Here is a 115343-nt window from a genome sequence, read left to right on the forward strand (position 1 = left end):
CGGCCGGTCAGAGCCGGCCCGCCCCCTGGCAAACCCTTGCTTTTTCTCTCCCAGCTAGTCAAAACGTAAAAGAGCTTTATCAGCCATTGGCGCCCGCGCAGAAACCGGGCCAAGACAATGGCGGCTATGGCGCCGGTGTCCACCTCTTCCCATCCCGAACAGAGAAGTTAAGCCCGGCTGCGCCGATGGTACTGGGGTCACACCCGGGAGAGTAGGTGGCCGCCAACCCCAACAGACGAGACGGCCCCCGCATCCGACATGGACGCGGGGGCCGTCCGCGTTTAAAGAAGTAGCAGGGGCGAGGGGGGGAAATTTGATAGAACCGGTTTTCATTCTGACATCGGCTCGTCATCTCTCCTGTCTTATCAATTCTTTATCCTATTTGCAAGCATAGCGTATGGAATGGAGCAGCTTACTCGTTGCTTTTTAAATACATCCTATCTAACTTGTTTGCATGGCTTTCACATATCCTACTTTCTTGCTAGCACTCGCGGCTGTAGCTATACCCGTTATACTGCACCTAATTCAATTGCGGCGTGCCAAGCGGATTGAGTTCAGTAATGTGAAGTTTATACAGGTATCTAAAGATTTAACAGCAAGTCAACGTAATCTGAAGGAAATACTCATTCTGCTTTGTCGAATCTTCTTCATAATATTTCTGGTTCTTGCATTTGCGCAGCCATTTTTGCCAGCCTCTGAGATGGGGACTCCTACTCATACTTCCCAGGTCACTATAGCTGTTGACAATTCCCTCAGCATGCAAAATATTCATGAGGAGGAGGATTTGTCACTACTCACTGTGGCTGTTGATCAAGCCAAGCAAGTGCTCAACCTTTTCCCATCTACTGCCGTTGTCAGTATCAATACTAATATAAATTCTAATCGTGCGGCTACGGTCACCGGTGCTGATGCATTGGCTACATTGGATAGAGTTGATTTCTCTGTGAAGTCAGGGGTGCCACAGCTTGCTAAATATTCTCCTGCATCGCCTTCTTCAGAACATGTTTTCGTGCTGTCTGATTTTCAGCGCAGTTCTTTCCAGCCAGGTATGTTCTCCCGCTTGGACAGTACAAAGCAGTACCATCTGTTGCCTTTAAAGGCCAGCGGCATCGTGAATGTCTTCGTGGATTCTGTATACCTGGAAGACGAGTTCATCAGGCCCGGAGGCGAAACTCTGTTACATGTGAGGGTGTACAATGCTGGCGATGAGGCCATACAAGATTGCCCGCTGAAGCTGGTGATTGATGAGCAGCAAATAGCTGCGCTAAGTATTGACCTACCTGCCAATCAGGCGACAGATGCAACCATTGGCTTCAGCTTCCGTGGTACTGGTACAAAGCAGGCGTACATATTGGTAGAAGATTATCCTGTGGAGTTTGACAATGCCTATTATTTCGCACTTGTACCTTCTGGTAAAATAAGGTTAACAGAAGTCACGGATGATAGCAACAGTCCCCTGCAAAGGCTTTACAGCAATGAGCCAATGTTCGAGACTACCCGTTTTACAGCAGGTAATATTGACTATTCCAAGTTGGGAAGCTCTGACATGGTCGTGCTACAAGGGCTCGATGAAATCCCGTCTGCCCTGGTTTCGACTGTAGCAGACTATGTACAGCGTGGTGGCACAGTGGTGCTGATTCCAGGAGCTTCCAGTCAACAAAGCAGTTACGCTGCCTTTTTGCAGGCCCTCTCCATACCTGCTTCCTATACCGCTGTAGCAGATAATGCTTCCAAGACGGCTTTATTGGCTCCTGAGCAAAGTAATCCTTTTTTCAAAACCATTTTCTCGGATTACGATACCAAAATGCAGATGCCGGCTGCTGTCAGGAGTCTGTTTTGGTCAAGGTCATCGTCAGATATTTTGAAGTTTAGAGGAGGGGCTCCCTACCTTTCCAAATTTGATAGGGGACAGGGGCAGGTATACCTAATGGCTGCTCCGCTTACAGCTTCGCAGAATGAGTTGGTCAGCCACGCCTTGTTTGTGCCAGTAATGTACCGCCTTGCGATTAGCAGTTATAAGCAGGAAAGTCAGATTGCCTACCGTTTGAACGGGAGCACAATCAGTATACCTGTAGCCGCCAATCCGGGAAGTGAAGGTATATACAAGCTCTTCAAGGACAGTGCGGAATACATACCAGAGCAGCAGGTGCGTGGCGGGCGCTTGATTCTCAATACCCCTACAGACATGGGAGAGGCGGGGTTTTATGATTTGCGACTTAATGGAAAGACTGTCGCTACGTTCGCCTTCAATTACGACAAGCAGGAATCGTTTCTGGAACAGTATAGCCCTGCTGATTTAAAGAACTTTATAGGAGCCGGCGTCGAGAACGTGCATGTGTACGAATATGGTGATGCCTTTTCTGTCAAGGGGGAATTCGAAAAACGATTTTTTGGCGTCAAGCTTTGGAAATATTGTCTAATATTGTGTCTGATTTTCTTGATGGCAGAAATAGCTCTAATCAGATTCCTCTAACATGAAGATACTTCTCAAAGCAGTCCAGATATACCATCTTACTTCAGCCTTCCATTTACAACGCCAGAACATACTGATACAGGACGGCATGATTGCCTATATCGGACCTGACAGCCGGGAGGCGGATAAAATCCTTGAATTGGATGGTATGTGTGTGTCGGCAGGATGGGTGGATATGCATGCTTCGGTAGGGGAACCAGGACTGGAGCACAAAGAGGACATAGAATCACTGGCTGAGGCCGCAGCGGCGGGAGGGTTTACAGATGTGCTGTGCCTCCCTAATGTGCAACCGGTAGTACAGAGCAAAGGCGCCATCAATTTCCTGCGAACAAAATCAGCATACCTGCCGGTCAACCTGCTCCCAACTGGGGCAGTGACGGTAGACGCCCAAGGGAAAGAACTCACGGAGATGATAGACCTGCAGCGGGCGGGCGCTGTCGCTTTTACAGATGGCACCAAACCCTTGCAAGGGGCAGAAGTGATTGTGAAAGCCCTTCAGTACCTGCAGCCCTTTGATGGTCTGTTGATGAACCGTCCCGAGCATACGCGCCTGACAGAGTACGGACAGATGCACGAAGGAATTACAAGCACCCGGCTCGGCATGAAAGGTATACCTTCGCTGGCAGAGGAAGTGATGGTGACACGTGATTTGCAACTGCTGGCCTACACCGGTGGCCGCCTGCATTTCTCCCTAGTGTCCAGTGCCCAAGCAATAGAGGCTATACGCCAAGCGAAAGCACAGGGCCTGCAGGTAACATGTGACGTAGCCAGCTATCAGGTTGCCTATACCGATGCGACCATATCGGCTTTTGACACGAACTTCAAAGTATCCCCCCCATTCAGGAGTAGTGAGGATGTAGCCGCCATCAAACAGGGGCTACACGACGGAACCATTGATGCCCTGGTATCGGCGCATCAGCCGCATGACACGGAGAGCAAGAAACTAGAGTTTGATTTAGCTGAATTTGGCATCATCAACCTAGAGACAGCCTTCGCTGTGGCGAATACGGCTTTGGCCAACGCTGTGTCGTTGGAAACCATCATCAGCAAGCTGACAGCGGCACCGCGTCACATTTTGCGCCTGCTTATGCCAGGTATAGCAGAAGGCGAGAAAGCCTGCCTCACGCTTTTCCACCCACATCTCAAATGGACCCCGACAGAGGTTGGCCTGAAGTCAAAGTCGAAAAACTCGCCTTTCTTGGGGCAGGAGCTGACGGGGAAGGTAATCGGCATCATCAACAAAGAACAACTGGTGCTGAATCATTCATTTTAATATATTTATAGCTATATTTCCATGCAGGTAGCTTACCTGCTCCGGGAGTAGGCAAATACAGATGTTGAATCAAGCGATAGTAAGAGTAGGGGTGCGCTATGGCGTACTGTGCGGCGTGGCCTGTTTTGTTTTTTTTCTGGCGCTATACCTGCTGGGCTACAACCCATTTGGTGAGGCGGGCCGGTTCACCTACATTCCTTTGCCTGTCTTTATTTTCCTGGGGCTGCGGTACTTCAAAGGATTCCATGATACGGAAATCGGTTTTTGGAGAGGAATGCGGGTGGCTTTGGCCATCTCCTTCTATACCGCCCTGTGCACAGCCATGCTGGTATACCTGCTGATTTACATGGCGGGACCGGAACTCGTGCAGCAGCACGTGACAGAAATGCGGGCATTGCTGGACGAGACGAAGGAACAACAGATACAGTTGCTGGGCGAGCGGAACTTTGAGCAGGCGTACCAGGATTTAGACACCATTACACCAAGTATGTTGGCGACATATGATTTTTTGAGTCGGATGTTTGCAGGGTTGATATTCTCAGTTGTTGCCGCTGTGTTTTTCAGAAAATAATTTCACTAACCTAACCAACCAATCAACATGACTGAAACCCAACCCTCCGTTAGCTCTGTGGCTCTAAAATATGGCCTGCTTGGCGCCTTAGTATCTGTCGTTTTCTCTGCTATCCTGCTTATTGCCGGCCTGGATGTGAGCGGCTGGATTGGCTCCTTAGGCTACCTGATACTGATTGTGGCCATGGTGCTGGCCATGAAAGAATACAAGCGCATCAACTACGGCTACATGTCCTATGGCCAAGGCTTGGGCATAGGCACCCTGGTATCGCTGGCATTTGGTGTGCTGGGTGGTTTGTTCATGTTCGTGTATACCTCTTTCATTGACCCAGGCTACCGTGACACCATGATGGAGAAGCAGCGCGTAGAACTGGAAGGAAGAGGCATGAGCGATGAGCAGATTGAACAGGCCATTGCGATGGGCGAATCCTTCTCTAGCCCGGCCATGATGATTGTGTGGTCGATTGTAGGCTACCTGATTATAGGCTTTATCATTTCGCTCATCGTTGCGGCCGTTATGAAGAACGCACGACCGGAGTTTGAGTAAAAACATGCAATACCCTTATGATATATCGGTGGTGATTCCTCTTTTCAACGAGGAGGAATCACTGCCTGAGTTAGTACACTGGATTAGGCGCGTGATGCACGCGCATAGTTTCACTTACGAACTTATCCTGGTGGACGACGGCAGTACTGACCGTTCCTGGGACGTGATTACAGAGCTTGGCGCCGATGACAATACCGTCAAAGGCATAAGCTTTAATCGCAACTACGGCAAATCGGCCGCTCTTAACGAGGGCTTCAAGCGCTGCACCGGTGAAGTGGTCATCACCATGGATGCAGACCTCCAGGACAGCCCGGAGGAGATTCCCGGTCTGTATGACATGATTAAGCACCAGAAGTTTGATTTGGTCTCGGGCTGGAAACAAAAGCGCTTTGACCCTGTCAGCAAAACCATCCCTACCAAACTCTTCAACGCGGCTACCCGAAAGCTGTCGGGCATCAAGCTGCATGACTTCAATTGTGGCCTGAAAGCATACCGTCAGCTGTTGGTGAAAAGCATTGAGGTGCACGGGGAGATGCACCGTTACATACCTGTAATCGCCAAGTGGAACGGGTTTACACGCATCGGCGAGAAAGTGGTACAGCACCAGGAGCGCAAGTATGGCACCACTAAGTTCGGGTTGGAGCGCTTCGTTTACGGTTTCCTGGATTTGCTGTCCATTACCTTTGTGAGTCGTTTCAAGAAGCGTCCGATGCACTTCTTCGGTACGTTGGGCACGCTTTCTTTCGTGGTTGGTCTGGGTATTACCATCTGGATGATTGTGCAAAAGGTGTTCGGCCTATACCCCAATGGCCGTGTGCGTGACGTGGTGGACCAGCCGCTGTTCTACCTGTCATTAGTGGCGGTGATACTGGGTGTGCAGCTTTTTCTGGCCGGTTTCCTGGCCGAGATGGTGAGCATGACCTCCAGCCGCAGGAACGAGTACTTGATTCGGGACCGGGTAGGCTTGATTAAGAAATAATGGCCAGGCGCGTGGTGATTGTGGGGCCTGCTCATCCGCTGCGGGGCGGGGGCATGTCTACTTTCAACGAGCGGCTGGCCTATGCTTTTCAGGAGGCGGGGGACGAGGTAGAAATCGTGACGTTCAGCCTGCAGTACCCTTCCTTTCTTTTCCCTGGCAAGAGCCAGTACTCCGATGAACCTGCCCCTCCGAGGCTGCGCATTAAGGTGCTCATCAACTCTATCAACCCGCTCAGTTGGATTAAGGCAGGCAATTACATCCGCAGGCAGCGGCCAGAGTTGGTCATTTTCCGGTATTGGCTGCCTTTTATGGGGCCGGCGCTGGGTACCATCGCCCGCATTATCCGGCGCAACAGGTATAGCCGCATCCTGGCCATCACCGATAACGTGGTGCCGCACGAGAAACGCCCCGGCGACACCCCTTTTACAAAATACTTCCTTGGCTCCTGCCATGGTTTCATCACCTTGTCACGCTCGGTGCAACAGGACCTGGAAAAGTTTGAGCCTACTAAGCCCAACGTATACCTGCCACACCCGCTCTACGATAACTTTGGAGAGGCGGAGACCAAAGAAGCAGCCTGTGCTGCATTAGGCTTGGATTCTAGGTATAGCTATCTCCTTTTCTTCGGTTTCATACGGGCCTACAAGGGGCTGGACCTGCTACTGCAGGCAATGTCCGAGCCTGCGCTGCAGGCACGGACAGACATCAAGCTGCTTATCGCTGGAGAATTCTACGAAGAGGCGGCGCCTTACTACGAGCTCATCCGAAAGCTCCAACTGCAGGACCGCCTGGTGCTCCGCACCGATTTCATACCCAATGCGGAGGTCCGCCACTACTTCTGCGCCGCCGACCTGGTGGTGCAGCCTTACAAGCAAGCCACCCAAAGCGGTGTGACGCAAGTCGCTTATCATTTCGACAAGCCTATGGTGGTGACGAAAGTGGGCGGATTGTCGGAACTGGTGCCGCACGGGGAAGTAGGCTATGTCGTGGAGCCGCAGCCGCAGGCCATTGCGCAGGCCATTCTTGATTTCCATACCTCTGGCAAGGCAGGGCCATACGCCCAGAACATCAGCAGATACAAGCAACGCTTCAGCTGGAGCCGGTTTGTGCAGGCGGTGTATGAACTGGCAGAGCGGGTAAGGCTGTAACCCAGCAAAATTCTAGTGGCATCCTTCTCCAACAAACTTGTACTATGTTGAAAGAAAACTATACCCTGCTGCTTGGCGCTTCCGGCAATCTAGGCGGCAAAGTAGCACATGAATTCATAACGAGAGGAATACCCGTTGGGCTGGTGGCACGGGATACATCGCGCCTGCGTGCTTTTGAGGGAAGCGCGAACTTGCTGGAAGGAGACTTTCACGATGACGGCTTCCTGCGTGACAGCCTGAGCAGAGCCACAGGCTTGTTCTGCACAGTACCTGATACCGCGTTGGCCGCTCCTGAAGCGTCTGCGGCGCGGCTGATAAAGCTATTGCAAGACAGCCCCGTAAGCCATGTGGTGAACATCAGCAACGCTACGCTGAAACGCGGCGGGAACTATACCAGCCTGATTCGATTTGAGCAGGAACTGAGCAAGGTGTCAGGTATAGCCGTGAAGCACCTGCGCTGCGCCAACTTCTTCGAGAACCTCAACTGGGGCATCAACACGCCCTACCTGCCCCATGTAAAGTTGCCTTACATTTCATCTTATGAAATAGCCCATGTGGCGGCAGTATACCTGCAGCACCGGAGCTTTGAAGGTGTAACGGTGGATGAGCTGCTGGGGGAGCGGGACTACAGCATGGCTGAATTGGCGGAGCGGGTAGGGGTGCCCTACTCCCAACTGCCCTACTCCCAGGAGAATATCCATTTCTACCGGCCCTTCAATGAAGGAGAGTATGAACTGGTGCCGCGCACGGAGCAGAACACGACTGTTCCAGCCAACCCGAGGTTCACGCTGGATTACTTTATCCGCCACGAGTTACGGCTGGTATAGACCTATCTGTTAGATTCCGAGGCCCAAGCTGGTATTAATTTTGTGGTATATAGGCAATACTTAATCTATACCTTCCACAAAACCATAAGTCCTCATGAAAACACTGAGAATCCTGACACTTGTTCTATTAGCCGCATTCAGCTTCAGTAGCTGCAGTAAAGAAGAAGACGAGCCGTATCACGAAGGCTTGGATGATAGGTATGTCCTGGAGGCGGAGTTGGATGGCAACGCAGTGGTTTTGCAGGAAGGGAAAGATGGTTACTCCAGCTTTGGGTCTGCAGGAAAAACCTCAGGAACCGGATTTTGCCTGGATGCTGCCTCCATGATTATCGGGAGGTATAGCGAGCTGAGTAAGGCCAACACAAAACTGAAAAATGCCTTCCAAGTGACGCTGCAGCGGCATGCCACCACCTGTTCTGCCAACGATTCCTATATGCGGGGTTTATACCGAGTGGGTGAATATCCCTTTGCGAAAGATACAAACGACCCTAATGCAACCGGAGTAGTGATACTTTACACCGATGCCCATGGAATTGATTGGGCTACCAACAAGGGCAGCCAGGACCAGACTGCCAGCCGATTTGAGGTGACGCAACACCAGGCTATAAAGAGCAAAATCTATCAGTTCGAGACAGAAGCCGTGTTCAACTGCACGCTCTACAACGATGCCGGTGAGGCGATGGTACTGACCAATGGACGTATCATGGCCCGCAGCGTTCCCTATCCGAGTAAATATCAGTAAATAGAAGTTTGGTTCTAAAAAAGAGTAAAAAAGCCTCTGCTACAGCAGAGGCTTTTTTACGTACTGATTTTCTCTCTACACCAACTGTACGCCGGTATAGGTATAAGGAGTGATTTTCTTGAGCTCAGCCTTCACCGCTTCGCTCACCTGCAGCGTGTCAATGAAGTTGGAGATGGCCTGCTCGGTGATTTTCTCGTTCTTGCGGGTCAGGTCCTTTAGCGCTTCGTAAGGCTGAGGATAGCCTTCGCGGCGCAGCACGGTTTGTATGCCTTCGGCTACCACGGCCCAGTTTTCCTCAAGATGGTGGCGCAGGGCGGCTTCGTTCAGCTCCAATTTGCCAATCCCGCGTTCCAGCGACTTCAGCGCGATTAGGATGTGAGCCAGCGGCACACCCACATTGCGGAGCACCGTGGAGTCAGTGAGGTCGCGTTGCAGGCGGGAGATGGGCAGCTTGGCCGACAGGTGCTCCAGCACAGCGTTGGCAATACCTAGATTTCCTTCTGCGTTTTCAAAGTCAATCGGATTGACCTTGTGCGGCATGGCTGAGGAACCCACCTCGCCGGCTTTTATTTTCTGCTTAAAGTAGCCCATGGACACATACTGCCACACGTCGCGGGAGAAGTCGATGAGGATGGTGTTGAGGCGCTTGAGCCCGTCAAAATAGGCGGCGAGGTTGTCGTAGTGCTCAATCTGGGTAGTGTACTGGCTGCGACGCAGGCCCAAGGTCTCCTGCACGAAGCGGTTGCCGAAAGACGTCCAGTCCTCGTTAGGGTAAGCCACATGGTGTGCGTTGAAGTTACCGGTGGCCCCGCCGAATTTAGCTGAGAACGGTACCTGGCGCACCTGTGCCAGCTGCGCCTCCATACGCTCGGCAAACACCATAATCTCCTTGCCCAGTCGGGTAGGGGAGGCAGGCTGTCCGTGGGTATGGGCGAGCATCGGGATGGCCTTCCACTGCTGGGCCAGTTCCACCAACGTTTGGTGCAGGTGCTGGTAGAGTGGCATCAGCACACGCTCATCGGCTTCGCGCAGGGAGAGCGGGATGGCCGTGTTGTTCACATCTTGGGAGGTCAGGCCAAAGTGAATGAATTCCTTGTATTGGCCTAAGCCCAACGTATCGAATTTCTCTTTGATGAAATACTCCACTGCCTTCACATCGTGGTTGGTGGTCTTCTCCGTTTCCTTGATGCGCAGCGCGTCTGCCTCGGTGAACTGTTCGTAAATGGCGCGCAAGTCGCCAAAAAGGTTGGCGGGCACTTCACTCAGTTGCGGCAAAGGCAGTTCGCAGAGCGCGATAAAGTACTCCACCTCCACCAGCACCCGGTAACGAATCAGACCAAATTCAGAGAAATATGCGGCAAGTTCAGTGGTGTTGCGGCGGTAGCGGCCATCTACCGGGGATATGGCAGTGAGTGATGTCAGGTTCATGAAAAGGAATATTGCTTTAGGCCAAAGATAAGCATGATTGCCTCAGGAAGCCAAAAAGCAGAAAGGATTTCATACTTGTGTCGGCCGTATTCCAGGCCAAGGTATAGGCATGTGTGGAAACTAGAGAACGTAAGTGGTTTTTCACCTGTTGTAGAAGACAAGGCTCTGCAGATGAACGGTTTGGCACTGTGCTTGCAGATGCGGGGTAACTCCTGCTGCCCGACTGCATCTAAAATAGGTTGTGGTCGTATGCGAGTTGAATAACACAAATTGCACGGAACTACGTATGGAGATTAGCACTATATTATATAGGTGCTATATTTTGATACTTCATCTTATTAGCGTAATTCGCATCCGAATATTTTGAACCAACGATTGAAAAAACGCATACTGATAGGGCTGGGTGTATTTCTGGCTCTTATTCTGATACTCATAGTCTCCTTGTTCGCCTTCAGGTCCAGGTTGCTGGACTACACCATCAATCGCGTGGTGGAGAAAGTGGAGAACAAATACCCTGTTGATTTCACCATTGGGAAAGCTCAGTTCACAGACCTGACATCGGTTGTGCTGAGTGACATTTCCCTCGTACCACACGGCCAGGACACGCTCTTCCGGACCGACAGCGTACATGCATCCGTAGGCTTCCGTTCACTCTTCAAGGGTCGCATTGTGCTTAGGAGGCTGGAAGTGGATGGAGGCAACCTGACTGCCGTGAAGCGGGGCGACCAGAACAACTTCTCCTTCCTGTTCCGAAACGAGGCGGCAGCCCAGCCGACCGACACGACCGCTAGCGGCGCCCGGAACTACGGTGAGCTGCTGAACCGCGTGCTCGAAACCGCCTTTGACAACGTGCCCGACCAGGTGGATTTCAGCAACCTGAGTGTATCCTATACCTCTACGAACCGCACCATCGACATCCGGATGCCATACTTGACCATTGAGGATGGCAAGATTGATTCGAAAGTCTCTGTCCGTACGGATTCGCTCATCAACAACATGCTGGTGAAAGGCACCATTGACGCCCGCCAGTACAACATCAAGGCCAGCCTGTATGCAGCGGAAAACCAAAGTATACGTCTGCCTTACGTGCAGGAAAGAGTGGGTGCCGTGGTGGCCTTCGATACGCTGCATCTGGGACTGAATGATAAGACTTACCGTAAGGACAGGCTTACGGTGCGGGGCAGTGCCATGGTCAACAACCTGGTGGTGAACCACGAGAAGCTGGCCGATGAGAACATTTATGTCCAGGAAGGCGCCGTGAACTATGTGGTAAGCCTCGGTCGCAACCTGTTTGTAGTGGACAGTCTGACGGAAGTGCGGGTGAACCGGGCAAAGGCCAACATGTATGCGTCTTACAATAACGCCGGTTCCAAAATAATTGACCTGAAAGTGAAGACGGAGGCACTTCCCGCCAATGATTTCTTTGAATCCCTGCCGGTGGGGCTTTTTGAGAGTCTGGAAGGTATACGGGCAGAGGGAAAGCTGCAGTACAAGATGAACTTTCACGTGAACATGGACAGTGTAGAGCGGGTCGTATTCGATTCTGACCTGGATGCCTCAGAGAATTTCCGGGTGGTGCAGTGGGGCAAGGCGAATATCGAGAAGCTGAAAGGGCCTTTCATGCACACGGTCTATGAGTATGGCAAACCTGTCCGCACGTTCATGGTAGGGCCTGCAAATCCATTCTACAGTCCTATCAGCCAGATATCGCCTTACCTACGCAATGCCATTCTCACGGCCGAGGACGCCGGTTTTTACAAGCACAGCGGCTTTCATGAGGAAGCTTTCCGGCAGGCCATTGCCGTCAACCTGAAGAAGGGGGACTTTGTGCGCGGCGGCAGCACCATTTCCATGCAGTTGGTGAAGAACGTGTTTCTGACACGCAAGAAAACAGTGGCCCGTAAGGTAGAGGAGGCCATCATCGTTTGGTTGATGGAGAACCTGGACATCGTTTCGAAGAACCGCATGTTCGAGATATACCTTAACATCATTGAGTGGGGTCCGGATGTATATGGAGCCAAGGATGCCTCCCGGTTTTACTTTGGCAAGCAGCCGTCCGAGCTCAATCTCGCCGAGTCTATCTTCCTGACCAGCATCATCCCGAGTCCGAAACGCTACCGCTCCTCGTTTGACAGCTATGGAAATCTGCGTAGCTGGAAAGGTGGGTATTACAGGTTGATTGGCGGCATCATGGCACGGCGCGGGCTCATATCGCAGGAAGAATATGACAACCTGCAACCCAACGTGCGGTTGTATGGACGAGCACGCGATTTGATTGTCACGGCACCGGATGCCGAGTACGAAGACACTACCGAGTTTGAACTCCAAACCATTGACCTGCTGGATTTCTAACAAGTGACAGTTATAGCAGAACGGCCACCCGCAGCCTGTGCGGTGGCCGTTCTGCATTTATTTTTTCAGGTATAGACAGAATCAAAGCACCGTGAACACACCTCTTCCTCCTGAATATCCGGAAAAGCGAGATGCGGCAGCTCCTACAAGGAAGCGGCTGGGTGTGCAGGAACTTCTGGCTCGGGCGGGCTTCGATTGGTTTCTGTTAGCGATGGTAGGTATGATAGGGCTGGCTTACCTGTGGCCGGAAGGTGGCATGGATAGGGAGCCCATTTCGCTGGGCGATGTGGCTAACTATGGCGTGTCGCTCATCTTCTTTTTCTATGGCCTGCGGCTGAGCCCCGAAAAGCTGCGCGCTGGCCTCAGCAACTGGCGCCTGCACCTGGTGGTGCAGTTTGCTACCTTTCTGCTCTTCCCGTTGCTCATTATGCCGCTGCACTCGCTCTTTGCGGGCACCTCCAAGGAGCTGCTGTGGCTGGGCACGTTCTACCTGGCGGCGCTTCCCTCCACGGTGTCGTCTTCGGTGGTGATGGTGTCCATTGCGGGAGGCAACATTCCGGCGGCCATTTTCAATGCGAGCATCTCCAGCCTGATAGGGGTATTCTTGACGCCGCTCTGGATGGGGCTATACCTAGCGACCGGCTCCGGCAACTTTGACATGGGGCAGATTATGGGCAAGCTGGTGCTGCAGGTGCTGTTGCCGGTGACGCTGGGCATTGTGCTGCACCGCTTCTGGGGCGGCTTTGCCGAACGGTACAAAAAACAGCTGCGCGTCTTCGACCAAATCATCATCCTCATCATCGTCTATACCTCCTTCAGCGAGTCCTTCGCCCGCGACATGTTCAGCAGCTACAGCGTCTTGGACATCCTGCTGCTAGGTATGCTGATGCTCGTGCTTTTCTTTGCCGTGTACGGCATACTGCATGTTGTCAGTCGGTTGTTTGGCTTCAATCGGGAGAACCGGATTACAGCTATTTTCTGCGGCTCCAAAAAATCATTGGTACATGGCACGGTGATGTCGAAAGTGCTGTTCCCGGACGCCAATATGGTCGGGATTATCCTGCTGCCCATTATGCTATACCATGCGCTGCAGCTGCTGGCCTCCAGCGTCATTGCCCAATCCTTGGCACGCCGCGCTGGTCTGGAGGCGAAAGGCGAGTAACAACTACCGATTTGAATCTGTACCAGGTATAGCCTATACCTGATTGTTGTTCGGTGTTCTCAAACTCCTGAGCTTACCTTTTGAACTTATATAAAAAGAAAAGTGGCTGCAGGATTCCTGCAGCCACTCTGATGTTCTTGGCTAAGAGTTGAGCGGTAATATCTAGGCAACCTGTCTAACAGGTGCTTCTTTCTTGTTTTCCTCATCCTTGAGCAGTCGCTTATCCAGAATGAACGGTCCGAAAGGGAGCAGGGAGGCAACAACCGCCGCCGCTATTTTCTTGATAGACCAGTTGTGCGCCAGCGTCACTTCCAACACCGAGAGCATGTATAAAACGAACAGCACACCATGTGCCCAGCCTACATACTTCACCATCTCAGGTATGCCGGCCATGTATTTCAGCGGCATGGCTATACCTAACAGTAAGAGGTATGAAATTCCTTCGTAGAGGCCGATGGTGCGCAAACGGGAAATAGGGGTTCTCATATAACTAAGGTTGGTGATGTTCTGCTGCAAAGTTACCACTTAACAGCAGAGCCACCGCAATCGTGCCAACGAAATGCAATAAATTGCGGCAGACAACAGATTACTCAAGACCAATTGCCTGAAAAGCAAAGCGGCTGCCTGTAGGGCAGCCGCTTGTAAATAAGTTTGTTGGTAATTTTAGTTGCTCAGAGAAAATTCAGGAGAGCTGGCAATTGTTTCTTCCCCAACTTTAGCTGTCCAATCTCCTGTTAGTCCTTCGCCGGCCTTGGCATACTTGCGGAAGGTCACATAGAAGGTATTGCTGTAGGAATCCGTCACGTTCAAGTTCTTCCAGGAGATTACAGCATTTCTATTGTTATAATCTATCTGACCGGCTACGCCATTGGCTGACACAGCTGATACGCTGCCTTCAAGGGTAGCAGAGATGCCACCCTGCAGTTTCACGTTGGCATAAGCAGCACAAGAAGAGAGTTTTAAAGCTACTTTGTATTCGGTCAATCCGCCTTCCACAGGAGTGGCACTTACAAGTGAAGTGCTCAAAGTTGCTCCCGTGCATGGATTTACCACTACAATGTCAGCGGCGGATTCAGTGCCTTCAAAATCTTGCCCGCCTCCGGCATATTTTACCCGCCAGCCAAAGGTGCCAGTCGCATCAGGTGTGTAGGTATGTGTAAAGCTGGTACCTGTTTTTTGAACTTGTGTTGTCACCACATCTTCCCAGTAAGCAGCGGTGGCCACATCTGTGTAGGCGCCTGTCTCGCTGAGCTTGGCTCGCTGTAGAATTAGAGTGCCTTTTGTCGGAGCTGCTCCGCCGTCTGCAGGAGCGCCAACTGAATACATAATGGTTACCGGAGTACCAACTACAACTGGCGATTCTGAAAAGCTTAATGAAAGTGATGGGGTTGCTTTTTTACTGGCCTGTGCATTTATCTTAGCAGCCTCTGTAGCCGATGCGTTCAAACCTACCTCATCTAGGTCCTTAGTACAGCTTGTGAATGAACCGGCTACCAGGAGTAGCGCCGTGGCGATAGTATAAAATTTCTTCATGGAGTTATAAGGGTTTTAGTTAATACTGCTTTATGATTATATATACATTATTTAATGTATTATCTATAACTTATGTATTGCAAAATAGTTTCAAATAATTTGAATATTCAAATATAATTATAAAAATATTTTTAATAATTGTTATGATGTTTATACTTTGATAGGGTGTGGTAAAGCTCCTGCTGTTAGCAGTATTTTAAGCATAGCTATACCTGTTGATATTAATAAATCAGGTGGAACAGAGAAGTTCTCGGGGAGAATAGAGGAAGCATGTATACTGAGAGAGATGTAGACAGATATAAAACAAAAACGCTTGTGGCAGCTCCATTTCAGAGGTTGCCACAAGCGTTTACTGTTGCTTCTGCAACTACACGGCCTTTATGAACTCATACCGTAGTTGTACAGGTGGGTGCGGGCATATTGGGACCGCACCTCCTGGAAAATAGTCTTCACCACGTTCTGGTCTACGCCAGCGGAACTGGCTTTCAGCAAGAGGTTTTCCAGTACGAGGTCCCAGCGAACGGGGTCCGGTGTAGCCTGTATACCGTCCGCTTTGCTGTGGGCACCTAACTGCGCTGTGACTTTCGTTCTTCGGGAAAGCAATGTGAGCAGTTCATCGTCCAAGTGTTCAATCTCCTTGCGCAGCTTTTCCAGTTGAGCTCCCTGCTTCTCTTTCTCTGTCAGGTTGTTCTGCTGCTTCAGGGCCTGCAACAACATGTGCAGTTCCTGTGGCATTATCTGCTGCTGGGCATCACTGAGGGCAACCGCTGGGTTGTAGTGCGACTCCACCATCAGTCCGTCGTAGCCCAGGTCCAATGCGCGCTGGCTCACCGGGCGCAGCAGACTTCTACGACCCGCAATGTGGCTGGCGTCGCAATACATGGCCAGTTCGGGCACCATTCTGCGCAGTTCCAGCGCGTGCTCCCATTTGGGGTGGTTGCGGTACGGAGCGCTGTCCAGTGTGGAGAAACCACGGTGCATGGCTCCCAATTCGGTTATGCCGCTTTGGTGCAGGCGCTCCAGCGCACCCAGCCACAACTGCAGGTCGGGGTTCACGGGGTTCTTCACGAGTACCGGTACCTGTACCCCCTTCAGGGCGTCCGCAATCTCCTGCACCAGGAAAGGGCTCACAGTGGTATGCGCTCCAATAAGCAGAATGTTCACGTCATTTTTCAAAGCCTGTTCAACCTGTGCGGCGGTAGCCACCTCACAAGCGGTAAGTAGACCTATCTCCTGCTGAACCGTTTTCAGCCATTCCAGCCCAATGGCGCCTACACCCTGAAAGCTCCCCGGGCGCGTGCGGGGTTTCCAGATGCCCGCCCTGAAAATGGAGACGCCTTTCACCTGCTTCAGGCCAAGGGCCGTTTGCAACATCTGCTCTTCACTCTCGGCACTGCACGGCCCTGCTATCACGACAGGGCGTGTCTTCTTGGCTAGTTGGCTGCTTTGGCCGGCCAGGTGCATGCTACTTGGTGCTACTGTACTCATGGTATTGGTTTTTGTATCGCTTTAAAACAAAAAAAGCCCCGCTTGTGGCGGGGCTCCTTAGGTACCTGGGTATGTTCTGTTTTACATAACGCACAAAGATTTACCGCCGAAGCCCCGAGAGAGGCACCTTCAGTGAATTCTTAAAAATATAGGCGTTAGATAAAATCATTTTCTTCAATTGTAATGCAATAGAAGTCATTAAAAACTAGGAAAGCAAATTATTTGATGAAAATTTGGAATAGTAGTCTTTGAGTGTTGCAACTGAAGCGTCTTTCTTTTAATCCTGTTGTTGGTATAGCTCGTGTTGTTCCAACGCTCCGAGGAGGGGAATCCCCTGTACGAATATTGATAAAGACAAGTACTCCAGATTGTCATTCCGACGACAGGAGGAATCTCATGCCCTCCCGGCCGCACATCCAGCGCCAGCGCAGATGCGGCTTTTCCGAGGCCGGTGAGTGAGGAAGCTAGGGAGATGCTAAGTGCATACCGGCTGGCTTCACCGCCCGTTCCCGCTGCGCTCGCACCGGCGGCAGGTATGGTAACAGATTCCTCCTTTCGTCGGAATGACAGGAGCGTGAGCAGGTATAGCAAGTCCTACTCACCACAGCAGCCACAGAGGTATAGCATCCGCCAGGTGCACCTGATTACGCCCCACTGGTTGAGCGGTCAACAAGTTAGAAGCAACTTAGCTTTTTTTGCTGCTTGATGGGTAGAAACTCTCGACTTACACCCAGAAAAAGCAAAGCCTCGCCGGCTGGGCGAGGCTTTGAAACATGACAGAAATCAAGAAGCAAGGACTTCAGTAATAAGCTTATTTTGGAGTTACATCCGGTGGCTGCGGGAGCTGCTCAGCTTCTTTTTTAGGGAACAGAAGCGAGGCTACGATAGACACAGTCAGGATTGCTCCGACTACCAACAATGCGATGCGCATATCTAAGTGGTAGATGTCGCTGAGCAGCAGCTTTACGCCAATGAACACCAGTATCAGCGACAAGCCGTAGTGCAGGTAATGGAAGAGCTGCATGATGCCAGCCAGGGCAAAATACAGGGCGCGCAAACCCAGCAAAGCGAACACGTTGGAAGTATAGACAATGAAAGGGTCTTTGGAAATAGCCAGGATGGCAGGTATAGAATCTGCGGCGAAGACCACATCGGTGCTCTCCACCATAATGAGCACCAGGAAGAGCGGCGTCGCGTAGATTTTGCCGTCAATGCGGGTGAAGAACTTGCCGCCCACGGCAGTCTTGGTAAATCGCAGCTTCTGGCTCACCCACACAATCAGTGGGTTCTGCTCTGGATGTAATTCTCCGTCACTCTTTGTGAAAGCCATTTTGATACCAGTGTACACCAGGAAGGCGCCCAGAATGTAGATGATGAAATGGAACTTGGCAATCAGCGCCACACCCACCAGAATGAAGATAGCCCGCAGCACCAGGGCCCCGATGATGCCCCAGAACAGAATCTTGTGCTGGTACTGCTGCGGCACTTTAAAGAAGTTGAAAATCAGGATGAAGACGAACAAGTTATCGACGCTTAGCGACTTTTCGATGAGGTAGGCCGTCAGGAACTCCATGGCGGGAGCAGGTCCCTTCCAGTAGTAGATCAATAAGTTGAAGGCCAGCGAAAGCAGAATCCAGAAGCCGCTCCAAAGCAGGGCCTCCTTTATCTTCACCTCATGCTCCTTGCGGTGGAACACGAACAGGTCGAGGCCCAGCAGCAGCAGTATAAATGCGTTGAAAAGTACCCAAAACGTGATGTCATCCATAAGATATAAATTATGCTGCCATACCTTTTTGACTGGCAGGCATAGTTGTACTTATAGCCGTAAAGTTAAATGTTTTATATCGGGTTGTGCAGCGACAGGGACAATAATTTATGGGGCTGCTCCGGGGAGGTAAGGTATAGGAATGGCTGTTAGTAACGGTCGAAGTGGCGGAAGAAGCTGTTGACTTTCATCCGGATGACGCCCAGCACCGCCTCCTTGAAAATGCCTTTTGACATCTTAGACTGCCCCTTGGTGCGGTCCGTGAAAATGATGGGAACCTCCTTTATCTTGAAGCCATACTTGAAAGTGAGGAACTTCATCTCTATCTGGAAGGCGTATCCCACAAAGCGTATCTTGTTGAGCTGTATGGTCTTGAGTACTTTGCGGCGGTAGCACACAAAGCCAGCCGTGGTATCAGCGATGGGCATACCTGTAATGAGGCGCACGTAGAGGCTTGCGAACCACGACATCAGAACGCGGCTCATAGGCCAGTTCACCACGTTCACACCTTGCACGTAGCGGCTCCCAATGGCCATGTCATACCCATCCACTGCACAGGCATGGTATAGTTTAATCAAATCGTCGGGGTTGTGGGAGAAGTCGGCATCCATCTCGAAGATGAAGCGGTAACCTTGCCGGATGGCATACTTGAACCCGTGGATGTAAGCCGTGCCCAGACCCAGTTTGCCTTTTCGCGACTCCAGGTGCAGCCTCCCCGGGAACTCCTGTTGTAGCTGCAGCACGATATCGGCGGTGCCGTCCGGGGAACTGTCATCCACGATGAGCAGCTCAAACGGGTGGGGCAGTGACATCACCTTCCTTACTATAGCTTCAATGTTTTCCCTTTCGTTGAAGGTAGGTATAATCACCAACGAGTCATTCATGCTGCAAATATAGCTATTCAGCTATTGAGCGTGAAGGGCGCTTCCGAATTAATTTTGTTGGCGAGTTCCTTTGCCTGGCGCACGCAGCTGGGCACAGACACGCCTGTTCCCCAATTGGCGGAAATGTACAGCCCCTCGTTCTCCAACTGTGAGGCCATCTGGTGTGCGTCCTCTATGTACAGGTCGTATTGCGGCATGGCGTGGTGCCACAGGTGCATGTGCTGGAAAACAGGGGCGAGCGCTGTGATGTTGTGCGTAGCACGGAGCTCTTCATGCACTTGCCGCAACACCTGCTTCTCATCGGCGAGCAGGTCCGGAGCGCAGCGGCTGCCGTCTACAAACGAGGTTATCATTACCTCATGGGTACGACAACGCCCGCCAAAGAGGGAACTGGTCCAGATGGAGCCGGTCGTGAAGGTGCCTTCTGTCCTGGAGTTCAGCGTACCAAACCCCTTCAGGCTATGACCGACTTCAGCCCGGTTGTATACGCTGTGCACCACCGCCATGGGTGGGTAGTTGATGTTCTGCAAGGCGGCCGCCATACCTGGAAAGGTGAACTCCAGCAGGTCAGCCGCCTGGTGCGCCGGCAGGGCGAGCACCACCTTGTCATACTCTTCGGTGTCGTGGTCGCCGTTGTTGGAACAGCTGATGATGAACTTACCCTGGCTGCGGGTGATGCACTCTACCTGGTGTTCCAGGTGCATCGATATCAGTTTTCTGGCGATGGCGTTGGGAAGCGTGTCCAGCCCGTTGCTAAACGAAAAATGCTTTTGAAATACCCCTTTGTTTTTTCTGTGCATCAGCCCTTTCAGTACGGAGCCATACCTTGTCTCGAATTCTTTTAGGGAAGGGAGCGCCTTGCTGACCAGCAGTTGGTCCGGGTCTCCGGCATACAGGCTGCTCACCAAAGGGGCGATGGCTACGTCTACCACCTCAGGGCCAAAGCGCCTCTCAAAGAACTGCGTGATAGTTTCGTTCTCTACCTGGGCGGGCGGCACCTGCCTCTCCTGCAGTATTCTGTATTTTGTATCCCAGGAGAATAAATTATTGGACTTGAAGGACTTGGCGCAGGAAGGGAGCTTCTGGTGTTTTCCGTTGTGCAGCACATAGCGGTTGCTGCTGCGAGGGGCTATCGGAAGCAAATCCGACTCTAGTTTCAGTTCTGTTATCAGTTCGAGCAACTCTTCGCTCATCTGCAGGGTGGTAGGTCCCAGCTCCATGACATAGCCTTTTTGGCGGATGGTGCGCAGATTGCCTCCCACTTCCTGGCCCGCCTCAAAGAGGTCGTAGGCAATGCCCATCTTCTGCAAGTAATAGGCCAGTGCCAACCCCGATATCCCTGCTCCTATAATGGCTACTCTCATGCTTCCTGATGCTCCTGTTTGTTGTATTTTAGGGTGTCGCCGGCACTATTGTGGCAGGCAATGTGCATATCAAACGTAATAATCCTAATTTTAGCGCCCAAACCTAATGGCAATGTATGCAGCAGAAGTGCGTGTTCCTAGACCGCGACGGTGTTCTCAACCGTGAGCGAGGAGACTATACCTACAGATTGGAAGATTTTGAGGTGCTTCCGGGCGTGCCGGAAGCGTTGGCGCTTTTAAAGCAGAACGGTTACCTGTTGGTTGTGGTTACAAATCAGGGCGGTGTGGCCAAAGGGCTGTATACCAAAGCCGATGTGCTGGCCTGTCACCAGAAACTGCAGAATAGCTGCAATCACCTGCTGGATGCCCTTTACTACGCGCCTTCTCACCCCGCTTTCTCCGAATCCCTGTCTCGCAAACCGGACAGCCTGATGCTGGAGCGGGCCATAGCCAGGTATAGCATTGACCCTATGCAGAGCTGGATGGTCGGCGATTCGGAGCGAGATTTGCAGGCCGCCGAAAAAGTAGGCGTTCCCACCATCATGGTAGGAGACAAATATGAACCCAACAGCTATACCTACCAAGTGCATAACCTATGGGAGGCAGCGCAGCTGATACTAGAAAACGATGAGGTGCGAAAGGGGAAGCTATAGCATCCCGGTTACCTGATGCGGAACAGGAATGCTCTAGATATCCAACGAGGAGGTATAGCAATGCATGAAGTCAGAACGAACTCCTTCAAGTATTCGCCCAAGCTCTGAATAAGTACGATTCCAACGGAAGTCTTACTGAGGAGTCGAGGCACTCTTAAGCGCATCAGCTACAGCGACGGATAAAGCAGTCGTTGGCCGTCCAATCAATTTGGAAAGCTGGCGGCTGTCATCATACAAAACGTCCTTGGAGGCAGCCACATCCCAGCCGGCAATGGCTTGCGCCAATGCCTCGGGCAGACCAAAGCTGGTGAGGGCAGCGGCATAATCAGCCTCGGGCAGGTTTTTGTAAGGAATGTCTCTCCCCGTCTGGCGTGAAATCTCGTCGGCCAGGTCGCGGAGCGTGAAGGCTTCGTCGCCAGCCAGCTCGTAGGTTTTGCCCTCGTGCCCTGACCCGGTCAAAACGGCAACCGCCGCCTCGGCGTAGTCGGCGCGTGTGGCGGCAGAAACCCTGCCTTCGCCTGCGCTGCCGATAAAAGCACCGGCACCGAGCGCACCAGGTATAGAGCCTGTGTAGTTTTCGGTATACCAGCCGTTTCGGAGGAACGTGAACGGGATTCCTGATTCTTTCAAAGCTGCCTCCGTTGCACGGTGTTCCGCCGCCAGACTGATGGAGGAGGTATCGGCGTGCAGCAGGCTGGTATAGACAATCCATTTTACGCCGGCTTTCTTGGCAGCCTCAATCACGTTGCGGTGCTGGATGGCACGCTTCCCCACTTCACTTCCCGAAATCAGCAGCAGCGCGTCTATACCTGGCAAGGCGCGTTCGAGCGTATCGGGCGCATCGTAATCAGCCTCGCGTACTTCAACGCCCAAATCAGCCGCCTTCTCCGGCGTGCGGACAAGCGCCACAAGGTCGTTAGCTGCGACTTTCCTTTTGAGTTCTTCTACCACCAGGCGTCCAAGCTGCCCTGTAGCTCCAGTTATTCCAATTTTCATGTGTTGTGCTCCTTTCTGTTTGCTGAACTATTCTATACGCAAATCCTGTGGGATGGCATAGTACCCGTAGCAACCAAACAAAAAAGCCGGCTCTAGGCCGGCTTTTTTCATATCGGTAGGTAATCCGTGAAGAGGATTAGCCTTTGATAACTTCAGTTGTTCCAGTGATGTCAGAGGATGGGGCGGTTTGCTCGGTCTGCACCTCCACACTGGCGAAGTTGTAAGCTGGGCAGTATGTCTTGCAGGAAGTCATACCCAAAGCCAGGATGAATGCGCCGAATGCTGCTAATTTCTTCATGGTAGAATATTGATTAAAAGATAGTAAGTCAAAAATACAATTTTTACTATAAATGCAAAATAGTATACGAAAATTTGTGGCCAACCGGCCTAAATCTCATACCCCAGAATGTTGAGCATCGACTCGTAGGTCTGCTCCGGCGCAAACTGCCAGGTCTTGAGCTCTCCGTTCTCGTCGCGGTCCACCAGGATGTGCTGCGGCGACGGGATGAGGCAATGCTTGATGCCGCCATACCCGCTCAACTGCTCCTGATAGGCGCCCGTGTGGAAGAAGCCGATGTAGAGCTTTTCATTCTTCGGCTGCTTCGGCAGGAACACCTGGAACGAGTGCATCTCGGAGTTATAGTAGTCCTGGCTGTCGCAGGTCATGCCGCCCAACTGTATTTTACGGTATTCCTTGTCCCAGTGGTTGATGGCCAGCAGCGGCCAGCGCTGGTTCAGCGCCCAGGCATCCGGTAGGTTCGTGATGAACGAGCCATCAATCATGTACCACAGCTCCTTGTCGTTCTGCAGCTTCTCATCCAAAATAGAGTAGATGTTGGCTGCGCTCTCGCCCACGGTGAATATGCCGAACTCGGTGAAGATGTTCGGCTCCGGCACTCCCTCCTCCCGGCAGATGCGCTGGATGGTGCGCAGAATCTCCTCGGTCATGTAGCGGTAGTTGTAGTCCGCCTGTATGGAGGTCTTGATAGGGAAGCCGCCGCCGATGTCAATCGTATCGAGCTCCGGGCATACCTTCTTCACCTCGCAGTACTTGTGTACAAAACGGCTCAGTTCCGACCAATAGTATGAGGTGTCCTTTATACCTGTGTTGATGAAGTAATGCAGCATCTTCAGCTCAAACTTATCGTTCGGTTTTATCTGCTGCTCATACAGGTCAATCACATCGTTGTAGCGAACGCCCAGGCGCGAGGTATAGAACTCGAACTTAGGCTCTTCGTCTGATGCCAGGCGGATGCCTACCTTGGTCTTCACGTTCACGTGCTCCTTATAGTAGTCAATCTCGCCCAGGTGGTCAAGTATGGGCATGCAGTTCACGAAGCCGTCATTGATGAGCTCCGTAATCCACTGGCGGTAGCGCTCGCGCTTAAAGCCGTTGCAGATGATGTAGGTGTTTTTGTCAATCTTGCCCTTCTTGTACAAGGCCCTCACTATCTGCATGTCGTAGCCCGACGATGTCTCGATGTGGATGTTGTTTTTTAGGGCCTCCTCCATCACGAACGAGAAGTGCGAGGCCTTGGTGCAGTAGCAGTAGGTATAGGTGCCCTTGTAGTCCAGCTTCTCCATCGACTCATTGAAGAGGCGCTTTGCCTTCTGAATCTGAGAACTTATCTTGGGCAGGTATGTTAATTTAAGAGGAGTGCCATACTTGTTGATGATGTCCATCAGCGGAATCCCGTTGAAGAGCAACTCGTTGTTCTCTACAGTGAATTCTTCTGTGGGAAAGTCAAAAGTCTGGTGAATCAGGTCCGTGTATTTATCCATTCTAAGGGTTGTGCGCTTAAGAAAACATGCAATATTGTTCGTTATTTACCATCTTTGCAAAAACTTGGTTTAAATTATATGAATCGTTCAGGAAAATATTCCTATTAGGCTCTTTTACGCGGTAATAATTTTATATTTTGCAGATAGAGCCGAACCAGAACAACAACTACCTATGAAAAAAATCAAACTGATAGAAGTGCGCTCGGAGCTGGGAGCCGGTACTCGCGGGGCGAGTATGGGGGTGGATGCGCTGCGGGTGGCCTGCTGGGACAAAGGATGTGATTATTTCAAGCGATTCAACTCTGTCAGCGTTCCTGACCTGAACTATACCTTATTCGAAAAGGACCTTTTCCCGAACGCGCACCGCATCGACAGCATCCTGGCGGTGCAGAAGAACATCAGCAACGCCGTGCAGCACACCCTGGAGCTCGACATGTTCCCGCTGGTGCTTTCCGGAGACCATTCCAATGCCCACGGCACCATTGCCGGCATCAAGGCTGCCTACCCTGACAAGATGCTGGGCGTAATATGGGTGGACGCACACGCCGACATCCACTCGCCCTATACCTCCCCTTCGGGCAATGTGCACGGCATGCCGCTGGCCATGGCCCTGAACATCGACAACCTGGAACGGCAGATAAACGACCCGGAACCGGAGACGATTTTCTTCTGGAACTCGCTCAAGAAGCTGGGTTACCCCGGCCCGAAGCTGGAGCCAGAGCACCTGGTCTACATCGTGGTACGCGACACCGAGGAACCGGAAGATTACCTCATGGAGAAGCACGGCATCAAGAACTTCACCTACGCTGAGCTTAGCCAAAAGGGACCGCAGCAAATCGCCATGGAAGCGCTAGAACGGTTGCGCGACTGCGACATTATCTACGTATCGTTTGATGTGGACAGCCTGGATTCCAAGTTCTCCAAAGGAACTGGAACGCCGGTGGAGGTGGGGCTGACGGTGGACGAGGCCAAGGAGCTGAACTACCACCTGCTGCAGGACCCGCGCATCGTCTGCTACGAGATGACCGAAATCAACCCGACGCTCGACACTGAGAACACCATGGCCGAGAACGCCTTTGACATACTGGAGACAGCCACCGACGCCATCCTACACCGAGAATTCAATAAAACAGCTATACATTAATTCTTTTAATGCAACTTCAAACCGCTATTAGCCAGAGCATCAGCCAGGCCCTGCAGGCTTTGTTCAACCTTTCTGTCGATGCTTCTGGCATCAGCCTGCAGCCCACCCGCAAGGAGTTCGCCGGCAGCTTTACCTTCGTCACCTTCCCGTATACCAAGCAGGCCGGCAAAGGCCCCGAGCAGATAGGGGAGGCCCTGGGCGCTCATCTTAAAGAGCATGCCGCTGAGGTGAAGGACTACAACGTGGTGAAGGGCTTCCTGAACCTGGAGATAGAAGAGCAGGTATGGGTACGCCTTTTTCGGGACCTGATGACCAATCCAAACCATGGCAAGGCGCAGGAATCCGACAGAAAGGTGATGGTGGAGTACTCTTCGCCGAACACCAACAAGCCGCTGCACCTGGGCCACCTGCGCAACAACTTCCTGGGCTACTCGGTGGCGGAAATCATGAAGGCCAACGGCCACAACGTGATGAAGGCCAACTTGGTGAACGACCGCGGCATCCACATCTGCAAGTCCATGCTGGCGTACCAGAAGCTAGGCAACGGCGAGACGCCTGAGAGCAGCGGCATGAAAGGCGACCACCTGGCCGGTAAATACTACGTGCTGTTCGACAAGGCCTACAAAGAGCAGATAGACGAGTTGGTGGCGCAAGGTATGGACAAGGAGGAGGCCAAGAAGAAAGCCCCGCTCATACTGGAGGCGCAGGAGATGCTGCAGAAATGGGAGCAGGGCGACGAGGAAGTGGTGTCGCTGTGGAGACAGATGAACAGCTGGGTATATGCCGGCTTTGACCAGACTTACCGTACCATCGGCGTTGACTTCGATAAATTCTACTACGAGTCCGAGACCTATACCTTGGGTAAGGAGCGCGTGGAGGAAGGTCTGCAGAAAGGCGTGTTCTTCAAGAAACCAGACGGCTCCGTTTGGGTGGATTTGACAGATGATGGCCTGGACGAGAAACTACTGCTTCGCTCGGACGGAACGTCGGTATACATCACCCAGGACCTGGGAACGGCTGAGCTTAAGTACAACGACTTCCCGTATGACCAGTCGGTATACGTGGTGGCCGATGAGCAGAACTACCACTTCCAGGTGCTGAAGGCGGTACTCAAGAAACTAGGCAAACCATACGCCGAAGGCATCTACCACCTGTCCTATGGCATGGTGGACTTGCCATCGGGCAAAATGAAATCCAGGGAAGGCACCGTGGTGGACGCCGATGAACTGGTACAGGAGATGGTTGACACGGCTCGGCAGCAGACCGAGGAACTGGGTAAAATTGAAGGCTTCACACCAGACGAGGCGCAGCAGCTGTACCATACCCTGGCTATGGGCGCTCTGAAATACTTCCTGCTGAAAGTAGACCCGAAGAAGCGCATGCTCTTCAACCCGCAGGAGTCCATTGACTTCCGGGGCAACACCGGTCCGTTTGTGCAGTACACGCATGCCCGCATCTCGGCTATCCTGCGCAAGGCCGCTGAAATGGGTATAGCGGTGGAAGCGACATCGTTCAACGATTTCAAAAACCTGCACGAGGCAGAGCAGGAGGTGATTGTGCAGTTGGTGAACTACCCGGAGGTAGTGAAAGAAGCTGGCAAGCTATACGCCCCGTCGGTCATCGCCAACTATGCCTACGAACTGGCCAAAGCCTACAACCGCTTCTATCAGGAAATATCCATCTTCAATGAGACGGACGAGCAGGCCCGCAACTTCCGCATTGCCCTGTCCGCCATGGTGGCCCGTTTCGTGCGCGAGAGCATGGGCCTACTGGGCATCGAGGTGCCGGAGCGGATGTAAGGTATAGCTCGGGAAGCTTCAGGCATCTGCAAAACAAAACCACCCAGTACAGGTTATCAGCCATATTTCCATACCTTATAGAGAACTGAAATGAAGCGTAGCACAAAACTTTTGGCCGTAGGGCTTGTATTAGGTATAGCGACGGCCTGCTCCGGAGGGTCGAACTCCACCCAAACAAAGACAGACGCAATGGCAACAGGAACAACAGAAACGGCTCAGACTGCTGGTTTCCACACCTTCAAGATGCAAACGCTTGACGGCAAGGAAGTTGATTTCTCTCAGTACAAGGGCAAAAAGGTGCTGCTGGTGAACACGGCTTCGGAATGCGGCTATACTCCCCAGTATGCTGACCTGCAGAAGCTGCACGAGACGCATGGCGACAAGGTGGTGGTACTGGGCTTCCCGGCCAACAACTTTGGTGGTCAGGAGCCGGGCTCTGAGGAGGAAATCGCCAGTTTCTGCCAAAAGAACTATGGCGTGACGTTCCAGATGATGGAGAAGATTTCCGTGAAAGGCGATGACCAGCACCCGCTGTACCAGTGGCTTGCCAAGCACAGCCCGGACGGGGAGGAGCCAAGCTGGAACTTCAGCAAATACCTGGTGGACGAAAACGGCAAAGTGGTCGCTTTCTACCCTTCCAAGGTGAAGCCGATGGGCGAGGAAATCCTGGCAGCCATCCAGTAGATTAACCTCAAGCAAAGGGCTTTTGCCTGAAAGTGCCGGCAAAATAGTAACTTGCGATGGAGCTTTCTAAGACATACCTTGAATACAACCGAACATATCAACCGAAATCCAGGTCTGCTGAAGGCCTGGATTTCCGCTTTTAGGCCACGTACCTTGCCTTTGGCCCTGTCCTGCATTGGTATGGGTGGTTTTATAGCTGCGGCGCATGGTGCCTTCAACGGCACGGTGGTGGCGCTCTGTGTGCTCACCACGCTTTTGCTGCAAATCCTCTCCAATCTGGCCAACGATTATGGGGATACCTTGCACGGTGCCGACAGTGTGCATCGTGAGGGGCCAAAACGAGCCGTGCAGGCGGGGCACATCAAGCCGGAGCAGATGAAGAAAGGTATGGCAGTATTCAGCCTACTGTCGCTGGTGTCGGGGCTCCTGCTCTTATGGGTAGCCTTCGGAACAGGCGGTCTGGTGCTGTTCCTCATCTTCCTGGGGCTGGGGCTAGCGGCTATCTGGGCGGCCATCAACTACACGGCAGGCTCCAAGCCTTATGGCTACGCCGGTCTGGGCGACGTATTTGTGTTTCTCTTCTTCGGCTTAGTGGGCGTGTTGGGTACATATTTTCTGCAGGCGAAGGAACTGGAGGCCGTGGTAATACTGCCGGCTATGGTGTGTGGCTTTTTCGCTACGGCCGTGCTCAACGTGAACAACATCCGCGACATTCATTCCGACAAACTGGCCGGTAAATACTCCATACCTGTTCGAATAGGTCCGAGACGCGCCCGCATCTACCACTTGCTGTTGTTGGCGGGTGGCGTAGTGAGCGCTTTGCTCTACGTGCTGCTCAATTTCTACAGTGCCTGGCAGTTCCTGTTCCTGCTGGCGGTGCCGCTGGTGGTTATTAATGGCCTAAATGTCTGGAAGAAACAGACCTCCCAAGAATTAGACCCATACTTGAAGCAGATGGCTATCACGACCATGCTGTTCGTGCTGCTCTTCGGCATTGGGCAGGTGGTATAGCGGAAACGCCCCAATGGCTATACCTGCTGCTATACCCTGAGACCATTGCTTCCGTAAGTAGGTATTTACCTTTTAATTCGGAAACATGGAAAAGCGCAAGCTTGGTAATTCTGTACTCGAGATAGAGCCTCTAATATTCGGTGGAAACGTGTTCGGTTGGACAGCCGATGAGCCAACTTCCTTCAAGTTGCTGGATGCCTTTGTAGAGGCCGGTTTTAACTGCATCGATACGGCCAACTCCTACTCCTCGTGGGTGCCTGGCAACAAGGGCGGCGAATCTGAGACTATTATTGGCAACTGGCTGAAGCGGCGCGGCGGCCGGGACCAAATCGTTATTGCAACCAAAGTCGGCGCCAAGCTCGGCGACAACAGTGGCCTGGGCAAAGACTACATTCGGCAGGAAGTGGAGGCATCCCTGAAGCGGCTTCAGACGGATTACATTGACTTGTACCAGTCGCATTACAACGACCCGGAGACACCAATTGAGGAAACACTGGAAGCTTACGCCAAACTCATACAGGAAGGGAAAGTGCGTGCCATCGGGGCCTCTAACTTCAGCGCCGAGCGGCTGGAGCAGGCGCTGCAGGCGAGCGAGCAAAACAACCTGCCGCGCTACGAGAGTTTCCAGCCAGAATACAACCTGTACGACCGAGAGGACTACGAGAAAGAAATTGAACCCATCTGCACGCGCTACGGTCTGGGCGTCATCAACTACTATGCCTTGGCCAGCGGTTTCCTGACGGGCAAATACCGTTCTGAGGCCGACCTGGGTCAGAGCCCGCGAGGACAGGGTGTAAAAAGCTACCTGAACGAGCGCGGCTTTCGCATCCTGGAGGCGCTGGATGAGGTGGCTGACCAGTACCGTACCACTCCGGCCAGTGTGTCGCTTGCCTGGCTGATGGCGCGCCCGAGCATTACGGCTCCCATTGCCAGTGCTACCAAAACAGCGCAGTTAGAAGACTTATTGAAGGCAGCCAGCCTGAAACTGGACCAAGCCGCCATCAAGAAGCTGGACGAAGCCAGTTCCTACTAATGGACAGGTATAGCCTAAACTGACAAGAGCCGTTCCATGGGAGCGACTCTTGTCGGTTTGGGCTTTTAAAGCAGGATGTTCAGTTTCGTAGCCTGACCTAGGCTTGCAAGGTATAGCTGATGAAAGGACCTGCGCAGCAAGTAAATCAGGTATGGCTATTGTAACAAGTCGCTGCTCTGGATGATGCGGCCACCGTTCGTTAGGATATCCTGTTTGGCTGCTTCAAAGCCCTCCGGATTGATGGGACGGCAGGCGTCTTCAATCAGGAAAGTTTCAAAGCCTTCGTGCAAGGCGTCTTTGGCGGAGAAGTACACGCAGTAGTCTCCGGCCAGACCGGCCAGGTATACCTGCTTCGTCTGTTTGCCGCGCAGGTAATCTGCCAACCCTGTGGATTTGAGCCGGCCGTTGTCGTAAAAGCCGCTGTAGCTGTCAATCTCGGGATTGGTGCCTTTCCGGAAGATGGCCTCGATGCGGTGTGCCTCTAACTCAGTAGCCAAATCCGCACCGGGGGTGCCTTGCAGGCAATGGTCAGGCCACAGCACCTGCTCAAGTCCCAGCAGCTCGGTTGTTTCAAAAACGTTTTTGCCTTCATGGTTGGAGGCGAAGCTCTTGTGGTGCGGCGGATGCCAGTCCTGTGTCGCCACCACCAAATCGAAGTGCGGTTGCAACTGGTTGACCAGGGGGATGATGCGGTCCCCTTCCGGGACGGCCAGTGCGCCACCCGGCAGAAAATCATGCTGTATATCGATTAGCAGAAGTACTCTCATCTGGTGTGTCAGGTATAGCCTTATCTTTTTATCTAATGCTCGAGCTAAGGTAACGAATGTCTGCCTAAAACCATACCAGCTATACCTGAGTGGGTTCCTCTATTCCAGCAGTGAGGGTAGTCAGGGGAGGTTGGTGGTTTTCGTTGAAAATCTCGAAGTATACGGTATCGCCAATGGCCTCCACTACGCCGGATTGAGCAATGGTACCTTGGTAGGTGGCGTAGCAACTGAGGGCTTTCTTGAATACCTCGATATCCTGAGGGCGTAGATGAACCTGGCAGTCGATAAGCTCGGATGCGCTGTGTTTGAGGATGAACTGTCCGTTTTGGCGGAAATGATCCGTCTTGTTGGGCAGCGTCAGGAAGGCGAGGCGTTTGAGGTAATCGGCACCGCTGTCCTTCAGCTCCAGGTATACGCGCTTGGCCACGGCGTGCATCACCAGGTGGTCGTGAAAGCCGCTCACGCCGTGCACCGGGTAAGATACCACCACCTGTGGCTGCACCTGCCGGATGTGCGCCGCCACCACCTGCTCAATCTCGCGCGGGTCCATCTGCGCCAGGCCGCTGTCGGGCAAGTCCAGGACCGTCATACCGGTGAGACCCAGCACCTTTTCCACCTCCCGCATCTCCTTGTACCGGACTTGCCCCATCTCCTCCACGCTCAGCCCCAGTTCATGCCGCACCTTGGTGGCGCCGCCCCGGGTAAGCGTAAGCAGGTATACCTGATGGCCCTGCTCCAGTTGCTGCCACATGACCGGGGCAGGACCAAAAGACTCATCGTCGGGATGCGGGAAGATGTAGAGGATGCGCATGGGCTTTTTCGGTTAGAGGTATGGAAACGCTTTCAGCATACCTAAACGGAAAAGGAGCCTGTACCGATGCTGCTCGTGTGCAAAGGGTCGAGAGAGGGAGGCTGGAGAAGCTACCGCAGGGGCAGGTGCATCTTGTAGAGGTCGAATCCTTCGGCCCAAAAATCCTTCTCCACTTTTTCCAACGCAAAGCCCATTTTTTCATAAAAGGGGTAGACTAATTGCGTCGTCCGGACCTGTAGAAGCCTAATGGTCGGGTTGCTTCTTACCACGTCGATTCGGTGCGCTAGGAGTTGTCTGCCAATCCCCTTGCCTTGGTGAGCGGGGTGGATGATGTCCCAGGAGATGCGGGCAAGACCGGCCTCAGGAAAATAGTTGATACCGCCGCAGCCGATGACTTTGTCTCCGTCCTCCACCACAAAATAGTGTTCCAGGTGCTGGTCCAGGTATAGCAGGAAGTCCGCCTCCTCGGCTGGCGCGAAATACTGCGGGGTGTTGAGGCGCAGCAGGTATAGGAGTTCCTCCTTGTCTTGTTTCGTGTAAGGCCTGATCATACCTGTTCGTCTTCCTGCTGGTCCAATTGTCGAATCACTTTGCAGGGGTTTCCAGCGGCGAAGACGTCGGCAGGTATGTCTTTGGTGACCACGCTTCCGGCGCCAATCACGCTGCGGCTTCCAATGGTTACGCCAGGGCAGATGACGACACTTCCGCCCACCCAAACGTCTTCCCCGATGGAGATGGGCTTGGCAAACTCCACTCCCGATGCGCGTTCTTGATGGTTCATGGGATGTGTGGCCGTGTAGATTTGCACGTTGGGCCCGAAGAGCGTCCTGCTGCCGATGGTGACCTGCGTCACGTCGAGCACCACGCAGTTGAAGTTGAAGAACACTTTCTCTCCAGCCTGTATGTTGTAGCCGTAGTCGCAGTAAAAGGGCGGCTGCAGCCACAGACCGTCACCAGCGTGGGGAATCAGCTGCTGCAGGACACGGGTACGCTCCTCTGTCTGGTCCTCTCTGGAATCATTGAGCTCCTTGATGAGCAGCCTCGTCCTCAGTCTGTCCTCCACAAGTTGCTGGTCCAGCGGGTCATACAGTTCTCCCGCTAGCATTTTTTCTTTCTCGGTCTTCATGCGTGGTTATCAGTTCACTTGAACAGAAGTAGGTAAGGTATACGGGTACAGACGCAAACATCGTCAAACTGATTTGGGTATACCTGCTCCCAACAGTGTACCTGTTCTTTCATTCACCGTCTGAGAGCGGCAAGAGCCGCCTCACCGGCGGCTCTTATTGAATTGCTGCTTAATTCGCACCGCTGCCTCCTTGCTGTTCGCCTGCTTTCATGTCATCGTTTTTGATGCCGCGCTTTTTGCGGGCGATGTCGCCTTTCAGTTTGCCGAACCGGTAGTTGAAACCCAGGCTGTAGCGGCGCATCGCATAGTAGGATTCTTGGCTTTGGGTGAAGCGCGGGTCGTTTATCTCATTGAAGAAGCGACGGTTCTTTTGGAAAGGACTGTTGACGGAGAAGCTGATGCTCGCCTTGTTGTCCTTCAGGAACTGCTTGTTCACCGACAGGCTGTTCCAGATGTAGCCGGCCGAGCGGCCCTGCAGCAGGATGCGAGAAGAGCTGTAGCCAATGTTGCCGCTGGCGCGCCAGCCTTTCTCGAAGCGGTAGCTGGTGTAGCCGAACAGGTTGTAGGTGAAGCCCTCGTTGTCCTGCGGCAGGCCATCAATCATGCTGGTGAGCTTCACGTAGTTGGTGGTGCTGTTCAGGTTGATGCTCAGTCTCTTGAAGAGAGTGGTATTGCCGCTCAGCGAGAAGCCGTAGGTTTGGTTACGGCCGATGTTGCCATACGTGGTGCGGGCCACCGTGTCGGCACCCAGGGTGGTGAAGCTCTGGATGGAGTTGTTGGTGAAGTTATGAAACACGCTGGCATTGATAGAGGAGCCCTTCACAAAGGTACTGTATGCCAGGTTGAGGACGTTGTTGGTGGCGGCCTCCAACTCCGGGTTGCCATAGCTGATGTTGCGCGGGTCCACCTGGTTCACGTAGGGGTTGAGGTAGTACAGGCTCGGCCGCTCGATGCGTTGGGTATAGGAGAGGCGCATGGTGCTGGCCCCTTTGAGCTTGCGCGAGAGCGTGATGTTGGGAATCAGGTTAAAATAGTCCTGCGTGGCCAGGGTGCCGGAGGATTTGAAGTTAGCGTCAATCTTCGTCTCTTCCAGGCGCGCCCCTGTTTTCAGTCCCCAATCGCCTTTTTTGAGACTAAGGGAGGTATAGGCGGCGTAGATGTCCTGGCGGTAATCAAAGTTGTTGCTCAGGTTAGGGTCCAGCACGTAATCGCCTGTTTCAGGGTTCTGGTTGCTGTAGAAGTAGTCGCTGCTGTTAAGGCGGAAGATGGTCTTCACGCCCAGCTCCAGCGTCTGCTTTTTGATGGGCTGTACGTAATCGGCCTGCATGGTGTGTTCGGTAGAGCCGCCGTCGTTGTCCGTTTGGCTCACCTGTCCCTCGTAGTTGAGCAGGGGTTGCAATATGAAGTCTGTGCCGCTGCCGTTGCCGCTGTTGTTTAGCTTGTAGGACAGCGTCAGGAGCTGCTCCTTGTTCTTTTTGAAGGTACGCTGGTAGTCCAGCCCGAAGTCACTGCCTTCCCAGCGGTTGGTGCTCCTGTTCAGGCGCCGGTAGGCCTGGGTGAGCTCGCCGGCGGCATTCAGGAATTCGACGTTCTGGGTGAAGTTGCCGCTGCCGGTGCTTAGGTTCACGCTGTAGTTGGCCGTGAGGAGGTTGAGGGTGTCCATCTCGTAGCTGAACTCGCCACTGAAGTACTGGAAGGTGTTGTTGCCCTTGCTCTCACCTAACTGATTCAGGGTAGTCTGGCGGATTTTGTCTTCGCGGAACAGGTTGCTGCTATTGGTCGGGTTGTAGTGGGTGCCTCTCCCGAAGTATCCAGAGAAACCGAGTTTGCCTGTCTTCACCGTGAGGTAACCTCCTATGTTGGAGCCTTTCGGGCTGCTGGCGCTCAGGTTGATGGAGCCGTTGTACCCGCCGAGGCTCTTCTTGTGCGTAATAATGTTGATGATGCCACCCACACCCTCTGCCTCGTACTTTGACGGTGGGTTGGTAATCACCTCGATGCTCTTGATAGTGTTGGCGGGCATGCTGCGGAACACGTCCTTGGGGCTGCGCACGAACAGTGACGAGGTTTTGCCATTGACGAGCACGCGGTAGTTGCTGTTGCCATTGAGCTTGATGTTGTCCTCGGCGTCCACGGTGAGCAGCGGCACCTTGCGGAGCATGTCTAGTGCGGTCATCGTCTGGCTCTCTGGGTCGGCATCCACGTTATAGGTCAGTTTGTCGATGTCCTGCTCCACCAGCAGCTTCTCCGTCACCACCTGCACCTCTTTGAGCTGGTTGGCAGAGGAGACAAGGTATAGCCTGCCTAGGTCAATGGTGGAGGAGGAAAATGCCGGCAGCGGCAGCATCCGGGTTTTGTAGCCCACATAGGAGAGGACCAACTGATACTGCTTTTCAGGCAGTCCGGTCAGCTCAAAGGTGCCGTTCTCTTTGGTAAACGTACTCTTGATGGCCTGCGGCTTGCCCGCCTCCTGCACCACCACCGTCACATAACCCAGCGCGGCCTGGCTAGTCGAGTCGGCTACAACGCCTTTGATGGTACCGGTTGGAGAGACGGCAGGGGAAGGAGACTGCGCAAAAGAAAAGGTAAGTGCCAGGCAACTCAGGAGCGCCAAGAGTAACGTTTGTTTCATGCTGTGAATGTGTATGGTTGGATGTTTTATAAACTTGTTCATGCGCTGTGGCGCAGGGCCTATAGGCATGCTCTTCTTTAAGGTATAGGCTGGCTGCTGCAGGCAAGGTGTTGCAACATTGGTATTCAAGCTGTTATACTCTTAAGTAGGAGAAAACTGCGTCAGTTCGCCAGTAGCGGGTGGTCTGGTAGCGGGAATGCGGGAGCTAAAATAGTCGAAAGATTCCTTATATAGAAGAAAATGAATTGATTTTAACTTATTTTAACTTTTGTTTAACAATGAGCAGGGGCGGGAAACAGGAGGGTATAGGTATAGGTATAGGTATAGGTATAGGCGCTAACGAGAAGAGCCGCTCTTGGGAGCGGCTCTTTCACTGTTACTGGTTGTTATCCTGCGGAACCTGTTGGCTGCTGCCCTGCGGGTTCGGGTTGGACGGCTTGTTTCGGTTTCTGTTCCGGTTGCGGCTTTTGTTGCGGTTCGGCTTGCTGCCGGCTTCCTGGCCCTCCGCACGAGGCGCTCTTTCGCCTTCCGGTCGTGGGCTATGGTTAGCCAACTTTGGAGGTCGGTCGTTTCCCTCCCGGCGGGGTGTACCTGTCCTCTCGGGCTTCGGACCTCTGGAACGGCTACGGTCCCTTCCGCCGCCGCTGGCACCACCCGAACGGCTTGCGCCACCTGGCCGGCTGCCTCCTCTCCCACCTTTGTCATCGAAGCGGCGGGTCGGGTCATAGGCTGGGGCTGCTCCGAAACCTTCGGGCAACGGCAGTTTGGGCAGTTCGCGCTCAATCAGCTGCTCCACTTTGCGCACCCGGTACATGTCCTTCTCGTTCACAAACGTAATGGCCATACCTGTGGACGCGGCACGGGCCGTACGGCCCACGCGGTGCACATAATCCTCGGCATCCTGCGGCATATCAAAGTTGAGCACATGGCTCAGGCTGTCGATGTCTATACCTCTGGAGAGGATGTCGGTCGCCACCAGTATTTTGTATTTCTTGTTCTTGAAGCCCTGCAAGGCCCTCTCGCGTTCCTCCTGCGTGAGATCGGAGCTGATGCCTTCGGCCGGGAAGCCCATCTTCACCAGCGAGCGCACAATCTGGTTCACGTTGGATTTGCGGGAGGTGAAGATTATCATGCTCTGCACGTCCAACTCCCGAATCAGGTGCTCCAGCACAGGCAGCTTTTGGTTGTCGTAGGTCAGGTATAGGCGCTGGTCAATTCCCTCGGCAGGCTTGGAGATGGCTAGGTTCACCTGTTCCGGCTCCTTCAGAATCTGCTGGGCCAGGTCACGTATTTTCTTAGGCATGGTCGCCGAGAACAGCAGCGTCTGGCGCTCCTGCGGCAGCGAGCGCACGATCTTCAGGATGTCATCCATAAAGCCCATGTCCAGCATCTTGTCCGCCTCGTCCAGCACCAGGTACTTCAGCTGGTCCAGCTTCACATAGCCCATGGCCATGTGCGACATCAGGCGGCCAGGCGTCGCGATGATGATATCGGCGCCGCTGGTCAGCGCGCGCTTCTGCTGCTCCCACTCGTCTCCCTTGCTGCCACCATAAATGGCGATGGAGCTCACCGGGGCAAAGTAGCCCAGGCCTTCCACCTGCTCGTCAATCTGCTTGGCCAACTCGCGGGTGGGTACCAATATCAGGGTGCTGGTGAAGCCGAAGTTGGCGTGTGAAATCCGGTCTATGAGAGGAAGCAGGTAAGCCGCTGTTTTGCCGGTTCCGGTCTGGGCGCAGGCGATGAGGTCCTTACTCTCCAATATAATGGGAATGGCCTGCTGCTGCACTGGGGTGGGCGTATTGTAGCCCATTGACTCGATGCCAGTGATGACGTCGTCGTGTAAGTTGAATGAACGAAAATCCAAGGTTCTAATAGTTTTAATTTACCTAAAGCAGTTTCTCAAAAACCGCTTTATAAGGGTAAAGATACACTTTTTATACCTTATTTAAGAAAAATGTGAAAAATTATTAAATATGTATGGAAATTTATATTAATATTGCAGCGCCTTTAGATGACAAATAGAAATATGGCTATATATAATTGTTATGGCATATAAAACGTCATATATATATTACAAAGGCTATATAGTGTAAAATACTTGTCCTGAGCAGCAGGAATGGCAAATTGCTTCTGAAAACATGGTATTATATTTATATATAATTTGTTTTGCATAGAATATTTGATATTTTTGTTGAAACAATTGCTCCTGAAGGGGCGTAAAAACCAACAACACCACGGATAACATAAACCGAAACATAAAAGACTAAAAAACTTTAAATTCTGTCATGAAAAAAGCTATACAAGAATCACCAAATTTCTACCTCTTACTCGGCGTGAATATCGTCAATGCTATATTTATGCTGATTTAACAGCGACTCCTTGACTTCATATACATAGAAGGGCTGCCTTTCCAACCGGAGACGCTGCCCTTTTTTGATGCCCTGCTTTCTCCTTTCTACTGACGGCTCCGGGAAAACCGGCAGGTATAGCACCCTACAGATGAGCTGCGGACAATCGGTCCGCAGCTCATCTGTTTTTTGCCAGCTCTTGAAGCCATACCTGTATTTTCAGAAAGTTTAATAAGGTAAAAGCAGGTTTTTGCCCAAAACCAGGTATAGAATAAGGACAAAAAAGCTGCTTTTGCTAATTTAGAGCGACAGCCTCAGGTATAGCATAGTGGTTGACTTATCATAACTCATATACAACGTATGAACGCTCCTGTTTTCAAAGATTTGCTGGTGGTGGAGTTGGCCAGTGTGCTGGCCGGGCCAAGCGTGGGGCAATTCTTCGCGGAACTGGGAGCCACCGTCATCAAGGTGGAGAACGCCGCCACCAGAGGGGACGTCACTCGCACCTGGAAGCTCAGCACGGAAGAAGCTGCCACCGATGTGTCGGCGTATTTCGCCGCTGCCAACTGGGGCAAACACGCTGTCGCGTTGGACATTACACAGCCCGCTGCGCTGGCAGCGCTGCATGAACTGGTTGCCAAGGCAGACGTGGTGCTAGCAAGCTACAAACCCGGTGATGCTGAGAAACTGCGGGTAGATTACCATACCCTCAGTCAGCTGAATCCGCCGCTGATTTACGCGCATATCACTGGCTACGGCACCCACGACAGCCGGGCGGGCTACGATGCGGTGGTGCAGGCGGAAAGTGGTTTTATGTACATGAACGGAGAGCATGCCGGGCCTCCCACCAAAATGCCTGTCGCATTGGTTGATATCCTGGCGGCTCATCAACTCAAAGAAGCTATACTGACTGCCCTGTACCAGCGGACGCATTCCGGGAAAGGGCAATATGTGACGGTATCGTTGCTGGAGGCGGCCGTGTCGGCGTTGGCGAACCAGGCTACTAACTACCTGGTGGCGGGTCACAACCCGCAGCGCATGGGCTCTGCACACCCGAATATCGTGCCTTATGGCAGTGTGTTTACAGACAAAAACGGCCAACCGTTGGTATTGGCTATTGGCGACGACCGGCAGTTCAAGCGGTTGTGCGACGTGCTAGGCGCACCTGCGCTGGCCACTGATGCAGGGTATGCCACCAACAAGGCACGGGTACAACACCGCGACGCCGTGAACCAGGAGCTGGCCAGATACATTGAGCAGCAAGACCGTGAGGCGTTACTGCAGGCGCTGCACCAACAGCATGTGCCGGCAGGAGCCGTAAACAGTGTGGCAGAAGTATTCAGCTTGCCGCAGGCACGGGAAATGATGTTGCTTCACCCTGATGCAAAGCCTGGCGTGCGGCAGGTGGCTTTCAAAGGTACAGGTATAGCTGGCAACGCTGCCATTACGCCACCGCCCGCCTATGCCCAGGATAATGCTCACGTGCTAGAGCACCTGGCTGGACTTCCCGCAGATGAAGCCGCTGCCCTAGCGCCCAACGACTCAGCAGGTGGTTGACAGGAAATCTAGCCTGAATAACTATTTGCCGTGGAATAGAGTAAAAAATAAATTCGTTTTAAAGACAGAATTACCCTTACCCGTATGAAAGATAGACTCGATGATATCATAGGCGGCCTGCAACAGAAGTCCGCCACCAAGCAAGCCATCTACCGCAACACGAAAGAGACATTCGAGCGCATGAAGGAGATTTCGGTAGAGATTGTGGCGGAGCTGACAGAACGCATCACTAAACATAACGCAGATGTAGTGATAGAGTACCGCCACGTAAGCGACCTGGAGTTTCATATCAAGTTCTCAGGGGACTTGCTCATGTTCGTGATGCACTCCAATATCATCACCTTCCCGGACGATTATGAAATCATGCGTACTGACTACATCGAGGAGGACTTCAGAAGGAGGTTCTTTGGTCACATCATGGCTTACAACTTCATGGCAGACACCATCAAGTACAACCGCCTCGATGACCCGGGCTACCTCGTAGGCCGCATGCTGATAGACATAGAGAAGCACTTCTGCATTGAAGGCGTCAAGCAGCTCGACCTGCCCTATGAGCGCATCGCCAGCAACGTCATCACCGACGACATACTGCGCCTGATAGTGGAGAGCGCCATGATTGCCGCCGTCAACAACGACCTGATGGGGCAGGACGTGAGCGACATCGAGAAAATCACGCTGAAGCAGAAACTGGAGAACGCACAGCTTTCCAGGCCACGCAAGCTGGGTTTCATGATTAGCCACGAACTGACCAACTAACCTGTCATTCCGAACGCAGTGGGAGGTCTGGGTTTTCATAGCCCCTTATTCCAACCTTCTCACTGCGTTCGGTATGGCAACATCAGCAGGCAAGACTGATTCAGCAGTCTGCTTATCACATTTCAAAGCAGCATCTCTGTTGTTTCATCAGGCAGCCGGCTCCATCTCCTTTTCCCGTAGCTTTGCCAACTGCTCCTCAATGGCAGGCAGACTCTCCAGCAGTTGCTCAAAGCTGCTGATGCAGAAGTACTGGCTCTGGAAGGTCTCTTTGATGTAGGAGGTGTCCAGGATGTGCTGCACGTCAAACTCATATTTCACGCTCTCGTCTGACACGGACAGTTTGCTCTCGCCCACAGAGGAAAGGATGCCCGCCCCATAGATTCTCGCCTTCTGGCCTGGCTGCCGGAACAGTCCGAACTCAATCGTGTACCAGTAGATGCGCGTCAGACGGTCGATGATGTCGGGGCGGTCCAAGTATTGGAGCGCCATACCTGATAGCCTGGCCAGGAACTCGCAGTATACTGGAATGGTGAGCAGCGGCACGTGGCCAAACACGTCATGGAACATATCGGGCTCCTCCAGGTAGTCGAGTTGGGCCATGGTGCGCACCCACACCGTGGCCGGGAACTGCTTGTTGGCGATAAGTTGGAAAAACAGCGCGTCGTCTACGATGCCGGGCGCGGCTACGACTTCGAAGCCGGTAAGCGGCTTCAGTTTCTGGTTGATTTCATGGAAGTCAGGTATACGTTCCCGACTGAAGCCCACTTTTTGCAAGCCTTGCAGAAACTCAGGTATGGCTTTGTTTGGGAGGTTATGTAGCTGCCGGTCGAATAGGAGGGTCCATACCTGGTGGTTCTCGGGGGTGTAGCTGCTGTAGTTCTGTGTCAGGTTCATGGCTGTGTTGTTCTTGGTTTTTTAAATAGAAAGGGTATAAAATGAAAAAAGCAGAGCTTTCGCTCTGCTTCAGTTATATCAGTAGGAGGTGCCTGTCTGGGTTGTCCTTTATGTACGATGTGTAACCATCCTGATTGCCTGAGCGAGCGCAGCGGAGCAGCGGTAATAATAACCGGAGCCATAATAGTAAGCGCGATAGCAATCAGAGGAAACGGCAAGCAGCAGCTCCAGGCCAAATGGCTTGGGAAGGGAAAGAGTCGCTATGGCTGCCGGTGTATGCATGTGGTCTTTGGTATACGCAATAAAGCGAATTCCATCAGTAACGCAAAATTTATGGCAAGGTTATTTTAGGAAAACAGAAAAAGCGATGTGGCACCTGTGCTGCTATACCTGTATTCTGTGACTAACGCATGCATCGTTTCAGCTTTCATATGTAACCCATACTTGCCGCCGCAGGCCATACCTGCTCGACTCTGATTTGTTGAAATGCCTGAACTCAGCCTGTCTGCGTATATAAGAAATACGAGGCGTGAGGCTTTTTTATTCTTAAAGGTATGGGAGCAAGGGTGCAGGCAGGCGGTGCGGTAGGCTACAGCAAGTACAGGTGGCTGGTCGCTATGGGTATCTTTCTCCTGTTGGCCTTTACGGCTCCGCCTTCCGATACCAGGCCGCTGCGCACAAAGTATGTCATCATTGTGGTGATTGATGGCGTCAGGTGGTCAGAGACGTGGGGCGCCGCGCCGGGCTTGATACCCCACATGTCCACCACGCTCAAGAGCAACGGCAGCTTTCTATCTAAGTTTTTCAACGACGCCTATACCTATACCAACTCCGGCCATGCAGCCATCACGACGGGCGTCAACCAGCCCATCAATAACTATGGAGACGAACTACCTGCCAATCCCTCTATCTTCCAGTACTTCCTGAAACAATCGGGCAAGCCGGCAACCGCCGCCTGGATTGTATCGAGCAAAGACAAGCTGCATATCCTGGCCGATACCCAACGCCCCGACTGGAAAGGGAGCTTCCAGCCGTCTGTGAACGCGGGGAAAAACGGTCCTGGCACGGGCTACCGTGCAGATTCGCTAACGCTGGTGGAGGCTCTGAAAGTACTGAAAACGCACAAACCCAACCTGATGCTCATCAACTTCATGGAACCCGATGGGTATGCCCATGCGGCCAATGAGAAGTTCTACCTGAGAGGCATCGCCAGGAGCGATCGGTATGTGCAGCAGCTTTGGGACTTTCTAAGCAAGGACAAGCACTTCAGAGGCAATACCACGCTGCTCGTTACCACTGACCACGGCCGGCACCTGGATGGCATAGACGGGGGTTGGACGGAGCATGGCGACAACTGTGCCGGCTGCGAACAGATTTTCCTGTTGGCGCTTGGACCCGATTTCAGGAAAATCCAGATTCAGAACCGGCATACGCTCATAGACATTGCGCCCACCGTAGCGCGCCTGCTCAACTTTGAGATGGACTCAGTTGTGTTGGTGCCACACATCGACACCACTGTGGTGCAGTTCTCCATGGCAGATACGGTCCTCACACCCCGGAAAGACTCTGTCCGGCTTGAAACAAAACTCGACATCACCGTACTGAAGGGAAAGCCCATCAAAGAGCTATTCTCAGCCAAGACCCGCAAGCAGCTAGGACTCTAAAGTTAAGAGTCCGGTTCTGCCATACCATTGTCGCGTTTCCCGCTTCCTTACCAAGAACCACGTACCCATGTCTCAGTTGAAGTTAACCGGCCTCTCCAGGTGCTTTGCGCGCTGGAGGTTATACCTGCTGGCATGGGCTCTCCTGTTGGGGCAGTCGGTACAAGGACAGTCGTTGGCAGACGCAGCTGATGGGGCAGTGCCTGTTGAGGAGGCAGGTATAGCCAAAGAGAATCCACTGTTCACAGGAGGTGAAGTCCTTAAGCTCAAGCTCGTGACGGATTACCAGCGGCTGCTGCGCGACAGGGGAGATGAGCGGGGCTACCATCCGGCCACCTTGTCCTATACCGACTCGGCCGGGCAGACGGTGTCGCTGAGCCTGAAGGTGATGGTGCGCGGCAACCGCCGCCGGGACCCCTCGGTATGCCGTTTCCCGCCCATCATGCTGAACTTCGCCCGTAAAACCACCGGCGGGTCGCTCTTTGAGCACGTGAACAAAGTGAAGCTGGTGACGCACTGTGTGGGAGAGGAGTACGTGTTGCGGGAGTACCTGGTGTACAAGGTATACAATGTCCTGACGGAGCAGAGCTTCCGGGTGCGGCTCTGCCAAGTGGAGTACGTGGACGCGCAGGGGGAGCGGAAAGCCGAGCATCGATACGCCTTCCTGATTGAAGACGACAAGGAGATGGCCAAACGCAGCCACGCCAAACTGTTGCCGAAGAAGCGGGTTTTCCGTATGGACAGGACAGACGAACGTGCCATGGCCCGATTAGCCGTTTTCCAGTACATGATAGGCAATACCGACTGGTCGGTCCCGTTCCGACACAACATCGACTTGATTTCTGCCGACTCACTGGCGCCTCCTATACCTGTTCCTTTCGACTTTGACTATGCCGGCATCGTGGGCGCGCCTTACGCCATGCCTCCCCCTGAATTGGGAATCAGCACGGTGCAGCAACGACTCTACCGCGGGTATGATTTCCCTGAGAACATCTACCGGGAGGTCATCAACACGTTCAACTCCTACCGCACACCTATTTATGCGGTGTACCAGCAATGCGAACCGCTTAGCAAGAGCAGCCTGAGGCAGTCGCTGAAGTACCTCGATAACTTCTATAAAGTCATTAACAACCCCAGGAAGTTCCAGAACGAGATTGTGCGGGTGGGGGAGAACAACCAGAAAGCCTATGTGGCGGTGAAAGGGCTGCAATAAAAAAACGCGATGAGAGCAGGCAGGCTGCGGCTCATCGCATTTTGTATAGGAGTAGGTATAGCCTACATCAGTTCGGCCAGTTCCAGCCAGCGCATCTCCTTTTCCTCCAGCTCCTCATTCACCTGTTCCAACTCCTTGGCCCAGGCGGTGAGCTGCGCGTGGTCGGTGGTGGTGCCGGCGTTCATAGCTTCTGTAATTTCGGTCTTGCGTGCCTCCAGTTGCTGTAGCTGCTGCTCCAGCTGCTCGTATTCTTTCTTTTCCTGGTAAGTGGGCTTGCGCTTGCCGGCGGTGGGCTGCTCCTGCTTTTTCTCGGGTGTTGGTGCCGGAGCGGCCATTTTAGTGAGCTGTTCCTCTTTTTCCTGCTCCTTGAGCCACTCCCGGTAATCGGTGTAGTTGCCAGGGAAATTCCGGATTTTGCCTTCGCCTTCGAACACGAAGAGGTGGTCTACCAACCGGTCCATGAAGTAGCGGTCGTGCGACACCATGAGCAGGCATCCACCGAAGTTCAGCAGGAAATCCTCGAGTATGTTGAGCGTGATGATGTCCAGGTCGTTGGTCGGTTCGTCCAGAATCAGGAAGTTTGGGTTCTTGATGAGCACGCGCAGCAGTTGCAGGCGACGCTTCTCGCCACCGCTCAGTTTACTGACAAAGGTATACTGCTGGGCCGGCGCAAACTGGAAGTGCTGCAAAAACTGGCTGGCCGTGATGACCTCGCCATTGGCCATCTCCACCACTTCCGCAATGTCTTTCGCGATGTCAATCACCCGTTGGTCTTCCCGGAAAGTCAGCTCGTCCTGGGTATAGTAACCGAACACGGTGGTCTGACCGGCATCGATGGTGCCGCTGTCGGGCTGCAGTTTGGCCGTGAGCATGTTCAGGAACGTAGATTTGCCGGCCCCGTTAGGCCCTACTATACCTATGCGGTCCTTTTTCTTAAACACATAGGAGAAGTTGTCCACGATTTTCTTGTTGCCAAAGGACTTGGAGATTTTCTCCACCTCGATAATCTTACCGCCCTGCCGAGTGGTCTTGACGGAAAGCTCCAGTTGTGGGCCTTGTATCTTCTTGGCTGCTTTTTCTTTGAGTTCTTCAAAGGCATCTACCCGGTACTTGGCCTTGGTGCCGCGTGCCTTGGGCTGTCGCCTAATCCAGTCCAGTTCCTTGCGCATCAGGTTGCGGGCCTTCTCGGTTTCGGCTGCCGCCATCTCCTCGCGCGAGGCTTTCTTCTCGATGAAGTAGCTGTAGTTGCCTTTGTAGGTATAGAGCTGCCCGTTATCCAGCTCCGCAATCTCATTGGCCACTTTGTCCAGGAAATAGCGGTCGTGCGTCACCATTAGAATGGTGGTGTTCTGGGTAGAGAGCAATCCCTCGAGCCACTCAATCGTATCCAGGTCCAGGTGGTTGGTAGGCTCGTCGAGAATGAGCATGCTGGGCTCCTCAATCAGCACACGGGCCATGGCCACGCGCTTTCGCTGCCCGCCTGAGAGGTGCTTTATCTGCTTCTCCAGGTCGTGTATACCTAGTTTGGAAAGAATCTGCTTTACCTTCACCTCAAAATCCCAGGCCTGCAACTCGTCCATGCGCTCCATCAGGTGCTGCATTTTGTCGGCGCTGGTGTCGGGGTGGGAGATGGCCACCTCGTAGTCGCGGATGACATCCAGCACCTCTCCCTGCCCTGAGAAGATAGTCTGCTGCACCGTCAGCTCCTCGTCGAATTCCGGATTTTGGCCCAAGAAACCGATAGTCACTTCCTTGCGCACGCTCACGCTTCCTTCGTCAGGAGGGAGTTTGCCTGCCAGTACGTTGAGTAGGGTTGTCTTGCCGGAGCCGTTCACCCCAACCAAGGCTATGCGCTGCCCCTGGCTCAGGCCAAAGTTCAGGTTCTTGAAAAGCCAGCGCTCACCGAAGCTTTTGGATATATTCTCTGCAGATAGGTAATTCATGGTGCAAATTTAGACATTTCTGCGCTTAGGATACAGGTAAAATAAAAACAGGCTGACTTTTGGAAGCCAGCCTGTTCGTACAATATCTTTTGATTGGATTACCTCATAGTTTCCTCGTGTGCCACATTGGTTTTGTAGGCTCTGCTGGGCGTACGGTGCGTAGTAAGCGAAGCCAGCATTGAAAAAACACCAAATATCAGGTGTGGCGTGTACACTACGTCCGCAAAGCCGAACAGCCAAGGCGACAGCGCCAGAATCACGCCGATACCAAAGTCCAGCAACAAGTGTGTCTGCATAGGTATCATCTTAAAAATACCTACTTCAAAGTCCGTCATAATGGTCTGCAAGAGTACCATGGCTCCGATTACAACAGGTACCCAGGTTTCCGCTCCGCCAGCGGCAAAGTCAAAAATCCAGGGCGAAGCTATTAATAAAATACCATATATGTAATCAAGAATACCGTGAAAACGGGTTGGGATAAATCGCATAATTGCCTCCTTTCTGCTTGTTAAACTAGTTAATTTCTGCAGGTTGGTTGATGAATTATACGAAGGTTAAATGAGGATGTTGTAGTGGGTGTCGCTTTTTAGTGCAATTTACTGGTCAGTGACAACGACGGTTCGAGATATATAATCGTGCAATGTCTGCTTGCGGCGGGTGCTCAGAATCAGCAGGAATCCCGTAAACAAAGGGAGAGCCGACAGCAGTTTGGAGAAATAGCGCAGGTTAGCCTGTAGGAAAGTGATGCGCTTGCCGCGTAAGTCGGTCACCTTCAGACCCAGCGTGAACTTGCCAATGGTGGCCTGCTTGGGGGAAGCCTCTAGGAGCGTATAATAGAGCCAATGGAGCACCGGGAAATAGGCACTGAATAGGAACACTTTCAGTATTGCTTCAAACTCAACCATGCTGATTCCCCCGAAATTAACCACGTCTTTCCAGGTGCTGAACTGCAAGGGGTTCTCGGCTGTAGAGTACAAGATAAGGGAATAGCAGAACACCAGGATAGTGGTGTCTACCAGGAATGCAACGAAGCGGTTAGCCAGGCTGCCATAAAGAGGTGCTCTTTTTATGACAGGAGAAACGGGCATAGCAATAAAGGCTGAATTTGTAAGTGTAGTAGACATAAGGGCTTAGGTTAGTGGTGCATACACTGCTCTGCCTGCTTCACGGCAAAGCCTACGTGGGGATAATCGTTAGCTGCTGGCCTTTTGCAAGCAACTAAGCCCTGGATATCATTCCTGATAAGCTAAATATAAACAATTGTTCTTTAGTAACAAAATATATTAGCATAATAATATAGAATGCGACTACTATATGTTTAGGACAATTGGATGTATAACCCAATTATAATTTCAAAAAATTCAAAACACGTAAAGTATTAAGTCAACAGACCAAAAATAACGGCCAACGTACATTATCACCTCATTTTGCTATACCTTCGCAGTTAATGGCACAGGATAAAAGAGAGAAGCCAATAGGCATTTTTGACAGCGGCATAGGCGGACTGACTGTGGCTCAGGCTATTGTGCAGGCGCTGCCCCAGGAGCGGCTGGTCTATTTCGGAGATACGGCCCACCTCCCGTACGGAGACAAGTCGACCGCAGCCATACAGGCTTATGCTGTGAAAATATGCGACCTGTTGCTCCGGCAGCAGTGCAAGGTGATTCTGATAGCCTGCAACTCGGCCTCGGCTGCGGCCTATGAACTGGTGAAAGAATATGTGGGCAGCAAGGCCAGGGTGCTCAATGTGATAGACCCCGTGGTGAAGCACATCGGGGAGACTTACCCAAACCGAACGATAGGGCTGATTGGAACAAAGCAAACCGTGAACTCCAACGTGTACCGCAAAAAGGTAGACGAACTTGACCTCGGCATCACGTTGAAATCACACGCCACACCGCTGCTGGCCGCCATGATTGAGGAAGGCTTCTTCAACGACACCATCTCGGAGAGCGTGATACACGCCTACCTCTCAGACCCGGGTTTAGTAGGTATAGAAGCACTTATACTGGGTTGCACGCATTACCCGCTCATCAAAAAGCAGATAGAGAACTATTACCAGGGCCAGGTGGATGTGCTGGACGCGAGCCAGATTGTGGCGCGGCATGTCCAGTCGTTTCTGGAGGCGAACAGCCTGGCATCTGACAAACTGGTTGGCGACCATTCCTTCTATGTCTCTGACTTCACCCAGTCTTTTGAGGAGAGCACGCGCATCTTCTTCCAGCGGGAGGTCCACCTGGAGCATTATCCGCTGTGGGAGTAAAGTGAGGTAGAGAATTTAGGAGTTAGAAAGTTAGACAAGGAGCTGTTGCTATACCTGATTCGGGCGGCTGGTAACAATTGAGCAGGCAGCGCCACTACTCTTTCTTAAATTCCCGTAAAATAGGTACCTTTATACTACAACGGAGAAAAACATGAAAAAGCGATATTTGACCATAGGCGACTTCAAGCGCAATGCCTTTATTGTGGCTGCCGCTGCCTGCATGGGTCTTACCGGATGTGAATCCAATACATCCAGCAACCAGAACGGGAACGCCGGCTCAGAGGTGCAGGTGCCCGATGGCATCATCACCGAACTGACCGAAGAGGCCCCCGACCAGTGGAAGATAACCGATGAGCGCACCACAGTGCCAGGGCAGAGCATGGCCATCTTGAAGTATAACGATGGTCGCGTAGACACGCTGCAGGGGCTGGCGCTCGAGAACCAGATGCGCGACATAGCCAACAACCAGCAGCAGTACAACCAGGGCGGCTTTGGTCTGGGCAGCGTGCTGTGGTGGAGCGGCATGGGCTTTATGGCTGGCCGCATGATGTCGCCCCGACCTGGCTACTATGCCAACCCAGGCGTGATGCAGCGCACCGAGGCATGGCGCCAGAACGTGCAGACCTACCGGCAGCAATCTACGGCGCCGCGCAGTGGTCGCAGTGGGTACTTCCGGGGCCGCAGTAGTGGCGCAGGCGCATAGGTCCAAGGTATAGCAACAGGCCTATTTGAAGTATTTCCCGGTGAAGTCGCGGCGTTGTCTGTGGCGACCGGATGCGCTATACCTGGTGGGTTCTTTTCCACACCCAATCGCGCTTCATTTCTCAATCTTGTTTCTTCTCGAATAAACATTCATGTCAGATAATTCAAAATCTACCATCCGCATACAGCCGCACACGGGCGATGTGGAGAAAGCCGTTCGCGGTTTGGGCTGGGAGTGGTGCGTGGAAGACGGCTGTGCCAACTATGTGCCCGGCGAGACCGTGGTCATCAGCGAAGACGAAGCCGAGGAACTGTTGGACGCCGCCAGTTCCCTCTATGACATGATGGTGCAGTCGGTGCCGGATGATTTGCCAGATGCCTTCCTGAAAGTGCTGGGTATACCGGAGAACCTCTGGCAGTTGGTGCGCATTTCCTGGAACGATGACCGGCAGTGGCATCTTTACGGCCGCTTCGATTTGGCCCAAACGCCCGATGGACCCAAACTGCTGGAATTTAACGCAGACACCGCCACTTCTATACCTGAGACGGCCGTGGTGCAGTGGGCCAGCCTAGCCGCCGCCGGCAAGCAGAACGCCAACCAGTACTCCGGCCTGTACGAAGCGCTGGTGGAGCAATTGAGAAAGTGGCGCGAGAACAACGATGACTTGGCGCCCGCCCTGCTGGTGACCTACCTCGGAGCCAGTGCCGAAGACGAGGCCAATTGTGCCGTTATCACCCAAGCTGCCAACGAAGCGGGCTTTGATGCGCATCTTTGCCCAATTGAAAACATGACCATCTCTACAGAAGGGGAGGAGAAGGGCGTATGGGCACAGGTGGAGTCGGAGCAGTGGCGGCATTTCCCCTTCCTGTTCAAACTGCTGCCTTGGGAGCAGATTGCCTGGGAAGAGCCGGAACTGCTGGCAAGCCTGACCCTGCTGTCGCGCTCCCGCACCATCACCATCGCCAACCCTGCCTATACCTTGCTCTTCCAAAGCAAAGGCATGCTAGCCTGGCTCTGGAAGGCTTACCCGTACCACCCACTGCTGCTGGAGACGGATTTGGAGCCGCTGACGGGCAAGTACATCAAAAAACCTTACTTCGGCAGGGAAGGACAGAGCGTGGAGGTGGTGGACCGTGGCCGCGTGACCAAAATGGAAGGCGAGTATGACCGCCAACAGCAAGTATACCAGCGCTGGTGCGAGCTGCCCGAAGACTCCAAAGGCTATCAGTACCAAGCTGGCGTGTTCTGGGCGGGGGAGGGCTGTGCCATCGGTTTCCGCCGGGAAAAGGGCATCATCACCAACCTGTCGCAGTTTGTGCCGCACCTGCTGGAGGGGTAGGTATAGCCCTATATTTCCAGATTAAAATACCTACCTTTGCCTATTATCAAACCCTGACCACCTATGCTTGCTTTCGTGCTGACACTTGTGCTTTTGCTCGGCATCGTGATTGTGCTGGCTTACGCAGAGCGCAAGGTGGCCGCCTTCATGCAAGACCGCATGGGCCCTACAGAGGCAGGGCCTTACGGCTCGCTACAGTCGGTGCTGGATGTGGTCAAGCTGCTCCAGAAAGAAGACATCGTGTCGGCCGCAGCCGATAAAAAGCTTTTCAAGCTGGCACCCATTCTCATCTTTGCCGCCGTGTTCGCTGGCTTTGCCGTCATCCCCTTCACCCCGGATTTGATTCCTGCAGGTATAGGCATCGGGGTGTTCTATCTGCTGGCCATTATTTCGTTGGATGTGGTGGGGCTGCTGATGGCGGGCTGGGGCTCCAATAACAAGTATGCCATGCTGGGCGCAATGCGCTCCGTGGCCCAAATCGTGTCCTATGAGATACCAGCCGGTCTGGCTATTCTTTCGGTAGTCATTGTTTGCCAGTCCCTCGACTTCCAGGAAATCAGTTACCAGCAGGGCGCGCTCATGAACCGCTTCCCAGGTCTTGAATTTGAGACTAACTGGCTGTTCGGCATTGAGGCCCTAGGTATAGACACCACCCGCATTGGCGGCATCACCACCTGGAATGTCTTCCGGGCACCCGTGCTGCTGGTGGCTTTCGTAATCTACTTTATCGCTTCGCTGGCAGAGAGCAACCGCGCCCCCTTTGACATTCCGGAGGCGGAGTCGGAGCTGGTGGCGGGCTTCCATGTGGAGTATTCTGGTTTCCGTTTCGCGGTGCTGTTCCTGGCTGAGTACAGCATGATGGTGCTGGTGAGCCTGGTGGCAGTCATCCTTTTCCTGGGGAGTTGGAACACACCGCTGCCGAATATAGGTCCGCTGCAGCTGGCCTATTGGACCACAGGCACCGTAGGAGGATTATCGGGTATGCTGTGGGGAGGTTTCTGGCTGCTGAGCAAGACCTTTGTGCTCCTGTTTCTGCAGTTGCAGATTCGCTGGACCTATCCGCGCTTGCGCGTGGATCAGCTTATGCACCTGTGCTGGAAAGTACTCACGCCTATTGCGCTGGCAGTGGTTCTGCTGGCAGGCATCTGGCGGTTGTTGATGATTTAGAAGGCGGAAACTGAGCAGGTAAAGCACTGCTGCTATACGCTGCGTTTGTTAAACCAAATGGAAAGAAGAGAAGCCATACAACGTAAAAACGGATTCTGGCACGTGGTGAAGTCGCTGCTGAGCGGACTGCGCCTGACGTGGCGGCACTTCCTGAATGCGGACAAGCGACGCCAGCCAGTGCCTGTGTCGGACGCCAGCTACTTCAAGCAGCCCGAAGGACTGGTGACGCTCACTTATCCGTACGAAGCTATACCTGTGCCCGAGAACGGACGCTACCGTCTGCACAACGAAATTGATGACTGCATTGTGTGCGACCTCTGTGCCAAGGTATGCCCGGTCAATTGCATCACCATCGAGTCGGTGAAGGCGACCGAAGAGATTGGCATGACCTCTGACGGCACCAAGAAGCGCCTGTATGCCCCCGTGTTTGACATTGATATGGCTAAGTGCTGCTACTGCGGCCTCTGCACCTCAGTATGCCCAACCGATTGCCTTACCATGACACCCGTGTATGATTTCGCGGAAGTTGACATCAAGAACATGATTTACCATTTCACGGACCTTTCGCCGGAGCAGGCGGAGGAGAAGAAGCAATTGCTAGCCAAGCAGCAGGAGGAGATGGCAGCAGCCAAAGCAGCTGCATTGGCTGCCAGAAAGCAGGGGTGAGACAGAAAGTCCTCGCTGCGTGCGCAGCTCCCGCGAGTGTCTAAGTGATGAGGCGAAGGCTTTTGGCGCCAGACGCTCCCAGGGCATTAACTGCGAGGTATTTCGAGCAACTGATGACTGTTAATTGATTAAGAAAAAGATGCTCTTCTACTTATTCGCCGCACTGGCTGTACTTTCGGGGGCTTATATGGTGCTGACGCGTAACCTGCTCTATGCCGGTTTCTCGCTGCTGCTCACGTTGCTGAGTGTGGCTGCCATATACGTGTTGCTCTTCGCCGATTTCGTGGCTGTCACGCAACTAATGGTATACGTGGGCGGCGTACTGGTCCTGATTCTGTTTGGAATCATGCTGAGCAGCCGCATGCACGACAAATCAGTTATGTCGGAGAACACGAATTTGGGTTGGGGTATAACGGTGTCGCTGCTGACGTTGGTGGGCCTCTGCTATACCATTTGGCAAGCTAAATTTGCCTCCCTACCCTGGCTGCAGGCAGCCGATACGGATGTGCTGGGCCAGCAGAAGAGTACGGTGCAAAACATAGGCATCAAGCTGATGACCGATTTCGTGCTGCCTTTTGAAGTAGCCTCCCTGCTGCTGCTCATCGCCTTGATAGGAGCCGCGTACATTGCCACTGACAAAAACAACGGATGACACTGGAGCAGATACCTTTGGAGCATGTCTTGTTGCTGAGCGCCGTGCTCTTCAGCCTGGGCGTATTGGCCGTCATCACCAAACGGCATGCGGTGGTGGTGCTGATGGGCATCGAGCTGATTTTCAACGCAGCCAATCTGAACCTCGTTGCTTTCAGTCGTCACGACCCATCACTTATGCAGGGGCAGCTTTTCTCACTTTTCGTGATTCTGGTGGCGGCCGCCGAGGCAGCCATCGCCCTAGCCATTGTGCTGCGGGTATACCAGCACTTCAAGACCGCTAACCTCAACCAGATTGTAAGCCAGGAAAACAAGTAAGATTCTTTTCTGCTCCTTTCAACTTACTTAATATTCCCATTCTTATACCTGACTGGGCACGCTACCGGAATGTCACATTAGGGTTAGCTTTCTATCAATAATCGTCCAATTATAATTGCACAGCTTTTGGTGCCTACTTTTCGGTTGGTATGCGGCTATTATGTTTTGTCTGCTAATTAGATGCCGGAGTTGTGGTTGCATTAGTGTTTAAACATCATAAAAAAGTTATAAAAGTTATTGCCTTTTTGAACCATACGAAAAGCTGGAAAGTTAGAGTACAAATTTTAAACCCTTGGTAAGGGCTTAACCTAAATAACTTTAACTCTAATATTTATTCGTGTAGTATGGAGAAAACATTTACCCATTGGAGAATGATTTGTGGGGTGTTGGCGGTAACTGTGAGTTTTTTTGTGCAAAATTCAGCAATGGCGCAGATAAGCATGAACAGCGCGGGCAACACGTACATCCAAGATTTTAACGAGCTGCCGAGCACCGGTACGTCGGCTGAGATAGGAGTCAATGCAACTATCCCATTTGGGTGGACGGTGGAGCGCTCGGTGCCAGGTAGTGGGATGTTTGTGAACAATGGTTCTTATAGTACGGGAGGCCTATACAGTTACGGGCATACAAATTCAACTGATCGGGCATTGGGTGCCATTTCTGCGGCAAAGCAAGGTGAGATTACCTACAACCTGTTGCTGCAAAACACCTCTGACCAACCCATCATCGCACTGAATGTGTCCTATGTGGGGGAGCAGTGGCGCAGCGGCAGCATCAACACAGGTGTACAGAGCCTGACTTTCTCTTACGCCGTAGCTGAGAGCCCTGCATCCTTCGACTTGTCTACCAGAGCAAGCGCCAAAGGCTGGGCATATGTGCCTTCCATGCAATTCAGCAGCCCTTATATCAAAAAGACTGCAGGGCATGTGAATGGGAATGATGCGGCAAACCGGGCGCAATTCTCCTATACCTTACCCGTGGTTATACCTGCAGGCCATTACGTGATGCTGCGCTGGCGCGATGCGGATGAACTGGAACAGGACCATGGGCTGGCGATTGATGATGTGAAGGTAACGTGGGAGTTCGAGCAGGTCATCACGCCGCTTCCGGTGGAGCTGACGCACTTCTCGGCCAAGGCCAATGCGCGGACGGTGGAGCTGGTTTGGACTACGGCCTCCGAACAGGACAACAGCCACTTCGATGTAGAGCGAAGCACGGACGGCAAAGTCTTTGAAGCGATAGGCAAGGTGAATGGACAAGGAACGACCAGCCTACGAACCAGCTATACCTTCCGGGATGTGCAGCCAGCATCAGGTACATCCTATTACAGGCTGAAACAGGTCGACTACCACGGAACCTATACCTATTCCAAAGTAGAAGCCGTGCAAATGGCGGCACCAGTAGCCAACGCCTTGGTATATCCTACCATCGTTCATAGTGAACTCCGAGTAGAGTTGCCACAGGGGCACACCACTTATATTATGGCAATTTACGATAAGCAGGGGAGGAGCGTACTACAGCAGCAACTGACCTCCAACCAAATCCATACCTTGGATGTGAGTCGCCTCAGACAGGGCAGTTACATGCTGGTGCTACACGATGCGAAGGGGCAGAAACAGGTGACACGCTTCCTGAAGAACTAAGGTATAGCACATACTCCAAAAGCAGAAGGCCCAGCTAAGTAATAGCTGGGCCTTCTGCTCTGTATAAGCCGCTGTCTTTATTACACCGAGAAGCTATCGCCGCAACCGCAGGTACGGGAAGCGTTCGGGTTGTTGAAGTAGAAGCCTTTGCCGTTCAAGCCGTCTGAGAAGTCGAGCTCGGTGCCGGCCAGGTATAGGAAGCTCTTCATGTCTACCACCACCTTGATGCCTTTGTCCTCAAACTCCTGGTCCATGGGTTTCACCTCATCATCAAAGTCGAGGTTGTAGGAGAGGCCGGAACAGCCGCCGCCGGCAACAGATGCACGCAGACGGAACGTATCATCGAGCTGCGCATCCTGCTTCAGTCTCAATACTTTCTCTTTTGCTTTGTCTGATACTGTTATCATAATCCTTTCTTTTTAAGATACCGGGTTCAACACCACGCTGAAAACAGTGATGGTATTCATGTCCCGGCCAAAGTATAACTTGTCAAGCGCCTCGTACATGTTGCGCGCCCGGAAGTAGGAAGTGTTCAGTTCCTTGTCTCCGCGCGCCATCCACTGCACGGTATAGGGGCTTTCTTTGTCCTTGTAACTGCGCACATAGTCCAGCATCTTGCGGAGCGCGTCCACCTTGTCATAGCCTGTTTCCGTATGGAACAAGAACGACTGGTGGTGGCGCGGGTTCACCGTGATGAGGTCCAGGCGCACTTTATTGTCCAGCTGCCTGAATTCAAAAAGCAGACTGTCACCGCTTAGGCCTAAGTGGTTCTCAATCTGCTTCTGAATGCGTGCACTTTCAACGTGCACCTCTGTCGTTGACTCCATTCGTGAGTCGGTGTCTTAGTGGTGAGACTTAGGCATTTCCAGTGCCGGCAATCCGTTCTTTACTCTGTAGTCGTTGATGGCAGACTTGATAGCGTCTTCCGCCAGTACAGAGCAGTGGATTTTCACAGGAGGCAAAGCCAGCTCTTCCACAATGTCCATGTTGTCGATAGAGAGTGCTTCGTCCACAGACTTTCCTTTCAGCCACTCAGTAGCCAGAGAAGAAGAAGCGATGGCAGAACCACAACCGAAAGTCTTGAACTTCGCATCGGTGATAATCTGGTTTTCGTCCACTTCAATCTGCAGACGCATCACGTCACCGCACTCAGGTGCACCCACCAGGCCAGTACCCACGTTGTTTTTCGCCTTGTCAAGCGTACCAACGTTGCGTGGGTTGTTATAATGATCGATTACTTTATCTGAATAAGCCATAGCTATTTATAATTACAGTGTGTGTTATGAATGATGAAACAGAAGCTTTGAACAGCCTCTGCTTCATTGTTGTCAAATCTTAGTGTTCCGCCCACTCAATTGAGTTCAGGTCGATGCCTTCTTTGAACATCTCCCACAGTGGCGACATCTCACGCAATTTAGCAACAGCCTCTTTCACGTGGTTAATAGCGAAGTCGATTTCCTCTTCCGTTGTGAAGCGGCTCAAGCCGAAACGCAGCGAAGAGTGTGCCAGGTCGTCACTTAATCCTAATGCTTTTAGTACGTAGGAAGGTTCCAAAGAAGCGGAGGTACAGGCAGATCCGGAGGATACGGCGATGTCCTTCACACCCATCATCAGGCCTTCGCCTTCTACATACTTGAAAGAGATGTTGGATACGTGTGGCAGACGGTGCTCACGCGAACCGTTCACATACGATTCCTCTATTGTCAGCAGCTCACGCTCCAGACGGTCACGCATGGCGGACAGACGGGCGGTATCAGCTGCCATGTCTTGCTTACAGATTTCACAGGCCTTGCCCAGGCCTACTATACCTGTTACGTTCAGTGTGCCAGAACGCATGCCACGCTCATGTCCGCCACCGTCCATTTGGGCAGTTACTTTCACACGTGGGTTCTTACGACGCACATACAGCGCGCCTATACCTTTTGGGCCATACATCTTGTGTCCGGAGAAGGCCATCAGGTCGATGCCATCTGCTTCTACGTCCACTGGAATCTTGCCCACTGCTTGTGTCGCGTCTGTGAAGAACAGCACACCGTGCTTCTTGGCAATAGCAGAAATCTCACGGATTGGCTGAATCACGCCTACCTCGTTGTTGCCATACATGATGGAGATGAGGATGGTCTTATCTGTAATGGATTCTTCAAGCTGCTTCAGGTCAATCAGGCCTTCCGCGTTCACGGGCAGGTAAGTCACCTTGCCACCTATCTTCTCGATATGCTTGCAAGTGTCCAGCACCGCCTTGTGCTCTGTGGTAGCCGTAATGATGTGGTTACCCTTGGAGGCATACATCTCAAACACGCCTTTGATAGCCAGGTTGTCTGACTCGGTTGCGCCTGAGGTGAAGATGATTTCTTTTGGAGAGCAGTTAATCAATGCGGCAATCTGCTCACGGGCATAGTCAACAGCCTCTTCAGCATGCCAGCCGAAAGCATGGTTGCGCGATGCGGCATTACCAAACTTGCTGGTAAAGTAGGGCATCATAGCCTCCAGCACGCGCGGGTCCATGGGCGTAGTGGCGTTGTTGTCTAAATATATCGGAAATGTTAGCATATCACTATTTTTTATCTCTTTTTGTCCTGTTTACTAAACAGTAGTAAGAAATTATTAGTTTTGGATTCGGTGCAAAATTACTAAAAAAAGCTTACTTAGACTAATTACAAATTGAAAATGCTTAACGTAGAACATATAGGTATAGCAGTTAAAAATTTCAGTGAGGCAAATGGCCTGTATTTTAAACTGCTGGGCGTAGAGCCCTACAAAACAGAGTTCGTGGAGTCGGAGGCGGTGAACACCTCCTTCTTCAAGGTGGGCGGCACAAAGATAGAGCTGCTGGAGGGGACCACACCGGATAGCGCCATCAGCAAATTTGTGGAGAAGCGCGGCGAAGGGATACACCATATCGCCTTTGAGGTGGAGGACATTCTGGCGGAGATGGAGCGATTGAAAAACGAAGGCTTCACGCTGCTGAACGAAGTGCCTAAGAAAGGTGCCGACAACAAGCTGGTTTGCTTTGTTCACCCCAAGAGCGCCAATGGCGTGCTGGTGGAACTGACGCAGGAGATTAAGTAACTTGTTGATTGCCAACTGCTGATTGTTGTCACAAACGACGTAAACCAATCACAGGAGCAATCAGCAACTAACAATTCAAAACTATGAAACACTTACTGAAGGAGATACAGGCGGCAGAGGAGGAGCTGTTGGTCGGCAACGTCATCCTATACCCGACCGACACGGTATGGGGCATAGGCTGCGACGCCGAGAACCCCAGGGCTGTCAGGAAAATCTACAAGATTAAGGAACGCCAGGAATCGAAGTCAATGATTATACTGGTGAGTGACGTGGAGATGCTCCGGCGCTATGTGCAGGAGGTGCCCACTGGACTTGAGCGACTGGTGGAGGCGCAGGAACGGCCGACAACCTACGTGCTGTCGGGGGGGCAGAACCTGCCGCAGGAGCTGGTGGCCGAAGATGGCAGCATAGGTATACGTGTGGTCAAAGAGGAGTTCTGCCACCGCTTGATACTACAGATAGGCAGGCCCCTCGTCTCGACTTCAGCCAACCTGAGCGGTGAACCTTCCCCTAGGTCCTTCTCCGAGATATCGGATGAGATAAAGCAGCGCGTGGACTATGTGGTGCAGTGGCGGCAGGAAGAGGAGGTGGAGGCGCGTCCGTCCCGCATTGTGCAGATTGACTGGAACGGGAAGCAGACCGTCATCCGGGAATAAAGCGCAGGCGAAATTGCGCAGGCTTTGAATTTATCTCTTTACTTTTGTGCCTCAGGCGTATGTTTTTGTACGGCCTGAGGTTTTGATTTTAGAATGGATACAATAAAACTACCAGAGCACCCCATTTTCGATACAGTGGCCGCTGCGGCGGCCGAAGCAGGCGTAGAGGCCTACGTGATTGGGGGCTTTGTGCGTGACCTGGTGCTGAAACGGCCTTCGAAAGACATTGATGTGGTATGCGTGGGCGATGGCATAGAACTAGCGGAACTGGTGTCACATAAACTGCCTCATAAACCCAAGGTGTCGGTGTTCAAGAATTTTGGTACCGCCATGCTGCGCTCCGGGGAGTGGGAAGTGGAGTTTGTGGGTGCCCGCAAAGAGTCGTACCGGGAGCACTCGCGCAAGCCTGAAGTGGAGACAGGCACGCTGGAAGACGATTTGAAGCGGCGCGATTTCACCATTAACGCATTAGGCATCAGCCTGAACAAGCAGAGCTACGGTGTCTTGATTGACCGCTTCGAAGGCCTGAAGGATATGAAGCGCAAAATCATCCGGACGCCACTGGAACCAGGTATAACTTTCTCGGATGACCCGCTTCGTATGATGCGCGCCATCCGCTTCGCCAGCCAGCTCAACTTCGACATAGCCCCGGAAACCTTTGATGCCATCATCGACAACAAGGAGCGCATCAAGATTGTGTCGCAGGAGCGCATCACGGATGAGCTGAACAAAATCGTGCTTTCGCCTAAGCCTTCTTATGGTTTCAAGCTACTGTTCGCCTCTGGGTTGCTGCAACTCATCTTCCCCAAAATGGCGGAGCTGCAGGGTGTGGAGACCATCAAGGGCAATTCACACAAAGATAATTTTTACCATACCTTGCAGGTGCTCGACAATGTGGCCGAGGTGTCGGATGACCTGTGGCTGCGCTGGTCGGCCATCCTGCACGACATTGCCAAACCGGATACCAAACGCTACCATGAGAAAGTGGGCTGGACCTTCCATGGCCACGAGGAGCGGGGCGCCCGTATGGTGCCCAAACTGTTCAAAGACCTGAAGCTGCCGCTGAACGAGCACATGAAGTACGTGCAGAAGCTGGTTCGCCTGCACCTGCGCCCCATTGCGCTGGTGAAAGACACGGTGACCGACTCCGCCATACGGAGGCTGCTGTTTGAGGCAGGCGATGACATAGAAGGGCTCATGAAGCTCTGTCGCGCCGACATCACCTCCAAAAACGACAACAAAGTGAAGCGCTACCTTCAAAACTTCGACAAGGTGGAAAAGCGCCTGGTGGAGGTGGAGGAAAGCGATAAACTGCGCAACTTCCAACCAGTCATCACCGGCGAAATCATCATGGAAACCTTCGGATTGAGTCCTTCCAAAACAGTAGGTGAACTGAAGGAAGTGCTGACGGAGGCGATACTGGAGGGCACTGTGAAAAACGAATTCGATGAAGCGTACGCTTACCTCCTGAACGCCGGAAAGGCGAAGGGACTTGGCGTGGTAAAGATGCTATCTCCTACGGAAAAAGGGGAGTAGGTATACCTGCTCCTCTTGAATTTTCTACTGCAATGCGCACATAATGGCTGCCGCCTGCATGGGCACATGGTTTCTTCCTACTACCGCAAACACCCGTTCGCCCCGCAGCACTGCCTCCGTCAGGAGCCGGTACATGTGCAGGTTGCGGTACTCGCTGCTTTGCCGGTTGATGGTGTTGGTGAACTTCCCGCCGGTCATTTCTCCATCATCGACTGGCGTGAACCATTCCGAAGGGGCTTCCCACCAATTGGCCGGCGCTGACCAGTATTTCGCATAGGCCGGCTGTAGCGACTCCACGTCCGGCAGCACAGTGGCGAAGGCAGGTATAAGCTGGTTGGCCCGCTGCAGCAGTTGGGCGATGGCGGCTTTTATTTGTGTCTCATCCATACCTTTGCGCTCCCGCAGCCGGCTCGCCTCCCGCAGAATATAGAACAGCTTGATTTGCTCCGGCGTGAATTCCTTCCGTGAGAGCAGGTGCTCCACTTCCTGCTGTGGCTTTGGCTCCAGCGACTCCGTCTTTATACCCTCGGCCCTCGCCAGGTGCCGTACAAACCCTGATTCACCAAACTGCTGTATCGTCTCGGTTTCTGAACCGGCTATACCTCGGTCTGGCCCTTCAAAGAAAGCGATGGTCGGCTTTTGTTCCTTCCAAGCCTGACGTATGACCTGAAATTGTTCATGTGTGGTGTCATCCGAATGGATGGCCCCGATGTAGTGAAGGCTGCCGCCGTTTTGGGACGTTACAACCAACGACCACTCTGTCTCCGGCGTCTCCTTCCAGCCCAGGTACGAGACCAGTTTTGCGTCGCAGGCAGAGGGTTGCCATACCTGTGCCATGGCGCTGGTGGTGATGAAAGAGGCGGCTGTGAGCAGGAAAAGAAAATTCATCTTCAACATAGTCTGTTCTGGTAGGATTGGTAAACTGCAGGTATAGGAAGTTTTGTGGCGGCCTTTCACAGGCTGAAAACCACCAAAACCAGAGGGGCCGCCCCTATATCAGGGCTATGATATGGAGCGGCCCCTCTGGTGAATGACTGAACCCAGATAGTTTGGTTCAACTCGGGGAGAAGAAATCAGGTGGAACGGGTAGTTTTATCTTGTACTAAGAGCAGGTGTGGTGGGCCCAGGTATGGGTATGCCGAGCCCACCGCCATCTTGTTCAATCAGAGGTAAAGTGCTTACAGACGTGAGACTTTGCTAGCTCCCGATACGTCCGTCACCACGTTGGTTGGTTTGCCTTTGTAGCGGACTATGCTGGCTCCAGCGGCATCGGCTCGCAAGGTGTTGGTGGCGTATACATCGGCAGTGCATGCCCCAACCGCTTCTACGTTCACGGTGTTGGCCACCAGTCTGACCGCATCCAGGTTGCTGGCTCCCGCAATGTCCAAGTCCATGTCGTCGGCACGGCCAACCAGCGTAACCTTCGTGGCTCCCGCAAAATCGCCTGTCAGTCTATTTGTGTTCACATCGATAAAGGCCTTCGATGCACCCACCAGCGTAATGTTGAGTTCATCCGACTTTATCTGGCCTACGTCGGCTGTGATGGCACCGCTCAGGTCAAGGCTGCGGAGCTCCGGCACCGTGATTTGAATCAATACGAGCCTCTCCTTGTCAAATAGGTTGAAGGTCTTGCCTTTGTGTTCTATCTCAAGGGTATTGCCGCTTTTCTCGATGCGCAGTTTCTCCAGGTCTTCCTCGTTGCCGCGGGCTGATACGGCGTAGCTGTTGCCCTGCACGATTTGCACATGGTAGGGCCCCTGCACCTGGATTTCGTTGAAGTCGCTGAACTCGTAGGTCTGCTGGTTTGAGCTGTATGCTGACTCCTCACTCAGGACGCTTCCGCCCATACCCATGGTGCTGGCGGCGGCGTAGTTGGTGTCATTCGCATCGTCAAGCGTATCGGCGGCGCAGGTAAGACAAGCCAATCGGTCACCTTTCACTTGCCACAGGTTGCGCAGGGTCTTCTCGCGGCTGTACTCTTCCTCAAAGGTGCCACTCGGAATCATGCGCAGAAAGCTGCTTGTCAGGCGCAGTCTTTTGTCCTGCGGAATCATCAGGGTCACATCCATGCGCTGGCTGCGGTAGGCAGCACCCGGCTTGAACTCGAAGCTGTTGTCAAAGCGAATGGTAGAGTCGTTCTGTACCACGCGGTAGCTGATCATGCGGGCGTTCTCCTGGGCCTCGGCCTCGGTTTTGCCTTTGGCCTGCAGGCGCTGCTGCACGTCCAGGGTGTTGGCGTTCTGGCCTTGCACATTGAAGTAGATGCGGTTGTCGTAGGAGGAGTTGGTGTTATACCCATCCAACGTAATCACCGGATATGCCTCAACAGGTATAGACTGCGTTACCACTACCTCGCCAGAGCGTCTGAAGTTATTGGTATGCATGGCTATGGTCGTAATCAGCAGGAACAAGCTTACCAGCCATACCCCCAGCATAGACCACCCAACCAGTGGGCGCATGAAGAAGCGCTTTGCCAACAGGCCGATAGACAGTAGAATCAGGAACAGAATCGGGATTAGGGCTACAAAAAAACCTGCCACCAAGCCGAGCCTGGGAAAGCCCTCCAGCAGAATGGAGGGCGGGAAATCTCCTATTGTCATACCGTACTGGTTATCCACTATCCCGAGTGAAATGAACAGGGAAGTGAAGAGCGCAACCGTCAAACCCAGCGCAATAGTCAGGAGCATTACCCCAGCCAGGACGCGAATCATGGAAATCAGGAAGGCGAACAAGGGGCCAAGTGCCCGGCCGAGCCAGTTGATGACCTGCGATATCAGACGAAAGGGCAACAATACCACCTTGGCCGCAGTACTCTCTTCCCCGTCATGGTCCTTCATGTTCAGGTTCTCCTTTAGGGTATGCTCAATGCTCGATAGCGTCACAGGGTTGCCCTGCATCTGCATCCGTTCGGTGAGGGTGGCAGCCTCTGGAACCGCAATCCAGAGGATGATGTAAGCAAGTATACCAAAGCCACCTGCGAAAATCAGAGCCAGGAACAGGATGCGAATAACGGCCACATCCACCCCGAAATACTTGGCTATACCACTGGCCACACCCGCCAGTTTCTTATCAGATGGGTCGCGGAACAGTTTTTTGACTGTGATTTCAGGCAGGCTGTAGTTCACGGGTAGCGCTATCCAGAGGATGATGTACGCAATCAGGCCGAATGAGCCGGATATGCCCTCTGTCAGAGGCGTACCAATCACCAGGAACACGAACAGGAGACGAATCCAGAGCGGGTCCACGTTGAGGTAGTTGGCTATACCTGCCGACACACCACTGACTACTTTTCGGGACACATCGCGGTACAGTTTCTTGGGTCTGGCCTCTGTGTAGGTTCCTGCTGCAGCGGCGGCTGCCGGTTCACCTGCAGGTCTTGCGGCGCCTCCTGCAAATGGCCTTTCTTCTTCCATCGGCTCCAGAATCTCGAAATCGGTCACGTCACCCATTTGGGCAATCAGCGACTGTACGTCTTCCAGCGTGATAACCTGTTTGCCGGGGGAGAGACGCGTAGCGAATATCTCAGCTATACGGGCCTCGATATCGGCCACAATCTCCTCGTGCCCCTCATAGCTGGAGAAGTAGTTACGAATAGACGTCAGGTACCGACTAAGCTGCTCATAGCCATCTTCTTCTATGTGGAAGATGATGCCTTGCAAATTGATGTTTATGTTCTTTTTCATGATTGCTGAGCTTTCTTGTGTTGCATGATAAATTCAGTGGAGGCTACCAGTTCGGACCAGGTGTCGCGGAGTTGCTCCAGGAAGCTGCGGCCCGTTTCGGTGAGAGTGTAATACTTGCGCGGTGGACCAGAGGTAGATTCTACCCAACTATAGTCGAGAAGCCCCGCGTTCTTGAGGCGAGTAAGCAGGGGGTACAGGGTACCCTCCACCACTATCATCTTGGCAGCTGTTAGCTCCTCCAACATATCGGATGCATATACCTCACCACGAGCGATAATCTCCAGGATGCAGAATTCCAGAATTCCCTTCCGCATCTGCACTTGTGTGTTTTCTACTTTCATGATGATTCCGTTAAATGTTGAAGCAAATATAATATAAGGTACTATGTAAAACAAGGTACTGTGTAAAAATAATTACGATTCTTTTTAGAAAGGGTTTAACCCACAATATTTTGTGGATGTAATTCATTATTTTTGATGGGAAAATTTAGAGCTGAGACATTTAACTAAATCGCTCTGAGGCGTGTTAAGGGGCAAAATACACTGCCTGAGGCGCTTTAAAAAAATGTGCAACGGGAGTAGTTGAAAGAAGGGAATCCAAGGAAAATTTTAGTGCCTATGAGCAAATTTACGCTACCATGCCTTATTGCTATGCTGCTCCTATGCGGTGGCCTCGCCACGGCGCAGGTGTCCACACCCAAGTATAGCAATGAGTTCCTGAACATCGGTGTTGGTGCCCGGGCCCTGGGTATGGGCAATGTTCAGGTGGCCGTTGCCAACGACGCCACGGCCGGCTTCTGGAACCCAGCAGGTCTGCTGCGCCTCCCCAACAGGTATAACATCGCGCTGATGCACTCGGAACTGTTCGCCGGCGTCGCCAAAAACGACTACGGTAGCTTTGCTATGCCAATAGACTCCAGCAGCGCCTTGGCGGTGTCTGTTATTCGGTTGGGCGTGGACGACATCGTGGACACGCGCCGCCTGCAGAACGAGTATGGCTACATCCAGTACGACAGCATCCGCTTCTTCTCCGTAGCGGACTACGCCATGCTGCTTTCCTATGCCCGCAAGAGCAACCTGATAGAGGGGCTGCAACTAGGGGTGAACGCCAAGATAATCTACCGCAATGTGGGGGAGTTTGCCAACGCCTGGGGGTTTGGCTTTGATGCGGGTGCTCAGTTAAGACGCGACACCTGGCACTTCGGACTCATGGCCAAAGACATTACCACCACCTTCACGGCCTGGACCCACAACGTGGAGGCGCTGGAGGAGACATACCAACAGACCGGAAACGACCTGCCTGAGAACACGGCTGAGTTGACGCTCCCACGCCTGGTGCTGGGTGTGGGCAAGAGCTTCACCTTCACGGACAAGATATCAGGCCTGCTGGCGACAGACCTCGACGTGACTTTTGACGGAAAGCGCAATGTGCTTCTCAAGTCAGGCTTCGCCTCTCTTGACCCGCACATAGGTATGGAATTGGCCTATGCCCAAACCGTGTTCGTGCGGGGAGGCATCAACAACTACCAGCAGTATAAGACATTCGAGGGAGGCACCTCCTCTAAGGTACAGCCCAACTTTGGTGTGGGCTTCCATAACAACGGACTGAACATCGATTTGGCGATGTCGCGCGTGAACGGACGAGACAGCAACATGGCGAATGGCGGTGGTCTGTACTCTGTTATCATTTCTCTAGGTTATTCCTTCAATTAACAACACACGGTTTTAGTATCGTAGCCGATGAACATTTACAAGCTATACAGACATTGCCTGTTCACACTCATTCTAGTGGCAGGAGCCTTTGCAGCTGCTTCTGCACAATCACCCACACCCTATGGCAATGAATGGATTGATTACTCCAAAACCTACTATAAACTGAAGGTGGTCAATACCGGCCTGCACCGTCTGAGCCATGGCTACCTGGATAGTCTGGGCTTGGCAGGCGTGAACCCGCAGCACTTCCAACTGTTCAGAAGAGGCCAGGAAGTCGCTATCCACGTGGCTGGCGAGGCAGACGGCAGGCTGGACCGACAAGACTTTATAGAGTTCTACGGAGAGCGCAACGACGGCCGTCTGGACCAGGACCTCTACAAGAACCCCGCCCACCAACCACACCAACTCTACAGTCTCTATACTGACACAGCAGCGTACTTCCTAACTGTGAACTCAGCGGGAGGCAAGCGCATGCGGGAGGTGAATCCTGCTATTGATGGACGGACGCCGGAGCCTTACCATTTGCAGAAGGTGGTGAGCTATTATGTAGATAGATACTATAATGGCAAAGTGCATGGGGACGCGCTTCTATCTTGGATGGATGAGGGGGAAGGGTATAGCTCAACTGCCTCCCGTGTAGCAAAGAATTATGACGTAAACGCGGTTGTAAACTTAGCATCAAGTGGACCAAAACCAATTTTAGAGTATGCCGTGGGTGGCGTAAATTCAAATTCACATGGATTTGCTGTGAATTTAGTTCCTCCGGCAGGTGGTGTAAAACTCCTGTCACGCTTCCAAATCGAAAAAGATGGCTTTGCAAAAGGTAAATCTACTTTAGAGTTTTCAGATATCTCTTCGCAAGGTAAAGTCACGATACAGACAGTGCCTGATGCCACCCCTTCGAACGATGTTACTTTTTCATATGGCAAACTTACATTTCCTCAGATAACCAGTTTTACTGGTAGTTCAATGTTTTTCCATACAGATTCAACTCGGGCCTCAAATCCCTATTTTGAGTTTACCGGAGCTTCTGAATCTGTTGTATCATATGATGTAACGGACTCAAATAATCCTGTAAGGATTGCCGGGCGGTTAAATGGCCAGAACAAAGGTTTCGTCATACCGACCGAGTTTAAGTCACATAAGGTACTATTAGCAAGTACGGTTAATGCTTTCAAGCCTAGGGGGAGGGTTGATGTAGTGAAGTTCAGGAGTATTGCAGCTGAAGAATCAAATTACATCATCATTACCAACAGGAGATTGATGAAGGTAGCCGCAGGGGCACAAAATTCAGCACCGGTTGAGTATGCAGCATATAGAGCATCAGCAGTGGGTGGCGGTTATGATACACTGTTACTTCACGTGGACCAAGTAGTAAATCAATTCCATTATGGAGAATTTTCCTCCAATGCCATTCGTAAGTTTATGGAATTTATGTTGACCTCTGAGCGCCCCAAGCACCTGTTCCTGATTGGCAAGGGCATGAAGTACGCCGCGCCTTCGGATTTTAGGAGTGTTGATAACAGTAGTAGTAGGAACAGTTTGTATCATGTAGGTAATAGATATCACAAGGCATATGAAATAGACTTAGTGCCAACGGGTATGATGCCTTCCTCTGATATTTTCTTTACGGCAGACTTTCGAAATCATAAATATGAACCACGGGTGCCAACAGGCCGTTTACCTGTAACAGATGCAGAACAGATTCTTGCATACTTGAACAAAGTAAAAGAATACGATGCAGTTCCTGAAGGACTAGCATGGAGAAAGAATATTCTACAGCTTGGAGGAGGAAGTAACGTGAACCAAATGAATAAATTCGCGAATTGGCTTACGATTTACAAAAACATAGCTGAGGGCCCTTTTCTAGGTGCTAATGTTTTGGAGAAATACCGAAAAAGTGTGAGTGAGACTGTAACTACTATAAACGTTTCGGAGGAGGTAAATGAAGGTCTTTCTTTAATGACGTTCTTTGGTCATAGTTCTGCCACAACATCAGACCTTGATGTTGGTTTTGCATCCATCAATATCAATGGTTACCGTAACAAAGGAAAATATCCAGTTATCCTGATGAATGGTTGTGCTACGGGTGATGCCTTCATATACAATTACAAATCATTTGGTGAAGACTGGTTGCTTACCCCCGATAGAGGAGCAATATCTTTTATAGCACATTCTCATACAGGCGGGGATAATCCTTTGAACGACTACTCTAGGAATTACTATCAGACTGCGTTCAGTGATGCGAATTTCTATGGACGAACAATAGGTGAAATACAGAAGGAGGCAGTTAGGCGTCTTAATACTACACACTCATCCGATGGATACTATGTCGCAACAATGACACAAATGGTGCTGCAGGGTGATCCGGCTGTCAAGCCCTATGCACCAAGCAAGCCTGATTATACATTTGATAACAATTTATTCGTAATTACAGATAGTAATGGTGAAGTAGCCACTTCTGAATCTGAAAATCTACTGCTTCAGGTTAACATAAATAATTTCGGCAAGGCTATTCCGGACTCAGTAGATGCTAAAATCAAACGCACTTTAGCAGGCAACGCTATTGTTGAATCAGGTACAATTAGAGTGAAGCCTATACTTAAAAAGGACCAGCTTCAGCTTATTCTGCCCAACTTAGGAACAGCAGCAGCAGGGATGAACAGTTTCGAAATTGAGTTAGACAATACGTACAGAGTAAATGAATTAAAAGAGGACAATAATCTTTTGCGGATTCAACACTTCCTGCCAAGTTCTGGTATTTCAGCATTAGCTCCAATGGAGTACTCTATTGTTAAGAATTCTAGAGTCAGTTTGGTTGTTCAATCCACACAGTTAGGAGCAGAGCCTAAGGGAGTATATTTTGAAATGGATACAACTCACGGCTTTAATTCTGCTCTTAAACGTTCATATAATGCTGGAACTGGAGTAGTACGGGCGTGGGATGTTGAGTTGCCATTACTGCAGCCTGGTATAGATAGTACAGTATTTTACTGGAGGGCCAGGTTTGATAGCTTTGCTCCTGGTGAGGATACAGTATGGGTGCAAAGCTCATTTAGATATATCAGTAACAGCATAGGAGGCTGGTCACAAAGCCACACGGGCCAGTTCGGTAAAGCCAAGCTAGAAGGTATAAACTATGAAGAGAAATACGGCACAAAATGGAATTTCAACCCATTGTACGCCAATATAGAACTTCGTACAGTAGGTGGAGATGTACGATATAGCCAGCCTCCTTATGGAATCTTTTTAAACGGTCACACCGAAACCAACAACGCCTGTGGAAACTTCGAAGGGTCTTCTGCCCCACGCATGTATTTTGTTGTACTAGACAACGTAGAACTAAGTAGAAAAAACGTCCCAGGTATGGCAGGATGTTCTTGGATGCCTTTCCTATACCAGTTTGGTGACTTGAATAATCCAACTGTGAGGTCTAACTTGCAGAAATTTTTGGCGGCAGTGCCTGAGGGCTACTATGTATTCGGCATCAGCATTAATAAAGTGCCATTTGAATTATTTACACCAGAATTGAAAGCGGCATTTAAGAGCATTGGCTCTGGAATCATAGATGAGTTGAAGACTGGTTATCCCTATGCTATAATAGGACAGAAAGGAGCAGCACCGGGCACGGCAAAGGAAGCCACTGCTAAGGTTGAAGGAGACATTGCTGCCACTTCCCAAGAAGTCACATTGACGACTGTTTTGCAAACGCGTGAGAAGGAAGGCACCGTGACCTCCACTATCATAGGACCTGCCCTAAGCTGGGGAAGCCTGCACCACAACATTGAGCGATACGGAGCAGGTAACGATAGCTACAAGCTCAGCCTTTATGGAGTGAATGCCGCTGGGCAAAGGAACCTGTTGGCTGAGGACATCAAAGAGAAAGTATACAACCTAGCCAACATAAAGGCAGAGGAATATCCGAGTCTGCAGCTGATGGCCACCTTGACTGATACGGAAGCCAGAACGGCTCCTCAACTGAAACAGTGGATGGTGTACTACGAAGCAGCCCCAGAGGGAGTCATACGGCCGGATTTGGTGGAAGTGAGCGATGACATTGTGACGGAGCAGGCCAGTAGGGGCATGATAAATATGCCGATGGCCTTCCAGAACATCACCCCGTATGCGTTCCGGGATTCGTTGACAGTGGAGGTGACGGTGACTGGTGAAGGTATAGAACCTATGGTGTCACGGTTTAAAATCGGAGCGCTGGAGGGTAACAAGACTACTAACTTCAGCTTTAGCATGCCGACATCTGCTTTGGATGGCAGCTACAAACTGAGCATGTACGTGAATCCGCGCCTGCAGCCGGAGCAGCAGTATCAGAACAACATCTATGAGGTGAATTTCGCTGTGAAGTCCAAACTGCACCCTATCATGGACGTCGCCTTTGACGGGGTGCATATCATGGATGGGGAGTTGGTTTCACCAAGTCCTCTTATCAGTATCATGCTGAAGGATGAGAATAAACACGCCTTCCTGCAGAATGCCGATGCTATGGAAGTTTATTTGACAGATGGCCGGGGTAATACTTTGGATGTGAAACAATCTGCCAAACCAAATGAAATGCGCGTGTATCCGGCGGATGAGAAGAATGACTTCCGGTTTGAGTACAAGCCGGAGCGTTTGGAGAATGGCAGGTATACTCTGGAGGTGAAAGGCAAGGATGTGACGGGTAAGGATTCCGGGGTATCTCCATACCGCATCAGCTTTGAAGTGGAGAATGAGTCAAAAATCACGAACTTCTACCCATACCCAAACCCGTTCTCTTCCAAGACGCAGTTCATCTTCACGTTGACAGGCGCTGTCATACCACAGGACTTTAAAATACAGATAATGACCGTAACTGGGAAGGTGGTGAAGGAGATAATGCGGGAGGAGATTGGACCAATACGCATCGGCAACAACAAGACTGAATATGCATGGGACGGTACAGATACGTTCGGAGACAAACTTGCCAATGGCGTATACCTGTACCGGGTGGTGATGCCGCAGGGCACTGAAGAAATGAAGCACAACTGGAAGAAAGGCGACAAGGCCTTCGTGAACGGATATGGCAAAGTATACATTCTACGCTAAGGTAGAGGTATAGCAAACCCAACAAAAAAGGAGCACTGACCAGTGCTCCTTTTTTGTTGGTGAAAGTATGGTATTATTTTCTCCTCAGTTCCCGGAAGGTATAAGGGTACGGGTTCTTCTCGTCTGGTTCGTGCTGCTCGGCATTTACTTCCTGCCACTCAGCCATGTCCAGCTCCGGGAAAAAAGTGTCGCCCTCAAAGGTATGGTGCACCTCAGTCAGGAAGATGGTGTCCACCTCGGGCAATACCTGCTTGTAAATCTCGGCGCCGCCTACTATGCTCACTTGTTCCTTGTCAAGTTCCCTGCCCTTCTGAAGCGCCTCCTGCACAGAATGAACCACGAGGCAGCCTTCCGCCTCAAATCCCTCCTGGCGGGTGACGATGATGGTGGTCCGGCCGGGAAGCGGCTTGCCTATGGATTCGAAGGTCTTACGCCCCATCACCATGGGGTGGCTCATTGTTTTTTGCTTGAAGTGGCGCAAATCGGCCGGAAGGTGCCAGATGAGTTGGTTATTCCTGCCAATCACATTGTTCTCGGCTACGGCTACTACAATGGCAATCATGCGTTTTCTGTTTTAAAAGTATAGCCCCGCAACAAATCCTGTATCGGCATGCGCTTCTTGCCTTCCATCTGTAGGTCTAGGACAGAGATGACACCGGCAGCGGTCTGTACGTGCAAGTAGGTTTTGTTGTCCGTTTTGATTTGGCCGGGCTGTAAGGTATAGGCGGTGCTTTCCAAGATTTCGGTTTTGAAAAGCTTGAACGTCTTCTCGTCGAAACGCGTCCAGGCGGCGGGGTAAGGGGAGAGGCCGCGGATGAAGTCGCGCACCTTTCGGGCGGGCTGGTTCCAGTCTATCTCGCAGGTCTCTTTGAAAATCTTGGGGGCGTGCTTCGTCTCGGCTGAAATCTGCTGTGGCTGTGGTTGCACCTCGCCTCGCTCAATGGCCTGCACTGTGCGCACAGCCAATTCAGCTCCTAGGTGCTTCAGTTTTTCATACATGCTGCCAAAGTCATCCTCCTCCAGAATTGGAACGCGTTCCTGGAAAATCAAGTCTCCCGTGTCAATCTCATGCTTGAGGAAGAAGGAGGTGACGCCGGTTTCTTTCTCACCGTTGATGATGGCCCAGTTGATTGGCGCCGCTCCACGGTACTGGGGAAGCAGCGAAGCATGTATGTTGAAAGAACCCAATTCCGGCATGGCCCACACCACCTCCGGTAACATCCGGAAAGCCACGATGATTTGAAGATTGGCCTGGTAGCTGCGCAGCTCCTCCAGAAATGCCTCTGATTTCAGGTTGGTGGGCTGCAGTACCGGTATACCTTGCGACACGGCATACTCCTTCACCGGCGACTGCTGTAGCTTCTGCCCGCGCCCGGCCGGTTTATCGGGAGCGGTAACCACGGCTACTACTTTGTATTGGTGTTCAACGAGTGCCTGCAGCGTAGGTACCGCAAAGTCAGGCGTCCCCATGAACACGATTCTGAGGTCTTGCTCCATGGTTCTATTCAAAGTCAGGGTATAGCAGATAGTTTTTGCGGAGCACTTTGTAATCGGAAAGCTCGGGCTCCCAGCTTGCCCTTATCTCGGCTTCGGTTCTGCCGGCTATCACTTGCTTGCGCAGCTCAGAGGTTCCGGCAAGCTTCTCAAAGAAGTTGTTGAAAAACTTGTCCTTGTTCGACGAATTGTTGTACATCTCCAGCAGGTAGGCCAGCGTGAACGGCTGCGCCTTCGATGGGTCAGTCAAATCCATGCCGTAGCATTTTACGCCTTTGTGGGGCGGGTCGGTTGCGCCCGGTGTGCTCACGGGGGTAAACGAAAAGTCTTTCTTCTGGTAGAACGGCGAGCCAATCACTTGAAAAGGAGTGGGTGTGCCACGACCAACGCTCACGTTGGTTCCCTCAAAGAAACAGATGGAAGGGTATAGCGCAATGGCCTGCGCGTTGGGCAGGTTAGGAGAAGGGCGCACCGGCAGGTTGTAGGCCATCTTGTGTGTGTAGCTCTCCATAGGTATAACCGTCAGGTCACAGCTCTTGCCGCCTTCCAGCCACTTCTCGCCGTTAATCATCTTAGCTAACTCGCCTACGGTGAGACCGTGCACAATTGGGATGGGATGCATGCCCACGAAAGACTTGTGCTCCATCTCTAGCACCGGGCCATCAACGTATTGCCCGTTCGGGTTGGGACGGTCCAGCACGAGCATGGTCTTACCGTTTTCGGCGCAAGCCTCCATGGCATAGTGCATCGTGCTAATGTAGGTATAGAAGCGCGTACCTACGTCCTGTATGTCGAACACGAGCACGTCAAGGTTCTTCATCTGGGCCGGAGACGGCTTCTTGTTGTTGCCATAGAGCGAGATTATCGGCAGGCCGGTCTTGGTGTCTTTTGCGTCTTTAATGTGAGCGCCGGCGTCTGCTTCGCCTCGGAAACCATGCTCCGGCGCAAAAATCGTGGTCACCTCTACCCCGCGGCTAATCAATGTGTCCACCAAATGGGCTTTGCCCACCATAGAGGTCTGGTTCACGACCATACCCACCCGCTTACCCTGCAGGTGTTTCAGGTAGCGGTCCAGCTGTTCTGCACCCAGCGCCAGCGGTTTCTGCGCAGGGGATTGAGCCGTTTCGGCAGGCGGAGTGTGCTGCTCCGTAGTGGCAGCAGGTGTCTGTTTGGGAGAGCAGCTGTTGAACCCAAGCAGCAGGGCTCCATAGAGTATAACGATTGGTTGTATCATCGTGGGGTAGTGTAGTGGTATAGCGTGTAAGTATTATGCGGTTAAATATGGAACTAAGATGTGCCTTCGGTTGCGTTCTGAGCCTCAAAGCGAAGTATGGGATTAGAGATGATGCCGAACGAAGATTGTCCGCTCAGCTTGCCCAGCAAAATCGGAACTTAAACAGGCTCTAAGTCAAAATTCATACCTATCTTTAAGGCAGTTTAGACACAAGCGAGTGAACGTTTCCAAATACATATCCGAAAAGATTTCTGAGGTACAGTCTGGTTCCTTCACCACGTCTGTGACAAAAATAGCAATTATAAGCATAGCTGCGGGCATTGCCATCATGATTGTGTCGTTTGCCATACTGGAAGGATTCCGTAACGAGATACGGGACAAGATTTTCAGCTTTGGGGCACACCTGCAGATAAGCAAGTACGACACCAACAATTCCTTTGAGGGCGCTCCCATCAGTACGGCGACCGGCATAAACAGCACCGAAGATATACCAGGTATAGCGCACATCCAATCCTTCGCACGCAAGACGGCCATCATCAAAACTGATGAAGAGGTGCTGGGCGTGGTGGTCAAGGGAGTAGACAAAGGGTATGACCTGTCGGCGATGCAGCAGAACCTGGACGAAGGAAAGCTTATCGGCTTCAACGATACGGCGTCTTCCATGGACGTGATGCTCAGCCGGCGCATTGCGGACAAACTCAGGCTGAAAGTGGGGGATGAGGCCATTTTCTACTTTATACAGAACCCACCCCGCGCCCGCAAACTGAAGGTGTCGGGCGTGTTCAACACCGGCCTGGAGGAGTTTGATGAAGTGTTTGTGATTGGCGACCTGCAACTGGTGCGGGAACTGAACAACTGGCCTGACACGCTGGTAGGAGGCGTCGAAATTCTCCTGAAAGACTTCGAGCAGATAGATTTGGTGGCGGACCAGGTGTTCGACCAGATGAACTATGACCTGCAACTCGAAAAAATAACCGACAGGCACGCCCAGCTGTTTGACTGGCTCCAGCTCCTGCGCAAGAACGTGGTCATCTTCCTGGTGCTCATTATCTTCGTGGCGACTTTTAACATGGTGTCTACGGTATTCATCATGATTATTGAGCGCATCAACATGATTGGGGTGCTTAAGGCAGTAGGGGCGACGGATGCGCAGATACGGCAGATTTTCTATTTCCGGGGGCTGAGCCTGACGCTGAAGGGCATGTTCTGGGGGAATCTGATAGGGCTGGGCTTTTGCGTGATTCAGTACTACTTTGAAATCATCCCGCTCGACCCCGAAAACTACTACATGGACACGGTGCCCATCAGCTGGAATTTCGGAATCATTGTTATACTCAACGTGATTACGCTGTTGATGACCATGCTGGCCATCCTCATACCTGCCGCCATGGTAGCCCGCATCAAGCCGGTGAGAGCAATCAAATTTGACTAAGACCGTTCCGCTATACCTATCCTAGAAAAAAGAGAGCGGCCAAACTGAGTTTTGGCCGCTCTCTTTTTTGCTAGGTATGACTTAATATATCAGTGCTCAGGCACACACGTCTCGCAGTAGGAAGAGCTATACCTTAGCTCAAGGCTATACCTTGTTCTTCGAAGGTAGCCTTCACCTTTTCGTTCATGTCCCAGAAGAAGTTCCAGTAGTTTTCCTTGTTTACCCATACACGCACACTCAGGGTAAGTAATTTATCGGTGAAATCGGTGACCACGATGACCGGGGCAGGTTCGGGATGCACACGTTTATCAGCGTTCAGCAGGCCTAGCAATATCTGCCTTACCTGGCCGATGTCGTTGTTCACAGAAACCGGATATTTGAGCTCCACCCGGCGCGTTTTCTCTACCGTGTAGTTTACCACCACACTGTTGGCCAGCGGGCCATTGGGTATAAAGATTGTCTTGTTGTCCGGCGTCTTGATGACCGTGTTGAAAATGTTGATGATGTCCACGGTTCCGGCCTGCCCCTGTGCCTCTATGTAATCGCCTACGCGGAATGGTTTGATGGTCAGAATGAGTACACCACCTGCAAAGTTGGAGAGGCTGCCCTGCAGGGCCAAACCAATGGCAAGACCCGCTGAGCCCAGTATGGCAATGAAGGAAGTCATCTCAACGCCCAATTGGGCAATGACAAGGATAATCAGCAGCACCCGCATGATGATGGCCAGGAGGTTCTTCAGGAAAGGGCGCAGCGAAATATCCACATCCTTCCGCACCATCAGGTTGTATATCAGTCGGTTCAGCCAGTTGATGACCCAAAGGCCGACGAGCAGGGTAAGGGTGGCAGCTACCAGGCGCATACCATATACCATCACAAAGTTGGTGATAGTGGCGCTGTAGGCATCGAAGTTGAAAAAGTCGAACATGCTGTTTAGGTATGGGCAAACAAAAAACTCTGACGACCTCGCAAGGGCATCAGAGTTCAAAATTGGTTATTTTCTAAAGCAATGGCAATACTAAGGCAGGTGCCGGCTCTGTAGAATCAGGTTGGGGTTCGGGCATAGCGCCTCGTAAACTGCTCTTTCAGACAAACGGGCCACCCCAGGATAGTCGCCTTGCTTCCCATCCATACTGCTGATGATTTGGAAATGCAAGTGCGGAGGCCAATCGCCGTTTTCAGGGAAAGACCCCACTGTGGCGATTTTGTCACCTTTCCTGAACTCCTTTCCAACCTCCAGCCCTGCCAGAGAAGAGACACTTAGGTGGCCATACAAGGTATAGAAGGTCGTGCCCTCTAACTCATGCTCCAATATGATAGTCGGGCCGTAGTCGCCGAAGTTGGCGTTGTCGGCAAAGCTATGCACCTGTCCATCAAGCGGTGCAAAGACAGCCGTCCCAGCCTCCAGCCACACGTCCACACCCAGGTGCAGGTCACGGCTTTCGGCGGCTACATCAAAGTGCGAACTGCGCCGGTAGATGAACCTGTTCTCCAAGTATCCTCCCACACCTATGGTGGCGTTGCGCTCCTGCAGCATGTGTTTGACAGCTTCGTCAAACGCTGCTGTGTTGCGCAGGTCAGTCTGCTGCAGCCTTTGGTTGGCAGCAGAGAAATCGAGCAGGCACACATCATCGCCGTTCAGGTCCGCATTAAGCACGGGCCCGAAGGCAATAGCATGCTGCCTTAGCAGGTCACTAAGTTTTTTTGAATCACTCATACAGGTATAGCGAAGCGGAGGGTTTTCCGCCGCGCAAGTATAAGAAGAATCAAGCTATTTCTTCCACATACTTGGAGAGTGTCTTCAGGCTTTTTGTCTTGCCAAAGAGCTCCTCAGACTTTTTGCTGTAGGCCTGCGCAGCCTCCTGTAGCGTGTCGAAGGTGCCCAGGTTGATGCGCTGCTTGTTGTGGTGGATGATGGCACGGTACTTTTGTGCCTCCTTGTGTACCCCGCGCACGCCCAGCTTGTTCTCCGTCTTGGAGGTGTTACGCACGATTTTGCAGAGCGGCGCCCATTCCAGGTTTTCGCGGCGGCAGTCCAGTTTGTTGCCGTTCTTGAAGTGCACGTAGAGCTTGATGTTGCTTTCTGGTTTTTCCAGAAGCTGCTCCCCAATCATCTTGTGCAGGTAAATGGTTTCGTTGCGGTACTTGCCGTTCTTCAGGGGCCAGTTTTTCTGGAAGAAGGCGTAGCCGTTGGAGTGTATGCGCAGGTGCTTCAGGAATTCTATCTGCTGCAGGTACGCATTGTTTTGAATGTACTCGTAGGTGCGGTCGTCAACCACTACGGTTTTTTCACAGTTTTTGAGAGTTAGTTTGTAGAGCATTGGTGTTTTCAGTAGTTGTATTTTGGAGAACGGAATGCGGGTGCAGGATAGTACCCGGATGCCACAGATATAGGCAGTAATCTGCAAATGTGCGGCTTTTTTTTCATTCTACGTTCATCGTGTTACAGATTCGATTACATTACGTTATTAATTGTGACAGCGCTAATTTTTGAGCGATATTTTCCACGAACAGAATAGTTTGTCGTAACTTTCAGTTTTAAACCGTATTGATTTACTAATCCGTCGAGCAAAAAATAGGAATATGAGTAGCCCTTACTTCAGTCTGAAAGTTGTGGAGATTACCCGTGAAACTTCAGATGCGATTACCATACATTTAGAACATCCCGATAAAAAAGTCATACCGTATAAGCCTGGTCAGTTCCTGACGCTTATCCTCCCGATTGAAGGAAAAAAAGTACGTCGTTCGTACTCGCTTTGCAGCGCCCCGGATGAGGGGATTAGGCTGTCTGTAACTGTTAAACGTGTAGAAGGTGGTCTGGTTTCCAATTACTTACTAGATCAGTTGCAAACTGGTCAGGAAATTGAGGTAATGGAGCCATTGGGCAACTTCAAACTGGAGCCGAACGCCAGCCAGAGCCGGAACATCGTCCTGTTCGGGGCTGGGAGCGGTATCACGCCGCTCATGTCTATGCTCAAGTCGGTGCTGCGCGAAGAGCCCAACAGCAAGGTGACCCTCCTCTACGGCAACCGTGATGAGGAGTCTGTCATCTTCAAAAAGGAGCTGGAAGAGCTGAGCGCCACCTACGCGGGCCGACTCCACACCGAGTACATTTTTAGCCAACCCAGACAGCAATGCGAGCACGGTGGACGCATGAATCAGAGCATGGTCATCAAGATTCTGGAGCGCTTGAAAATGGCCAAATCGGAAAATTCGCTTTACTACATGTGCGGACCGGAAGGCATGATGGAGGAGGTGCGCAAAGCCCTCAATGTGCTGCATGTTCCGGCTGACCGAATTTTCCGGGAGAGCTTTGTGAGCAACAAACTCATAGAGCAGCAGGAGCAAGAGCAGCACGGCGAAGTCATGGCCTCTGACGACGATGGGGAAATCACGACGCAGATTGTCACCATCATCTACGAAGGTGCCGAGTACAGTGTGCAGGTAGAGCCGGACCAGACCATTTTGGAGGCCGCCCTAGAGCAGGACGTGGACCTGCCTTATTCGTGTCAGGCAGGACTGTGCACCGCCTGCCGGGGCAAGTGCCTGAGCGGCAAAGTGCACCTGGATGAGCGCGAAGGCCTCTCCGACGCTGAGTTGGATGAGGGTTACGTGCTCAACTGCGTAGGCCATCCGCTCACCGCCAACGTGGTGATAGAAATCGGGTAGGACTGTGGCTATACCTGGCCCTAAGACATTGCTGAATCCAGTGCAGATCTGTTAGTGGATTTTTTTGCACTTTCAGAAGAAGTGTCTATATTACCTCTTCTTATACATAACAAGCTATGAGTAAAACTGAAGCTATGATACAAGTGCCCGAACGAAAGAAGAGGGTATACCTGTCGGAAGACTTTAAAATCGATACCTGGGAAACCATTGCGCCATACTTTGAAGAGCTAAAAAGCCGTGACATCCATTCGGTGGAGGAACTGGAGAAGTGGATGAAGGACCGCAGCGAACTGGAGAGCGTGCTTTCAGAGGACTTGGGCTGGCGCTACATCCGGATGACCTGCGATACACAGAACGAAGAAATAACGAAGGCGTTTCAATACTTCGTCTCTGAAATCGAACCCAAGATAGCACCCTACGACCACGAACTGAACCTAAAGCTGATGCACTCGCCTTACGTGAACGGGCTGGACAGGGAGAAGTACAGGGTATACCTGCGTGGCGTGGAACGGGCACTCGAGATTTTCCGGGAGGAAAACATTCCCCTTAACACCGAGATAAGCACTAAGCAACAGCAGTATGCCGCCATCACAGGCGCCATGACCGTAACGCTGGATGGGCAGGAAATGACCCTGCAGCGCGCCGCTGACCGACTCAAACGCAACGAACGCGAAGTGCGCGAAGAAGCCTGGAGGGCCATACAGGAAAGAAGAGTGGCAGACCGGCAGAAGCTGGATGATTTGTTTGATGAACTGCTGCATCTCCGTACGCAGGTAGCCAAAAACGCCGACTTCGAAAACTTCCGCGACTACATGTTTGCTGCCATGGGCCGCTTCGACTATACCCCGCAGGACTGTTTCGATTTCCACCAATCCATTGAAGAAACTATCGTGCCTTTCCTGACGAAGGTGGACCAGGAACGCAAGCGGCAACTGGGGCTGGAAGAGCTTCGGCCTTGGGACCTGGACGTGGACCCAAGCGGCAAAGCGCCGCTGGAGCCGTTCAAGTCAGGTGAGGAGCTGCTGGAGAAAACGGTTCAGGTATTCTACAACTTGGACACCTACTTGGGGGACTGCCTGGCCACCATGCGCGAGATGGGCCACCTGGATTTGGAATCCCGAAAAGGCAAGGCTCCGGGAGGCTATAATTACCCTCTGGATGAGATTGGTGTTCCATTTATTTTCATGAACGCCACTTCCAGTCTGCGCGATGTGATTACCATGCTGCACGAAGGCGGACACGCCGTACATTCCTTTCTGACCCGAGATTTGACCTTGGGAGCTTTCAAACATCCACCGTCTGAGGTAGCCGAATTGGCCTCTATGTCTATGGAGCTCATTTCAATGGACTATTGGGACACCTTCTTTAAGGATGAGGATGAACTGCGCCGTGCCAAGCGAACCCACTTGGAGAGTGTGCTCGAGACCTTTCCTTGGGTGGCTACCGTGGACAAGTTCCAGCACTGGATTTATGAGCACCCGGAGCACAAGCAGGAGGAGCGTCACCAGGAGTGGCTGAACATTTTTGAGCGCTTCAACCACCTGGAGGTGAACTGGAGCGGACTGGAAAAGTACAAGCCGTTCATCTGGCAGAAGCAGCTGCACATCTATGAGGTACCCTTCTACTACGTAGAGTATGCCATGGCACAACTGGGCGCCATAGCCGTGTGGAAAAACTACAAAGAGAACCCTGCCGAAGGCTTGGCGGCTTACAAACGTGCCCTAAGCCTAGGCTATACCGTTCCCATTGGCGAGGTATACGCTGCAGCCGGCATCAAATTCGACTTCAGCACCGATTACATCAAGACCCTGGTCAATTTTGTGCAGGGCGAGATGGAGCAGCTCTAAGCCGAAACCAAAGTTTTACAATAAAGCCCCGGCATTACCTGATACGTAGTGGCGGGGCTTTTTCATGGGGAGATATGAGGACAGTTTTGCAGGTATAGCTTTGGGCTCAAATACAGGTATACCTGTTGCACAAAAGTATAGCTTGGGCAGGTGTGGTCTCGAGATTGAAGCCTGGGTTTGGGTGTTTATTGGCTATACCTGCAAGCCCGCCTCATGGACGGCCATGCTCACTAGAGGGGTCCATTGCCTTCTTGTAAACCAGCAGCGCCCGTCACGAACTCGTGACGGGCGCTGCTGGTTTAATTTAGTAGAAATCTACAAAGGCTTGAACTGTTCAAACATCTGGCGGCAGTCGTTGCAGTAGTGCATGGAGCGGCAAAGAGTGGGCCCAAAGGGCGTACGCATGTCTGTGTTGTCGCTGTCGCAGTACGGGCACTTTACATGCTCCAGAATGTCAAGGTCCAGGATGAGGTCATACTTGGGTGGCGGTGCCAGACCAAACTCCTTTAGGTGCTTCCGGCCTTTCTCAGAAATCTTGTTGCTGTCCCATGGTTTGTCAAAGGTCATGTTGACGGTATGGCTCGTGATGCCGTTCTTCTCCAAGGTGCGCTGCACGTCCTTCTTCATGTAGTCCATGGCAGGGCAACCGGCAAAGGTAGGCGTCATGTTCACGGTCACGTGGCCAGCATCTGAGACTTCCACGCCCGTGATGACGCCCAAGTCTACCAGCGACAGCACCGGTATCTCCGGGTCCTTCACATCCTCCAACAGGGTCAATATGTTCTCCTTCGTCAACTCCATCTTTATGAGTTTACCACTCCGCTGTTGGGTCTATTTTGAACACCTCGGCCATCTCATCCAGGAGCGGCTGCAGGTGCTCGGTATGCTCCCCGTAACGTCCTCCAAACCTAGGTTCAATGGTGCTCAGGTCTGGCAGTTTTAACTCAGTTTTCTCTATGACCGTTTTGATGCGCTGCAACCACGCTGTTTTCACGGCTTCCTCACCTGCATAAACACCACTCTCAATCAGTTCCTGCTCATACTTGGACGGTTCGAACATACCCAACGCATAAGGTATGGCTTCGTCCAGGGCGGACTGTAGACGCAGGATGGCTTCCTCGGTGGAGGCGCCCAGATTCTTAATCCAAGTGTTGGCATGCAGCACGTGGTATTTTACTTCACCTTTGAGTTTGGTAGCCACCTTCGCAATTGGTTCGTAGCTGGACTGGCTCAACATCTCGAAGCGGATGATTTCGGCGTTGTCGTATAGAAAGTGACGAATCAGGCTGAAGTCGTACTCGCCGTTCGGCAGTTCCACCAGCTGGCTGTTGTGAAACTGGTTGGCGTTGCGGGTGAAGGCCACCGTGTCTGGCTCAGCTTCGCCAAGCTCCTGCAGCAAGGTATAGAAAGCCAGGCTGTGGCCAATCTTGTCCTGCGCCATAGATGAGAAAGCAATGTCCTCCTCCAGTATCGGGCCAAAACCCGTCCACTCGGAGTTGCGGTGGCCCAATATGAGTTGGTCATCGGCTAGTTTGTACAACAGGTCTTTTATCGCTAGCTCGTTCATTAGGAGGCAGTCGTTTTATGTTCTTCTTTATACTTTGTGATTTTGTCCATCACTTTGTAGGCGATGGCCTCGCGGTACTTCTTCTCCGGTATCGTGGTCCACATGTCTTTGTCTTCCTCTGCAGACTGGAGCACATGCTTTGACATCACCACCCACACGTTCACAATCGGACCTTTATCACCGTATTGGTTGCGAGCCTCCTGCAGTGCTTCCTGGTAAGAGGTAGCCATAACGCGTCCAGCATGGGTATGGGCTTTGCCACGCTTCTTCAGGTGGAAAATTTCATACGGCTCTGGCTGCTCACTCTGCTCAGTTGGGTCTTGTGCACGCACCATGTCGTACACGTTCTCACCGTCTCCGGCATAGGGCGTTACCTGTATGTGCTCAGTGCGGGCAATCCACATACCGGTGCAAGCGGCACGGCGGCTGTACTGCTCCTTGGCAAACAGAAAAGCTACTTCCTCGTTAGGGGCGTGCACAGGGCCTACATAGGTATAGGCAGCGCCTTCCTTTTTCTGGTGGAAGACCTCGTATGTCTCAAACTGGTCCAGTTCCGGTTTAGGCTCAATGGCGGGCGCCTCGCCTTCCGGCAGGTTCAGTCGGGTTACTCTTGGGTCAAGTGATGTCAAAGACATAGTTTTGTTAGTTATGAGTCATGAATTGAGAGTTATGAGTTAAAGGGAAAACCACTTTGAACGCTTCACTCTCAACTGTTAACCACCATTGACTAGGCCAATGGACGAACGTATTTCGCTTTGGGGTTGAGAAGGGCCCTGCGGACCCAGGCGCCACGCTCTTCGGCGGTGCGGCGCACGGCCAGACGCTCCGCGTTACAAGGGCCATCGCCGTTAATCACGCGCTTGAACTCATCCCAATCCGGCTCAGTGTATTCCCACTGGCCCGTCTCCATGTTCTTCTTCAGGTTAGGGTCTGGCACGGTTAGGCCAAGTTCCCAAATCTTGGGCACGTACATGTCCAGGAACTGCTGGCGGCACTCGTCGTTGGAGGCCATCTTCACTTTCCAGCGCATAAGCGTTTCGGTGTGCGTGCTCATCTTGTCAGACGGTCCAAAGAAGGTCATGATAGGAGGCCACCAGCGGTTGAGGGCGGCTTGTATCATCTCGCGCTGCTTGGGTGTTCCGGTAGCCATGTGTACCACGGCATCGTGGCCATACTTCAGGTGGAAAGCCTCCTCCGCACAGATGCGCTCCAGTGCACGGGAATACGGACCGTAGCTGCCTTTGGCGTTGGCCATCTGGTTCACGATAGCGCCTGCGTCAATCAGCCAGGAAATGATGTTGGAGTCCGCCCAAGTAAAGGCCGGATAGTTGAACACGTTGGAGTACTTGCTCTTGCCGTTAATCAGGTCCGTGAGCATCTGCTCGCGTGTTTTGCCCAACGTCTCGGCGGCGCTATATAATAATTGGGCGTGTCCTACCTCGTCCTGCACCTTGGCCATCTGGGCCATTTTGCGGCGGAAGCCGGGGGCACGGGTAATCCAGGTGCCTTCGGGCAGGGCGCCAATGATTTCGGAATGGGCATGCTGCTCAATCATACGGATAAGCTGCTTGCGGTAAAGTTGCGGCATCCAGTCGTTTGGCTCAATCTTCTCGCCACGGGCGATGCGCGCCTCAAATTCGGCCAGTTTTACCGGGTCTTCGGTCTGCAGGTCATCGAACTTGGTAGCTTCAAAAACGTTTCCTCCTCCGTACATAATATCTATGGTTTTAAGGTTCTGTAATAAGTGCCGGACTGTTAAGGTGGCAGTCCGGCAAAGGTTAGGTTTAGTTAGGGTGTATTAGGTAATGGTCAGGTATAGCTTAGTTTAAACTAAGGTTCGTCTTCAGCCCGTTCAGCAGCATAGCTGACAGATTCTCGGCAATCTCCTCCGGCTTCATTTTTCCCTCCGGCTTGTACCAGGTATGTATCCAGTTTAGGCCGGAAAGGATGGTGAGCACGGCAAACTTCTCATCCGGCACCTGAAACTCCCCGCTGGCTATACCTTGGCGGATGATGTCTCGGAAGTAGTTCTCGTACCGGTCACGCAGAGCCAGAAAATCGCTGTGGTGCGGCTCACTCAGGTGGCGCCACTCCTGCAGGAAAACAGCAGATGCCTCTGTATTGCGAGTCAGGACGCGGACGTGCGCGGTAATGGCCCGCTGCAACTGCTCCGTGGCACTGGCGTTTTCGTCCTTAAGTGCCTCAATCGCCCCAAAAAACTCATCCGCCATCCGGAAACACACCCGCTGGAGAATCTCCTCCTTGGAACGGATATGCGAGTAGATGCTGGCCGCCTCTATACCCAAGGCATTGGCCAAATCGCGCATAGATGTGGCTGAGAATCCCCGTGTCTTAAACAAGGCTGTAGCTTTTTGCTCTATCTGTTCTTTCCTGCTCAAGGTATAGTTTGTATATAGATAACAACAAATGTAAGCAACCTAACGTTCGTTAGCAAATTTATTTTACGCACGGCGCCTTGTCTAGGTTGTAGGTAGAGGTGTGGGTGCAGTGGGTGAGAATGCGCCACAAACCGTTCTGAATGTATTTGGTTATGCATAGTATTCACTCTGCGCATGAGCTGACGCAGCAGGAGCGCCAAAGAGATTTCGACTTTCTTACTGAACGAGTAAGTATAACTTGTTGAGAACTAGAAAACTTTTTAAAATTAGGCTGTTTGCTGGTGTGTTTTTTGCTTGTAGCGTTACATAAGTATGCCAATAGGAGAGGGAGAAATTGCCTGCTTTTACTTATATTATACAAGCTATTCCCGAAACACTTCGTATACTTGGAACCGGTGTGCCGGAATGTACAACCACATTAAAGAAGACACTATCATGACGGAGACTACAGATACCGCTCAGGCGCATACAATGGATTACGTCGACTATGAGGTCAGAGACCGGGTTGGGTATATCACATTGGCCAGAGCCGAAAAGCGCAATGCGCTTAACGCAGAAATGGTGACGGAACTGAAGCGCGCCTTTGCCGCCGCCGAGGATGACGAGGCCTGCAAAGTGATTGTGCTGCGCGCGGCAGGCAAGGTGTTCTGTGCCGGCGCCGACTTAGAGTATCTCCAGCGGCTGCAGCAATACGACTACCACGACAACCTCGCCGACTCCACTCACCTGATGGAGCTTTTCCGCCTCATCTATACCTTGAAGAAGGTAGTGATAGCGCAAGTGCACGGGCATGCCATCGCCGGTGGCTGCGGACTCGCTTCCATTTGCGACTTCGTGTTCACGGTGCCTGAGGCCAAGTTCGGCTACACCGAGGTGAAGATTGGCTTTATACCTGCTATCGTGAAAGTGTTCCTGCTCCGCAAGATAGGGGAGTCCCGCGCCAAGCAATTGTTGCTGACCGGTGACTTGATATCGGCAGAGGAGGCGCAGACGTATGGCCTGGTTAATTACGTGGTGCCGGCCGAAGAACTGGAGGAACGTGTAGCTAGCTTCGCCCAGAAGCTATGCACCGAGAACTCACGACAGTCCATGGAGGTGACCAAGGAGATGATTGCCCGCGTGCAGGAAATGTCCCTGGAGGATGGCTTGCAGTACGCCGCTGAGATGAACGCAGTAGCCCGCGGAAGCGAAGACTGCCAGCGGGGTATAGACGCTTTCCTGAAAAAAGAATCCCTTACCTGGTAAGATTCTGTTGAAGTCTTAAAACCATTTGTTAAACTTGTTGTTTGATGAGTATGCTGATGGGCCTTGGAATCATGTTGATAACTTTTGTAGCGATGGAGGGTGTGGCCTGGGCCATGCACAAATACGTGCTGCACGGGTTTCTGTGGTTCCTGCACAAGTCCCATCATACCCGCCACGACCACGCCTTTGAGTGGAATGACCTGTTTTTCGCCTATTACGGCACCCTGGCTATGTTGTTCTTTGTCTTCGGCAGCGAACCCATTGACTACCGGTTCTGGATTGGTGCAGGCATCACCCTCTATGGGGTGGCGTATTTCCTGATACACGATGTCTTCATTCACAGGCGCATCAGGCTTTTTGGTAAAACGTCTAATGTTTACCTCAAAGCCTTGAACATGGCGCATAAAGTGCATCATAAGTCCTCGGGCCGCGACGGCTCTGAGTCCTATGGCATGTTGTGGGTGGCACCAAAGTATTTCAGGGCGGCATATTCCATCATTCAAAAACAACAGGGGGAACAGACGTGGCGCAGTACACCATCAAAGAGCTAGAGCATCTTTCGGGCATAAAGGCCCATACCATACGCATCTGGGAGCAGCGTTACAACGTTCTCTGCCCGCAGCGTACCGATACTAACATCCGCTATTACAGCGACGCCGACCTGAAGACCCTGCTGAACATCTCGCTTCTCAACGAGCAGGGGTTCAAGATATCCAAAATAGCCCGGATGAGCCCGGAGCAGCTCAGGCTAGCGGTGCAGCAACTGGCTGAGCAGGAGAGCACTTCCCTGGCGCACCACATCAATGCCATGGTGGCTGCCATGGTGGACATGGACGAAGAGCGGTTTGATAAATCCCTTTCCACGGCCACCCTGCAACTGGGATTTCAGGAGACCATGCTGCAGGTGGTATACCCGTTTCTGCATAAAATCGGCATCCTGTGGCAGACCAATAACATAAGCCCTGCGCACGAGCATTTTGTGAGCAACCTCGTGCGTCAGAAGCTGATTGTGGCCATAGACGGGCAGGTGGTTAAGCACAGAGAAGGCATGTCGGCTTACCTGCTATACCTGCCGGAGGGAGAACTGCACGAGATTGCCTTGCTCTATATGAATTACCTCATCCGGGCGCATCACCAGCAGGTGATATACCTGGGGCAAAATCTGCCTTTCGAGGACCTGCAGCGGACCTATAACCAGTGCCAGCCTCAGATTCTATGCACCGTGCTGACCATCGTGCCGGAACGGGAGCAGGTGCAGGCCTACCTCAACAAGCTTTCCGAGACTTTCCCCAAGGCTCTTATCTATGTCTATGGGTACCAGGTCCAATACGATTTCCTCAATTTCCCTGAAAATGTGCGTAAGATAAGGTGCATCGAGGATTTTATCGCCTTGCTTCCCAAGGTATAGCGGTGTATACCTAATGTGCATTTTATTTGAAAAAGAGCCAAACCCAAGCGGGTTTGGCTCTTTTGTTTGGACAAAACCCAGGACAGAGGGAATAAGATGGTCTTGTCTGTTTATATATTTTATAAAATTGTTAAACAGTATTAGTCTTTTTGATAAACATGCCGTATAATTGTTTAATAATTTATAACAAATATTAAACGTTATGACTGCATTAGAATTCACCAATCATATACAGCTCGCTGCTGGTTCTCTGCGGCCAGTTGCCATGAACCTTACCCGCAACGCGGATGATGCCAAAGACCTGGTGCAGGAAACGCTGCTAAAGGCGCTCAGTAACCGCGACAAGTTCAATGCCGGTACCAACCTGAAGGCGTGGCTTTACACCATCATGCGGAACACGTTCATCAACAATTACAACAAGGTTACCAAACGCAGCAGCAACATTGACAGTACGGAGTACTTGCAGTACCTGAACACAGATGACAGCTTTGTGACCGTCAACAAGGGAACGGCTGCCTTCGTGATGAGTGATATCAAGGCTGCTATCGCACGCCTGAATGAAGAGCACCGCCGGCCTTTCATGATGTACTACATTGGGTATAAGTACCTTGAGATAGCCGAAAAGCTTAATATTCCCATTGGAACAGTGAAAAACCGTATACACATCGCCCGCAAGGAGTTGAAGAAACTGCTGCAGGTTTATGGCGACTAGCTACAACTTTAACAGGATTAATTAGTAAATTCCTAAATGGCTCACAACAAAGTAATCGTAATAGGTGCAGGTTTCTCCGGCTTGTCTGCCGCCACTTGTCTCGCTGACCAGGGCTATGAGGTGACGGTGCTCGAAAAGAACGCCACTCCTGGAGGGCGGGCCCGCAGCTTCGAAGCCAACGGCTATACCTTCGACATGGGGCCGAGCTGGTACTGGATGCCTGATGTGTTTGAGTCTTACTTCAACAAGTTCAACAAAAGCGTTTCCGATTACTATGACCTGGTGCGGCTGGACCCCTCCTACACAGTGGTGTTTGGAGAGGGTGATTTCGTGGATGTACCAGCTTCGCTGGATGAGCTGAAAACCCTGTTTGAAAATTGGGAGCCGGGGAGTGCTGCTCGTCTCGACAAATTCCTAGAGCAGGCCGCTTATAAATATGAAGTAGGCATCAACCAGCTCGTGTACAAGCCGGGCCGCTCGATGAGCGAGTTCATGAGCCTGCGTCTGTTGCTGGATGTGCTCCGCATGGATGTGTTCCAATCCATACATGCGCACATCCGCCGCTTCTTCTCGCACGAGAAAATCATCAAGCTGATGGAGTTCCCAGTGTTGTTCCTGGGTGCGCTACCGCAAAACACGCCGGCGCTTTATAGTCTGATGAACTACGCCGATATCAGCCTGGGCACCTGGTATCCGATGGGTGGCATGTATAAGATAATCGAAGGGATGGTGCAGCTGGCTGAGGAGAAGGGCGTGGCTTTTCTCTACGACCAGGATGTGCAGGCAATAGAGGTAGAGCAAGGTATAGCCCGCCGCGTACGCACCGCTTCCGGCGTATTCGAGGCTGACGTGGTGGTGGCCAGTGCAGACTATCACCATGTAGAGAAAAACCTCTTGGCTCCGGCCTACCAGAGTTATACAGACAAGTATTGGGACACACGTGTGATGGCGCCTTCCTGTTTGATTTTCTATTTAGGTATAGGCAAGAAATTGGAGAACCTGCGCCACCACAACCTGTTTTTTGATGAGGATTTCGGACCGCATGCACATGAGATTTATACTGACCCGAAATGGCCGGCCAAGCCGCTGTTTTATGTATCGGCGCCATCGGTGACGGACGCCAGCGTGGCGCCTGCCGGCTGTGAGAACCTGTTCGTGCTCATGCCGGTAGCTCCGGGACTGGAGGATACCGAGGGACTGCGCGAGCAGTACTATAATGTCATCATGGACCGGCTGGAGCACCTGACCAAGCAGGAGGTGCGCAGCGCTGTGGTGTACAAGCGCAGCTATGCCCACCGCGACTTCATGTCGGATTACAATGCCTTCAAGGGCAATGCCTATGGTCTGGCCAATACGCTGTTGCAGACAGCACTGCTCAAGCCTAGTTTGAAGAGCAAGAAAATAAAGAACCTGTACTACGCGGGTCAGTTGACTGTGCCGGGCCCGGGCGTGCCGCCTTCCCTTATTTCGGGGCAGGTCGTGGCCAAGGAAGTGGCGAAGGATTATGCACTGGCTCCGGGCCAGCGATTACCAGTGAGCAATTAACTCCCCTGAAACTATGGAGCTTTTCAAAGAAACCTGCCTGAAGTGCAGTAAGCTGATTACCGAGGCGTATAGCACGTCGTTCACGCTCGGCATCAAGACGCTGCACCGTAAATTCCATGCGCCCATCTACGCCATCTATGGCTTTGTGCGCTGCGCCGATGAGATAGTGGATACCTTTCACGACTACGATAAGCGCAAACTGCTCGACGAATTCAGCCGACAGACTTATGAGGCCATTGAGCAGGGCATCAGCCTGAACCCGGTGCTGCATGCTTTCCAGTGCGTGGTGAACGAGTACAAAATAGACCGTACATACATTGATGCCTTCCTGAAGAGCATGGCCATGGATTTGGATGACCACGTGTACGACCCGGCGCTGTACAAAGAGTACATCTACGGATCGGCCGAAGTGGTGGGGCTGATGTGCCTGAAGGTGTTTTGCGAGGGCGATGCGGAGCAGTTTGAGCGCCTCAAGAAACCGGCCTGCAGTTTGGGCGCGGCTTTCCAGAAAGTGAACTTCCTGCGCGACATGCAGAGCGACTTCAAGGAGCGGGGAAGGGTGTACTTTCCATCCGTGGACATCCGCACGTTCAACAACGCGAGCAAGGAGGAGATTGAGGCCGATATCGCCAAAGACTTTGAGGATGCCTACGCCGGTATACTGGCTTTGCCCCGGTCTGCGCGCATGGGCGTATACCTGGCCTACGTGTATTACTTGAAGCTTTTCCGGAAAATCAGACACCTGCCGGCAACCCATATCTTAAATGAGCGCGTAAGAGTACCTGATAACAAGAAGTTTGCCCTACTTTTGGGCTCCTATGTCAGGTACCAACTAAATGCCATTTAGCCCGTGAAGAATATTTTACTCTTACTTTCCGTCTTCCTCTTACTTCCATTCACCCTGCTGGCCGACAATTCCAGCGACTACAAACTGCCCGATTTGCGCACGCAGTTCCTGGAGGCCAGCAAAGACAGTCGTGCCGGCAAGGAATTTCATGAACTGATGAGCAACTACGAGGACAACAACCCCGTGGTGCTGGCTTACAAAGCCATCTCGGAGGCCATCATGGCCAAACATGTCTGGAATCCCTACACGAAGATGAAACACCTGCAGAAGTCATCAGAGGTGTTTGAAGAGGCGGTGAAGCTGGATGCGACCAATCCTGAAATCCGGTTTTTGCGCTTCACGGTGGAGCACTATGTGCCCCGTTACCTGAACATGAGCAAGAACCTGCAGGACGACAAAGCCAAAATCATCGCGGGTCTGGAGCGCCATCCGAAGTCGGGTCTGTCAACGGACATGGCCCGCAACATTCGCGACTTCATGCTAACCAAGGACCACTGCACGGAGCAGGAAAAACAAAGACTCAAAAGTATACCCATTTAAACAACATGCCCCTCTACCTATACCTGAACATCTTCACCATCCTGTTCCCGCTGTTGCTCTCGTTTGACAGGAAAGTGGCCTTTTACAAGAACTGGCCATACCTCTGGCCGGCCATCGGCATCAACGCGGGTCTGTTCATCATCTGGGACTCGTTGTTCACAGAGGCGGGTATTTGGGGCTTCAATGAGGAATATCTGGTTGGGATATACCTGTTCAGCCTGCCGTTTGAGGAGATTCTTTTCTTTATCACGGTGCCTTACGCCTGTGTGTTCATTTACGAGTGCCTCAATGTTTACATCATAAAAGACCTCTTGCAGCCTTATGCAAAAGGTATAACCTTCCTGCTTATACCTGTGCTGCTGCTGTTGGCTGTCTTCAACCTGGAGCGACTCTATACCTTCATCACCTTCACCTTGCTGGCTGCCATGCTGGGGCTGCATTACTATTATTTTAATACCCAGAAACTGGGGCGGTTTTACCTGGCGTACATCGTGCACCTGGTGCCTTTCCTGCTGGTGAACGGCGTGCTGACTTACCTGCCGATCGTGTGGTATAACAATAGCCACAATCTAAGCCTGCGTATTGTGTCTATACCTGTAGAGGACACTATGTACTCCATGCTCATGCTGCTGCTCACGATTTCAATCTATGAGGGGCTGAAACAGCGGTTTGCCGTTAAACAATATCAGAAGATGGCTGTATAACAGTATATGAGGAACCTCCAGGTCACAATCGATTCAAACTCAGGCTTCTGCTTCGGCGTGGTGTACGCCATCCAAATGGCGGAGGACATACTCGACGAGCAGGGATATCTCTATTGTTTGGGTGACATCGTGCACAACGACGTGGAGGTAGAGCGCCTGCAGCAGCGGGGCCTGCGCATCATTGACCATGCCCAACTGCGGGAACTGCGCAATGAATCGGTGCTGATACGGGCGCATGGCGAGCCGCCCCAGACGTACCACGTGGCCATGCAGAACAACCTGACCCTGATAGACGCTTCCTGTCCGGTGGTGCTCAAACTGCAGAACCGTATCAAGACGTCTTATGACAAGGACGAGCGCATCTTCATCTATGGAAAGCACGGGCATGCGGAGGTGATGGGCCTGTTGGGGCAGACGAGCAACAAAGCGGTTGTATTTGAGAGCGTGGAGGAACTGATGCAGCACGAACTGCCATCTAAAATCACGCTCTACAGCCAGACCACTAAAAGCACCAACAGCTTTTACAACATCAAGAATACGCTGGAACAGCAGGGGTACGAAGTCGATGCCAATGACACCATCTGCCGGCAAGTGTCTAACCGCGACAAAGATTTGCGGAAGTTTGCCGCCCAGTTCGATAAGATTATCTTCGTGTCAGGCACCAAGTCAAGCAATGGCAAAGTGCTTTACCAGGTATGCAAGGATACCAACCCGGCCACGTACTTTGTGTCGAAGGTGGAGGAACTGCAGCCGGAGTGGTTTGCCGACGGCGACACCGTAGGGATTTGCGGCGCTACTTCTACTCCCATGTGGCTGATGGAAGAAGTGCGGGACGCGCTCCTGCGGCAGACGGTATAGGTATAGCCTAATTTTTGAACCGTGTTCAGGTGTAGCCTGTTCCTAGAATTCATATGGCAAAGACAATCAAACGGGATAATAGAGGTATAGCGGTGGCGGCTACGATAGTGGCCTGCTGGTTTGGCCTGCTCGCCTACCTGTTGCATTTTCCGATTGACTTTTCTTCGCCGCTGCCCTACCTGTTCCTGCTGCTGCAGACGCACCTGTATACCGGCCTTTTCATCACGGCCCACGACGCCATGCATGGCGTAGTCGCTCCCGGCAGACCCACGCTGAATCGCCTTATCGGGACTGTTACTGCTTTCCTGTTCGCTTACAACTGGTATCCGCGTCTGTTGCCTAAACACCACCAGCACCACCGCCACGTGGCCACGGAGGAGGATCCTGACTATCACCACGGTTCTTTCTGGCCCTGGTATTACAGCTTTCTGAAGAACTACATCACCTGGTGGCAAATCGTGCTTATGGCCATTACTTACAATGTGCTGCAGCTGTTCTTCCCGCTTGAGAATGTTATCATGTTCTGGATGGTCCCTGCAATACTGGCCACGTTCCAGCTTTTCTACTTCGGTACTTACCTGCCGCACCGCGGAGAGCATGCGCCTGAGAATCGGCATAAGTCGGGTACGCAGGCCAAGAACCATCTGTGGGCCTTTGTGAGCTGCTACTTCTTCGGGTACCATTACGAGCACCACGACAAACCCTATCTGCCTTGGTGGCAGCTGTACAAAGCAAAAGGGTAGCCAACGCGATGTTGGCTACCCTTTTGCTTTTAAGGTATAAGCGACTTAGTGCGCACCAGCTTCCTTGCGGCAGCAGTCGTCCAGCTTGTTGTAAGCGCGTGGCGTGGCGGGCTTGTCATCGGCATCGTAACCGGTGTCATTCACGGCCTTCTTGATTTTGTCTTCGTTGGTCTTCTTGCTGTCGAAGGTCACGGTCAGCATCTTGGAATCCACGTCCAGTGTAGAGGACTTCACGCCTTTCTCGTAGGCCATGGCTTTCTCCAGGCTCTTCTTGCACATGTCGCACACAGCCGACGTCTTGATTTGAATTGTCTTTTCGTTGCCGTTCTGGGCCTGTACGCTCAGTGTGGTGAAGAATACAAGCAGTGCCACTCCTAGGTTTTGTAGTGATTTCATGGTAAGGAATTGAATGGTGAATTATGGTTTATCTGTTTAAATGGATCTATTCAGGCTGAAGTTGTTTTTACAAAATCTGTACCGCTATTCTATCTTGAAGCGCATACCTGCATAAATAACGCGGCCGGTAATCGGGCCCCACACCATGCTGGCGTCAAAGGCCGGGCCGAATGGGTCGCTGGCGCCCAGGATAGCGTCGGGCTGTCGGTAGTTCAGCAGGTTCTCGCCACCCACGTATACCTCCCAGCGCTTGAAGGCCCGCGATACCTGCCCGTTCAAGGTATAGAACCGGTCGGAGCTGCGGGCATTGGCTGCTCCGCTATGTCCTTCGGCGTAAGCCAGCGGCATCTTTCCAAAGTACTGGGTGGTCAGGTCGGCGCGCCATTTGTCGAAAGGCGTGGCAAAGCCCAGGTTCACGAAGAAGCGGTGCTGCGGAATCATGGGGCGCTGCTGCAATTCACCGTTGTAAGTGGTCTGCACGTCAAAGTACTTATAGGCCGTCTTCACGTCAAAGCCTTTCAGCACCTCATACTGCAGCTCCGCCTGGAAGCTGCGCGAGAAGGAGCGCCCCTGCAGGTTGTAAAAGGAAATCTGATGGGCGTTGCTGTACATATCGGCTACCACCTGGTTCTGGAACATGGTGTAGTAATAGTCGGTGATGAAGGCGCCCGGACGGCCGCCCAATTCAAAGTACTGCGTGAACGAGCCTCCCAGATTCCAGGCTTTCTCCGGCTCCAGCTCTTCCCGGAAGGTGAATTCACGGGCGCTCACCAGAGAGGCCGTGTTCTCGGATATAGGATTGGCTACACGGAAGCCTTTGCCTGCCGCCACCCGGAAAATGGTGTTGGGCGTCAAGTCATACTTCACGTTCAGGCGTGGCGTGAACACGGTGCCGTAGAGGTTATGGAAATCAGTTCGGGCACCGGCCACAATGGTCAGGTTCTCGGAGTTGTTAAAGATGTACTCGGCAAAGATGCCCGGCACACGCTCGGTGCGGGCTAACCGGTTCTGCTCCAGGCGCTCGGTATAGTCATCGTACAGGAAGCTGGCGCCCACTTTATAGGTATGGCCCGTATGCCCGATGATGGACTGGAAGATGAAGCGCAAATCTCCGGTGTTCTGCTCCCCGTTGTAGTTCCGGCGGCCATAGAGGGAGTTGAACTTGTGGTGCACCCCTGAGGTGATGAAGCCCAAACTCTGGTAAGGCCTTCCGGGGAAGGTATAGGAGGTCTTGTTGTAGAAGGACAGCCGCTCCGTCTCCGACTCCGTCCCGTAATGCTGCTCCGGACCTACGGGTTCGCCTTTCTCATAATCCATCTGCCCGCCCAGCTTTGTCTCGCGCAGGGCGTTCACCCCAAACTCCGAAACCCAGGTATCGCCGTGCTTGTACTTCCACTTGTTGTACACGTTGTGGTGCGTGCCCAGCGCCAGGTCCATGAAGCCGTCCTTGTTGCGGTCCACTCGGTTGCCCAAGTGGTCGGAGTGCAGCATCAGGAGCGTGCTCCACTTCGGACTCACCTGCGCCGACACGTTTAGGTTGGCATCGAACTTGGCCAGGCTGTTGCCATACAGGTTCAGGTATAGCCGCTCTGTTTTCTCCGGGTCGCGCAGTTTCACGTTCACCTGTCCTGAAATGGATTCATACCCATTCAACACAGAGCCCATGCCCTTGATGATGTCAATAGACTCAATGTAAGTGCCGGAGAGGTAGTTGAGGCGGTAGGGGGTGGAAAGGCCGCGCAAGGCGGGCACGTTGTCAGTAGTCAGCAAGGTATAGGAGCCATCCAGGCCCAGCATCTGTATCTGCTTGGCCCCAGATACGGCATCGGTGGTGGTCACCTCCACAGAGGCATTGGTCTCAAAGCTCTCCGCCAGGTTGCAGCAGGCCGACTTCTCCAGGTCGCGGTTGGTAATCACTTGGGAGTTGGTAGGCGTGAGAGCGGAGTAGCGGGTCTGCTGCCCTTCCACCACCACCTCCTGAATGGAGCTGGTCGGGGAGAGGGCCACGGTCACAGTCGTTTTTCCGCTTACATCCACCGTGTCGGGCTTATAGCCAAGGTATGATACCACAATATGCGGTGTGGTGGCGTCGGCTGACTGCAGCGTGAAACTGCCCGAGGCATCAGTGGATACGCCTTTGGTAGTGCCTTTCCAGACGGCGCTGGCGCCAATAAGGGGAGTATTTGTGGTTCTGTCTACCACCTTGCCGTTAAGCTGCTGGGCGGTGGCAGGTATAAGTATTGTAATAAGGAGTGCGAATGTAGCGGCAAACTTGCCAATAAGTCGCACAGGTATGCTGGTATACATGTCTGGTTATCGTTTGAATCTCTGAATGCAGGTATAGGCACAGACGGAAAGCCGGTGCCGGGGCGAAGCAATCAGAATCGCTAGACGATAAGGATGTGCAGGCGATGCAGCAGATTTATTCCATAGACAGGCGGAGAGCTGTCGGAATGGGTGAGGATGCGCTCGTCTGTGGCAAGAGCCGGTGCCCAGGTGGTAAAAAGTGGCTTGAAATCAACCAGGAAGAAAACAGGCGCTTCCAGGTGGAAGACCTTGAGCGAAGAAACAGGCTCGAGCTTTTCAAAGGAGAACTCCACTGTGCAGCAGTCCTCTTCTGTATCCTTCTGAGGCTGAGCATCCTCGCAGCAACCCTCCATAGGCTCCTCGGTTCCGGACGCCTTCAGGCCCGTCATCAGGCACAGCTGCTCGCTCAGGGCAACGCCCACTGAACCCAGCAGGATACTGAGGGTCAGCAGCAGTGTGACGGTATGACGGAGGGTCTTGCTCACGGCACAAATATACGCATATCCTCTGAACAAAAGAACCAATCTTTATCCACTTTGGGGATAGCGCCCCACTTTGTCCCACCTTCCCCACTTTGTCCCACTTTTCGAAAATCAACTTGCTTAGCCCTGTCAGGTATAGTGACTTTTAAGGTTAACTCTCTGTGAAACAAAATGTTATAATATTGCCTCTCTCGTATATTATGGATTAGGTATGTTTTATGCAAATAAACTTATCCGCAAAATGACGCGACCAAATGTGGATAATGTGGATAAGTGGGGTGGATAACCGTAATTTATCCACAAAGTGGTAAAAAGTGGGAGATTGTGGTTGTGCTGATTTGCTGAATCGTTACATTTGTATACTCCGAAAACTATACGGATTAAACTGTCGCAACCCATGAACTTCCTGTCTGGCGAATATGAATGCAAGATTGATCCGAAGGGAAGGTTGGTTTTACCTGCAAAGATAAAATCAAACCTACCGGAGGCGTCGGGCAATCATGTGGTGCTGACAAGAGGCTTCGAGCCCTGTCTGGTGCTCTACCCCAAGTCGGAGTGGAAGTCGATTTACGACAAGGTGGCGGGGCTGAATGAGTTCAATGAGGAGTACCGCCACTTCCAGCGCAATTTCTTCCGTGGCAACACGGAGATTGAACTGGACGGCACAGGCCGCTTTATCGTGCCCCGCACGATGGCGCGCTTCGCCGATTTGGAGAAAGAGGCGATTGTGGTGGGCTTGGGCAACCGCGTGGAGATTTGGAACCCGGACAAGTATGAGGATTTCCTCATCAAGGACCAGCAGAATTTCTCGCAGCTCGCCCAGAAGTTTTTAGGTGACAAGCAGGAGGAGGAACCACAGGTATAATGGAGTACCATCGCCCTGTCATGTTGCAAGAGTGTATTGATGCCCTGGCTATTAAGCCCGACGGCATCTATGTGGATGTCACGTTTGGAGGGGGAGGCCATTCGGCCCTCATTGCCAGCAAGCTTACAACCGGTAAGCTGTACTCGTTCGATCAGGACCGTGATGCCCAGGAGCAGTCAAAGAAAATCGAAAACCCGGCCTTTACGTTTGTGCGCGCCAACTTCAGGGACCTGAAGAAGTACCTGCGCCTGTACCGCGTGAAGGAGGTGGACGGCATCTTGGCTGACTTGGGTGTTTCGTCGCATCAGTTCAACGTGGCTGAGCGTGGTTTTTCCACCCGCTTCGACGGCCCGCTGGACATGCGCATGGACCCGGAGGCAGGCACGCCAGCGAGCGAAATCGTGAACACTTACAGCCAGGAGCAACTGCACCGGCTGTTCGGCATCTACGGCGAAGTGAAAAACGCCAAGACGCTGGCTAGTGTCATTGTGGCGCAGCGGGCCCGCAAGCCGATTGAGACAATCGGCGACTTCAAGCAGGCCATCAGTTCCTGTACCCCCCGTGGGAAGGAGAACAAATACCTGGCGCAAGTGTTTCAGGCGCTTCGCATTGAAGTGAACGACGAGATGAAGGCGCTGGAGGAGATGCTGGAGCAGGCGGCGGAAATGCTGAAGCCCGGTGGACGGCTGGTGGTGATGTCCTACCACTCGCTGGAAGACAGGCTGGTGAAGAACTTCATTGCGAAGGGCAAGTTTTTCGGGGAGGTGGAGAAAGACCTGTTCGGAAACGAGATAAAGCCGCTCGAGGCCGTCAGCCGCAAGCCTATCGTGCCATCAGAGCAGGAGCTCCTGGAAAACAGCCGCTCCCGTAGCGCAAAACTTAGAATAGCAGAGAAGAAATAATGAATTAAGAGACAAAGCTAGACTCTAGCTCAATTTAATAATCAACTATGGCTCCTAACCTGATGACGAAGAAAGCTGCCGTGCCAAAGGGCAATTCGGTGCGCGTGAGGCCAGAGGAGGCGCCGAAGCCGGAGGTGAAGGTGAAAAAGAAGGGCTTCAGCCTGTTCAAGTTGCTGGACAGGTATACCAACGTTGATTTCCTGTTTCAGGAAGGAGTGCCTACCAAGTACCTGCCACATGTGCTCTTCCTGACGGGCGTCACGCTCTTCTACATCGGCAACACCCACTATGCTGAGAAGACCATACGCAAAATAGCCAAACTCAAAATAGAGACAGAAGACCTGCGCGCAGACTACACCACGTTGAAGTCTGACTACATGGAGGCCAGTAAGCAGTCAGAGGTGGCACGCAATGTGGCGCCGCTGGGCCTTGTCGAAAGTTCATCTCCACCCTATCAAGTCATTGTGCCTGTAGATGAATATTAAGAAATCCATAGTGATTCGGGTGCGGGTAGCCTTTTTGGTTGTCTGCCTTTTTGCGTGCGCAATTGTCTATAAAATCGTGCAGATACAGTTTCTGGACGGTTCCAAGTGGAAAGAGATTTCGAAGGAGCGCCGCATCCGTTACCAGCCGGTGCTGGCGACGCGTGGCAACATCTATTCAGACAATGAGAGTATCCTGGCTACGTCCCTGCCCTTTTACCGGGTGGCCTTTGACCCGACTATTGCCGATGCCAAGGCCTTCAACGCGGGTGTGGATTCGCTGGGCATGCTGCTGTCGCGTTTCTACCGCGACCAGTCGCCGGAGTACTACAGCCGCAAGTTGAAGAACGCGCGGCATGCAGGCAGAAGGTATATCCGGTTGAATAGCCGGCAGATAAATTACCAGGACAAAAAGCTCATGTCGAGCTGGCCCATTTTTCGGGCTGGTAAGAACAAGGGAGGCGTGATATTCGAGAAGGTGGAGAAGCGCTTCAAGCCGTTCGGTCTTCTGGCGGAGCGTACCATTGGCTTCATCAACGAAGACAAGAACGGTGCCGGCCTCGAGTTCAGCTTCAACGGTGAATTGGCTGGCAAAGATGGTGAGGCGCTGTTCGAACGCATCGCCGGCGGCAACAAGCCTATCTACGACGGCACGGAAGTAGCTCCGCTGAATGGCTACGATATCAAGACCACCCTGGACATCAACCTGCAGGATGTGGCGGAAAACGCCCTCTATAAGGCACTGGTGGAGAAGAACGCGGACTACGGCTGCGTGATTCTGATGGAGGTGAAGACAGGTGAAATCAAGGCGATGGCCAACCTGGGCAAAACCAAGGGCGGCTACATCGAAGACTATAATTATGCGGTTGGTAACCAGGGACGTACGGAGCCGGGCTCAACCTTCAAGCTTGCTTCCATGCTGGCGTTGTTTGAGCATACGAACCAACAGCTGACCGATACGGTGGATACCGGTAACGGAACCTACCGGATAAAGAACACCACGATGACCGATGTGAAAATCGGGGGGTATGGCAAAATCACGACGCAGGAGGTGTTTGAGAAATCATCCAACATCGGAGTCGCGAAGCTGATACAAGAGAACTTCAGCGACAACCCAAAGGCATTTGTGGACTACCTGAACAAGATTGGCCTGGGCAGCACACTCGGTTTCCAGATGGACGGAGAGGCAAGGCCCTATATCAAGAATCCGCAGGAGAAGAACTGGTATGGCACCACACTCACCTCCATGTCCATTGGGTATGAGATGAAGCTGTCGCCGCTGCAGACGCTGGCGCTCTACAATGCCGTGGCTAATAACGGGGTGAAGGTGCAGCCCATCATCGTGAAGGAGATTCGGCGCGCAGACCAGGTGCTTCAGACGTTCCAGACGCGTGTGCTGAATGAGAAAATCGCTTCAGACGAGACCCTGAAGAAAGTAAGGACCATGCTGGAAGGCGTGGTGCAGAACGGAACCGCCAGGAACATCAAAAGTGCCGATTATAAAGTGGCCGGTAAAACCGGTACAGCCCGCAAGGTGAAGGATGGCAAGTATGTGAAGCTATACTCCACCTCGTTTGCTGGCTATTTCCCGGCAGACAATCCCAAGTATAGCTGCATTGTCATCATTGACAGTCCGCGTGGTGTGAACGTGTATGGTGGCGACGTGGCGGCCCCGGTTTTCAAGGAGGTAGCCGACAAGGCGTATGCCCGTGACCTGGCCATGCACCAGCCGCTGCAGGCCCGCGTGGTGCCGAACAAGGACAGCCTGCCACGGGTAGAGGCCGGCAGCTTCGATGACCTGAGCCTGATTCTCAACCGAATCGGTATCAGCAACCATGGTGTACCTGCGGATGAGGAATGGGTGCGGGTATCGCCGCAAATGCGCTCCTTGAAGTTCGAGGCTAACCCAGTGATGGGAGGAAAGGTGCCAAACGTAACGGGTATGACGCTGCGCGACGCGCTGTTCATTCTGGGCAACCAACACCTGAAGGTAAGTGTGGAAGGTGCCGGCAAGCGGGTGGTAAAGCAGTCAGTGGAGCCGGGAGTTGCGGTAGAAAAAGGAAGTAAAATAACGATAGTATTAAGTTGATGCGATTGCTTCAGGACATACTGAAAGACGTGAACGTGCTGGAAAGCCACGGACCGCTTGCTGTGCAAGTGGCAGGAATCACCTTTGATTCCCGTCAGGTGCAGGAGGGGGTGCTGTTCGTGGCCATGCGCGGGGTGCAGGTGGATGGACATACCTACATGGGCAAAGCTGCTGAAGCAAATGCCGTGGCGATAGTCTGTGAAGAACTGCCGGAAGAGCGGTCAACGGGTGTCACCTACATCAAGGTGAAGAACAGTGGCGAGGCGCTCGGGCAGATGGCTGCTGCTTTCTATGGGCATCCTTCCAGAAAACTGAAACTGATAGGGGTGACCGGCACCAACGGGAAAACAACGTCTGTGACATTACTGCACAAGCTGTTCCGGGAGTTGGGCTACCATGTGGGGCTAATTTCTACAGTTCAGAACCAGATAGATGAGGAAGTGATTCCGGCCACCCATACCACTCCGGATGCCGTGTCATTGAACGCGCTGCTGGACAAGATGGTGAAGGCCGGCTGCGCCTATGCCTTCATGGAAGTAAGCTCACATGCCATGGTGCAGCAGCGGGTGGCAGGTATAACCTTCGCCGGCGGGGTGTTCACTAACATCACCCACGACCACCTGGACTACCACGGCACGTTCGATGAGTACATCAAGGCGAAGAAATCTTTCTTTGATATGCTGCCAGCCGGTGCATTTGCACTCATCAATGCCGACGACAAACGCGGGCCGGTGATGGTGCAGAATACGAAAGCAGAGGCAAAGTACTTCTCACTTCGCAAAGTGACTGACTTCAAGGCGCGCCTGATAGACAACACGCTGCAGGGCCTGCACCTCGAGATAGACGGACACGAAATATGGTGCAAACTGATTGGGGCCTTCAACGCCTACAACCTACTGGGAGCCTATGGCGTGGCAGTGCTGCTGGACGAAGACCCGGTGGAGGCGCTGACCATCCTGTCCAGCCTGGATACGGCGGCGGGGAGGTTTGACTACATCGTGTCGGAGACAGAACAGATAACAGGTATAGTGGACTATGCCCATACGCCAGATGCGCTGGAGAACGTGCTCAATACCATTCAGCAAATCCGGACTCCGCTGCAGACGGTGATAACAGTGGTTGGCTGCGGTGGCAACCGTGACGCGACCAAACGACCGGTTATGGCGGACATCGCCTGCCGCCTGAGCGACAAGGTGATTCTGACTTCTGACAACCCGCGCTTCGAGGAGCCTCAGGCCATCTTGGAGGACATGCAGAAGGGCGTGAAGCCGCTGGACTTCAAAAAAACGCTGTCGGTGCTGGACAGGCGGGAAGCGATTCGCACGGCCTGCATGCTGGCTGGCAAAGAAGATATTATACTGGTGGCGGGCAAAGGGCATGAGACTTACCAGGAGATAAAGGGCGTAAAATACCCGTTTGACGACAAGCAAGTACTGCAGGAGACCCTGCAGCAACTCGGCAAGTAAAAACAAAGCCGATTACGAAAAGAAACCATTTAGTTACAGACTATAGATTAAATGCTCTACCACCTCTTTACATACCTTGACCGCGAATTTGACGTGCTGGGAGCGGGTGTATTCCAATACATCTCTTTCAGGGCAGGTATGGCGACTCTGGTGTCATTGCTCATTGCTATGATTTTTGGCGGGCGGCTCATCAAGGTGCTGCAGCGCAAGCAGGTAGGCGAGAGTATCCGCGACCTGGGCTTGGAAGGGCAGATGGAGAAAAAAGGCACACCGACCATGGGTGGTCTCATCATCCTGCTGGCCATTCTGGTGCCGACGCTGCTGTTCGCGCGCCTCGACAACATCTACATCCTGCTCATGCTGGTGTCCACGGTATGGCTGGGGCTCATCGGCTTTTTGGATGACTACATCAAGGTGTTCAAGAAGAACAAGGAAGGACTGGCCGGAAAATTTAAGGTTCTGGGCCAGATTGGCTTAGGAATAATCGTGGGGCTGACGCTATACTTTAACGACGATGTGGTCGTAAGACAGTACATTTTCACAGATGGCTCCACCTCGGCAGTCAATGCCACCAGCAAGTGGGTGGACATCAAATCCATGATTACCACCATTCCCTTCCGCAAGAACAACGAACTCGACTACTGCAACCTGTTCAGCTTTGCCGGACCGCTTTTCGCGGGTTGGAGCTGTTACCTGTACATCCCGTTCGTGATATTGGTGATAACGGCTGTATCGAACGGCGCCAACATCACCGACGGCATCGACGGTCTGGCGGCCGGTACTTCTGCCATCATTGGTCTGACGCTGGCCATATTCGCCTGGATTTCCGGTAACACCATCTTCGCGGACTACCTGGACATCATGTTTATACCGAACTCGGGTGAACTGACCATTTTCTGTCTCGCTTTCGTGGGAGCCTGTGTAGGATTCCTGTGGTACAACTCCTACCCGGCGCAGGTGTTCATGGGCGATACCGGCAGTCTCGCCATCGGGGGCATCATCGCGGTGCTGGCCCTGATTGTGCGCAAAGAGCTGCTGATTCCAATCCTGTGCGGCATTTTCCTGATAGAGAACCTGTCGGTGATGCTGCAGGTGAGTTATTTCAAGTACACGAAGAAGAAATACGGGGAGGGCCGGCGAATCTTCAAGATGTCGCCGCTGCACCACCACTACCAGAAGAACGGCTACCATGAATCCAAAATCGTGTCACGGTTCTGGATTGTGGGCATCATGCTGGCGATTTTGACATTGGCAACCCTGAAGCTGCGATAGGCTCATTAAAACTGTAAACATGAAAGTAGCGATACTAGGTGCGGGAGAAAGTGGCGTAGGGGCGGCTTTGCTGGCTAGGGCGAAGGGGCTGGACGTGTTTGTGTCGGATATGGGGCAGATAAAGGAGGCCTACAAAGCCAAACTGGCGACGGCGGCTATACCTTACGAGGAAGGTACCCATACCTTTGAGCGGATACTGGAGGCGAAAGAAATCATCAAAAGCCCTGGCATACCTGAAAAGGCCCCTATCATACAGGAAGCGGTGAAGCGTGGGATTCCGATTATCTCCGAAATCGAGTTTGCTGGCAGGTATACCGATGCCAAGTTCATCTGCATCACCGGCACCAACGGCAAGACCACGACTACGCTGCTGACTTACCACATGCTCAAGAGCGCAGGTATAGACGTGGGCCTGGCCGGAAACATCGGGGAGAGCCTGGCCGAGAAGGTGATTGAGAACAAACACGCTTACTACGTGGTGGAACTGAGCAGTTTCCAGCTCGACAACATGTACCAGTTCAAGGCGCACATCGGGGTGCTGCTCAACATCACGCCCGACCACCTGGACAGGTATAACTACGAAATGACACAATACGCTGCCTCCAAACTGCGCATCGCGCAGAACATGAGCGGCGCGGACTATTTTATCTACAATGCTGATGATGTTAATATCCGTAATGCGTTCGATTCTGCGTCTTTTGGCGGAACCACAGTCCCCTTCACGCTACAAGGGGAACAGAGTGCCAAAGTCTTATTCGAAGGAGACCATGTGAAAGTGAACGTGCGATTCTTTGAGGGTGATGTCGATACATCAAAATCCGCCCTTATCGGAAAGCACAACCAATACAATACCATGGCCGCAGTGGCCGTCGCGAAGCTCATGGGAGTGGAGAACGGGCAGATAGAGCAGGCGCTCGAGACCTTTGAGAACGCTGAGCACCGGCTGCAGCTGGTAGGTATAGCCAAGGAGGTTTCCTACATCAACGACTCCAAAGCCACCAATGTCGAGGCGGTATGGTACGCGCTGGAGGGCATCAAGCAACCCATCATCTGGATTGCGGGCGGCGTGGACAAGGGCAACGACTACAGCGCGCTGGAGGAATTGGCCAAGGAGAAGGTGAAAGTGCTCATCTGTCTGGGAAAGGATAATGAGAAGCTGAAGCAGTCCTTTGGCCGCATCGTGCCCATTATCGCAGAGACGACCTCCATCGAATATGCCGTGCGCCTGAGCCGCTCACTGGCCGTGCCGGGAGACGTAGTGCTGCTGTCGCCAGCCTGCGCCAGTTTTGACTTGTTTAACAACTACGAGCACCGGGGGCAGCGCTTCCGGGAGGCCGTGGAGAAGATAGTATTGAAGAAATAGCATAAGCGTACACTTTTAGCCAAAGGTCACATGATAAAGGGATGGATACAGCAAAACCTGAAAGGGGATGCGGTGCTTTGGGGCATCGTGCTCGCCTTCTCGCTCATCAGCGTGTTGGTAGTGTATTCCGCCACAGGCACACTGGCCTATAAGTCGCGGGAGGGAAACACAGAATACTTCCTGTTCAAACACACGTCCCTCATCCTCATCGGGTTGGCCTTCATGTGGTTTGCCCACAAGGTGAACTACCGCTACTACTCCAGGCTCTCGCTGGTGGCGCTCATCCTGTCGGTGCCCCTGTTGCTGTTCACCTATTTCTACGGTGCCAATATCAATGAGGCCTCGCGTTGGATTACCATACCTGTGATTAACCAGACCTTCCAGCCTTCGGATTTGGCCAAGCTGGCGCTCATATCCTACCTGGCGAGCATGCTCTCCAAGAAGCAGCACGTGCTGGATGACTGGAAGCGCAACCTGGTACCCATGTTCCTGTGGACGGGCGGCATCTGTGCCCTGATTGCCCTGACCAACACCTCTACGGCGGTGTTACTCTTCATTACCTGCCTGTTGCTGATGTTCATCGGGCGCGTTCCGATGAAGTCGCTGGCCGCCTTCGTCATCATCGGAGCCATGGCCGGAGGAGCCGCCTTGGCACTAGGTCAGCGTATGGAGACAGCCATCAGCCGTGTGCAGGACTTTATGGACCCGACCGAGACAGCCTTCCAGTTGGAACAGTCTTACATTGCCATTGCAACAGGAGGCGTGGTGGGCAAGGGACCCGGCAACAGCGACCAGCGCGATATCCTGCCGCACCCCTACTCTGACTTCATCTATGCCATCATCCTGGAAGAATATGGATTGATAGGAGGGGTGATTGTCCTGTTCCTATACCTGGCCCTGCTGTACCGCGGCCTGGTTACGGTGAGCAAAAGCAACGGAGCGTTTGGTGGACTGCTCTCAGCCGGACTGAGCTTCAGCCTGGTAATACAAGGTATGATTAACATGGGTGTGGCCGTAGGATTGGGACCGATTACGGGTCTGCCGCTGCCGCTGCTGAGTATGGGAGGCACCTCACTTATTTTTACGGGCATCTCCTTGGGCATCATCCTGAGTGTGAGCCGCACCGAAAGCGAACTGGAACGTGCCTCTTTAGGAGCATCTAAAAAAGCGACAGCAAATGCCTAACCGCATCAGGCCATATCGCATCATCATCAGTGGTGGCGGCACCGGCGGGCACATTTACCCGGCCATCGCCATCGCCAACCGAATCAAGGCCATCAGTCCAGATTCGGAAATCCTGTTTGTAGGGGCGATTGGGCGAATGGAGATGACACGGGTACCGGAGGCGGGCTACAAAATCGTGGGCCTGTGGATTAGTGGGCTTCAGCGCCGACTGACGCTCGACAATCTGTCCTTCCCCTGGAAGGTGATTTCCAGTATCCGGATGTCGCACAAGATTATAAAGGACTTCCAGCCGGATGCGGTAGTGGGAGTGGGGGGCTATGCCAGCGGTCCTCTGCTGTATGCAGCCACTGCTCGGCGTATACCTGCGCTGATACAGGAGCAGAACTCCCACGCCGGCATCACCAATAAGCTGCTGGCCAAACGAGTGCAGAAGATATGCGTGGCCTATAAAAACATGGAAGCCTTCTTCCCGGCCGAAAAGCTGGTGTTGACGGGGAACCCGGTGCGGCAGGACATCATGGACAGCCATACTAAAAGGAGAGAGGCACTACTGCACTTCGGGCTGACATCTGAGAAGAAAACGATTCTGGTTATCGGGGGAAGCCTGGGCGCCAGAACCATCAACCAAAGCATAGCCGCAGGGTTGGAGGCCATTGTGGACGCAGGCTATCAGCTGATTTGGCAAACGGGCAGAGCCTATTACCCGCAGGCCCAGGAACAGGAAAAGCCTTATGTAGACAAAGGGATTCGGGCATTCGATTTTATCAGGCAGATGGACCTGGCCTATGCGGCGGCTGATGTGGTGGTATCCCGGGCGGGTGCCTTATCCATTTCAGAGCTTTGCCTGGCCGCGAAGCCTGCCATACTGGTGCCCTCGCCCAACGTGGCGGAGGACCACCAGACCAAAAACGCGATGGCCCTGGTACAGGAGCAGGCTGCATTGCTGGTGCATGACCAGGGGGCACAGCAACAGCTGGTGCCAGCCGCCCTACAATTGGCCGCAAACGAACAGGAGCAGCAGCGCCTGTCGCAGAACATACAGAAACTGGCGCGGCCCAATGCCGCTGCGGATATTGTCAACGAGTTGTTAAGCATCATCAAGTGAGACTGGAAGACTATAGATACATCTATTTCCTGGGCATCGGCGGTATTGGCATGAGTGCCATCGCCCGCTGGTTCTATGCCAATGGCTTTCCGGTTTGGGGCTATGACAAGACCCGGACCACCCTCACGGAAGCACTTGAGCAGGAAGGTATACAAGTGCATTACGAGGATGACGTACAGCACCTGCCACAAGAGATACTGAATAACAAAGCTGCCACACTGGTCGTGCTGACGCCGGCTATACCTGCCGAGCATACCGAGTGGGCCTACCTGAAGGAACAAGGCTATACTATCAAAAAGCGTTCGGAAGTGTTGGGCATTATCACGGCCTCTGCTTTCACCATAGCCGTGGCAGGTACGCACGGCAAGACAACAACCTCTTCTATCGTGACGCACCTGCTGCACCACGCCGGAGTGGATTGCTCGGCTTTCCTGGGAGGTATAGCCACCAACCTGAACTCCAACCTGCTTATAGGCAAGGGGGGCGAAGGCAAGGAGACGGTAGTGGTAGAGGCCGACGAGTATGACCGCTCTTTCCTGACATTGTTCCCGGACATCGCCATCGTGACCTCCGCTGACCCGGACCACCTGGACATCTATGGTGACAAGGAGGAGATGATTAGGACCTTCCAGAAGTTCATCAGCCAGATAAAGCCAGGGGGCTACCTTATTCTGCAACAGGATACAGACCCTCGCCTGACGGACCTGGTGCAGGAGGGGGTACGGGTAATACGCTACAGCCTGGAGCAAGGGGAGGCGCATGTATATCACATCGAAATCGATGGGCATTGGTTCGGTTTTGATGCTGAGACACCCTTCGGTAACATAGCCCGTCTGCGACTTGGACTGCCTGGCTATCACAACGTTGAGAACGCGTTGGCAGCCCTGATGGCGGCCCAAATCCTGCAGGTACCGGCCGAGAAACTGCAGTCAGGTATAGCAAGCTACAAAGGGGTGAAGCGTCGTTTCGAAATTGTATTCGAAGGCGAAGGCAAGGTCTTCATAGATGACTATGCGCACCATCCAAAAGAGATTGATGCGTTCATGTCTTCACTGCGCGCCATCTATCCGGACAAGCAACTAAAAGTGATATTTCAGCCGCACCTCTACACCCGCACGCGCGACTTCGCAGATGCGTTTGCGGAGAGCCTGAGCAAGGCGGATGAGCTGGTACTGCTGGATATATACCCGGCCCGGGAAAAGCCAATTGCGGGAGTGACCTCCCAGATGATTCTGGACAAGGTGACGAGCCCCCGGAAACAGCTGCTGCACAAAGACGAAATATTGCGGAATCTGGCTGAAAACCCTGATTTTGAGGTGTTGGCAACCGTTGGTGCCGGCGACATAGACACACTGGTTAAGCCTATTAAAAATATTTTAGAAAATAACTGATATGGGCTTGAATAGTAAAATAAAATCTTTAATTTTTGCATGTTGTAGCACGCTCGCTATCGGCGGGCTAGCAGGATTCGCTTCTTCACGCCAGAATGAAAAAAAGTGTGAAAAAGTGACAATAAAAATTGATAATGAGTACAACAATTACTTTATTGGGGATGAGGAAGTAAGGGACCTGCTGACCCGCGAAGGGGAGCGGAAATTGGAGGGGTTACCCAACCAACAAATTGACCTGAAGAACTTGGAGAAGCGCATAGAGGCGCATAGCTTTGTAAAAGAAGCAGACGTGTTCAGAGGGCTGGATGGCAACATTCATGTAAGCATAAAACAAAACAGGCCTATAGCAAGAATTATACGACCAGACCAGGATGTCTACATCGATGCAGAGGGTACCCTTCTGCCCCTCTCAGACAGATACACCGCTCGTGTAATACCTATTACGAAGTCCTCCGCCGGCAAGGCGTTTGGCAGGGACTTCTTTCAGGACTCTACAGGTCATGCCTATCTTTCCTTGCTTCAGTTCATCGAGAACGACCAGTTTTGGAAAGCCCAGCTAGCTCAGATGCACATTGATGCCCAGGGTAAAGTCTCCTTTCTGCCGCAGGTAGGGGAGCACACAATCGAATTTGGGGAGCCTTACAGGGCCGAACAGAAATTCAAAAAATTAATGGTCTTTTATAAAGAGGTGCTGCCCGTGATGGGCTGGGACAAATATAAGAGAGTCAATGTAGAGTACGAAGATCAGATTATTTGTGAATAACATATACAGAATATGCAGAACGACAAAATAGTAGTAGGCTTGGACATCGGCACAACCAAAGTTTGCGCACTTGTTGGTCGGAAGAATGAGTATGGAAAGCTGGAGATTCTGGGGATGGGCAAAGCCATCTCAGAAGGGGTGGTACGCGGCATTGTCAGCAACATCGACAAGACCGTAGAGGCGATAAAGAAGGCTATCCGTCAGGCTGAGGAACAATCGGGCATCAACATCGGGGTAGTAAACGTGGGGATTGCCGGGCAGCACATCAAGAGCCTGCAGCACAACGGCAGCATCACCCGCCAAATGACGGACCATGAAATCACTGTGGACGATGTGAATCGCCTGACAAACGATATGTACCGTCTGGTGACGCCTCCTGGCAGCGAAATCATCCATGTGATGCCGCAGGAGTACAAGGTGGACTATGAGGAAGGCATCGTAGACCCAGTGGGTATGTCCGGTGTTCGTCTGGAGGGCAACTTCCACATCATCACGGCTCAGTCCAACGCCATCAACAACATCAACAAATGCATTTCCCGTGCTGGCCTGGAGGTGGACAACCTGATTCTGGAGCCGTTGGCGTCCTGCATGTCTGTGCTGAGCGATGAGGAGAAAGAGGCAGGTGTTGCTTTGGTCGACATTGGGGGAGGCACTACAGATTTAGCCATCTTCAAAGACAATATCATCCGCCACACGGCAGTTCTGCCTTTCGGGGGCAACATCATCACGTCTGACATCAAGCAGGGCTGCATGGTGATGCAGAACCAGGCCGAGCAGCTGAAAGTGAAGTTTGGAAAGGCGATTGCCGATGAAGCCTCTGAAAATGAGATAGTTTCCATACCTGGCCTGCGTGACCGCACGCCAAAAGAAATTTCTCTGAAAAACCTTGCATATATTATAGAAGCACGGATGGAGGAAATAGTGGAACTCATCTATGCGGAGATTGTTAGGTCAGGATATTCCAATAGCCTGGCTGCAGGTATCGTGATTACCGGTGGTGGGGCGCAACTGCAGAATCTGGTACAGCTGGTGGAGTACATCACCGGTATGGATACACGCATTGGCTACCCGAACGAGCACCTGGGCAAGTCCAAGGTGGATGCCGTGAAGAGCCCGATGCACGCCACAGGCGTGGGCTTGGTATTGGCGGGCTATCAGTCACTTGATCAGCGCGCCGCGCATCAGGTAGAGTTGCCGCAACAGCAGCAGCAAGAGTATAACAAGCCTGCCGCCAAACCGGCCGCAAAGGAGAAGGAAGGAATGGGGCTGTTCCAGAAGCTCAAAGGCTTTTTGTCTGACGACATAGATTAACAAGAGACTAGTAAATTATTAGAAACCCATAATAGCAGGAGATTTTAGCATGACTTCAATGTACAGTTTTGACTTGCCCGCAAGCGGTAAGTCCATCATTAAGGTGATTGGTGTCGGGGGCGGTGGCAGCAACGCGGTGAACCACATGTATAGCCAGGGCATCAAAGACGTGGAGTTCGTGATCTGTAACACAGATATGCAGGCTTTGAAGAGCAGCAGTGTACCTAATAAACTTCAAATAGGCTTGAACCTGACAGAAGGACTTGGCGCTGGCGCCAACCCTGAGAAAGGCAAGCATGCTGCCCTCGAGAGCAAAGAAGAGATACGTGAACTGCTCAGCAACGACACCAAGATGGTGTTCATTACTGCTGGTATGGGTGGTGGTACTGGTACAGGTGCCGCTCCGGTAATTGCCAAGGTGGCCAAAGAACTTGGCATCCTGACAGTGGGTATCGTGACGGCTCCTTTCGTATTCGAAGGAAAGAAGAAGAAGACAGCTGCTGAAAACGGTATCAAGGAACTGAGCGAGAACTGCGACACAATCCTGGTTATCCTTAATGATAAGCTGCGCGAGATGTTCGGCAACCTGACTATCCGTGAGGCTTTCGCCAAGGCTGACAACGTGTTGACGACAGCCGCGAAGTCAATTGCTGAAATCATTACGGTTACTGCTGAAGTGAACGTCGACTTTGAAGACGTTAAAACGGTGATGAAAGACTCTGGAGCTGCAGTGATGGGTTCTGCAACGACAGAGGGCGAAGGCCGTGCCCTGCGCGCCGCTGAAGAAGCGCTTTCATCTCCATTGCTGAACAACACTGATATCCACGGTGCCCAGAAAATACTCCTTTCCATCATGTCTGGTGAGCAGGCCGAACTGGAAATGGACGAACTGACTGAAATCACAGAGTACATCCAGGACAAGGCGGGCCAGGAGGCGGAGGTTATCTTCGGCCACGGCATCGACTCTTCTTTGGGTCAGAGCATCCGCGTGACGGTAATCGCGACAGGTTTCGCTGCTGACGCAGAGGCTATCATTGAGCCAAGAAAGACGGTATTTGACCTAGAGAGCCAAAAAAAAATTGAAGTCGTAGAGCCAGTAAAGGTGGAGACACCTGAGGTAGTTAACTTCGTGGCCAAGCCAGTGGTGGCTCCTGTAGCCACTACACCGCAGCAGCCGGTTGCGCCGCAGTACGACGTGCGCAGACCAGTAGCAGAGCAGCCGCAGCAACCACAACAGCCACAGGCTCCGCAGCCGCAGCAGCAGGCTCCACAGCAGGCACAGCCGCAGCGCATTGTCTTTGAACTGGATGGCTATACCTCCAATGAGAATACAAACGCCGGGTATAACACCACCCGCGAAGACGACCTTGCCAAACGTGAAGCAGACCGCATCGCGGAAGAGCGTGAACTGATGCAGCGCAGAGCGCAAGAGAGACGTGACCGTCTGAGAATGCTGAGCTCTGAAATCACGACTGAGGCTATCAAGGAGAAACTGGATGTGCCAGCATATTTGCGCCGTAATGTAGCGTTGAGCAACGTGGTGCACTCATCTGAGCGTAGCATCTCCCGTTTCAACCTGAACGATGACAATGAGATATTAGGCGACAATCGTTTCCTGCACGATAACGTCGACTAAACTAGGTTTCTAATAATGGAGAGCGCCCGCAACATCTGTTGCGGGCGCTTTTTTTGTGCTCATCTCAACGTATACCTTGGACTCCAAGCAGGGAGATGCTAGAATTGGATGAATTGCTCTATCTGCTGGTCCAGTAGTTCCTTGTACAGTTGGTTGGTGATGGTGGTGCCATCGTAGTTTTTCTCAAACTGCGCCAACCTGGGCTTTAGGGCAAGCACATGCATACCCAGGTAATTGAATATATCAGTCAAATGGCTCATGGCCAGGCCGCTGCCCTGTACGCCCGAGGACAGTCCCACCATGGCCGCTTTTTTGTTCCGGAAGGTGTTGGGGTAGGCGAGGCCATCTATAAATGCTTTGAGCACCCCAGGAAAGGAGCCGTTGTACTCCGGCACCACGAACACGAATTTGTCCGAAGCCCCAATCGCACTACTGAGCCTGTTGAAGTCCTCATTGAGGCCGACATTGTCGTAGAGGGCAGAAGTGGTGAAATCGGCGGGAAGATCAGCTAAATCGAGTATCTGCACATCGATGCCGCGTTCCCGTAGTATCTGGGCATATAGTTCGGCTACGGCTCTTGATCGTGAGTGGGGCCTGTTGGTCCCTGTGATGATGGTAATCATGCTTCTGATTGTTTACTATACAACAGGAAAGTCTTCCATTGTTTGGCTAGACAGGCTGTATTCCGCTTCCTGTATACCAAAATAAAACAAAAAAGGCGAGAACAGGTATGCTGTCTCGCCTTTTCCTAGGATTGTTGCGCTTATGCCACGTTCTCTGAGCTTGCTTTTGCGCCCAGGTACTCGCGGTTCATCATCGCGATGTTGTCCAGCGATATACCTACTGGGCACTCTGCCGCACAGGCTCCTGTGTTAGAGCAGGCGCCGAATCCTTCCACGTCCATCTGGGCCACCATGTTCTCCACGCGCGTTTTGCGCTCCACCTTGCCCTGTGGCAACAGTGCCAGCTGCGACACCTTCGCGCTCACGAAAAGCATAGCAGAAGCGTTTTTGCAGGCTGCCACACAGGCGCCGCACTGGATACAGGTTGCTGCGTCAAACGCCTTATCGGCGATGGTCTTTGGAATCGGAATAGCGTTTGCATCGGGCACACCGCCTGTGTTCACAGACACATAGCCACCCGCCTGCTGTATACGGTCGAAGGCAGAACGGTCTACCACCAGGTCCTTGTGCACCGGGAAGGCGGCGGCTCTCCAAGGCTCAATGGTGATGGTGTCGCCGTCTTTGAAGTGGCGCATGTGCAGCTGGCAGGTAGTGGTGCCGCGCTCCGGACCGTGTGCCCGGCCGTTGATGAAGAGGCTACACATACCGCAAATGCCCTCGCGGCAATCATGGTCAAAGGCAACAGGCTCTTCGCCTCTCACCAACAAATCCTCGTTGAGTACGTCCAGCATTTCCAGGAAAGACATATCCGGGGAGATGCCCTTGAGCGGATATGTTACCAGTTGACCTGCTGCATTTCTATCTTTTTGGCGCCAAATCTTCAATGTAAGGTCCATTGGTTTAGCATTTGGATTACTTCCAGCCATTTTGTCTTTCTAATTATGAATTATGAATTTCGACTTATGAATTAGTTGAAGGAGGATGCTATACTTACTCAACATCCGGCTCTAATCCATAATTTCTAATTTCCAATTAATTATTTGTAGCTACGCTGCGTCAGTTTCACGTTCTCGAACTTCAGGTCTTCCTTATGCAGGACCGCCTGGTTGCCTGGGCCTGTGTATTCCCAAGCGGCCACATAGGCGAAGTTCTCGTCGTCACGGAGTGCCTCGTTCTCTGGCGTCTGGTATTCCTCACGGAAGTGACCACCACAAGACTCGTTTCTGTGCAGGGCATCGTCCACCATCAGTTCGCCCAGTTCCAGGAAGTCGGCCACACGGTGCGCTTTCTCCAGTGTCTGGTTCAGCTCTTCGTTCACGCCAGTCACTTTCACGTTCTGCCAGAACTCATCGCGCAGCTTGCGGATTTCCTGTTTCGCAAACTGCAGACCTTCGGCGTTTCGGGCCATACCGCAGTAATCCCACATAATCTGGCCAAGCGCCTTGTGGAAATCATCTACTGTGCGGTTGCCTTTAATGGAAAGCAGTCGCTGGGTGATGGAAATTACGTTCTGCTCGGCCTCTTTGAAGGCGGGGTGGTCGGTGCTTACTTTGTCGTATGGCGTCTGTGCCAGGTAGTCACCGATAGTGTAAGGTATAACGAAGTAACCGTCAGCCAAACCCTGCATCAAGGCCGAAGCACCCAAGCGGTTGGCTCCGTGGTCAGAGAAGTTACACTCTCCGGTGGCGTACAGGCCTGGAATGTTGGTCATCAGGTTGTAGTCTACCCAAAGGCCACCCATGGTATAGTGCACGGCAGGGTAGATGCGCATTGGTCGCTCGTACGGGTTCTCGTCCGTGATTTTGGCATACATCTCAAACAGGTTGCCATACTTGGCTGCGATAGCCGGCTGTCCTTCACGTTTGATAGCATCCGCGAAGTCAAGGTATACGGCCAGGCCGGATGCACCTACGCCGCGTCCTTCGTCGCAAACCAGCTTGGCATTACGAGAAGCAACGTCGCGCGGCACCAGGTTACCAAAGGCAGGATATTTGCGCTCCAGGTAGTAATCGCGGTCTTCCTCTTTGATGTCGTTTACGGTAATCTCACCCTTGCGCAGGCGCTGGGCAATCTCCACCGTCTTCGGAACCCATACACGGCCGTCGTTACGCAGCGACTCTGACATCAGCGTCAGTTTGGATTGATAACCACCCGATACAGGTATACAGGTAGGGTGAATCTGAGTAAAACAAGGGTTGGCGAACAGAGCTCCTTTCTTGTGCGCGCGCCAGGCAGCCGTGGCGTTGGAGCCCATGGCGTTGGTTGACAGGAAGAACACGTTGCCGTAGCCGCCTGTAGCCAACACCACCGCGTGCGCGCTGTGCGACTCTATTTTACCGGTAATCAGGTTACGCACTACAATGCCGCGTGCCTTGCCGTCCACCATCACGAGGTCCAGCATTTCGGTGCGTGGGAACATCTTCACTTTGCCGTAGGCAATCTGGCGGTTCAGGGCAGAGTAGGCGCCCAGCAGCAGCTGCTGTCCGGTCTGACCACGGGCATAGAAGGTACGGGATACCTGGGCACCACCAAATGAGCGGTTCGCCAGCAGGCCACCATACTCGCGGGCAAAGGGAACACCCTGCGCCACGCACTGGTCAATAATGTCCACGGATACCTGCGCCAGGCGGTACACGTTGGCCTCACGGGCACGGTAGTCACCGCCCTTGATAGTGTCGTAGAAAAGACGGTGGATGGAGTCACCGTCGTTCTGGTAGTTTTTGGCGGCGTTGATACCACCCTGCGCAGCAATAGAGTGCGCGCGGCGAGGGGAATCCTGAAAGCAGAACGCCTTCACGTTATAGCCAAGCTCGCCGAGTGTGGCAGCAGCCGAAGCACCTGCCAGACCTGTACCAACAACAATGATTTCGTATTTACGCTTGTTAGCCGGGTTCACCAGCTTCACATTGAATTTATGCTTATCCCACTTCTCAGCCAAAGGCCCTTCAGGGATTTTAGAATCTAATATCATAGCAACTATTGAAAGTTTATGTTATGCAAAGAAAAAGAAGTAGAGCGGGATAATCGCGAAGCCCAGGCACACGATAACAGAGAACGCATAGCCGAACGTCTTGATGAATGGCGTGTACTTCTTGTGCGTGAGGCCCAGTGACTGGAAAGCGCTCTGGAAACCGTGAATCAGGTGGTAAGCCAGCGCTACCATCGAGATAACATAGATGGCCACATACCACCAAATCTGGAAGGACTGCACCACCCGCAGGTATAGGTTGTCGTAGTCCACCTCGTCAATCACCACACCCTCCAGGCCACCGAAGCGGGCAGGGACGAAGAAATTCCAGAGGTGGATGATGAGGAACACCAGGATAATGGTGCCCAGCAGGCCCATGTTGCGGGAAGACCAGGTGCTGTTTTCCTGTGGGTGCTGCTCTGCATAGTCAACGGGACGGGCCGTTTTGTTGCGGCGTGTCAGTACAAAGGCATCGTAAATATGGAACAGGAAACCCAGCACCAGCACAATCTCCATGACACGTATAACAGGATTGGTAGCCATGAAGTGTGAGTACACGTTGAACGACTCACCGTTGTCAGCATTGAAAAGCTGCAGGTTGCCTACTAGGTGAACCACCAGGAAGGAGCACAGGAACAGGCCCGTGACAGACATGATGATTTTGCG

At 52.5% G+C, this 115343-nt stretch carries 104 protein-coding genes and 1 rRNA gene (1 of these 105 running past the window's edge); 60 read left to right on the top strand and 45 right to left on the bottom strand.

Annotated elements, in window-relative coordinates; all coding sequences use genetic code 11:
- The first annotated feature begins 116 nt into the window (after positions 1-116).
- The 9 genes from rrf (at position 117) to B051_RS0111490 (ending at position 8559) form a co-directional block, all read left to right on the top strand.
- Positions 117-228, top strand: a 5S ribosomal RNA gene (gene rrf, locus B051_RS0111450).
- 226 nt (positions 229-454) lie between these two features.
- Positions 455-2473: a BatA domain-containing protein gene (locus B051_RS0111455; RefSeq protein WP_018478337.1), complete on the top strand. Its 2019-nt coding sequence runs from the start codon at positions 455-457 to the stop codon at positions 2471-2473.
- A 1-nt stretch (position 2474) separates the two neighbouring features.
- Entirely contained in the window at positions 2475-3746 is a 1272-nt protein-coding gene (locus B051_RS0111460; protein WP_018478338.1) for a dihydroorotase, read from the top strand.
- 61 nt (positions 3747-3807) lie between these two features.
- Positions 3808-4317, top strand: a complete 510-nt coding sequence (locus tag B051_RS0111465; RefSeq protein ID WP_033316857.1) for a DUF4199 domain-containing protein — start codon at positions 3808-3810, stop codon at positions 4315-4317.
- A gap of 27 nt (positions 4318-4344) precedes the next feature.
- Positions 4345-4863, top strand: a complete 519-nt coding sequence (locus tag B051_RS0111470) for a DUF4199 domain-containing protein (RefSeq protein WP_026236346.1) — start codon at positions 4345-4347, stop codon at positions 4861-4863.
- Positions 4864-4867: 4 nt separating this feature from the next.
- Positions 4868-5842 carry a glycosyltransferase family 2 protein gene (locus tag B051_RS0111475; protein ID WP_018478341.1) on the top strand — a complete coding sequence of 325 codons (975 nt, stop codon included), beginning with the start codon at positions 4868-4870 and terminating at the stop codon, positions 5840-5842.
- A complete protein-coding gene (locus B051_RS0111480; protein WP_018478342.1) occupies positions 5842-6990 on the top strand; it encodes a glycosyltransferase in 1149 nt (382 codons plus the stop codon). Before B051_RS0111475 ends, B051_RS0111480 begins: the two co-directional genes overlap by 1 nt.
- Positions 6991-7034: 44 nt before the next feature.
- Positions 7035-7817, top strand: a complete 783-nt coding sequence (locus B051_RS0111485) for an NAD(P)H-binding protein (RefSeq protein WP_018478343.1) — start codon at positions 7035-7037, stop codon at positions 7815-7817.
- A 94-nt stretch (positions 7818-7911) separates the two neighbouring features.
- The gene (locus B051_RS0111490) at positions 7912-8559 is read left to right on the top strand and encodes a hypothetical protein (RefSeq protein WP_018478344.1); all 648 of its coding nucleotides are present in this window, start codon (positions 7912-7914) and stop codon (positions 8557-8559) included.
- A 75-nt stretch (positions 8560-8634) separates the two neighbouring features.
- Here the strand turns inward: B051_RS0111490 and purB are convergent, their stop codons facing one another.
- On the bottom strand, positions 8635-9987 hold the full coding sequence (gene purB / locus B051_RS0111495; RefSeq protein ID WP_018478345.1) for an adenylosuccinate lyase: 1353 nt from the start codon (positions 9985-9987) through the stop codon (positions 8635-8637).
- A 375-nt stretch (positions 9988-10362) separates the two neighbouring features.
- Here purB and B051_RS0111500 point away from each other — a divergent pair, with 375 nt between their 5' ends.
- Together B051_RS0111500 and B051_RS0111505 are read left to right on the top strand one after the other, a co-directional pair.
- Positions 10363-12339: a biosynthetic peptidoglycan transglycosylase gene (locus B051_RS0111500; protein WP_018478346.1), complete on the top strand. Its 1977-nt coding sequence runs from the start codon at positions 10363-10365 to the stop codon at positions 12337-12339.
- Positions 12340-12502: 163 nt separating this feature from the next.
- The gene (locus B051_RS0111505; RefSeq protein WP_026236348.1) at positions 12503-13501 is read left to right on the top strand and encodes a bile acid:sodium symporter family protein; all 999 of its coding nucleotides are present in this window, start codon (positions 12503-12505) and stop codon (positions 13499-13501) included.
- A gap of 162 nt (positions 13502-13663) precedes the next feature.
- Here the strand turns inward: B051_RS0111505 and B051_RS0111510 are convergent, their stop codons facing one another.
- From B051_RS0111510 to hemG, 6 genes are all read right to left on the bottom strand, one after another.
- On the bottom strand, positions 13664-13987 hold the full coding sequence (locus B051_RS0111510) for a DUF3817 domain-containing protein (protein WP_033316879.1): 324 nt from the start codon (positions 13985-13987) through the stop codon (positions 13664-13666).
- A 177-nt stretch (positions 13988-14164) separates the two neighbouring features.
- Positions 14165-15034 (bottom strand): hypothetical protein, encoded by an 870-nt coding sequence (locus tag B051_RS21215; RefSeq protein ID WP_026236349.1) that lies wholly within the window; start codon positions 15032-15034, stop codon positions 14165-14167.
- Between the two features lie 378 nt (positions 15035-15412).
- Positions 15413-16522: a bifunctional 3-deoxy-7-phosphoheptulonate synthase/chorismate mutase type II gene (locus B051_RS0111520; protein WP_245539614.1), complete on the bottom strand. Its 1110-nt coding sequence runs from the start codon at positions 16520-16522 to the stop codon at positions 15413-15415.
- Between the two features lie 811 nt (positions 16523-17333).
- Positions 17334-18287 (bottom strand): TerC family protein, encoded by a 954-nt coding sequence (locus B051_RS0111525; RefSeq protein ID WP_018478351.1) that lies wholly within the window; start codon positions 18285-18287, stop codon positions 17334-17336.
- 149 nt (positions 18288-18436) lie between these two features.
- Positions 18437-19171 (bottom strand): polyprenol monophosphomannose synthase, encoded by a 735-nt coding sequence (locus B051_RS0111530; RefSeq protein WP_018478352.1) that lies wholly within the window; start codon positions 19169-19171, stop codon positions 18437-18439.
- 17 nt (positions 19172-19188) lie between these two features.
- Positions 19189-20535, bottom strand: a complete 1347-nt coding sequence (hemG, locus tag B051_RS0111535) for a protoporphyrinogen oxidase (protein ID WP_018478353.1) — start codon at positions 20533-20535, stop codon at positions 19189-19191.
- 116 nt (positions 20536-20651) lie between these two features.
- Here hemG and B051_RS0111540 point away from each other — a divergent pair, with 116 nt between their 5' ends.
- Positions 20652-21188 carry a D-glycero-alpha-D-manno-heptose-1,7-bisphosphate 7-phosphatase gene (locus tag B051_RS0111540; RefSeq protein ID WP_018478354.1) on the top strand — a complete coding sequence of 179 codons (537 nt, stop codon included), beginning with the start codon at positions 20652-20654 and terminating at the stop codon, positions 21186-21188.
- 132 nt (positions 21189-21320) lie between these two features.
- Here B051_RS0111540 and B051_RS0111545 read toward each other — a convergent pair whose 3' ends face one another.
- From B051_RS0111545 to B051_RS0111555, 3 genes are all read right to left on the bottom strand, one after another.
- On the bottom strand, positions 21321-22184 hold the full coding sequence (locus tag B051_RS0111545; protein ID WP_018478355.1) for an SDR family oxidoreductase: 864 nt from the start codon (positions 22182-22184) through the stop codon (positions 21321-21323).
- Between the two features lie 136 nt (positions 22185-22320).
- Positions 22321-22482, bottom strand: coding sequence for a hypothetical protein (locus B051_RS22470; protein WP_018478356.1), 162 nt, complete (start codon positions 22480-22482; stop codon positions 22321-22323).
- Between the two features lie 89 nt (positions 22483-22571).
- Entirely contained in the window at positions 22572-23966 is a 1395-nt protein-coding gene (locus tag B051_RS0111555) for a type III PLP-dependent enzyme domain-containing protein (protein WP_018478357.1), read from the bottom strand.
- 172 nt (positions 23967-24138) lie between these two features.
- Here B051_RS0111555 and rocF point away from each other — a divergent pair, with 172 nt between their 5' ends.
- From rocF to B051_RS0111580, 5 genes are all read left to right on the top strand, one after another.
- Positions 24139-25110: an arginase gene (rocF, locus tag B051_RS0111560; protein WP_018478358.1), complete on the top strand. Its 972-nt coding sequence runs from the start codon at positions 24139-24141 to the stop codon at positions 25108-25110.
- A gap of 8 nt (positions 25111-25118) precedes the next feature.
- On the top strand, positions 25119-26909 hold the full coding sequence (gene argS / locus B051_RS0111565; protein WP_018478359.1) for an arginine--tRNA ligase: 1791 nt from the start codon (positions 25119-25121) through the stop codon (positions 26907-26909).
- A gap of 90 nt (positions 26910-26999) precedes the next feature.
- Entirely contained in the window at positions 27000-27593 is a 594-nt protein-coding gene (locus B051_RS0111570) for a glutathione peroxidase (protein WP_026236350.1), read from the top strand.
- Positions 27594-27671: 78 nt separating this feature from the next.
- Complete coding sequence (locus B051_RS0111575) at positions 27672-28604, top strand: 1,4-dihydroxy-2-naphthoate polyprenyltransferase (protein WP_018478361.1); 933 nt, start codon at positions 27672-27674, stop codon at positions 28602-28604.
- A gap of 85 nt (positions 28605-28689) precedes the next feature.
- Entirely contained in the window at positions 28690-29637 is a 948-nt protein-coding gene (locus tag B051_RS0111580; protein ID WP_018478362.1) for an aldo/keto reductase, read from the top strand.
- Between the two features lie 155 nt (positions 29638-29792).
- Here the strand turns inward: B051_RS0111580 and pncA are convergent, their stop codons facing one another.
- The 6 genes from pncA to B051_RS0111610 all read right to left on the bottom strand — a co-directional run bounded on the left by pncA (position 29793) and on the right by B051_RS0111610 (position 36783).
- A complete protein-coding gene (pncA, locus tag B051_RS0111585; RefSeq protein ID WP_018478363.1) occupies positions 29793-30404 on the bottom strand; it encodes a bifunctional nicotinamidase/pyrazinamidase in 612 nt (203 codons plus the stop codon).
- 79 nt (positions 30405-30483) lie between these two features.
- Positions 30484-31215 carry a PIG-L deacetylase family protein gene (locus tag B051_RS0111590; protein WP_018478364.1) on the bottom strand — a complete coding sequence of 244 codons (732 nt, stop codon included), beginning with the start codon at positions 31213-31215 and terminating at the stop codon, positions 30484-30486.
- A 110-nt stretch (positions 31216-31325) separates the two neighbouring features.
- Complete coding sequence (locus B051_RS0111595) at positions 31326-31766, bottom strand: GNAT family N-acetyltransferase (RefSeq protein WP_018478365.1); 441 nt, start codon at positions 31764-31766, stop codon at positions 31326-31328.
- The gene (locus B051_RS0111600) at positions 31763-32341 is read right to left on the bottom strand and encodes a sugar O-acetyltransferase (protein ID WP_018478366.1); all 579 of its coding nucleotides are present in this window, start codon (positions 32339-32341) and stop codon (positions 31763-31765) included. Before B051_RS0111600 ends, B051_RS0111595 begins: the two co-directional genes overlap by 4 nt.
- A 169-nt stretch (positions 32342-32510) precedes the next feature.
- Complete coding sequence (locus B051_RS0111605) at positions 32511-34973, bottom strand: TonB-dependent receptor domain-containing protein (protein ID WP_169336210.1); 2463 nt, start codon at positions 34971-34973, stop codon at positions 32511-32513.
- Positions 34974-35349: 376 nt separating this feature from the next.
- Positions 35350-36783 carry a DEAD/DEAH box helicase gene (locus B051_RS0111610; RefSeq protein ID WP_018478368.1) on the bottom strand — a complete coding sequence of 478 codons (1434 nt, stop codon included), beginning with the start codon at positions 36781-36783 and terminating at the stop codon, positions 35350-35352.
- A gap of 898 nt (positions 36784-37681) precedes the next feature.
- Between B051_RS0111610 and B051_RS21220 the strand changes: the two genes are divergently transcribed.
- The gene (locus B051_RS21220) at positions 37682-38878 is read left to right on the top strand and encodes a CaiB/BaiF CoA transferase family protein (RefSeq protein ID WP_018478369.1); all 1197 of its coding nucleotides are present in this window, start codon (positions 37682-37684) and stop codon (positions 38876-38878) included.
- 84 nt (positions 38879-38962) lie between these two features.
- A complete protein-coding gene (locus B051_RS0111620) occupies positions 38963-39634 on the top strand; it encodes a hypothetical protein (protein ID WP_018478370.1) in 672 nt (223 codons plus the stop codon).
- A 147-nt stretch (positions 39635-39781) separates the two neighbouring features.
- On the opposite strand, the gene B051_RS0111625 is transcribed toward B051_RS0111620, so the two are convergent.
- On the bottom strand, positions 39782-40528 hold the full coding sequence (locus B051_RS0111625) for a phenylalanine 4-monooxygenase (protein WP_018478371.1): 747 nt from the start codon (positions 40526-40528) through the stop codon (positions 39782-39784).
- A gap of 554 nt (positions 40529-41082) precedes the next feature.
- Here B051_RS0111625 and B051_RS21225 point away from each other — a divergent pair.
- On the top strand, positions 41083-42192 hold the full coding sequence (locus B051_RS21225) for an alkaline phosphatase family protein (protein ID WP_018478372.1): 1110 nt from the start codon (positions 41083-41085) through the stop codon (positions 42190-42192).
- Between the two features lie 67 nt (positions 42193-42259).
- A complete protein-coding gene (locus tag B051_RS0111635) occupies positions 42260-43402 on the top strand; it encodes a hypothetical protein (protein WP_245539615.1) in 1143 nt (380 codons plus the stop codon).
- 62 nt (positions 43403-43464) lie between these two features.
- Here B051_RS0111635 and B051_RS0111640 read toward each other — a convergent pair whose 3' ends face one another.
- The 3 genes from B051_RS0111640 to B051_RS0111650 all read right to left on the bottom strand — a co-directional run bounded on the left by B051_RS0111640 (position 43465) and on the right by B051_RS0111650 (position 46469).
- Entirely contained in the window at positions 43465-45345 is a 1881-nt protein-coding gene (locus tag B051_RS0111640) for an ABC-F family ATP-binding cassette domain-containing protein (protein ID WP_018478374.1), read from the bottom strand.
- 98 nt (positions 45346-45443) lie between these two features.
- Positions 45444-45833: an SPW repeat domain-containing protein gene (locus tag B051_RS23060; protein WP_026236352.1), complete on the bottom strand. Its 390-nt coding sequence runs from the start codon at positions 45831-45833 to the stop codon at positions 45444-45446.
- Positions 45834-45941: 108 nt separating this feature from the next.
- The gene (locus tag B051_RS0111650; RefSeq protein WP_033316858.1) at positions 45942-46469 is read right to left on the bottom strand and encodes an RDD family protein; all 528 of its coding nucleotides are present in this window, start codon (positions 46467-46469) and stop codon (positions 45942-45944) included.
- Positions 46470-46792: 323 nt separating this feature from the next.
- Here B051_RS0111650 and murI point away from each other — a divergent pair, with 323 nt between their 5' ends.
- The 8 genes from murI (at position 46793) to B051_RS0111690 (ending at position 54095) form a co-directional block, all read left to right on the top strand.
- Positions 46793-47608 carry a glutamate racemase gene (gene murI, locus B051_RS0111655; protein WP_018478377.1) on the top strand — a complete coding sequence of 272 codons (816 nt, stop codon included), beginning with the start codon at positions 46793-46795 and terminating at the stop codon, positions 47606-47608.
- A gap of 151 nt (positions 47609-47759) precedes the next feature.
- Positions 47760-48311, top strand: coding sequence for a hypothetical protein (locus B051_RS0111660; protein ID WP_018478378.1), 552 nt, complete (start codon positions 47760-47762; stop codon positions 48309-48311).
- Between the two features lie 151 nt (positions 48312-48462).
- Positions 48463-49650: a glutathionylspermidine synthase family protein gene (locus B051_RS0111665; RefSeq protein ID WP_018478379.1), complete on the top strand. Its 1188-nt coding sequence runs from the start codon at positions 48463-48465 to the stop codon at positions 49648-49650.
- Positions 49651-49713: 63 nt separating this feature from the next.
- Positions 49714-50817: a complex I subunit 1/NuoH family protein gene (locus tag B051_RS0111670; RefSeq protein ID WP_018478380.1), complete on the top strand. Its 1104-nt coding sequence runs from the start codon at positions 49714-49716 to the stop codon at positions 50815-50817.
- Between the two features lie 57 nt (positions 50818-50874).
- Positions 50875-51483 (top strand): NuoI/complex I 23 kDa subunit family protein, encoded by a 609-nt coding sequence (locus tag B051_RS0111675; RefSeq protein WP_018478381.1) that lies wholly within the window; start codon positions 50875-50877, stop codon positions 51481-51483.
- 139 nt (positions 51484-51622) lie between these two features.
- Positions 51623-52135 (top strand): NADH-quinone oxidoreductase subunit J family protein, encoded by a 513-nt coding sequence (locus B051_RS0111680; RefSeq protein WP_033316883.1) that lies wholly within the window; start codon positions 51623-51625, stop codon positions 52133-52135.
- Positions 52132-52452 (top strand): NADH-quinone oxidoreductase subunit NuoK, encoded by a 321-nt coding sequence (gene nuoK / locus B051_RS0111685; RefSeq protein ID WP_018478383.1) that lies wholly within the window; start codon positions 52132-52134, stop codon positions 52450-52452. The genes B051_RS0111680 and nuoK overlap by 4 nt, the downstream gene beginning before the upstream one ends.
- Positions 52453-52877: 425 nt before the next feature.
- Positions 52878-54095: a T9SS type A sorting domain-containing protein gene (locus B051_RS0111690; RefSeq protein WP_169336211.1), complete on the top strand. Its 1218-nt coding sequence runs from the start codon at positions 52878-52880 to the stop codon at positions 54093-54095.
- Between the two features lie 80 nt (positions 54096-54175).
- On the opposite strand, the gene B051_RS0111695 is transcribed toward B051_RS0111690, so the two are convergent.
- From B051_RS0111695 to B051_RS0111710, 4 genes are all read right to left on the bottom strand, one after another.
- Complete coding sequence (locus B051_RS0111695; protein WP_018478385.1) at positions 54176-54502, bottom strand: HesB/IscA family protein; 327 nt, start codon at positions 54500-54502, stop codon at positions 54176-54178.
- A gap of 12 nt (positions 54503-54514) precedes the next feature.
- Entirely contained in the window at positions 54515-54922 is a 408-nt protein-coding gene (locus tag B051_RS0111700) for a hypothetical protein (RefSeq protein WP_018478386.1), read from the bottom strand.
- Between the two features lie 15 nt (positions 54923-54937).
- Positions 54938-55351 carry a Fe-S cluster assembly scaffold IscU gene (gene iscU, locus B051_RS0111705; RefSeq protein WP_018478387.1) on the bottom strand — a complete coding sequence of 138 codons (414 nt, stop codon included), beginning with the start codon at positions 55349-55351 and terminating at the stop codon, positions 54938-54940.
- A gap of 79 nt (positions 55352-55430) precedes the next feature.
- The gene (locus B051_RS0111710; protein WP_018478388.1) at positions 55431-56645 is read right to left on the bottom strand and encodes an IscS subfamily cysteine desulfurase; all 1215 of its coding nucleotides are present in this window, start codon (positions 56643-56645) and stop codon (positions 55431-55433) included.
- A gap of 117 nt (positions 56646-56762) precedes the next feature.
- Between B051_RS0111710 and mce the strand changes: the two genes are divergently transcribed.
- The 3 genes from mce (at position 56763) to B051_RS21230 (ending at position 59356) form a co-directional block, all read left to right on the top strand.
- Positions 56763-57164, top strand: a complete 402-nt coding sequence (gene mce, locus B051_RS0111715; RefSeq protein WP_018478389.1) for a methylmalonyl-CoA epimerase — start codon at positions 56763-56765, stop codon at positions 57162-57164.
- An 83-nt stretch (positions 57165-57247) separates the two neighbouring features.
- Positions 57248-57820, top strand: a complete 573-nt coding sequence (locus tag B051_RS0111720) for an L-threonylcarbamoyladenylate synthase (protein ID WP_018478390.1) — start codon at positions 57248-57250, stop codon at positions 57818-57820.
- 93 nt (positions 57821-57913) lie between these two features.
- Complete coding sequence (locus B051_RS21230) at positions 57914-59356, top strand: CCA tRNA nucleotidyltransferase (protein WP_018478391.1); 1443 nt, start codon at positions 57914-57916, stop codon at positions 59354-59356.
- Positions 59357-59380: 24 nt separating this feature from the next.
- Here the strand turns inward: B051_RS21230 and B051_RS0111730 are convergent, their stop codons facing one another.
- The 3 genes from B051_RS0111730 to B051_RS0111740 all read right to left on the bottom strand — a co-directional run bounded on the left by B051_RS0111730 (position 59381) and on the right by B051_RS0111740 (position 63380).
- Entirely contained in the window at positions 59381-60253 is an 873-nt protein-coding gene (locus B051_RS0111730; RefSeq protein ID WP_018478392.1) for a hypothetical protein, read from the bottom strand.
- Between the two features lie 281 nt (positions 60254-60534).
- Positions 60535-63039, bottom strand: a complete 2505-nt coding sequence (locus tag B051_RS0111735; protein WP_018478393.1) for a PspC domain-containing protein — start codon at positions 63037-63039, stop codon at positions 60535-60537.
- Positions 63036-63380, bottom strand: a complete 345-nt coding sequence (locus tag B051_RS0111740) for a PadR family transcriptional regulator (protein ID WP_018478394.1) — start codon at positions 63378-63380, stop codon at positions 63036-63038. The genes B051_RS0111735 and B051_RS0111740 overlap by 4 nt, the downstream gene beginning before the upstream one ends.
- Before the next feature lie 309 nt (positions 63381-63689).
- Here B051_RS0111740 and B051_RS0111745 point away from each other — a divergent pair, with 309 nt between their 5' ends.
- Entirely contained in the window at positions 63690-64751 is a 1062-nt protein-coding gene (locus tag B051_RS0111745) for a putative type IX sorting system protein PorV2 (RefSeq protein ID WP_018478395.1), read from the top strand.
- Between the two features lie 27 nt (positions 64752-64778).
- Positions 64779-69830 (top strand): putative type IX secretion system sortase PorU2, encoded by a 5052-nt coding sequence (gene porU2, locus B051_RS0111750; protein ID WP_018478396.1) that lies wholly within the window; start codon positions 64779-64781, stop codon positions 69828-69830.
- A 73-nt stretch (positions 69831-69903) separates the two neighbouring features.
- On the opposite strand, the gene B051_RS0111755 is transcribed toward porU2, so the two are convergent.
- Genes B051_RS0111755 through B051_RS0111765 form a run of 3 tightly spaced genes read right to left on the bottom strand, consistent with a single transcriptional unit; the run spans position 69904 to position 72558 of the window.
- Positions 69904-70392 (bottom strand): dihydrofolate reductase, encoded by a 489-nt coding sequence (locus tag B051_RS0111755; RefSeq protein WP_018478397.1) that lies wholly within the window; start codon positions 70390-70392, stop codon positions 69904-69906.
- A complete protein-coding gene (fmt, locus tag B051_RS0111760) occupies positions 70389-71327 on the bottom strand; it encodes a methionyl-tRNA formyltransferase (protein WP_018478398.1) in 939 nt (312 codons plus the stop codon). The genes B051_RS0111755 and fmt overlap by 4 nt, the downstream gene beginning before the upstream one ends.
- 4 nt (positions 71328-71331) lie before the next feature.
- Positions 71332-72558 (bottom strand): exo-beta-N-acetylmuramidase NamZ family protein, encoded by a 1227-nt coding sequence (locus tag B051_RS0111765; RefSeq protein WP_018478399.1) that lies wholly within the window; start codon positions 72556-72558, stop codon positions 71332-71334.
- A 283-nt stretch (positions 72559-72841) separates the two neighbouring features.
- Here B051_RS0111765 and B051_RS0111770 point away from each other — a divergent pair, with 283 nt between their 5' ends.
- A complete protein-coding gene (locus B051_RS0111770; RefSeq protein WP_245539616.1) occupies positions 72842-73990 on the top strand; it encodes an ABC transporter permease in 1149 nt (382 codons plus the stop codon).
- A 133-nt stretch (positions 73991-74123) separates the two neighbouring features.
- Here the strand turns inward: B051_RS0111770 and B051_RS0111775 are convergent, their stop codons facing one another.
- The 3 genes from B051_RS0111775 to B051_RS0111785 form a co-directional block, all read right to left on the bottom strand.
- Complete coding sequence (locus B051_RS0111775) at positions 74124-74915, bottom strand: mechanosensitive ion channel family protein (RefSeq protein WP_018478401.1); 792 nt, start codon at positions 74913-74915, stop codon at positions 74124-74126.
- A gap of 90 nt (positions 74916-75005) precedes the next feature.
- Positions 75006-75704 carry a peptidoglycan DD-metalloendopeptidase family protein gene (locus B051_RS0111780; protein ID WP_018478402.1) on the bottom strand — a complete coding sequence of 233 codons (699 nt, stop codon included), beginning with the start codon at positions 75702-75704 and terminating at the stop codon, positions 75006-75008.
- A 49-nt stretch (positions 75705-75753) separates the two neighbouring features.
- The gene (locus tag B051_RS0111785) at positions 75754-76308 is read right to left on the bottom strand and encodes an HNH endonuclease (protein WP_033316859.1); all 555 of its coding nucleotides are present in this window, start codon (positions 76306-76308) and stop codon (positions 75754-75756) included.
- 262 nt (positions 76309-76570) lie between these two features.
- Here B051_RS0111785 and B051_RS0111790 point away from each other — a divergent pair, with 262 nt between their 5' ends.
- Both B051_RS0111790 and B051_RS0111795 read left to right on the top strand, forming a co-directional pair.
- On the top strand, positions 76571-77656 hold the full coding sequence (locus tag B051_RS0111790) for a ferredoxin--NADP reductase (RefSeq protein WP_026236355.1): 1086 nt from the start codon (positions 76571-76573) through the stop codon (positions 77654-77656).
- A gap of 116 nt (positions 77657-77772) precedes the next feature.
- Entirely contained in the window at positions 77773-79503 is a 1731-nt protein-coding gene (locus tag B051_RS0111795) for a M3 family oligoendopeptidase (protein ID WP_026236356.1), read from the top strand.
- 315 nt (positions 79504-79818) lie between these two features.
- Here the strand turns inward: B051_RS0111795 and paaD are convergent, their stop codons facing one another.
- The 5 genes from paaD to B051_RS0111820 all read right to left on the bottom strand — a co-directional run bounded on the left by paaD (position 79819) and on the right by B051_RS0111820 (position 83469).
- Positions 79819-80304 carry a 1,2-phenylacetyl-CoA epoxidase subunit PaaD gene (gene paaD, locus B051_RS0111800; protein WP_018478406.1) on the bottom strand — a complete coding sequence of 162 codons (486 nt, stop codon included), beginning with the start codon at positions 80302-80304 and terminating at the stop codon, positions 79819-79821.
- A gap of 10 nt (positions 80305-80314) precedes the next feature.
- Positions 80315-81070, bottom strand: coding sequence for a 1,2-phenylacetyl-CoA epoxidase subunit PaaC (paaC, locus tag B051_RS0111805; protein ID WP_018478407.1), 756 nt, complete (start codon positions 81068-81070; stop codon positions 80315-80317).
- Positions 81070-81705 carry a hypothetical protein gene (locus B051_RS0111810; protein ID WP_018478408.1) on the bottom strand — a complete coding sequence of 212 codons (636 nt, stop codon included), beginning with the start codon at positions 81703-81705 and terminating at the stop codon, positions 81070-81072. Before B051_RS0111810 ends, paaC begins: the two co-directional genes overlap by 1 nt.
- Before the next feature lie 92 nt (positions 81706-81797).
- The gene (gene paaA / locus B051_RS0111815; protein WP_018478409.1) at positions 81798-82784 is read right to left on the bottom strand and encodes a 1,2-phenylacetyl-CoA epoxidase subunit PaaA; all 987 of its coding nucleotides are present in this window, start codon (positions 82782-82784) and stop codon (positions 81798-81800) included.
- A 106-nt stretch (positions 82785-82890) separates the two neighbouring features.
- Positions 82891-83469, bottom strand: coding sequence for a TetR/AcrR family transcriptional regulator (locus B051_RS0111820; RefSeq protein ID WP_033316860.1), 579 nt, complete (start codon positions 83467-83469; stop codon positions 82891-82893).
- Between the two features lie 435 nt (positions 83470-83904).
- On the opposite strand from B051_RS0111820, the gene B051_RS0111825 reads away from it, so the two are divergent.
- The 10 genes from B051_RS0111825 (at position 83905) to B051_RS0111870 (ending at position 92071) form a co-directional block, all read left to right on the top strand.
- On the top strand, positions 83905-84714 hold the full coding sequence (locus B051_RS0111825) for an enoyl-CoA hydratase/isomerase family protein (protein ID WP_407636255.1): 810 nt from the start codon (positions 83905-83907) through the stop codon (positions 84712-84714).
- Positions 84715-84785: 71 nt separating this feature from the next.
- Positions 84786-85265, top strand: coding sequence for a sterol desaturase family protein (locus B051_RS0111830; protein WP_245539617.1), 480 nt, complete (start codon positions 84786-84788; stop codon positions 85263-85265).
- The gene (locus tag B051_RS0111835; protein WP_018478413.1) at positions 85238-86122 is read left to right on the top strand and encodes a MerR family transcriptional regulator; all 885 of its coding nucleotides are present in this window, start codon (positions 85238-85240) and stop codon (positions 86120-86122) included. The genes B051_RS0111830 and B051_RS0111835 overlap by 28 nt, the downstream gene beginning before the upstream one ends.
- A 202-nt stretch (positions 86123-86324) precedes the next feature.
- Positions 86325-86834 (top strand): RNA polymerase sigma factor, encoded by a 510-nt coding sequence (locus B051_RS0111840; RefSeq protein ID WP_026236359.1) that lies wholly within the window; start codon positions 86325-86327, stop codon positions 86832-86834.
- A 36-nt stretch (positions 86835-86870) separates the two neighbouring features.
- A complete protein-coding gene (locus B051_RS0111845) occupies positions 86871-88379 on the top strand; it encodes a phytoene desaturase family protein (RefSeq protein ID WP_018478415.1) in 1509 nt (502 codons plus the stop codon).
- A 13-nt stretch (positions 88380-88392) separates the two neighbouring features.
- Positions 88393-89226, top strand: a complete 834-nt coding sequence (locus B051_RS0111850) for a phytoene/squalene synthase family protein (protein WP_018478416.1) — start codon at positions 88393-88395, stop codon at positions 89224-89226.
- A gap of 3 nt (positions 89227-89229) precedes the next feature.
- Positions 89230-89766 (top strand): hypothetical protein, encoded by a 537-nt coding sequence (locus tag B051_RS0111855; RefSeq protein ID WP_018478417.1) that lies wholly within the window; start codon positions 89230-89232, stop codon positions 89764-89766.
- A gap of 5 nt (positions 89767-89771) precedes the next feature.
- Positions 89772-90470 (top strand): lycopene cyclase domain-containing protein, encoded by a 699-nt coding sequence (locus B051_RS21235; protein WP_018478418.1) that lies wholly within the window; start codon positions 89772-89774, stop codon positions 90468-90470.
- Between the two features lie 6 nt (positions 90471-90476).
- Positions 90477-91328: a 4-hydroxy-3-methylbut-2-enyl diphosphate reductase gene (locus tag B051_RS0111865; RefSeq protein WP_018478419.1), complete on the top strand. Its 852-nt coding sequence runs from the start codon at positions 90477-90479 to the stop codon at positions 91326-91328.
- A 53-nt stretch (positions 91329-91381) separates the two neighbouring features.
- The gene (locus B051_RS0111870) at positions 91382-92071 is read left to right on the top strand and encodes a fatty acid desaturase (RefSeq protein ID WP_018478420.1); all 690 of its coding nucleotides are present in this window, start codon (positions 91382-91384) and stop codon (positions 92069-92071) included.
- A gap of 45 nt (positions 92072-92116) precedes the next feature.
- On the opposite strand, the gene B051_RS0111875 is transcribed toward B051_RS0111870, so the two are convergent.
- The 3 genes from B051_RS0111875 to B051_RS0111885 all read right to left on the bottom strand — a co-directional run bounded on the left by B051_RS0111875 (position 92117) and on the right by B051_RS0111885 (position 95259).
- Positions 92117-92467 (bottom strand): heavy-metal-associated domain-containing protein, encoded by a 351-nt coding sequence (locus B051_RS0111875; RefSeq protein WP_018478421.1) that lies wholly within the window; start codon positions 92465-92467, stop codon positions 92117-92119.
- Positions 92468-92551: 84 nt separating this feature from the next.
- Positions 92552-94774 carry a TonB-dependent receptor gene (locus B051_RS0111880; protein WP_018478422.1) on the bottom strand — a complete coding sequence of 741 codons (2223 nt, stop codon included), beginning with the start codon at positions 94772-94774 and terminating at the stop codon, positions 92552-92554.
- Between the two features lie 80 nt (positions 94775-94854).
- Positions 94855-95259 (bottom strand): hypothetical protein, encoded by a 405-nt coding sequence (locus B051_RS0111885; protein ID WP_245539618.1) that lies wholly within the window; start codon positions 95257-95259, stop codon positions 94855-94857.
- A 394-nt stretch (positions 95260-95653) separates the two neighbouring features.
- On the opposite strand from B051_RS0111885, the gene mraZ reads away from it, so the two are divergent.
- From mraZ to ftsZ, 13 genes are read left to right on the top strand one after another with little or no spacing between them, the layout of a single operon-like run.
- The gene (mraZ, locus tag B051_RS0111890; protein WP_018478424.1) at positions 95654-96121 is read left to right on the top strand and encodes a division/cell wall cluster transcriptional repressor MraZ; all 468 of its coding nucleotides are present in this window, start codon (positions 95654-95656) and stop codon (positions 96119-96121) included.
- Complete coding sequence (rsmH, locus tag B051_RS0111895) at positions 96121-97023, top strand: 16S rRNA (cytosine(1402)-N(4))-methyltransferase RsmH (protein WP_033316861.1); 903 nt, start codon at positions 96121-96123, stop codon at positions 97021-97023. Before mraZ ends, rsmH begins: the two co-directional genes overlap by 1 nt.
- Before the next feature lie 47 nt (positions 97024-97070).
- Entirely contained in the window at positions 97071-97508 is a 438-nt protein-coding gene (locus B051_RS0111900; RefSeq protein ID WP_018478426.1) for an FtsL-like putative cell division protein, read from the top strand.
- Positions 97498-99594: a penicillin-binding protein gene (locus tag B051_RS0111905; RefSeq protein ID WP_026236361.1), complete on the top strand. Its 2097-nt coding sequence runs from the start codon at positions 97498-97500 to the stop codon at positions 99592-99594. The genes B051_RS0111900 and B051_RS0111905 overlap by 11 nt, the downstream gene beginning before the upstream one ends.
- A complete protein-coding gene (locus tag B051_RS0111910; RefSeq protein ID WP_018478428.1) occupies positions 99594-101060 on the top strand; it encodes a UDP-N-acetylmuramoyl-L-alanyl-D-glutamate--2,6-diaminopimelate ligase in 1467 nt (488 codons plus the stop codon). The genes B051_RS0111905 and B051_RS0111910 overlap by 1 nt, the downstream gene beginning before the upstream one ends.
- Positions 101061-101111: 51 nt before the next feature.
- On the top strand, positions 101112-102332 hold the full coding sequence (gene mraY, locus B051_RS0111915) for a phospho-N-acetylmuramoyl-pentapeptide-transferase (protein ID WP_018478429.1): 1221 nt from the start codon (positions 101112-101114) through the stop codon (positions 102330-102332).
- Positions 102333-102351: 19 nt separating this feature from the next.
- On the top strand, positions 102352-103695 hold the full coding sequence (gene murD, locus B051_RS0111920; protein WP_018478430.1) for a UDP-N-acetylmuramoyl-L-alanine--D-glutamate ligase: 1344 nt from the start codon (positions 102352-102354) through the stop codon (positions 103693-103695).
- A 30-nt stretch (positions 103696-103725) separates the two neighbouring features.
- Entirely contained in the window at positions 103726-104880 is a 1155-nt protein-coding gene (locus B051_RS0111925; protein WP_018478431.1) for an FtsW/RodA/SpoVE family cell cycle protein, read from the top strand.
- A complete protein-coding gene (murG, locus tag B051_RS0111930; protein WP_018478432.1) occupies positions 104873-105985 on the top strand; it encodes an undecaprenyldiphospho-muramoylpentapeptide beta-N-acetylglucosaminyltransferase in 1113 nt (370 codons plus the stop codon). Before B051_RS0111925 ends, murG begins: the two co-directional genes overlap by 8 nt.
- A complete protein-coding gene (gene murC / locus B051_RS0111935) occupies positions 105982-107376 on the top strand; it encodes a UDP-N-acetylmuramate--L-alanine ligase (RefSeq protein WP_018478433.1) in 1395 nt (464 codons plus the stop codon). Before murG ends, murC begins: the two co-directional genes overlap by 4 nt.
- A 1-nt stretch (position 107377) precedes the next feature.
- Positions 107378-108139, top strand: coding sequence for a cell division protein FtsQ/DivIB (locus B051_RS0111940; protein ID WP_018478434.1), 762 nt, complete (start codon positions 107378-107380; stop codon positions 108137-108139).
- 12 nt (positions 108140-108151) lie between these two features.
- Entirely contained in the window at positions 108152-109450 is a 1299-nt protein-coding gene (ftsA, locus tag B051_RS21240) for a cell division protein FtsA (RefSeq protein WP_018478435.1), read from the top strand.
- Between the two features lie 49 nt (positions 109451-109499).
- On the top strand, positions 109500-111086 hold the full coding sequence (ftsZ, locus tag B051_RS0111950) for a cell division protein FtsZ (protein ID WP_026236362.1): 1587 nt from the start codon (positions 109500-109502) through the stop codon (positions 111084-111086).
- Positions 111087-111184: 98 nt separating this feature from the next.
- Here ftsZ and B051_RS0111955 read toward each other — a convergent pair whose 3' ends face one another.
- The 4 genes from B051_RS0111955 to B051_RS0111970 all read right to left on the bottom strand — a co-directional run.
- Positions 111185-111709 carry an NADPH-dependent FMN reductase gene (locus B051_RS0111955; protein WP_018478437.1) on the bottom strand — a complete coding sequence of 175 codons (525 nt, stop codon included), beginning with the start codon at positions 111707-111709 and terminating at the stop codon, positions 111185-111187.
- A 140-nt stretch (positions 111710-111849) separates the two neighbouring features.
- On the bottom strand, positions 111850-112605 hold the full coding sequence (locus B051_RS0111960; protein ID WP_018478438.1) for a succinate dehydrogenase/fumarate reductase iron-sulfur subunit: 756 nt from the start codon (positions 112603-112605) through the stop codon (positions 111850-111852).
- Between the two features lie 140 nt (positions 112606-112745).
- On the bottom strand, positions 112746-114680 hold the full coding sequence (locus B051_RS0111965) for a fumarate reductase/succinate dehydrogenase flavoprotein subunit (protein WP_018478439.1): 1935 nt from the start codon (positions 114678-114680) through the stop codon (positions 112746-112748).
- A gap of 21 nt (positions 114681-114701) precedes the next feature.
- Positions 114702-115343: the 3' portion of a succinate dehydrogenase cytochrome b subunit gene (locus B051_RS0111970; protein WP_051080662.1), read on the bottom strand. 39 nt of this gene lie beyond the right edge of the window; the window shows 642 of its 681 coding nt (coding positions 40-681); its start codon lies beyond the right edge, outside the window; its stop codon occupies positions 114702-114704.

Source organism: Pontibacter roseus DSM 17521 (assembly GCF_000373265.1).
GTDB lineage: Bacteria > Bacteroidota > Bacteroidia > Cytophagales > Hymenobacteraceae > Pontibacter > Pontibacter roseus.

Bases quoted from the DNA above. Each gene is read 5' to 3' on its own strand.
- B051_RS0111925 (WP_018478431.1), top strand. From the start codon at position 103,726: ATGATAAAGGGATGGATACAGCAAAACCTGAAAGGGGATGCGGTGCTT.
- B051_RS0111865 (WP_018478419.1), top strand. From the start codon at position 90,477: ATGAGGAACCTCCAGGTCACAATCGATTCAAACTCAGGCTTCTGCTTC.
- murG (WP_018478432.1), top strand. From the start codon at position 104,873: ATGCCTAACCGCATCAGGCCATATCGCATCATCATCAGTGGTGGCGGC.
- hemG (WP_018478353.1), bottom strand. From the start codon at position 20,535: ATGAGAGTAGCCATTATAGGAGCAGGGATATCGGGGTTGGCACTGGCC.
- B051_RS0111555 (WP_018478357.1), bottom strand. From the start codon at position 23,966: ATGGATAAATACACGGACCTGATTCACCAGACTTTTGACTTTCCCACA.
- B051_RS0111485 (WP_018478343.1), top strand. From the start codon at position 7,035: ATGTTGAAAGAAAACTATACCCTGCTGCTTGGCGCTTCCGGCAATCTA.
- B051_RS0111635 (WP_245539615.1), top strand. From the start codon at position 42,260: ATGTCTCAGTTGAAGTTAACCGGCCTCTCCAGGTGCTTTGCGCGCTGG.
- B051_RS0111730 (WP_018478392.1), bottom strand. From the start codon at position 60,253: ATGTTGAAGATGAATTTTCTTTTCCTGCTCACAGCCGCCTCTTTCATC.
- B051_RS0111900 (WP_018478426.1), top strand. From the start codon at position 97,071: ATGGCTCCTAACCTGATGACGAAGAAAGCTGCCGTGCCAAAGGGCAAT.
- B051_RS0111755 (WP_018478397.1), bottom strand. From the start codon at position 70,392: ATGATTGCCATTGTAGTAGCCGTAGCCGAGAACAATGTGATTGGCAGG.
- B051_RS0111510 (WP_033316879.1), bottom strand. From the start codon at position 13,987: ATGAGAACCCCTATTTCCCGTTTGCGCACCATCGGCCTCTACGAAGGA.
- B051_RS0111775 (WP_018478401.1), bottom strand. From the start codon at position 74,915: ATGTTCGACTTTTTCAACTTCGATGCCTACAGCGCCACTATCACCAAC.
- B051_RS0111720 (WP_018478390.1), top strand. From the start codon at position 57,248: ATGAAACACTTACTGAAGGAGATACAGGCGGCAGAGGAGGAGCTGTTG.
- B051_RS0111830 (WP_245539617.1), top strand. From the start codon at position 84,786: ATGTTGATAACTTTTGTAGCGATGGAGGGTGTGGCCTGGGCCATGCAC.
- mce (WP_018478389.1), top strand. From the start codon at position 56,763: ATGCTTAACGTAGAACATATAGGTATAGCAGTTAAAAATTTCAGTGAG.
- mraY (WP_018478429.1), top strand. From the start codon at position 101,112: ATGCTCTACCACCTCTTTACATACCTTGACCGCGAATTTGACGTGCTG.
- B051_RS0111465 (WP_033316857.1), top strand. From the start codon at position 3,808: ATGTTGAATCAAGCGATAGTAAGAGTAGGGGTGCGCTATGGCGTACTG.
- rsmH (WP_033316861.1), top strand. From the start codon at position 96,121: ATGGAGTACCATCGCCCTGTCATGTTGCAAGAGTGTATTGATGCCCTG.
- B051_RS0111545 (WP_018478355.1), bottom strand. From the start codon at position 22,184: ATGAAAATTGGAATAACTGGAGCTACAGGGCAGCTTGGACGCCTGGTG.
- B051_RS0111850 (WP_018478416.1), top strand. From the start codon at position 88,393: ATGGAGCTTTTCAAAGAAACCTGCCTGAAGTGCAGTAAGCTGATTACC.
- B051_RS0111620 (WP_018478370.1), top strand. From the start codon at position 38,963: ATGAAAGATAGACTCGATGATATCATAGGCGGCCTGCAACAGAAGTCC.
- rocF (WP_018478358.1), top strand. From the start codon at position 24,139: ATGAAAAAAATCAAACTGATAGAAGTGCGCTCGGAGCTGGGAGCCGGT.
- B051_RS0111825 (WP_407636255.1), top strand. From the start codon at position 83,905: ATGACGGAGACTACAGATACCGCTCAGGCGCATACAATGGATTACGTC.
- mraZ (WP_018478424.1), top strand. From the start codon at position 95,654: ATGAACTTCCTGTCTGGCGAATATGAATGCAAGATTGATCCGAAGGGA.
- B051_RS22470 (WP_018478356.1), bottom strand. From the start codon at position 22,482: ATGAAGAAATTAGCAGCATTCGGCGCATTCATCCTGGCTTTGGGTATG.
- B051_RS0111475 (WP_018478341.1), top strand. From the start codon at position 4,868: ATGCAATACCCTTATGATATATCGGTGGTGATTCCTCTTTTCAACGAG.
- B051_RS0111940 (WP_018478434.1), top strand. From the start codon at position 107,378: ATGGGCTTGAATAGTAAAATAAAATCTTTAATTTTTGCATGTTGTAGC.
- B051_RS0111610 (WP_018478368.1), bottom strand. From the start codon at position 36,783: ATGGGCTACAATACGCCCACCCCAGTGCAGCAGCAGGCCATTCCCATT.
- B051_RS0111735 (WP_018478393.1), bottom strand. From the start codon at position 63,039: ATGAAAAAGAACATAAACATCAATTTGCAAGGCATCATCTTCCACATA.
- B051_RS0111590 (WP_018478364.1), bottom strand. From the start codon at position 31,215: ATGCGCATCCTCTACATCTTCCCGCATCCCGACGATGAGTCTTTTGGT.
- B051_RS0111690 (WP_169336211.1), top strand. From the start codon at position 52,878: ATGGCGCAGATAAGCATGAACAGCGCGGGCAACACGTACATCCAAGAT.
- B051_RS0111905 (WP_026236361.1), top strand. From the start codon at position 97,498: ATGAATATTAAGAAATCCATAGTGATTCGGGTGCGGGTAGCCTTTTTG.
- B051_RS0111700 (WP_018478386.1), bottom strand. From the start codon at position 54,922: ATGGAGTCAACGACAGAGGTGCACGTTGAAAGTGCACGCATTCAGAAG.
- B051_RS0111875 (WP_018478421.1), bottom strand. From the start codon at position 92,467: ATGAAATCACTACAAAACCTAGGAGTGGCACTGCTTGTATTCTTCACC.
- nuoK (WP_018478383.1), top strand. From the start codon at position 52,132: ATGACACTGGAGCAGATACCTTTGGAGCATGTCTTGTTGCTGAGCGCC.
- paaC (WP_018478407.1), bottom strand. From the start codon at position 81,070: ATGAACGAGCTAGCGATAAAAGACCTGTTGTACAAACTAGCCGATGAC.
- B051_RS0111455 (WP_018478337.1), top strand. From the start codon at position 455: ATGGCTTTCACATATCCTACTTTCTTGCTAGCACTCGCGGCTGTAGCT.
- B051_RS0111670 (WP_018478380.1), top strand. From the start codon at position 49,714: ATGCTTGCTTTCGTGCTGACACTTGTGCTTTTGCTCGGCATCGTGATT.
- B051_RS0111490 (WP_018478344.1), top strand. From the start codon at position 7,912: ATGAAAACACTGAGAATCCTGACACTTGTTCTATTAGCCGCATTCAGC.
- B051_RS0111675 (WP_018478381.1), top strand. From the start codon at position 50,875: ATGGAAAGAAGAGAAGCCATACAACGTAAAAACGGATTCTGGCACGTG.
- B051_RS21230 (WP_018478391.1), top strand. From the start codon at position 57,914: ATGGATACAATAAAACTACCAGAGCACCCCATTTTCGATACAGTGGCC.
- B051_RS0111640 (WP_018478374.1), bottom strand. From the start codon at position 45,345: ATGAATTACCTATCTGCAGAGAATATATCCAAAAGCTTCGGTGAGCGC.
- porU2 (WP_018478396.1), top strand. From the start codon at position 64,779: ATGAACATTTACAAGCTATACAGACATTGCCTGTTCACACTCATTCTA.
- B051_RS0111525 (WP_018478351.1), bottom strand. From the start codon at position 18,287: ATGGATGACATCACGTTTTGGGTACTTTTCAACGCATTTATACTGCTG.
- B051_RS0111480 (WP_018478342.1), top strand. From the start codon at position 5,842: ATGGCCAGGCGCGTGGTGATTGTGGGGCCTGCTCATCCGCTGCGGGGC.
- B051_RS0111880 (WP_018478422.1), bottom strand. From the start codon at position 94,774: ATGTATACCAGCATACCTGTGCGACTTATTGGCAAGTTTGCCGCTACA.
- B051_RS0111745 (WP_018478395.1), top strand. From the start codon at position 63,690: ATGCTGCTCCTATGCGGTGGCCTCGCCACGGCGCAGGTGTCCACACCC.
- B051_RS0111785 (WP_033316859.1), bottom strand. From the start codon at position 76,308: ATGCTCTACAAACTAACTCTCAAAAACTGTGAAAAAACCGTAGTGGTT.
- B051_RS0111460 (WP_018478338.1), top strand. From the start codon at position 2,475: ATGAAGATACTTCTCAAAGCAGTCCAGATATACCATCTTACTTCAGCC.
- B051_RS0111740 (WP_018478394.1), bottom strand. From the start codon at position 63,380: ATGAAAGTAGAAAACACACAAGTGCAGATGCGGAAGGGAATTCTGGAA.
- B051_RS0111680 (WP_033316883.1), top strand. From the start codon at position 51,623: ATGCTCTTCTACTTATTCGCCGCACTGGCTGTACTTTCGGGGGCTTAT.
- B051_RS21235 (WP_018478418.1), top strand. From the start codon at position 89,772: ATGCCCCTCTACCTATACCTGAACATCTTCACCATCCTGTTCCCGCTG.
- paaD (WP_018478406.1), bottom strand. From the start codon at position 80,304: ATGGAGTTGACGAAGGAGAACATATTGACCCTGTTGGAGGATGTGAAG.
- ftsA (WP_018478435.1), top strand. From the start codon at position 108,152: ATGCAGAACGACAAAATAGTAGTAGGCTTGGACATCGGCACAACCAAA.
- B051_RS0111795 (WP_026236356.1), top strand. From the start codon at position 77,773: ATGAGTAAAACTGAAGCTATGATACAAGTGCCCGAACGAAAGAAGAGG.
- B051_RS0111810 (WP_018478408.1), bottom strand. From the start codon at position 81,705: ATGTCTTTGACATCACTTGACCCAAGAGTAACCCGACTGAACCTGCCG.
- ftsZ (WP_026236362.1), top strand. From the start codon at position 109,500: ATGACTTCAATGTACAGTTTTGACTTGCCCGCAAGCGGTAAGTCCATC.
- murI (WP_018478377.1), top strand. From the start codon at position 46,793: ATGGCACAGGATAAAAGAGAGAAGCCAATAGGCATTTTTGACAGCGGC.
- B051_RS0111960 (WP_018478438.1), bottom strand. From the start codon at position 112,605: ATGGACCTTACATTGAAGATTTGGCGCCAAAAAGATAGAAATGCAGCA.
- B051_RS0111470 (WP_026236346.1), top strand. From the start codon at position 4,345: ATGACTGAAACCCAACCCTCCGTTAGCTCTGTGGCTCTAAAATATGGC.
- B051_RS0111520 (WP_245539614.1), bottom strand. From the start codon at position 16,522: ATGAGTACAGTAGCACCAAGTAGCATGCACCTGGCCGGCCAAAGCAGC.
- murD (WP_018478430.1), top strand. From the start codon at position 102,352: ATGAAAGTAGCGATACTAGGTGCGGGAGAAAGTGGCGTAGGGGCGGCT.
- iscU (WP_018478387.1), bottom strand. From the start codon at position 55,351: ATGGCTTATTCAGATAAAGTAATCGATCATTATAACAACCCACGCAAC.
- B051_RS0111650 (WP_033316858.1), bottom strand. From the start codon at position 46,469: ATGTCTACTACACTTACAAATTCAGCCTTTATTGCTATGCCCGTTTCT.
- B051_RS0111845 (WP_018478415.1), top strand. From the start codon at position 86,871: ATGGCTCACAACAAAGTAATCGTAATAGGTGCAGGTTTCTCCGGCTTG.
- B051_RS0111570 (WP_026236350.1), top strand. From the start codon at position 27,000: ATGAAGCGTAGCACAAAACTTTTGGCCGTAGGGCTTGTATTAGGTATA.
- B051_RS0111600 (WP_018478366.1), bottom strand. From the start codon at position 32,341: ATGAAGACCGAGAAAGAAAAAATGCTAGCGGGAGAACTGTATGACCCG.
- B051_RS0111765 (WP_018478399.1), bottom strand. From the start codon at position 72,558: ATGATACAACCAATCGTTATACTCTATGGAGCCCTGCTGCTTGGGTTC.
- B051_RS0111840 (WP_026236359.1), top strand. From the start codon at position 86,325: ATGACTGCATTAGAATTCACCAATCATATACAGCTCGCTGCTGGTTCT.
- B051_RS0111580 (WP_018478362.1), top strand. From the start codon at position 28,690: ATGGAAAAGCGCAAGCTTGGTAATTCTGTACTCGAGATAGAGCCTCTA.
- fmt (WP_018478398.1), bottom strand. From the start codon at position 71,327: ATGGAGCAAGACCTCAGAATCGTGTTCATGGGGACGCCTGACTTTGCG.
- B051_RS0111695 (WP_018478385.1), bottom strand. From the start codon at position 54,502: ATGATAACAGTATCAGACAAAGCAAAAGAGAAAGTATTGAGACTGAAG.
- B051_RS23060 (WP_026236352.1), bottom strand. From the start codon at position 45,833: ATGCGATTTATCCCAACCCGTTTTCACGGTATTCTTGATTACATATAT.
- B051_RS0111780 (WP_018478402.1), bottom strand. From the start codon at position 75,704: ATGAGTGATTCAAAAAAACTTAGTGACCTGCTAAGGCAGCATGCTATT.
- pncA (WP_018478363.1), bottom strand. From the start codon at position 30,404: ATGAGAGTACTTCTGCTAATCGATATACAGCATGATTTTCTGCCGGGT.
- B051_RS0111965 (WP_018478439.1), bottom strand. From the start codon at position 114,680: ATGATATTAGATTCTAAAATCCCTGAAGGGCCTTTGGCTGAGAAGTGG.
- B051_RS0111540 (WP_018478354.1), top strand. From the start codon at position 20,652: ATGCAGCAGAAGTGCGTGTTCCTAGACCGCGACGGTGTTCTCAACCGT.
- B051_RS0111910 (WP_018478428.1), top strand. From the start codon at position 99,594: ATGCGATTGCTTCAGGACATACTGAAAGACGTGAACGTGCTGGAAAGC.
- B051_RS21215 (WP_026236349.1), bottom strand. From the start codon at position 15,034: ATGAAGAAATTTTATACTATCGCCACGGCGCTACTCCTGGTAGCCGGT.
- B051_RS0111955 (WP_018478437.1), bottom strand. From the start codon at position 111,709: ATGATTACCATCATCACAGGGACCAACAGGCCCCACTCACGATCAAGA.
- B051_RS21225 (WP_018478372.1), top strand. From the start codon at position 41,083: ATGGGAGCAAGGGTGCAGGCAGGCGGTGCGGTAGGCTACAGCAAGTAC.
- argS (WP_018478359.1), top strand. From the start codon at position 25,119: ATGCAACTTCAAACCGCTATTAGCCAGAGCATCAGCCAGGCCCTGCAG.
- paaA (WP_018478409.1), bottom strand. From the start codon at position 82,784: ATGTACGGAGGAGGAAACGTTTTTGAAGCTACCAAGTTCGATGACCTG.
- B051_RS0111790 (WP_026236355.1), top strand. From the start codon at position 76,571: ATGAGTAGCCCTTACTTCAGTCTGAAAGTTGTGGAGATTACCCGTGAA.
- B051_RS0111665 (WP_018478379.1), top strand. From the start codon at position 48,463: ATGTCAGATAATTCAAAATCTACCATCCGCATACAGCCGCACACGGGC.
- B051_RS0111870 (WP_018478420.1), top strand. From the start codon at position 91,382: ATGGCAAAGACAATCAAACGGGATAATAGAGGTATAGCGGTGGCGGCT.
- B051_RS0111710 (WP_018478388.1), bottom strand. From the start codon at position 56,645: ATGCTAACATTTCCGATATATTTAGACAACAACGCCACTACGCCCATG.
- B051_RS0111625 (WP_018478371.1), bottom strand. From the start codon at position 40,528: ATGAACCTGACACAGAACTACAGCAGCTACACCCCCGAGAACCACCAG.
- B051_RS0111605 (WP_169336210.1), bottom strand. From the start codon at position 34,973: ATGAAACAAACGTTACTCTTGGCGCTCCTGAGTTGCCTGGCACTTACC.
- B051_RS0111660 (WP_018478378.1), top strand. From the start codon at position 47,760: ATGAAAAAGCGATATTTGACCATAGGCGACTTCAAGCGCAATGCCTTT.
- purB (WP_018478345.1), bottom strand. From the start codon at position 9,987: ATGAACCTGACATCACTCACTGCCATATCCCCGGTAGATGGCCGCTAC.
- B051_RS0111595 (WP_018478365.1), bottom strand. From the start codon at position 31,766: ATGATCAGGCCTTACACGAAACAAGACAAGGAGGAACTCCTATACCTG.
- B051_RS21220 (WP_018478369.1), top strand. From the start codon at position 37,682: ATGAACGCTCCTGTTTTCAAAGATTTGCTGGTGGTGGAGTTGGCCAGT.
- B051_RS0111530 (WP_018478352.1), bottom strand. From the start codon at position 19,171: ATGAATGACTCGTTGGTGATTATACCTACCTTCAACGAAAGGGAAAAC.